This is a genomic window from Microbacterium sp. Z6_144 (genome assembly GCF_057197625.1).
Genome location: NZ_JBXVPT010000002.1, coordinates 1 through 115,343 on the forward strand (window position 1 = coordinate 1; position 115,343 = coordinate 115,343).

Sequence of the window (115,343 nt, forward strand, 5' to 3'; positions counted from 1 at the left end):
GTCGTTCAGAACTCAGGAGAATCGGCCCGTCCGGCCCCGTGTCACCGGTGGCGAGGCCGGAATCTCCTGAGTTTTGCGTGCTCAGGCGGGATCTCCCCGGCGAGGTTGCCGCCGGCGAGGCTGCCGCTCGGGGAGGCGGAGATCTCCTGAGTTCTGGGGGCCGCGGCCGCAAGGGACCGAGGCTCGTCTGTCGTTCAGAACTCAGGAGAATCGGCCCGTCCGGGCCCGTGTCACCGGTGGCGAGGCCGGAATCTCCTGAGTTTTGCGCGCTCAGGCGGGATGCCGCCGGCGAGGTCGCCGCGGGCCTGGAGCCCGAGATCCTGAGTTCTGCGTCAGGCCAGGATGCCGCCGCCGAGGTTCACCGGGCTGCCCTCGATGTTGCCGACGATGCCGCGGATCACCCCGGTGCCGTCCTCGCGGCGGAGCCCGTCGTACCAGGCCTCCGTCACGGCGGGGTCGAACGCGTGGGTCTCCACCGCGCGCTTGCGGGCGCGCAGCACGAGGTCGCCCGCCCGCTCGGAGCGGATGCGCTGGTACCGCGCCAATGCGTCCTCGACGCCGAGGGTGTTCGTGGCGAACACGATGCCGAGGGCGAAGCTGTCCTCCAGCGCCGAGCACGCCCCCTGCCCGATGTCGGGCGTGGTGTTGTGGGCGGCGTCCCCGAGGATCGCCACCCGCCCCCGCACCCACGTGTGGAACGGGTCGATGTCCCAGATCTCCACGCGATTGAGGGATGCGGCGGGGTCGATGGCGTCCAGGAGCGCCCGCACCCCCGGTGCGCCCCACGCCCCGAACGCGTCCTCGAGCGGCTGCTTCCCGTCGGCGTCGCGGTCATACGGCAGCCCCGCGGGCTGCGGTACGTCGACGAAGAAGTAGAACCGGTCGCCGGCGACCGGCATGACCGCGCAGCGCTTCCCCTCCGCGACGTAGGTGGTCCACTGGTTCGGCGGGCTGATCCGCTCGTCGATCGGCACGAGCCCGTTGAAGTTCGTATACCCCGAGTAGGTGCGCTCGGGCCGGGTCGCCGCATCCGCCGTGACGTAATCGCGGGTGAACGAGCGCGCGCCGTCGGCGCCGATGAGGAGGTCACCGGTGTCAGTCGTGCCGTCGGCGAAGGTCGCCGTGACGGTGGTGCCGTCGTCATCGATCCCGACCAGGCGCATGCCGAGATGGATGCGGCTCAGCCCAACCCTCTCCATCAGCAACGCCTGCAGGTCGGCGCGTGCGACGGGATACGCGCGCTGACCGGTCTGCGTCGTGACCGGCTCGAGGCTGAAGCGGCACATCTGCTCGCCGGTGTGTCCGTCGATGTACGCCATGTCGTCCATCTGGCCGCCCAGGGCCGCCACCTCGTCGGTGAGGCCGAGCCAGTTGAGCACCTTCACGCCGTTGGACCACAGCGACAACGCGGCGCCGACGGGCTTGTTCTCGCGCATCTGGTCGTAGACGACCACGTCGTGCCCGAGGCGCTGAAGGGCGATCGCAGCGCTCGTGCCGCCAATGCCGGCGCCGATGATGAGAACCTTCATGACCCGCGGTAGGTGGAGTAGGCGAACGGGCTCAGGAGCAGGGGCACGTGCAGGTGCCGCCCCGAGTCGTCGGCGGTGAAGGTCACCGTCACGTACGGGTGGAAGGTCGCCGTGCCGCGGGCGGCGAAGTACTCGCCGGTGAGGAACGTCAGGGAGTAGTCGCCGGCGTCGAGCCGATCGGGTCCGAGCGCTACGCGGCCGTCGTCGTCGGTCGCGCCGTGCGCGACGATCGCGCCCGGCGCCTCTGCGGTCACGGCCCCGCCCGAGGCGTGGGTGAGCACGACGGCGACTCCCGCCGCAGGCTCGCCCGTCGCCGCATCCAGGACGTGGGTGGTCAGCTGGCTCACTCGGGGTCCTCGGGTGTCGGCGCGCTGTCGTCGGAGATCGTGGTGCGCAGCCTGAGCAGGGCGATCTCGGCGAGCTGCGCGGTGGCTTCGGCGGTCTCGACATCGGGGGCGTTGCCCATCCGGCGCTGGAGTTCGGTCAGCATCTCGGTGGGGGTGCGGCCGGCCGCGCGGATGAGGAAGACCCGTCCGAAGCGCTCCTCATAGGCGGCGTTGCCTGCGGCGATCGCGGCGGTGACGTCGTCGCCGGCGGCCGACATGGACGCCTGCTCACGCCGGGATGCGGCGGCTTCCGCGCCGCCGCCGCTGACCCGGGCGCCGATGCGCGGATGGTGGGCGAGCGCGGCCCCGAGGTCGGCCGGCGCCCACGTCGCCGCGAGCGCACCGGCGTACGCCGCAAGCGCGTCGACCGAGGCGTACGGGCGGCCGTCGACCACCGCATCCACCCACCCGGGCACGTCGGCCCACACCCGCACGATGGCCGCGGCATCGGCCGGATCGGCGCTGTTGAACTCATCCAACTCCATGTCGGTCACGCTAGCGCCGCCGCGTTTCCGGCTCGTGACACGGCAGCGGGGTGCCCGCGTCGGGGTCGGTCGGCTAGCTGTCCGTGCGCGCGGCGGCGCTGCGCCGGCGGTCGGCATGAGCCCGGGCTTTCATCCGGTTTCCGCAGGTGCCCATGGAGCACCATCTGGCGGTGCCGGGGCGGCTGCGGTCGACGAGGAAGAGGGTGCACTCGTCGTTCGCGCAGGCGCGCAGGCGTCCGGGCAGCTGGTCCATCACGGCCGACCACGCCAGCACAGCGCGCACCCCGAGCCTTTCGTCATCCGGTGCCTGCAGTTGCCAGTGGACCCCGCCCGGCTGCACGTGGGGGGTGAGTGCGGCGGTGCTGATCGAAGAGCGGAGCTCGTCCAGACCGGCGGTGTCGCCGCGGATGACCGCCTGCAGCGCGCCCCGCACTCCCTGGAGGTGACGGATCTCGGCCTCCGATCCCGTACCGCCGAACCGCTGAGCGATCTCGGCACCGGCCGCGCCGTCCAGAACGTCGGTGTGCACGCCCCGAACCACGGGCGCGCTGTTCAGCAGCGCCATCAACAGCTCCTCGTCGCCCATCCCGCGTATCCCTCCGTGTCGACCTCGCTCTGGCTGCCGGTCGCCCTTTCATGCTAGCGTCCGGCTAACCAGTTAACCAACGTATGGGAGTTAGTAATGGCGACCGTTCATCACCGCACCGTGGCCGTCGGGGGGCTCGACGTGTTCTACCGGGAGGCAGGTCCGGGGGATGCGCCCGTGCTCCTCTTGCTGCACGGCTACCCCACGAGCTCACACATGTTCCGTCACCTCATCCCGGCGCTCGCCGACCGGTACCGCGTGATCGCCCCCGACCACATCGGCTTCGGTCGTTCGTCGGCCCCGTCCGTGGACGACTTCGATTACACCTTCGCCTCCCTCTCCGACGTCACGCGCTCGTTCCTCGAGGTCATCGGAGTCACCAGATTCACCGTGTACGTGCAGGACTACGGCGCTCCGATCGCCTGGCGGCTGGCGCTGGCGAACCCGGAGTCGATCGAGGGCGTGATCTCGCAGAACGGGAACGCGTACGAGGACGGGTTCGTGCCCGAGTTCTGGGGTGCGATCTGGGCCTACGGCGCAGACCCCTCCGCGGAAAACGAGGCGGCCCTCCGGCCGGCGCTCGGCCGGGAGGCGGTGCACTGGCAGTACACGCACGGGGTGCCCGATGTGACCACGATCGATCCCGACGCGTGGGAGCACGACCTCGCGCTGCTGGCTCGGCCGGGTGTCGACCGGGCGCAGCTCCGCCTGTTCGGGGACTATGCGACCAACCGCGACCTGTACCCCGCCGTGCACGAGTGGCTGCGCGCCACGCGGGTGCCGGTGCTGGCGGTGTGGGGCCGCAACGACGAGATCTTCGCCGCAGCCGGAGCGGAGGCCTTCCGCCGAGACGCGCCGCAGACGCGCGTCGAGTTGATCGACGGTGGTCACTTCCTCCTGGAATCCCACCTCGATGACGTGGTCCGCATCATCCGGGAGTGGCGCGCGGGCTTCTGAACGGGCGGCAGCTCCGTCGGACCTGTGCCCGGCGGGGATTGCCGGAGCTGCGCGCAGAGCCGCCGGCGCAGCCGCGGAACGCGGATGTTGCCGTGGGTAACATCCGGGAAATGCGAGACCCGTACGGTGGCGCCATGAGCACCCCCGCTTCGGTCGCCGCGCAGCGCGTGTACCTCGACGGCTCCTTCGTCCCCGCGACCGTCCACGTGACCGACGGCGTGATCGCCGCGGTGGATGTCTTCGACCCCGAGGCCGACGTCGTCCTGCCCGACTCGCAGGTGCTGCTGCCCGGCCTGGTGGACTCGCACGTTCACCTGAACGAGCCCGGCCGCACGGAGTGGGAGGGGTTTGCCACGGGGACCGCCGCGGCAGCCGCGGCCGGCGTCACCACCGTGCTCGACATGCCGCTCAACAGCATCCCGGTGACCACCACCCCGGAGGCCCTCGCCGCCAAGCGTTCGGCGGCGGCCGGGCAGCTCGCGGTCGATGTGGGGTTCTGGGGCGGTGCGGTGCCGGAGAACCTCGGTGCGCTGGCGGCGCTGGATGCGGCGGGCGTGGTCGGCTTCAAATCCTTCTTGTCCCCGTCGGGCATCGACGAGTTCGGTCACCTCGACGCCGCGCAGCTGGACGCCGCCCTCGCCGAGATCGCCGAGCTCGGCAGCATCCTCATCGTCCACGCCGAAGACCCGGCGCAGCTGCACGCCGACGGCGCGCTCGGCAGCGACTACCGCGACTTCGAGGCTTCGCGTCCCGCCGCCGGCGAGCGGGCCGCCATCCGTCTGGTCATCGAGGCCTCCCGCCGCACGCGCGGGCGCGCGCACATCGTGCACGTGTCGGACGGGGGCGCCCTCGACGACATCCGCGCCGCGAAGGCCGACGGGGTGCCGCTGTCGATCGAGACGTGCCCGCACTACCTCACGCTCACGGCCGACGAGGTGCCGGCGGGCGCCGCGGAGTTCAAGTGCTGCCCGCCGATCCGCGACGCCGGCAACCGCGACCTCCTCTGGGCGGGCGTCCTGGACGGCACGGTCGATGCGATCGTGAGCGACCACTCCCCGTCCACGCCCGCACTGAAGGAGTCGCGCGACTTCGGCCTGGCGTGGGGCGGCATCTCGGGCCTGCAGACCGGGTTCTCCGCGGTGTGGACCGAGGCCCGGCGCCGAGGTATCCCCCTCGAGCGGATGCTGCCGCTGTTCACGACCGGCCCCGCACGCATCGGCGGACTCGGGGGGAGAGGGCGCCTCGCCGCCGGCGAGCCCGCGCACCTGGTCGCGTTCGACCCGGATGCGGCGCACACGGTGCGCGCGGCCGACCTGGAGTACCGCAACAAGATGTCGCCGTGGGACGGACGGACCCTCCACGGGGTCGTCAGCACGACGTGGGTTCACGGCGTGCCGGCCTACCGCGCCGGCGACGGCGTGCTCGCGCGGGCGGGACGGGAGATGCTGGCCGAACCGGCCACGCTCGCGGGGTGGGGGAGCGACCGATGACGACCGCGACCACACCGGGGAACACCGGCGCCGGCTCGCCCGCGTTCGAGATCCTGCAGCCGGGAGTGGGCGAGATCCCCGGCTCCTTCTACCTGCCGACGACGCCCGACACGGTCCTGTGGGGCCGTCTGCCGAGCGCGACGGATGCAGCGGTCCTCACGATCGCGGCCGGTGACACGGTGACGATCGACACCGTGAGCCACGAGGGCATCCTCGATGACCAGGGCAAAGACCCGCTGGCCTACTTCGGCGGACACGGCGTGGCCGCATCCGCGGTGCTGGATGACGCGATCGCGGTCGCCGCCACGGTGTCGAGGGATGCCGCATCCGATGGTCCGCACGTGATCACCGGGCCCATCCGGGTCGAGGGTGCGCGGCCGGGCGACCTGCTGAAGATCACGATCGGCACGCTGCAGCCGCGGGTGCCGTACGGCGTCATCTCCAACCGGCACGGCAAGGGCGCGCTCGTGGGCGAACTGCCGCGGACGCCCGGGAACGTGAGCGTCTTCGCCGCCGTGGAGGAGCGCGACGGGCGCCTCGTGGGAACCCTCCCCGTGACCGAGGGCGGCGAGCGGATCGTCGCGTTCCCGCTGGCGCCGTTCCTGGGCACCATCGGGGTCGCCGTCGCCGAGTCCGAGCGTCCCCACTCGGTGCCGCCGGGTGCGCACGGGGGAAACATCGACATCAACCTCCTCGTCGAGGGCACGGTGCTCTACCTGCCGGTGCAGGTCGATGGGGCGCTCGCGTACGTCGGCGACCCGCACTTCGCGCAGGGCGACGGGGAGGTCGCGCTCACCGCGCTGGAGGCGTCGCTCCGCGCCACACTGCGGTTCGACGTCGTACCGCGCGAGGAGGCGCTCACCGAGTTCGGCGAGGTGACCGGGCCGCTCGTGCGCACCGATGAGTACCTCGTGCCGACCGGCCTGCATTCCGATCTGAACGAGGCGATGCGGCGGTGCGTCCGTGCCGCGGTCGCGCTCATCCAGGCGCGGTGGGGGCTCGACGAGCACCTGGCCTACGCGTATCTGAGCGCGGCCACCGACTTCGACATCTCCCAGGTCGTCGACATCGTGTGCGGCGTCCACGCGCGCATCCGCGAGGCCGACTTCGCTGCGGTCTCCCGCGAGGCTGCGGAGGGGGAGCGATGACCGATGCGGCGGAGCCCCGGACCGGCACGGAGGACCTCCCGGACGACCTCGCGCCCCGCCTCCCGGACAACCTCGAGCCCCACCTCCCGGACGAGCTGCGCCACGCGTTCGAGACGTACGAGCGCGCCGTGGTGGGAAACGACCTCGACGTGCTCGACGCGTCCTTCGCCCCTGGGCCGGAGGTGCTCCGCGGCGACGGCGCCGGGCTGCTCGTCGGACACGACGCCATCCGTGCGTTCCGGTCGCAGCGTGGCGGGGTGACGCAGCGGAGCATCGACAGCATCCACTACCGTCCGCTCGGCGACGACGTGGCCCTGCTGATGTCGGTGTCGCGCTACGCCGGCGGCGGCCGGGGGCTGCAGACCCAGGTGTGGCAGCGCATCGACGGGTGCTGGCTGATCACCGCGGCGCACGTCACGCCGCGCGCGGCGGCGTTCGACCGCTCGGTCTGGCGGAGCGTGGGCGACCCGCTCGTCCAGGGAGCCGGGGAGGGGCCGCTCGCAGGCCTGACGGTCGCGGTGAAGGACCTGTTCGCCGTCGAGGGCTTCCCCGTCGGTGCCGGCAATCCGACCTACCTCGAGCAGGCGCGGGTCGAACCCGCCACGGCACCGGCCGTCGCCCAGCTGCTCCGAGCCGGAGCATCCGTGCGCGGGATCGCGCGGACCGACGAGTTCGCGTACTCGATCGCCGGCGACAACCCGCACTACGGCACTCCGCCCAACGGTGCCGTGCCCGGCACACTCCCCGGCGGGTCGTCCAGCGGACCGGCCACCGCCGTGGCCACCGGCCAGGCCGACGTCGGCCTCGCCACCGACACCGCCGGTTCCATCCGCGTGCCGGCGTCGTACCAGGGTCTGTGGGGGCTGCGCACGACCCACGGCCTCGTCGCCCGGGAGGGGCTCCTGCCCCTTGCGCCGTCGTTCGACACCGTGGGCTGGCTCGCGCGCGACGGCGATACGCTCCAGCGCGTCGCCGACCGGTGCCTCCCCGGCGACGGGTCGGAATCGACGGAGCAGCCGTCCGACGGAGAGCTCCCGTGGCGCTTCCTCGTCCCGGAGTCCCTCCGCGCACAGGCCGAGCCCGCGACGCGGGCGGCGTTCGATGCGCTCATCGCGGCGCTTGCCGCGTCGGATGCTGCGCCCGAACTGGGCACGGCGGATCCGGGCGATCTCGACGACTACCTCGGAGCCTTTCGCGTCGTCCAGGGAGCGGAGGCGTGGCGCCATCACGGACCGTGGGTGCGGGAGCACCCGGGGGCGGTCGGACCGGCCGTCGCGGACCGGTTCCGCATCGCCGCCGCCGTGACCGCCGCCGAGGAGGCCGCCGCTCGCGAGACGCTGAGGCACCTGCGGGAGCGGTTCTCCGCGCTCACCGACGACGCTGTCCTGCTCTTCCCGAGCGTCCCGGGGCCGGCCCCGCTCCGGACGGCGGACGCTGCCGCCATCGACGCCACGCGCGGCGCCACCCTCCGGATGACCGCGCCGGCCGCCGTCGCCGGGCTCCCCGCCCTCTCGGTGCCGCTCCTGACCGTGTCGACCTCCGCCGGCCCGGCCCCCGTTGGCGTCTCGTTCGTCTCGCGCGCCGGCACCGACACCGCCCTCATCCGCCTCGCCCGCCGTGTGGCGGCATCCGTGATCCCGAACTCGGAGAACCCGTGACCGACACCATCCCCGGCCCGATCGATCCCCCGGCGCGGCTCCTCATGGGGCCGGGGCCGATCTCGGCGTACCCGAGCGTGCTCCGCGCCATGTCGGCGCCGCTCGTGGGCCAGTACGACCCGTTCATGACCGCGACCATGGCCGAGACGCAGGAGCTGTACCGGCACGTGTGGTCGACCCGCAATGACGCGACGCTCCTGATCGACGGCACGTCGCGGGCCGGGATCGAGGCGGCGATGATCTCCCTCATCCGCCCGGGCGATCGCGTGCTCGTGCCGGTCTTCGGCCGCTTCGGGCACCTCCTCGCGGAGATCGCCGAGCGGGCGCTCGCCGAAGTGCACACCATCGAGGTGCCGTGGGGTTCGGTGTTCCCGGTGTCGGTGATCCGCGAGGCCATCGAGCGGGTGCAGCCGCACCTCCTCGCTCTCGTCCAGGGCGACACCTCCACCACCATGAACCAGCCGCTCGATGAGATCGGCGAGATCTGCCGCGCGCACGGGGTGCTGTTCTACACCGACGCCACGGCATCCCTCGGCGGCAACGAGTTCGAGATGGACGCCTGGGGGGTGGATGCGGCGACGGCGGGTCTGCAGAAATGCCTCGGCGGACCGTCGGGTTCCGCTCCGCTCACCCTCTCCGACCGGGCCGTCGAGGTGGTGCGTTCGCGCGCCCGCGTCGAGGCGGGGATCCGCGAAGAGGGCGACCCGGACGCGGCGGACTTCGTCCGCTCGAACTACTTCGACCTCGGCATGATCCTGGACTACTGGGGCCCGCGGCGCCTGAACCACCACACCGAGGCCACGTCGATGCTCTACGCCGCGCGCGAGTGCGCCCGCGTGCTGCTGCTCGAGGGACGCGCGGCCGTCATCGCCCGGCACCGCCTGCACGGCGAGGCCATGCTCGCGGGTGTGCGCGGGCTCGGGCTGTCGGTCTTCGGCGATGTCGCGCACAAGATGTCGAACGTCGTCGCGGTCGAGATCCCCGAGGACGTCCCGGGTGATGCGGTGCGTTCGGCGCTGCTGGAGGACTTCGGCATCGAGATCGGCACGTCGTTCGGTCCCCTGCACGGGCGCGTGTGGCGTATCGGCACCATGGGGTACAACGCCCGGACGGATGCGGTGGTCCAGACTCTCGCCGCGCTGGAATCCGTGCTGCGCCGGTTCGGCGCATCCGTCCCCGTCGGCGGCGGGGTCGAAGCCGCCGAGGGCGTCTACGCCGCTGACGCGCCGGGCGGCGACTGACATGCGGACGCGCCTTCAGGTCGGGCCCGACGCGATCGCGGCTGCCGCCGACCGCGTGATGGCGCGGTGCGGCGAGCTCGCCCGGGTGACGGCGACGCCCGGGAGCATCGAACGGGTCTACCTCTCCGCGGAGCACGCGCGGGTCAACCGCCTGGTCGCCGAGTGGATGCGCGAGATCGGCATGAGGTCGTGGCAGGACGCCGCGGGCAACCAGGTCGGGCGACTCGACCCTTCGGCCGTCTCACCGGAGGGCGACGCGCCGGCGCTGCTCATCGGGTCGCACCTGGACACCGTGCCCGACGCCGGCCGGTTCGACGGCATCGCCGGGGTGCTCATGGGCCTCGAGGTCGTCCGGCTGCTGCGCGCGACCGGCGAGGACGGAGGGGTGTTCGCGCCGCTTCCCTTCGCGGTGGAGGTGATCGCGTTCTCCGATGAGGAGGGCACCCGGTTCGGCAAGGCTCTGCTCGGTTCGTCGGCCGTGGCCGGCACGTGGGACGACGCGTGGTGGGAGCTCACCGACCGCGACGGGGTGACGCTCCGGCACGCGTTCCGCGAGTTCGGGCTCGACCCCGGTCGTGTCGGCGAGGCTGCGCGCCGCCCCGAGGAGCTCGTCGGATATCTCGAGGCGCACATCGAGCAGGGGCCGGAGCTTCACCGGCGGGGCGAGGCGCTCGCGGTCGTGTCATCCATCGCCAGTGCCCGCCGGTTCCAGCTCGTCGTCGAAGGCGAAGCGCGCCACGCCGGTGGCACCCCCTACGACATGCGCCGCGACGCGCTCCTGGGTGCGAGCGAGGCCGCGCTCGCCGTCGAGCGCATCTGCCGGGGCGAGCACCACATCGTCGGCACTGTCGGGCAGCTCGAGGCGTTCCCCGGTGCGGTCAACATCGTCCCCGGTGAGGCGCGCTTCTCGCTGGACCTGCGCGGAGAGTTCGACGCGCACCGCGACTCCGCCTGGGATGCCATCGCCCTCGAGCTCGACGCCATCATGGGCCGACGCGGCCTGCGGTGGCGGGCATCCGAGGTGCACTCCGCGCCGGCGGTGTTCTGCGCGCCCCTGCTGCAGGACGTGGTGCGCGCCGGGATCGGCAGCACACTCGCACCCGGGGCCGACGATCCCGCCGCGCTGTTCAGCCGAGCCGGCCACGACGCCATGGCGATCGGCGCGATCACCGAGGTCGGGATGCTGTTCCTCCGCAACCCCGACGGCATCAGCCACCACCCCGCCGAGGCCGTGTCGGCCGCCGACGTGGGCGCCGGCATCCGAGCCCTGACCGAGTCGGTCCTCCACCTCGCCGCCGAGCCCCGCTAGCACCCCGCATCTTCGCCGAAAAACAACGTTCCGGACGAGAAACGGCGCGGCGCGTTATGTCTCGTCCGGAATCTCGTTTCTCGGCGTGCGCGAACGCCGGGATCCGGAGTTCACGCGGTCAGCAGGCGGTCGAGGCAGAGGTCGAGGCCGGCTTCCAGGTGCTCTGCGGTGCCGGTCGACAGCAAGACCGTGACCCCGCCCTGGATCGCGGCGATCAGCGCCGCTGCGGTGTAGCCGGGGTCGAGGGCGGGGTCGGCCTCACCCGCAGCCTGCGTCGCCTCGATGCCGGCCCGGAGACTGGCCTGCCATCGTCGCACGAGTTCCGCGGTGACCGCCTGGGCGGTGGGGCTGTACCTCCCCACGTCCGCGATCAGCACCGCGAGCGGGCAGTGCAGACCTTGATCGCGATACTGCTGGACGATGAGATCTCGCCACTTCTGCCACGCTACGCGGGACGTGAGTTCGCTGAGGTAGGGCATCTGGTCGTCGAACACGCGAGCAGCCTCTCGTTCGGCCACAGCCAGCAGCAGCTGCTCCCGTCCGTCGGGGAAGTAGTAGAACAGCTGCCCTTTGCCCGTGTTGCTCCGAGCGCACACATCCTCGAGTGTCGTGTTGCTCGTGCCGCGCTCGCGGATCTCCTCGGCTGCTGCTTCCACGATGCGACGGCGGGTCGCGATGCCCTTGAGTGTGGCCATGGGAGAAATTGTACTTGCGAGTACAATTTTGCCGCCATACGTTGCCCCCATGAGAAAAGTTGTCATTTCCGAAGCAGGCGGCCCCGAGGTTCTTCAGGTGCAGGAACATCCCACCCCGCGCCCCGGTGCGGGCGAGGTCCTGGTCGACGTCCGGGCGATCGGCGTGAATTACTTCGACACCGCCATCCGAGCCCAACGCGTCGTCGAGGTGCCCGGCATGGAAGGTGCGGGCGTCGTGATCGAGGTCGGTGAGGGTGTGGACGAGTACGCACCGGGCGACCGGGTGGCGTGGCTGACGATCGACTCCCACGGCAGCTACGTCGAGCAGATCGTCATTCCCGTGCGCTACGTCGTGCCGCTTCCCGAGACGATCGACATCGAGACGGCTGCGGCAGTGCTCCTCCACGGAGTGACCGCGGACCACTTCGCCACCGCCTCCCACTCGGTACAGCCCGGTGACATCGCCCTCGTACACGCGGCGGCGGGCGGGGTCGGGCTCATGCTCACGCAGCTCATCAAGGCGCGCGGCGGCACGGTCATCGGGCTGGTCTCCCGCGAGGAGAAGATCCAGATCGTCAAGGATGCCGGCGCAGACCACGTGCTGGTCTCCACGGGCGGCGCGTTCCTGGACCGGGTGAAGGAACTGACGGGCGGCGAAGGAGTGCACGTCGTGTTCGACGGCGCCGGCGCGTCAACCTTCGACGCATCCCTGGAGGTGCTTCGCACCCACGGCACGATGGTCTACTACGGGCCCCTCATCGGCGCGGTCCCCTCGATCAAGATGAACGAGATTCCTCGGAGCATCAAGATCACCTACCCCATCACGAACGACCACGTCCGCACGGCGGAAGAGATGAAGGCGCGCTCGTCCGAACTCTTCACCCGTGTTCAGCGGGGCGAGCTCACAGTCACCATCGCAAAGCGCTACCCGCTCGAGGATGCTGCCCAGGCGCACAAGGAGATCGAGTCGCGCCGCACGACCGGCAAGATGCTGCTGATCCCGTGATGGACGACCGGAAACGCGTGGCGGTCGTGACGGGGGGAACGGGAGTGATCGGGGCCGCCATCGCCCGCGCCCTCCGCGCCGGAGGCTACGAAACGGTCGCGCTCGGCCGTCGGGGCGGCGAGGTGAACGTCGACCTGACGTCGGAAGCGACCACGAGACGGGCCGCCGCGGAGGTACTCGACCGATACGGCCGGGTGGATGCCCTCGTTCACGCCGCGGCCATCGTCGCCCCGATGTCGCTCGCCGAGCTGGACGCGGACCGCTGGCGCACCCTGCTGTCGGTCAACGTCGAGGCCGGGCTCTGGCTCGCGCAGGCCTTCACTCCCGGCATGATCGAGCGGTCGTTCGGACGCATCGTCATGGTCGTGTCGGACTCGCTGTGGATCCCGCCGCAAGCGGGCGGCTTCCTGCCCTACGTCACCGCGAAGGGGGCGATGGTGGGGGCCGTGCGCGCCCTGGCGGCAGAGCTCGGCGCCCACGGCATCTCGGTGACTGCTGTCGCCCCGGGCCTGACCGAGACACCCATGGCCCAGAGCGTCGTCGCCGACCCCGCGCAGTTCGATGCGGTCGTCGCCGGGCAGGCCATGAAGCGCCGCCTCACGCCCGAAGACACCGCGAACGCCGTGGCCTTTCTCGCTTCGGAGGGGGCGGAGGCGATGACCGGACAGGTGCTCGTCGTCAACGGGGGGCTCACGATGCGCTGACACGCGTCCCAACACGAAGGCCGTCCCGGAGAACCGGGGCGGCCTTCGTGTTGGCTTCGGTTATGCAGCGTGTAACGGCGCCGAAACACCCGGCCAGTGTTCGTGAAATCTACATCGCCTACCGTGGCCAATGCCGAGCGAGGCTCAGTCCTGGCAGAAGCAGCCGAGCACCGCCGAGCTCCGAGGGCGGCGCCGCATCCCTACCCGAATGCACCACCGGCGTCTGGAGACACAGCACATGACCTTCTTCTCTTCCCGGCGCACCTCGCGCGCCACCGCGGCCCTCGCCGGGGTCGCCCTATCCGCCCTCGCCCTGACCGCCTGCGCCAGCGGCGCATCCACCGGCTCCAGCGGCGAGCCCGCCGAAGGATCGGACGAAGGCTTCGGCGACATCACGGTCCAGCTCAGCTGGATCTTCAACGAAGAGTTCGCCGGTGAGTACCTCGCCGACACCAACGGCTACTACGAGGAGGCCGGCTTCGGTGAGGTCACCCTCGTGCCCGGCCCCTCGGGCGGTGTTCCCGAGCTGCTGGGCGGCACGGCCGACATCGCGCTGAGTGATGCCGTGCAGGTCGGGGCCGCCGTGGCGAACGAGGGAGCTCCGCTGAAGATCATCGGCGCGACCTTCCAGGCCAACCCGTTCACCGTCCTGTCCCTCGAAGACGGCGGCAACATCGCGACGCCCGACGACCTCAAGGGCAAGAAGATCGGTGTGCAGGACTCCAACCTCACGCTGTTCACCGCGCTTCTCGCCGCGAACGACATCGATGCGTCGGAGCTCACCATCGTTCCCGTGCAGTACGACCCGGCGCCGCTGGTCAACGGCGAGGTCGACGGCTTCGTCGCGTACCTCACCAACGAGTCCATCTCCGTCGAGATGGAAGGCATGGCCACCACCAACCTCCCGTTCGCGGAGAACGGCCTTCCGTTCGTCGCCGAGACGCTCACCGTCACCGACGAGACGATCGAGAGCAGCCGCGAGATGCTGAAGGCATTCCTCGTCGCCGAGATCCGAGGATGGACCGACGCGCTCGCCGACCCGCAGGCCGGTGCCGACCTCGCCCTCGAGACCTACGGTGTGGACCTCGACCTCGACCCGGCCAAGACACTGGCCGGCTCCGAGGCGCAGAACCTCCTCGTGGTGTCTGAGGAGACCGAGGAGAACGGTCTGTTCACCATCTCCGAAGAACTGCAGGCGACCACCATCGAGAGCCTCGCCGGTGCGGGCATCGAACTGGAGGCATCCGACCTGTTCGACATGAGCCTGCTGGCCGAGGTCTACGAAGAGAACCCGGATCTCATCGCCTACATGGGCTGAGATCTCCACCCCTACCGAGAGCTACCACTGTGACCGATACGGCCACCGAGACCGGTGCCCAGGCGACGACCCTGGGCACCGGTCTGCAGATCACCGAACTGAACAAGGTCTTCAGCGTGGGACGCAAGAGCGTCGTGGCGCTGCAGGATGCCAACCTCCACACCGACCAGGGCACCTTCCTGGCGCTGCTGGGGCCGTCGGGATGCGGGAAATCGACGATCCTCCGCATCCTCGCGGGACTGGAAGACCCCACGAGCGGCAGTACGCGCGTGGATGGGAAGAGTCCCAAGGAGCTTCGCCGGGGCAATGAGCTCGGCATCGCCTTCCAGGATTCGGCGCTGCTTCCCTGGCGCAGCGTGCAATCCAACATCCAGCTGCCCTTCGAAGTCGCGGGCAAGCCCGTCGACAAGGCCTACGTGGCGGAGATGATCGACCTGGTCGGTCTGAAGGGCTTCGAGAAGGCCAAGCCGGCGCAGCTGTCCGGAGGCATGCGCCAGCGGGTATCGATCGCGCGCTCGCTCATCATGAAGCCGTCGGTGCTGCTGTTCGACGAGCCCTTCGGTGCGCTGGATGACATGACCCGGCAGAAGCTCAACCTCGAGCTGCTGCGCATCTGGACCGAGAAGCCGGCGACCACGCTGCTGGTGACGCACGGCATCTCGGAGGCGATCTTCCTCTCCGACCAGGTCGCGGTCATGAGCCCCCGACCGGGGCGCATCAAGGAGGTCATGACGATCGACCTCCCGCGCCCGCGCACACCGGAGATGATGCGCACGCCGGAGTTCCACGCGTACGTCGACCACGCTCAGGAACTGCTCTTCGGCGTCGGGGGCGCTGCTGCCGATGACCACTGACGCGGCAAAGGCGCGCGCGGTCCAGTGGGAGGACATCCATCTTCCCGCGTGGGTCACCGGCCTGATCGGCGGCATCGGAGTGATCGCGCTCTGGTGGATCCTCGCAGCCACCGTCTTCTCCAGCGTCGGGCCGGGAGGCGCGCAGGCCATCCCCACCCCGCTGCAGGTCGTGGTGGAGTTCGCCGAGACGGGGTTCGACTTCTACGTCCGCAACTTCACCATCACGCTGACCGAGGCGGGCATCGGCTACGTGTGGGGCAACGGTCTCGCGCTGGTGCTCTCCACCGTCGTGCTGATCGTCCCGCGCCTCGAAGGCGCCGTGATGCAGATCGCGATCATCACCTACTGCATCCCCATCGTCGCCCTCGGCCTGCTCCTCACCGTCATCGTCCCGATCCCCACCGCCGGGCAGCCGTCGACGACCGCGATCTTCCTCGCGGCGCTCAGCTGCTTCTTCACGACCGTGGTCGGGGCGCTGCTCGGACTGAAGGCCGCCGACAAGGCGAGCCTCGACCTCATCACCGTCTACGGCGGCTCACGACTGACCCAGCTGCGCAAGGTGCGCCTGATCGCCTCGCTTCCGGCGATCCTGAACGCGCTGCAGATCGCCGTGCCCGCCGCCTTCCTCGGCGCGGTCTTGGGCGAGTTCTTCGGCAAGATCACCGTGGGGGTGGGGCCGGCGATGATCGCCGCGCAGCAGGCGCTGAACGCGGCGCGAGTGTGGGACATCGCTCTCGTTTCCGGAGCCGTCGCCCTCGCCGGTTATGCGCTCCTCGGCCTGATCTCGCGTGCGGTGGCCCCCTGGTCGAAGGGAGCGACCCGATGACAGACACCGCCTTCGCCGCCGTGAGCACCCCTCCCGCGGCCGCGCAGCAGTCGCAGCTGGACGGGCAGATCCGTCGGGAGACGCGTGCGTCGACACGGCGCGCGCTCGCCCGCAGCCTCCTCACCTTCGTCCTGACGATCGTCGCGGTCGTGGTGATCTGGGTCGGGTCCCTGTGGCTGTTCGGTGTCTCCGCGTACGTCGGGAAGGGGCCGGTCGACGTCTGGAACTTCCTGGTAACGATGCCCAACGCCGAAGCGAACCGCGCTCAGCTCTTCGGACAGCTCGCCGTCACGCTGGGGCACGCCGTCGTCGGCTTCGCCGCGGGTCTCGTGGTCGCGCTGCTCATCGCGGTCCTGTTCCAGCTCAGCAAGGGGATCGAACACGCGCTGATGCCGATGGCGATGCTGTTGCGGTCGGTGCCCCTCGTGGCGATGGCCCCGGTCATCATCCTCATCTTCGGTCGCGAGTTCGCCTCGGTCGCCGTCATCGGCGGGATCGTCGTCCTCTTCCCTGCCCTCGTCAACATCGCGTTCGGCCTCAAGTCGGCCTCACCGCAGATGAACGACCTCATCTCCGTGTACGGCGGCACGGCGTGGACGCGACTGCGGAAGGTCGCCCTCCCGAGCTCCCTCCCGGAGTTCTTCGCCGCGGTCCGCATCTCGGTGCCCGGCGCCATCACCGGGGCGCTGCTGGCCGAGTGGCTCGCCGTGGGCGGCGGGATCGGCGGCGCCGTCGGCGGATACGTCAACGCGGCGCAGTTCTCCGCCGTGTGGACCGCGGTCGTCCTCGTCACCGGCGCCGCGCTCGTCCTGTACAACCTCGTGCAGATCATCGAGTCGGTCGCCCTGGCCCGCATGGGGATGGCCGACCGCGCCTGACTGCCCCCCGCATCCGTTCTTCTGCCCCAACCCGAAGGAACCTCCTATGACGACGTCCGTCGAGCCCATCCCGTTCGCCCACGGCCTCCCCAAGGCCGAGTTGCACCTGCACCTGGAGGGGACCCTCGAACCCGAGCTGAAGTTCGCCCTCGCCGCCCGCAACGGCATCGAGCTGCCGGAGAAGACCGTGGAGGAGGTGCGGGCGACGTACGACTTCACCGACCTCACGAGCTTCCTCGCCGTGTACTACCCGGCGATGCGGGTGCTGCAGACGGCGGAGGACTTCCACGACCTCGCGTGGGCGTACCTGCTCAAGGCGAAGGAGCAGGGCGTCGTGCACGCGGAGATGTTCTTCGACCCGCAGGCGCACACGAGCCGCGGGGTGCCGTTCGACAACGTGATCACCGGCTACCGCCGCGCGGCCGCGCGTGCCCAGGACGAGCTGGGCATCTCAGCCGAACTCATCCTGTGCTTCCTTCGCGACTTCTCCGCGGAGTACGCGATGGCGACGCTGATGGAGGCGCTGCCGTACAAGCAGTGGATCATCGGCGTCGGTCTCGACTCGGATGAGCGCGACAACCCGCCGACGAAGTTCGCCGAGGTCTTCGCGCGCGCCAAGGCCGAGGGGTTCTTCCTCACGATGCACTGCGACATCGACCAGGTCGGCTCGATCGACCACATCCGCGCGGTGCTCGAGGAGATCGGTGTCGACCGGATCGACCACGGCACGAACATCGTCGAAGATCCCGCGCTCGTGCAGCTGGCGAAGGAACGCGGCATCGGGTTCACCACGTGCCCCGTCTCGAACTCGTTCGTGACGGAGCAGATGAAGGCGGACGAGATCGTGGGGCTGCTTCGCCAGGGCGTGCGGGTGATGGTCAACTCCGATGACCCGGCGTACTTCGGTGCGTACGTCGGTGACAACTACGTCGCCCTCGCCGAGCAGGCGGGCCTCACGCCGACCGACCTCGTGCAGCTCGCCATCAACTCGTTCGACGCGTCCTGGCTCACCCCGGCGCGTCGCGCCGCGTACGTCGCGGCCGTCGAGGAGTATGCGACCGCGCGGGGAGTGCCATTCCCGGCGTAGGAGGGGAGCACCCATGACCACGACGCTCGCCGACGATGCGGCAGGGGATGCTGCGGCCAACCTCCGCCTGGGCGCTTCGATCCGCCAGTTCCGCCACGCCCGCGGGATGACCCTCGTGCAGGTGGCCGAGGCCACCGACCTGTCGCATCCGTTCCTGAGCCAGCTCGAACGCGGCCTCGCGCAGCCGAGTCTGTCGTCGCTGCGCCGCATCGCCCTGGCGCTGCAGACGAGCCCGATCGAGTTGATCGCCGCCGCGGAACCGCCCAACCCGTCCATCGTGGAGGTGGAAGTGCACCGGCGGGGGGAAGGCGGCATGGACCAGACCTTCGCCGGGGGCGCCGCGCGGATGCTCGCGAAGGGGGTGCGACCGCTGCATCCCCTCGAGATGGAGGGCGACAACACCGAGCCCGGAGAGGTGTTCATCCACCACGAGGACGAATTCGTCTATGTCGTCGAGGGGGAGGTCCGCGTGGAGCTGGGCGATCAGGAACTCCGGATGGCACCGGGCGACTCGGCGTACTACGCCGGCGGGGTGCCGCATCGCTGGTGGTCGGCGAGTGCCGCGCCGTACCGGCTCCTCGTGGTGAAGCAGGGCGCGACCCTGCCCGGAAGCGACGCATGATCTCGTACGGCGATTACCTCCAGCTGCTGCCGAAGACCGAGCTGCACTGCCACTTCGTCTCGACCATGGATGCGGCCCTGTTCCTCGAACTCGCCGGCAAGCACGGCGTCCGGCTGTGGAAGTCCGACCCGTCGACGCTGTTCGATTTCGCCGACCTCGTCGAGTTCCTCGTCGCCTTCCGTTTCGCGCACGACGTGCTGCGTGACGCAGACGACTTCGAGCGGGTCGCGTACGAGGGCGTCCGCCGGGCGGTCGCCGACAGCAACCTCCGCTATCGCGAGTACTACGTCAACCCGCAGTACTTCGCCGAACGCGGCCTGACGTATCCGCAGGTCGTCGACCCCATCATCGCGGGCCTGCGCGCGGCCGAACGCGACTTCGGCGTCGGCTTCCGCGTCGTCGTCGCGGTCAACCGCCGCGACTCCGCCGCATCGGCCGTCGCCCTCGTGGAGCAGATGATCGCGCATCCGCGGGCCGAGGTCGTCGGCCTCGGGCAGGACGACCTCACGCCGGAGAACACCGAGGATCCGACGCGTTTCGCTGCCGCGTTCGCCCTCGCCCGGGCGCACGGACTGAAGCTCACCGCGCACGCGGGCGAGACGGATGCGGCGTCACCCGAGGCCGTGCGGGAGGCGATCGAGGTGCTCGGGGTCGACCGTATCGACCACGGGTACCGCATCGTGGATGACCCCGCGGTGCTGCAGCTCGCGCGGGAGCGCGGGATCGGGTTCACCGTCACCCCCGTGTCGACCACGATCTGCTCGGGGTGGACCCTCGACGCCGGCCACCGCATCCGCGCGATGATCGACGCGGAACTGCCGCTTGCCGTGTCGACCGACGATGCGATGTTCTTCCGCACCGACCTCGGCCGCGAATACCGCGAGGGTCTCGCGGCGATGGGCGTGGACGCGGACACCGCGAAGCGCGTCGCGCTGGAGGGGATCGATGTGGCGTTCTGCTCGGATGAGGAGAAGGCTGCGCTCCGCGCCGACTTCCGCGCCCAGTTCCTCGCCCTCGACGCCCTGCTTGAGCCGGCCTGACCGCGCCGTTGGGAGGTATGTCTCACCCGCCGCATCCTCGTGTCTCACTTTCCGCATCCCGCCTCACCCGCCCCATCCGTGTGTCTCACTTTCCGCATCCTGTGTCTCACTTTCGGCATCCCGCCTCACCCGCCCCATCCTCGTGTCTCACTTTCCGCATCCTGTGTCTCACTTTCGGCAAGAAATGAGGCACATCGTTGCGAAAAGTGAGACATGGTGACCTGGGCCCGAGGGGCCCGAGGGGCCCGAGGGGCCCGAGGGGCCGGAGGTCCCGGAGGGGGCCGGGGCCGGGGCGCGGGGTCCCGGGGACCCGGAGGGGCCCGGGGCGCGGGGGAGTGCGGCCCAGGAGGCGGGGGAGCCCCCGGCCTGACCCACAGCGCCGGGTCATGTCCCGGGTTCGCAGGTTCTGCGGGCTGAGAACCTGCGAAAGCGGGACATGACCCCGGGATGCCCCGCGCCTCAGGCGGTGCGGAGGAGGTCGGCGGCGCGCTCGGCGATCGCGACGGTGGGGGCCTGCGTGTTGGAGGTCGGGATGCTGGGCATCACCGAGGCATCCGCCACCCACAGCCCCTCGATCCCGCGCACCCGCAGCTGGGGGTCGACCACGGCGAGGTCGTCGGTGCCGATCCGTGCCGTGCCGGAGCAGTGGAAGAACGTGCCGATGTTCTGCCGCACGAATCGGGTCTTCTCGGCCCGATCGAGCCCGCGCCGCGGGGTGATCGGGCCCTCTGCGAGCTCGGCGTAGGCGGATGTCGCGACCAGATCGTGCACCGCATCCACCGCCTCGACCATGGCGGCGAGGTCGGTCGGGTCGGCGAGGTAGTTCGGGTGGATGTCGGGCGCGACGTCGGGGTCGGATGAGCGCACCCGTACCCACCCGACGCTGCGCGAGCGGTACAGGCCCGGCACCAGCGCAAAGACGCGGTTGCCCGACAGGTCGTGCGCGGCATGCAGCGCCTCGTCGCCGCGGGAGCCGTGCGCGATGACCGCGTGCAGGTCGGGCCCGGCGTCGGCATAGGAGCTCCGCCAGTTGAGCATCGCCCCGCCGCCGTTGCCGATCACGGGGCCGAGGCCGGCGCGGGCGCGGAAGTTCATCCCGAGGATGAGCGGATGGTCCTGGAAGTTCTCGCCGACCCCGGGGAGGGGATGCACCGGCGCGATGCCGGCAGCCCGCAGCCGGGCCGGGTCGCCGATGCCGGAGAGCTGCAGCAGCCGCGGGGTGTCGAGGGCGCCGGCCGACAGGACGGTGCGGGCGGCGGAGGTCGTGACCATCGCACCGTCGATGAGGTGCCGGATGCCGCGGACCACGGTCCCGTCGAGCATCAGGCCCAGCACCCGGCTGCCCAGCACCACGTCGAGGTTCGCGCGGCTGAGCGCCGGCTCCAGGTAGGCGCGGGCGGTGCTCCACCGCTCGAACGCGCCGTCCTCGCCGATGACCGCGTTGTAGTCCGCGTAGACGGCCCCCTCGTTCGAGGCCGCGTTGGCGTCGTCGATGACCGGCAGGCCTCGTTCGGCGGATGCGGCCAGCAACGCATGCGCGATCGGGTGGACGTCGGCGAGCGGCCCGACCTTCATCGGGCCCTCCAGCCCGCGGTAGGTCGGGTCGCCGCCGGGGCGGGTTTCCGAGCGGCGGAAGTACGGCAGCAGATCGTCGTACCCCCAGCCGTCGGCGCCGGCTTGGTGCCACGCGTCGTAGTCGGCGCGCGCGCCGCGGTACCAGAGCATCGCGTTGGTCGAGGAGGAGCCGCCGAGCACTTTGCCCCGCGGCATCGCCAGGGCCCGGCCCAGTACGTGCTCGGTGGGGGTGGAGCGGTAACCGTAGTCGTACGGCCCGCCGATCAGCGCGTCCCAGTGCGCGGCATCCAGCACCTCCCGCACACCGCGGTGGTCGGGGCCGGATTCGACCAGCAGCACGTGCATCGCCGGATCTTCCGACAGCCGTGCGGCCAGGACGCATCCGGCGGCCCCGCCGCCGACGACGATGACGTCGTAGCCGGCGGCGGGCTCACGCACGACGGGCATCAGTTGTGCTCGCTCGGGCCCATGATCGTGATGCCCTCGGTCTCCTCGACGTGGCGCACGAAGATGTACTTGTCCTCGCGGCCGTCGGAGTGCTTGCGCCGGATTCCCGGTTCGAGGATGCCGTCGGTCTTCGCCACGACGACGTAGGGCTCGGATGCGGCGAGCCCGGCGGCGCAGTGCGCGTCGAACTCCTCGAGCGTGGCCGCGGTGTGGGCCTGCTCGACCCCGGCGCCGCGCGCGATCGCGGCGAGGTCGACGCGTCCGCCTTTCGTGTGCGTGCGCGGGCCGCCGATGGACTGGTATTGCTCGTTGTCCCACACCACCACGAAGAGGTTCTCCGGCCGCTCGTTACCGAGGGTGGCGAGGATGCCGAGGTTGAACAGGAGGCCCCCGTCGGTGTCGAGCGAGACGATGCGGCGGTGGGGCAGGCCCACGGCGAGTCCGAACGCTTCGGGCGTGACGCATCCCAGCTGCTGCTGGAAGAGGCTCGCCGCGCGCATGTGCGGGGCGGCGTTGTACCACTCGTCGACCGCGCCGCCGAGGGAGAGGATGACGAGCTCGTCGGACAGGCGCGCACCGAGGAGCTTCATGGCTTCGAACCGGGAGTAACTCATCGGACCAGATCCCCTCCGAGGACGACGGCCGCGTGGTAGTACGAGGCGTACGCCGTCTCGTACGCATTCACGATCGCCTGTTCGATCTCGTCCACGTCGTGGACGATCGTGTACGGGGTGCGCAGCGTCTTCAGGAGCGGCTCCATGGTGATGCCGTGCGGGATGGCCCACCAGTTGTTCTCGCCCATCTCGCCCCGGTAGCTCATGATCATGACAACCGGGATGCCGGCGCCCAGCCCCATCCGCGCGAGGTGCTCGGTCGCGGCCCGCAACCCGGAGTTCTCCATGACGAGCACGGCCCGCTTGCCGGAGAGGAACACGCCGCCGGCGATCGCCGCGCCCTCGCCCTCGTTGGTGACCGGGATGGTGCGGATGTCGGCATCCGCGTCGAGCGCCGGGTACAGCTCCTTCAGGAGCGAATCCGGCAGGTACGTGGCGACGCTGACCCCGGCCTTCTTCAGGCCCCGGATCACCGCCTCGACGGCGTCGTGTCTCATTGCGTGCTCTTTCTCTCCTGGGTCGACTCGCCAAAAAACGCGCACTTTCGCGCGAAAACCGGACGGTTTATGGCGAGTCGACGAGCTGGGGGGCGCGCGCGGACAGGGTGTGCGCGCGGTGGGCGGGGGCGAGGCGCGGGGCGCCGGAGAGGTGCTCGCGCAGGGTCGTGCCGGGCGGGGTGCCGGCGCGGCCGCGGGCGGCGAGGACGGGGACGACCAGCTCGATGAACGCGCGGTAGGCGTCCGGGCCGCCGAAGGTGGGCTCGAGCATGATGCCGTCGATGCCGGAGCCGTCCACGATCGCCTCGATCTCGTCGGCGACCTCCTCGGGAGATCCGGTCACCTGGAATCCGCGGATGGCCTTCGTGCGGAAGGAGTCGAGGATCTCGCCCACCCGCATCTCGGGGTTCTGCCGCGCGTAGCGCTGCACGAGCGTCTGCCCGAGATCCGTCTTCAGGTCGATCACGCGGGTGTCGGGGTCGAGCCCGGTGAGGTCGAGCCCGGTGATGCCCGCGAACATCACCGCGGCGTCGTCGCGGCCGAGGAGCGCCTCGTACTCCGCCCGCAGCGCGTGGGCCTCGGCGGAGGTGGATGCGACGGTCACCGTCATCCCGGTGATGACACGCACGTCTTCCGGCCGGCGGCCCTGCAGTACGGCCTGCTCCCGGATGTCGCGGACGTGTGCCGTGGCGGAGGCGATGGACTGCCCCTGGATGAAGACGGCCTCGGCGTTGCGCGCAGCGTAGGCGCGGCCGCGGTCGGACGTGCCCGCCTGGAAGAGCACGGGCGTCCGCTGCGGGGTGGGCGGCACCGCGAAGATGCCGGCCGAGCGCTGGTACGGGGCATCCACCTCCACCCGGTGCAGCTTCGCGGGGTCGGCGTACACGCCGCGCACCCGGTCGCGGACCTCGGCGTCGTCGTCCCAGCTGTGCTCCCAGTACCGCAGGCACGTGTCGAGGAAGTCGTCGGCCGCGTCGTAACGCTGGTCGTGCGCCAGCTGCTCGGTGACGCCGAACAGCCCGTCGGTCGTGGCCTGCGAGCTGCCGGTGACGACGTTCCAGCCGATGCGGCCACCGGTGAACCGGTCGAGCGTCGCGAACCGGCGCGCGGTGGCGTAGGGGCGTTCCACCGTGGTGGGCGAGGTCACGACGAAGCCGAGGCTCTCGGTCTCGCGAGCGAGAGCGGCGATCGCGAGCATCGGGTCGAGGGCCGGGAATTGGATGCCGTGGGCGGCGACCTCCTCGGGCATCCGTCCGTCGAGCGTGGCATAGCCGTAGGTGTCGGCGAAGAAGAGGAAGTCGAAACCCGCCGCATCCAGGTCGCGGGCGAGGCCGACCCAGTAGTCGAGCCGGTCCCAGTCGTCCGCCCGGCCGCGGGGGTCGGTCCACGTCGGCATCCCGTTGCTGGGGTTCATCATCTCGAAGACGCCCAGCACGATGCGCTTGCCTGTCGTATCGCTCATCAGATCACCATCACCACGGTCTTGGTCTCCAGATAGTTCTCCAGGCCCTGGGGCCCGTTCTCGTAGCCCCAGCCCGACTCCTTGTGGCCGCCCTTGGGCAGCTCGGGGCCGAGGAAGGAGTGGCAGTTGACCCACACGGTGCCGGCCTGGATGCGGGCCGCCACGCGGTGCGCGTCGCTGAGCCCGCGCGTCCACACGCTCGCCGCCAGCCCGTACGGGGAGTCGTTGGCCCACCCGACCACCTCGTCGAGGTCGTCGTAGGGCGTCACCACGGCGACGGGGCCGAAGATCTCTTCGCGGAGCAGCCGCGCGTCCGCGTTCACCCCGGTGACGACGGTGGGGGCGAAGAAGGTTCCCGCGGGGCCACTGCGCTCGCCGCCGCCCACGACCTCCACCCCGTCGGCGCGTCCCTCCTCGAGGAACGCGCTCACGCGCTCGGCCTGCGCGACGCTCACGAGCGGGCCGAGGTCGGCGTCGGGGTCGAGTCCGTGGCCGAGTCGCAGGTTGGCACCGAAGGCGGCCATCCCGTCGACGACGTCGCGGTACACCGACCGGTGCGCATAGACGCGGGCGGATGCCACGCACACCTGCCCGCCGTTGTCGAAGATGCCGCGCGAGATGCCCTCGATGGTGGCCTCCAGGTCGGCGTCGGGAAGCACGAGGGCGGGCGACTTGCCGCCCAGCTCGAGGGTCAGGCGCTTGAGGTCGCCGGCGGCGGTGGCCACGAGGCGCTTGCCCACCGCGGTGGATCCGGTGAAGGCGACCTTGTCGACACCGCGGTGCTCGGCGAGGGCTTGACCTGCTTCGCCGCCGTAGCCGGTGACGATGTTGACGACGCCCTCCGGGAGGCCGGCCTCCTGCAGGAGCCGGCCGAGGTACAAAGCGGTGAGCGGGGTGTTCTCGGCGGGCTTGAGCACCACCGTGCAGCCGGCGGCGAGAGCGGGTGCGAGCTTCATCGCGGCCATCAGTAGCGGGGAGTTCCACGGCACGATCGCCCCGACCACGCCGACGGGCTCGCGGCGCGTGTACGCGAACACCTCCTTGCCCGGGGGCGTGCGGCTGAGGGACGTCGGAATCGTCTCGCCGACGATCTTCGTGGGCCAGCCGGCGTAATAGCGGAACTGGTTGATCGCCGCGGGGATCTCACCGAACCGCGCGGTGCGGAGGTTCTTCCCCTGGTCGAGCGACTCCAGCTCGGCGAGGTCGTCGAGGTGATCCTGCATGAGGTCGGCGATACGCCACAGCAGCGCGCCGCGGTCGGCGGGCGTCATCCGGCGCCACGCCTCGCCGTCCAGTGCCGCGCGGGCCGCCGTCACCGCACGGTCGACGTCTTCGGCGCGGCCGCGGGCCACGCGGGTGAGTTCGGCGCCGGAGGCGGGGTCGAAGGTTCCGAAGGTCTCGGCGTCCGCGGCATCCACCCACCGTCCGCCGATGAAGAGGCGCCCGGGGTGGTCGGCGAGGAACGCGGTGACCCGGTCGCGCAGAGCGAGGGTCGGAAGGGTGATGGTCACGCGACTGATAGTAGGGAGCAATCATTGATTGCAAATACCGATCGCGTTACGGCCGCGTTTCCTGACACCTCGGCCCCCGCGGGCCGGTCGGGCTCAGGCGCCGGCGTGGATCAGCAGGATGGTCGCGGGCTCGTCGCCGCGCACCTCCCACCGGTTGCGCAGGGCGCCGGGGTGCGCGAGCGCGTCACCGGGGCCGAGGGTCCACTCGCCGCGGCCCTCGATCTCGACGGTGGCCTCGCCCTCGACGATGTATACGGTGTTCTCGCCGTCGGACTCGAACCATTCGCCGCGATACCGACCGGGGATGCGGTACTCCTGCACCGTGGCCGCGTGTGCGACGCCGGCGGAGATGATGCGGCTGACGGCCGACCCGTCCCCTTCGCTCACGGGAACGCGGCGTCCCTCGCCCCGCCGGGTGACCGAGATCGGGTCGGGCTCCGCCTCGTTCGGCAGGAGGGACGAGGGAGAGATCTCGAGAACCTTCGCGATGCGGAACAGCGTGACGATGGACGGCATCGTCTGACCGGACTCGATCTGGCTGAGGAACGGCTGGCTGATCTCGGCCGCCGAGGCCAGCGCGCGCATCGACAGCTTCTTCGCCGTGCGCGCCGCGCGGATCTCGCGCCCGAGCGAGACGCCGATCAGCGCATCGCCGCCCGCATCCGTCGTCACCCGCCCACCCTACCCATGCGGCCGCGGGCCAGCCCGCGATCCGCTGCCCCAGTCGGCGGACGCTGCGGTCGCTGCCGCCCGCCGTGCCCGGGTGAAGCATGTCTCACTTGCCGCACTCGATGTCTCACTTGCCGCCGAAGACGAGGTGGTTTCTTGCGGGAAGTGAGACATCGCGAGGGAGATCGGCCGCCGGCAGCGGATGCGGCGTCGGTCGGCGTCAGCGGATGCGGTGCTCCGCGGCGTCAGCCGCCGTCAGCGGATGCGGCGTCAGTCGCCGCCGGCGGACGCGCCAGACCGCCGTCAGTCGCCTGCCTCAGTCGGCGGAAGCCGCGGCCGCGGCCGGGGCGGCTGCAGCGATCGTGCCGGGCTGCGAGCCGGCGGCGAATCCCTCACCCATGGCGCGGCCCTGGATGATCGCGGTCAGGTCGATGCCCGTCGCCGCCCGCACCGCCTCGAACGATGCGCGCAGTCCGGTGGCCGATTCGGTGGCGAGGTGGGAGCTGGCGCCCTCGCCGCCGAGCACCGTGATGGAGCCGACCTTGTCGTAGCCCTTGGCGAACTCGGCCATGAGCGGCACGAGAGCCTCCAGCGCGCGCTGGGCCAGGAGCGCCTCCTGGTTTTGCGCGAGCGCCTCGGCCTCGGCGCTGATGGCCGCGGCGCGGGCCTCGCCGCGCAGCCGCTCCGCGTCGGCAGCGGCTTCGGCGCGCACGCGGACGGCGCTGGCGTCCTGCTGGGCGATCTCGGCCTGCGCCTCGGCGGCCTTGACGTTCGCGTAGGCGTCGGCGTCGGCGCGGCGCTGGCGCTGGTACAGGTCGGCGTCGGCGACGCGGCCGACCTCGGACTCGAGTCGGGCCTGGGTGTTCTGGGCCTCCTGCACGAGCACGGCCTGCTGCCGTTCGGCGCGGGCGAGAGCCTCGGCCTGTTCGGCCTCCGCGTTCGCCCGACCGACCTCGGCCTTGGCTGCGGCGGTGTTCTTGTCCAGGGCGGTCTGCTCGATGAGGTTCGCCTCGTCCGTGGCGATCTGGCGGCGACGGATCTCGCGGTCGGCGTTGATCTTCGCGACCTCGGCGTCACGCTTGACGCGCTCGACCTCGGTGGCGCCCAGCGCCCCGACGTACCCGTGGGAGTCGGTGATGCCCTGGATCTGGAAGGAATCCAGGATGAGGCCCTGACTGGACAGGTCCTGCTTGATGCCGTCGGCGATCTGGTCCGACAGCCGCTGCCGGTCGCGCATGAGCTCTTCGACGGTCAGGGTGGCAACGACTCCGCGGAGCGCGCCCTCGAGCTGCTCGGTGGTGAACTGCTCGATCGCCGCATCCTGAGACGCGAACCGCTCGGCGGCCCGGCGGACGGAGTCGGGGTCGGAGCCGATCTTCACCAGTGCGACGCCGCTGACGTTGACGGTCACGCCGTTGGACGTCTGCGCGACGGGTTCCATCTTGATCTGGCGCGCGCGCAGCGAGATCATCTCGGCGCGTTGGGTGAGGGGGTTCACGATCGCGCCGCCGCCGGTGATGACGGTGATGCGGGAGGACTCGCCGCCGGGCGTCGTGCGCTGCTTCTTACCGACGATCACGAGCGCCTCGTCGGCGCGGGCGACGCGATACCACGCGCGGATCAGGATGAGGATGACGATGAGCGCGGCGACGGCGACGCCCACCCCGATCAGAACGAGGAGTCCGACCCCTCCGAGAGCGACGAGATCCATGGATGCCCCTTCTGACGGCGTTGCTCTCAACCTATCGGGCCGGCAGGAGCTCTCATCGCCACCGCCTCGCTCCCGTCGGCGCGAAGCGGGGCGGCCAGGCGCCACACGCGATCCCGGGAGAAGGGCTGTTCGTAGCCACGGACGCCGAGCGCCCGCGCGATCGCGTTACCCACCGCGGGGGCGACCGGGTTGTACGGGGACTCGCTCATCGACTTGGCCCCGAACGGTCCGACCCGGTCGGAGGTCTCGGCGAAATACACCTCGGTCTCGGGGATGTCGGCGAACTGCGGCACGCGGTACTGCCGGAACATCGGGTTGAGCACGCGTCCGTCCTCGACGAACACCTCTTCATACAGCGCACTGCCCAGGCCCTGCGCGGCGCCGCCCTCGACCTGGCCGCGCACCTGCGCGGGGTTCATGAGGAACCCGGCGTCGGCGGCCTGCACCGATTGCAGCACGCGCACCGTCCCGGTCTCGACGTCGACGGCGACCCGCACGGCGTGCACGTTGAACGCGACCGAACGCTGGTCGCCGTATTCGGCGCCCTCGGCGACCAGTCCGTCATCGTCGCGCTCCGCGGGGGCTGCGGCCGCGACGATCTCGTCGAACCGCACCAGCCGCTCACCCACCCGCACACCCTCTGCCGTGAGCTCCGGGTCGCCCGCGCCGCCGTCGGTGAGCGTCACGGCGAGCTGCAGCATCCGCTCGCGCAGCGCCAGGCAGGCCGCGTGCAGGGCCTTACCCGCCACCGTCACGCCGGTCGACGCGAACGCGCCGGTGTCATGCCGAACGGCATCGGTGTCGGCGGAGCGGAGGGCGATGCGATCGAAGGACGCGGACAGGTCGGATGCGGCGATCTGCCGGAGCACGGTGGTCGTGCCGTTGCCGAACTCGGCCGTGCCGGCGCGGAGGAGGAAGGTGCCGTCGGCGCGGAGCGTCGCCGAGGTGTGCGAGACGTGCCCGCGTGGGGCGATCGTCGCGATCATCGCGACGGCCATCCCCTCGCCGACGCGCCAGTTCGCACCCGCCGGCGGCTCGACGCCGTTGCCGCGGCGGAGGGCCGCCTCGGCGAGATCGATGCACTGGTCGAGACCGTAGCTGCCCCACACGAGGTCTTCCTCGTACTTATCCTCGTCGGGATGCATCGGATCGCCCTCCCGCAGGACGTTGCGCCGGCGCAGCTCGAACGGGTCGATGCCGAGCTTCTCGGCGAGGAGGTCCATCGCCGACTCCACGCCGAGCATCACCTGCCCCAGGCCGTAGCCGCGGAACGCACCGGAGGGCGGGTTGTTCGTGTAGACGGCCTCCGCGTCGATGCGGCGCACCGGCGCGCGGTACACGATCGTGGACTCCGCCACCCCGTGGAACATCACGCCGATCGCATGGTTGCCGTACGCGCCGGTGTCGCTGAGGACATCGACGGTCATGGCGGTGAGGCGTCCGTCCTCCGTCGCCCCGAGCGACACGGAGACGCGCATGGGATGGCGGAAGGAGGTGCGGGTGAACTCCTCGGTGCGGGAGAACTCGTACGCGACCGGCCGCCCCGTGCGCAGTACCGCGAGGGCGACGAGGTCTTCGGCGAAGATCTCCTGCTTTCCGCCGAAGCCGCCGCCGACGCGGGCGGTGTGCACGCGGATGCGGTCGGGGTCGAGGTCGAGGATGCGGGCCAGCTCGTCGCGGGTGAGGAACGGCACCTGGGTGCTCGAGCGGATCACCAGCCGGCCGTCGGAGTCGAGCCATCCCAGTGCCCCGTGGGTTTCCAGCTGGGCGTGGGAGACGCGGCTCGTCCGCCAGGTGCCGCTGACGGTCACCGGGCTCGCCGCGAGAGCGGCCGCCGCATCCCCGCCGCTTTCGTCGTGCATCGCGGCGACGACGTTGCGGCATGCCTCGTGCACGCGGTCATCCGGCGTCCGGTCGGGATGCAGCAGCGGGGCGCCGGGGCCGCGGGCCTCCTCCGGATCGAACACGGCGGGCAGCACGGCGTACTCGACCTGGATGGCGCGGCACGCCGCTTCGGCGGCACCGGCCGTCTCGGCGATGACGGCGGCGACACGCTGGCCGCGGAAGCGCACGACGTCGTCGAGCATGCGGGTGTCGTCGGGGTCGTCGGTGCGGTGGTGATGGCGGGCGGTGGAGTAGCGCGTGGCCGGCGCATCCTCGTGGGTGAAGATCGCCACCACCCCCGGGATGCTCCGGGCCTCGGTGGTGTCGATCGAGACGATCCGGGCGTGGGCGTGCGGCGATCCGAGCACGCGGAGGGTCAGGGCGCCGTCCGGGATCGGCCCGTCGAAGGTGAAGGGCTCGAGTCCTTGCACGATCCGGCGCGCGGCCGGCGGGGCGACGGAGCGTCCGACGCCCTGCGGGTCGGGCGATTCGTCCCGCCCAGCATCCGGACTGGCGGCTACGGCCGCGCCGGTCGCGCGCACGGGACCCAGGACCGAGGCCGTGATCGCCTCGCGGATCGGGCGGTACCCCGTGCAGCGGCACAGGCTGCCGCGCATCGTACGGTCAAGGTCCGGCAGGTCCTCCGCACACAGCGTCGACGCCGTCACCGCCATGCCGGGAGTGCAGAATCCGCACTGGAACCCGAAACCCGTCGCCAGCGCCTCCTGCACGGGGTGCAGTGCGTCGCCGGGTGCGAGGCCCACCGCCGTCGTCACGGCGCGGCCGTCCATGCGCTGCGCGGGGATGAGGCACGAGTGCACCGGCTCGCCGTCGAGCAGCACCGCGCAGGCGCCGCAGTCGCCGGCGTCGCATCCCTTCTTCACCTCGGTGTGCCCGTGTTCGCGGAGGAGTGTCCGCAGGCACTGGCCGGCGCGCGGGTCTGCCTCGACGGGTTCGCCGTTGACGTCGAATCTCATGCCGCCGCCAGCTCTGTGCGCACGCGCTCGGCCAGCACGGCGCTGACGCCACGGCGCCAGTCGGCCGATCCGAGCGGGTCGCTGTAGTAGCCGGATGCGGCCTCGACGGCCGCCCGGAGCGTCGGGACATCCGGCAGCCCGGCGAAGCGCAGCACGGTGGGGCGCTCGGTGGCCGCGGTGATCCCGAACACCGCCGAGCCGTCGGCATCCACCCGGCCGGTCACGACGGCACCGGAGCGACCGTACTCGGCGAGGGCGATCTTCCGGAGGACCAGCCGGGAGGCCAGGGCGGCGGCGGGGAGTGCGATCGCGCGGATCACCTCGCCCGCGGCGAGGCTGTTGGTGCCGTTGCCGGTGACGAGGTCGGCGACCGGGATGCGGCGCTCCCCGCCCGGTGTCCAGATCTCGGCGATCCCGTCCAGCCCCGAGGCCAGGGCGACCATCGCCCCTGCCGCGAACGACCGGGCGACGTTGCCGCCGACGGTGGCGGTGTTCCAGATCTTGAAGCTCGCGAGGAGGGCGTCGGCGGCATGCGGGACGGCTGCGGCGGCGCGCCAGCCCGCAGGCGCCTCGGTGCGCGCCCACGCGACGAGGCGCGCGATCGTGCACGTCGCCGCGATCCGGAGCCCCTGGTCGGACACCTCGAGGTCGGGCCACCCCAGGGTCGTGAGGTCGACGAAACCGGTCGTCTCGGGTTGCGGCTCGCTCATGAGCCAGGTGCCGCCGCCCAGGAACACCTCGCCGGGCTCGAGCGCCAGGTCGGCGCGGGTGCGGGCGCGGCGGAAACTCGTGACGGTGTGGATGTCCACGCTCCCCCTCCCCGGCGCGATCCCGGCGCATCCGCGGCCCGGGTCGCGTCAGTCAAGCACCCGCGGATTACCCGGATGTTTCCCGCATCAACATCCCGCGTGACGCGATGCCGCCCAGTGCACGACCTCCTGCCGAGTGCACGACGTTCCGGCGCGAACTGTCCGTGCATTCGGCGAGAGGCCGTGCACTCGCATCCCACAATCGTGTGGAGGATGATTGCGCCGGCAATCGGATCGTGCAGCGGGGAACCTTTGGCGCGGTGCCGGACACTTCAGGTATGAGCATCCCGTCCAGCGACGCCGAAGAGTGGGCCGCCGCGCGCGCGGGAGACGGGGAAGCGTTCGCGCGGATCTTCGACCGGCATCAGCATCGCGTCTACCGGCACAGCCTCGCCCTCGTCCCGACGACCACCGATGCCCAGGACGTCGTGGCGATCGCGTTCCTCGAGGCGTGGCGGAAGCGCGCCAGCGTGCGCTTCGTGGATGACTCGCTCCTTCCCTGGCTCCTGGTGACCGCGTCGTACGCCGCACGGAATGTCGCGCGTTCGGCTCGCCGATATCGGGATCTCCTCGAGCGGGTACCCCGCATGGAGGCCTCCCTCAGCCCGGACGAGCTCCTGGATGAGGGAGCCGCCGTCGCGGCGTTGCGCCAGGTGTCGGAGCAGCACCGCGTCATCATCACCCTCTGCATCATCGAGGGACTGAGCGAAGCCCAAGCCGCGGATGCCCTCGGCCTTCCGATCGGAACCGTCAAGTCGCGCCTGCACCGCGCCAAGAAGGCGCTCGCCGCACGCGTGCGCAGCGACGCCGCACCTCTGACAGAAATGAGTGAGTACCGATGACTTCCCTCGGATCAGACCAGACCACTGCCCTGCGCCGGCTTCTTGCCGAGCAGGTCGACGAGTCGGCCCTCCAGCGCTCCCCTCACCCGGCGGGGCGGCGACCCCGCCGGTCGGTTCTCGCGGGTCTCGTCGCCGTCCCGCTCACCGCCGCGCTGGTCATCGGAGTCGTCGTGCTGAGCCCGAATCCGGAGCGGGCTCAGGCATCGGACGCGCTGCGCGGCGCGGCACATACGTCGATCACCGCGTCCGACCCCGTCGTCGCACCCGGCCAGTACGTGAAGATCACGACGGAGGCGGCCTACCTCGCCTATGAGATGGATGCCACCGGCGACTACAGCGCCTACCTGTCACCGAGCGTGACGGAAGTGTTCATCCCCTCCGCTCCGGGAGAGGAATGGGTGCAGCGACGTACCGCGCAACCCGCCACGGAGTTCTACGGAGACGCCTCCCGTGCCGCTGCGGCGCTGAGCTGGGCGGCGGCCCTGGAGCACGGGATCGTGACGATCACCCGCGACCCCGACGGTGACTTCGTGCACGCTGCAGAGCTGGGCGGCGAGCGGGAAGCCGCGCGGATGCCGTCGGACGCGGAGGGAGCTCTGGCGTTCCTGCGCGAGCGCTCCGGCGGCGACGGCACCGACGCCGGAGCACTGGGCTTCGCCGCTGAACTCCTTCGCGAAGGAACCATGACGGCCGCAGAGCGCGCGACTCTGTACCGCGCCCTCGCCCTTCTTCCCGGAATCCGCATCACCGACGGCAGCGCGACCCTCAATGGGCGGACGGGCACCGCGTTCAGCCTCGACGGCGATGTCAGCGTGCCCGAGATCATCGTCGATCCCGAGACCGGGCAGTTCATCGGGGAACGCACCCTCACCCCCGCCGACCTCGGCCCCATCCCGGCGGGCACCGTCGAGACCTACACCGCCGTCACGGTCACGGTCGTCGATTCCGCACCCTGATCCATCAACCCGAGTGCACGACCTCGTGCCGAGTGCACGACCTCCCGACGCACACACGCCGTGCACTCGGCGGGAGGCCGTGCACTCGCATCGCCGAGTGAGTACCCCGCCGCGCTCAGAGGCGCTCGGCGAGCTCGCGGGATGCGGCGGCCACCTCCGCGGCGATCATCGGCTCCTCCGCGGTGACGAGGCTTCCCGACTCGACCACGACCCGTCCGTTCACGAACAGCCGCTCCACCGGCGGCATCGCGCCCAGCCCGAGCGCGGCGACGGGATCGAGGATGCCGGCGTGCTCCACCCCGTCGATGCGCCACACCGCCACGTCGGCGAGCTTCCCCGGTTCGAGCGAGCCGATCTCCTCCGCGCGCCCCAGCACCTGCGCGCCGCCCATGGTCGCGATCCGCAGGCCGTCGCGCACGGAGAACGAGTCCGATCCCGTGCGGAGGCGATTCATCAGCACCGCCTGCCGGATCTCCGTACCGAGCTGCCCGGACTCCTGCGACGCGGCGCCGTCGACCCCGAGCCCCACGTGCACACCCGCTCGCAGCATGTCGCGCACCGGCGCGATTCCGGCGGCCAGCCGCGCGTTGGACGACGGGCAGTGCGCCACTCCGGTGCCGGTGGCCGCGTACCGGGCGATGGCCGGCTCATCCAGCTGCACGGCGTGCGCCATCCACACGTCCTCGCCCAGCCACCCGAGATCGTCCAGGTACTGCGTCGGGGTGCGCCCGAACTTCTCCAGGCAGTACGCGTCCTCCTCCACGGTCTCGGAGGCGTGCGTGTGCAGCCGGACCCCCAGCGACCGCGCCAGCGAGGCGGCCTCTCGCAGCAGATCCCCGGTGACCGAGAACGGTGAGCATGGCGCGACGGCCACGCGCACCATCGCATCGAAGGAGGCGTCGGAGTAGCGCTCGACCGCCTCCTGCGAGGCCCGCAGCGCTGCATCCGTCGTCTCCACGGCGAAGTCGGGCGGCAGCCCGCCCTGGGATGCTCCCAGGTCCATCGACCCGCGGGTCGCGTGCAGGCGTACGCCGATCCGCCCCGCGGCTTCGACGATGCCGCCGACGATGTCGCCCGAGCCCTGCGGGAACACGTAGTGGTGGTCGCCGACGGTCGTGCAGCCCGACCGGGCGAGCACGGCCATCGCGCCGGCGGCGGCGGTGCCGACGAGCCCGGCGTCGACCCGTGCCCACAGCGGGTACAGCGCCGTGAGCCAGTCGAACAGGATGCTGTCCTGCGCGTAGCCGCGCGTGAGCCACTGGTAGAGGTGGTGGTGGGTGTTGATGAGGCCCGGCGTGATCAGGCACCCGGTCGCATCGATCACCTCGGCGTCCGCGCGCCAGGGCGCGGGGGCGGCGCCCGGCCCGATGGCCACGATGCGATTGCCCTCCAGCACCACGTGCCCGCCGCCGTACTCGGTGCCCGCCGCATCCACCGTCGCGACGTGGCCGCCCTCGATGATCGTGCGCCCCATCACAACTCCAGCTCGACCGCGGTCTCCAGCGCGGCCTCGATCGACCGCATCCAGCCGTCTTTCAGTGCCGCGTTCTTCTCGGAGTACAGCGACGCCCCGTCGACGAGGTTGCTCGAGCAGGCGCAGATCATGCCCGCCCGCATGCCGCGCAGCCGCGCGACGACGTACATCGCGGAGGCCTCCATCTCGACGTTGAGGATGCCCATGCCGCTCAGCTGCGCGATCCACTCGGGCGTCTCCGCGTAGAACGCGTCGTCGCTCGCACTGATCCCGGTGTGCGCGGTGGTTCCGGATGCCGCGGCCAAGCGCTCGGCGTGACGGGACAGCGCGAGGGTCAGGCCGAGGTCGGGAACGGCGGGGAAGCCCTTCGGCACGTAGGCATCGGTCGTGCCGTCGTTGCGGAAGCTGCCCTCGCTGACGAGAAGGTCGCCGGGCGCGATGCCGGGCTGGAGGCCCGCGGAGCTCCCGACGCGGATGACGCTCGTGACGCCGACCCGGGCGAGTTCCTCCACCGCGATCGCAGTGGAGGGGCATCCCATGCCCGTGGAGGTGGCGGTGATGTGCCTGCCCTTGTACCAGCCCGTCATGGTGCGGTGCTCGCGGTTGTGAGCGACCTCCATCACGTCGGTGAGGAACTCGGCGACGAAGGGAACGCGGAAAGGGTCGCCCGGCAGCAGTGCGACCGACGACACCTCACCCGGGGCGATGCCGATGTGGTACTGGCGGTCGGTGAGACCGACCTGGGACTTGTCGACGGTGACGGACATGGTGCTCCTTCAGGGTGCTGTGACGAAAGGTGTCGCCGCAGTCCCCGCCCTGAACCGCCTGCCGACCTGCGGAAGGTCGGTCATGGTTGATAGGACCCGCAATGTTGCGAGCATAGCGACGCCGTGTTGCGCGCTGGTTTCGCGGCGCCCGGCCGCGGGCGAGTGGTCGGGCGGGCGGCGGCGTCGGGCGGGCGGCGGCGTCGGGCGGGCGGCGGCGTGGGGCGGGCGGCGGCGTTCAAAACTCAGGAGATTCCGGCCGTTTCCGGCCCCGGCGGCCTCCGCGCGCGGCGTGTCTCCTGAGTTTTGCGCACGTGGCCGGGCGGGAACGGAGGCGGGGTGGGGAGTCAGGCGACCGGAAGGGGCGCGGCGCACGCGGCGGGTAGCCGACGGTGCAGCGGACCGGCGAGGTCGCGGAGAGCCAGCCCCGTGCCGCCGTGGCGTGCGGCGACGATCTCGGCGAGCACCGACAGGGCGGTGGCCTCCGGCGATGAGCCGCCCAGATCCAGGCCCAGGGGCGCGTGGATGCGGGCGATGTCGGCCGCCGCGACACCGTCGGCCGCGAGGAGGGCGCCTCGATGTGCCACCGTCCCGCGCGCGCCCATCGCCCCGACGAACCCGACGCCTCGGCGCAGCGCCTCGGCGAGCGTGGGGACGTCGACCCGCTCATCGTGGCTGAGCACGCACACCGCCGCGGCCGACGGGTCCGCCCCGACGAGGTCGCCGAGGTGTTCGTGCGGTGAGCCGACGACCAGATCGTCGGCGGTGGGGAAGCGTTCCCGCGTCACGAGGCGCTCCCACACGTCGCACACGCCGACGAGGTACCCGGCCGCCGATGCGACACGGGCCAGCGCCATGGCGTGCTCGCCGGCCCCGACGATGACGAGGCGCGACCGCGGCTCGCGCTCCAGGACGAAGACGTCGCCGCCGCCCGTCGCCGCAGGGAGCGCACCGTCCCGCGGCGGGGGATCGGAACGGATGAGGCGACCCGTCTCGGCGCCGGAGAGGACGATGCCGACCCGGGCCGGACGATCACGGGGCGTTTCCAACGCGGCGAGGGCCACCGCATCCGATGGATCGATGCGGTGCACGACGACATCCACGCTGCCGCCGCACGCGAGGCCGGCAGCGTGGGCGGCGTCGTCACTGAAGCCGAGGGTCGCGGTCACGGCACGCCCGGTCGCCAGCACCTGTGTTGCCAGGAGGACGGCGTCGCCCTCGACGCATCCGCCCGAGATCGATCCGATGACCGATCCGTCGCGGCGGACCGCCATCGCCGCACCCGGGCCACGGGGGGCGCTCCGAGCAACCCGCGTCACGGTGACGACCGCCACCGGCTCCCCGCCGCGCAGCAGCGGCAGCAGGGCATCGGCCAGCTCGAGCATGGCCACACGGTAGACCCGTGATGTTTCGCGGACGCTACGGCTCCGAGTCCCCGCCGGATACGCTGGCGCGGTGACCGACCCCGCGCCGCCCCGCGTCGCCGGGATCGTCCTGGCCGCGGGCGCGGGAACGAGGTACGGCCGGCCCAAGGCGCTGGTCGGCGGCCACGACGGCGTGCCGTGGGTGGTCCGCGCCGTGGATGCGCTCCGCGGGGGAGGGTGCGGCGAGATCCTGGTCGTCCTCGGGGCCGAAGCCGAGCGGGCGGCCGGCCTGGTGCCCGCCGGCGCCCGTACCGTCATCGCGCGGGACTGGGCGGGCGGCCTCTCGCGGTCGCTTCGTGCGGGACTGGATGCGGCGGCCGGTGCGGATGCGGCGATGATCGTGCCCGTGGACACCCCCGGACTGCCGGCGGCGGCGGTGGCGCGGGTTCTCGCTGCCGCCCCGAGCCCCCGCGGCACCCTCATCCGCGCCACCTACCGCGGTCTCCCCGGGCATCCGGTGCTCGTGGGCGCCGAGCACTGGGAATCGCTGCGCGCGGAACTGTCGGGCGACGTCGGTGCCGGCGCCTATCTGGCGCGCCACGGAGCCGCAGCAGTGGAGTGCGATGACCTGTGGTCCGGCGACGATCAGGATCGGCCGGGTTGACACGGGCTCGTCGGCGTACGCACGGCATTTCTTCATCCGGCGGACGTAGCGTCTCGCGCCGGAGGGCGGACATGGCCAGAGGCAAGAAGCGCACGACTACGCGGTGGTGGCGCCCGCTGGTCGCCGCGGTGGCGGTAGCCGTGGCCATCGGCGGGACGGTGGCTCTCATCGCGCAATCGGCGACCATCTCGAGCAGCGAACCCCCCGTCCCCGCGCCCGAGGTCGCAGCGGCGCCCGTCGCAGACCCGGCACAGGCGGCGCTTCGCGCCGACCCGACGTGGACGACCCGCGTCGCCGAGGCCACCGGCATCACTCCGCGCGCGCTGCAGGCCTACGCGACCGCGGCGCTTCTCATCGGCCGGGAGCAGCCGGCGTGCGGCATCGGATGGAACACCCTCGCGGGAATCGGCTCGATCGAGTCCCGTCACGGCAGTCACGACGGCGCCACGCTGGGCGACGACGGTTACTCGCGGCCCGCGATCCGGGGCATCCCGCTGGATGGAACCCGCAGCGCCCGCATCGACGACACCGACGGCGGGCGGTGGGACGACGACACCGAGTGGGACCGGGCTGTCGGCCCCCTGCAGTTCATCCCCGACACGTGGGAGCGCTGGGGCGCGGATGCCGATGGTGACGGTGCTGCCGACCCCGACCAGATCGACGACGCGGCCCTCACCGCTGCGCGCTACCTGTGCGCGGCGGGGGAGATGACGACCGTCGACGGCTGGCGCCGCGCGATCTTCAGCTACAACAACCTCGAGGCCTACGTGAACGATGTCGCGTCGGTGGCCGACACGTACGCGGCCCGCGCCGAGGGGCGATGATCCCTCAGCGTTCAAAATTCAGGAGACACGCCGATCCCCGTGCCCCGGCAGGCATCGAACGTGACGATTCTCCTGAATTTTGAACCGGATGACGCGGGTCAGCCGCCCAGCACGACGTTCAGCGGAGGCTCTCCCGCGCTGAGGCGCTCGATCTGCGTGCGGATCAGGCGCGCGATGCGGGGGCGCATGGCACTGCTGGTTCCACCGACGTGCGGCGCGATGAGCACGCCCGGGAGAGTCCACAGCGGGTGGTCGTCGGGAAGCGGCTCCGGGTCGGTGACGTCGAGGGCCACGCGAAGGCGCCCCCGCCGGAGGTGATCCATGAGCGCCTCGGTGTCGATGAGCGGACCGCGGCCCACGTTCACGATCAACGCGCCGTCCGGCAGCGCCGACAGCGCGGCGTCGTCGAGGAGGTGCGTGGTCGCCTCGCCGCCGGGGAGCGACGCGATCAGGATCTCGGTGTCGGCGAGAACCGCAGGGAGATCGTCGAGGGCGGCGACGTCGATGCCGTCCTCCTCCCGTGCACGGCTGGCCACCGCGCGCAGCTGCACCTCGAAACCGGCCAGGCGCGCCGCGATCGCCTTTCCGACTCCGCCGTACCCGAGGAGCGTCACGCGCCGGTCGGCGAGGCTCTCGGCGAAGACGGGCGACCACTTCCCCTCATCCTGCGCACGGACGAAGCCCGGGATGCCCCGCTGCGCTGCCAGCGCGAGAGCCACGGCGAGCTCGGCGGTGGACGTCTCGTGCACCGAGGAGGCGTTGGCGAACCGCAGCCCCTCCGGCAGGACGTCCTCCACGCCGTCGTAGCCGATCGACTGGCTCTGGACGAGGCCGACCTCCACGGCGCTGAGCCTCTCGAAGAGCTTCCCGACCCCCATGTACGGCGGCACCACGACGTCGAACCGCTCGCGCGGTGCGGGCGACTTCAGATCCCAGATGACGAGATCCACCCCGTCGGGCAGGGGCTGGATGTCGGCGGCCAGCTGGTCGGAGGGCACGGAGACGACGAGCGTGTTCTCGGGAGTCACCCTCTCACCGTAGTGCGCGGCCGCGGCAGTGCCCCGCCCGGCAGGACCGGAGCGGCCACAGGTGGATCAGACCGCGGCGGCCACCACGGCGGAGACCGCCGACGTGAAGAACCCCAGCCCGTCGGTCCCCGAGCGCATCGCCGCGGGCGTGCCCGGACCGAACCCGGCCTCCACCGCGTGCTCGGGATGCGGCATGAGGCCGACGACGTTGCCGCGCTCGTTGGTGAGGCCGGCGATGTCGTCGATCGAGCCGTTCGGGTTCACGCCGAGGTAGCGGAACGCGACCAACCCCTCGCCCTGGACCCGCTTGAGCGTCTCAGCGTCGGCGATGTAGCCCCCGTCGGCGTTCTTCAGCGGGATGACGATCTCCTCGCCCTCGGTGAAGTCGCTCGTCCATGCCGTGGACGCGTTCTCGACGCGGAGCCGCTGGTCGCGACGGATGAACTGCTGGTGGGCGTTGCGGATGAGGCCGCCGGGGAGCAGGTGCGCCTCCACGAGCATCTGGAACCCGTTGCAGATACCCAGCACGGGCATGCCCTTGGCCGCCGCATCCTTCACCTCCGACATGATCGGTGCCCGCGCCGCGATCGCGCCGGCGCGCAGGTAGTCGCCGTAGCTGAAGCCACCGGGGAGGATGAGGGCGTCGACGCCTCGCAGGTCGTGGTCGCCATGCCACAGGGCGACGGGTTCCGCGCCGGCTCTGGCGACCGCGCGCTGCGCGTCCCGGTCATCCAGCGACCCGGGGAAGGTGATGACCCCGATGCGCGCGGTCATTCGACGACCTCGATGCCGACGACATCCTCGATCACGGAGTTGGAGAGGATGTCATCGGCGATGCGGCGGGCGGTGGCGAGGACATTCTCGTCGACCTCGCCCTCGACGGTCAGCTCGAAGCGCTTGCCGATGCGGACAGCGGAGAAATCCGTCACGCCGAGACGCGCGAGCGCCCCCGACACGGCTTTGCCCTGGGGATCCAGCAGCTCGGCCTTGGGCATGACGTCGACGACGATGGTGGGCATTCGAGCTCCAGAAATCGCGGGGAAGCAGGCCCTTCCATCCTACGGGCCGCGCCCGTTTGGGGGCTGACGTCGCGCGGGGCCTGCCCGTTAGAGTATGGGAGCGATCCCAAGTCGCGCTGTTCCGATGAGAGGACCCGGCGTCATGAGCACCACCGACTTCGTGGAACGGCGGGTTCCGCGCTCCTTCCCGCCGAGCTTCCGTTTCGGTGCGGCGACGGCGGCCTTCCAGATCGAGGGAGCGGCAGACGAAGACGGTCGTCGGCCCTCCATCTGGGACGCGTTCTGCCGCGTTCCGGGCGCCGTGCTGCACGGGGACACCGGCGATGTCGCCTGCGACCACTACCACCGGTATCCGCAGGATGTCGCGCTCATGAAGGAACTCGGCCTCCAGACCTATCGCTTCTCCACGTCATGGTCGCGGGTGCGCCCGGACGGCGGAGCACTCAATCAGGCCGGCGTCGACTTCTACAGCCGGCTGGTGGACGAACTGCTGGACGCCGGCATCCGCCCGTGGCTGACGCTGTACCACTGGGACCTGCCGCAGGCCCTGCAGGAGCGCGGCGGCTGGACGGCGCGAGAGACCAGCGAGCGTTTCACCGAGTACGCCCTCGATATGCACGACGCGCTCGGCGATCGTGTCCAGGACTGGGCCACCCTCAACGAGCCGTGGTGCTCCTCCTTCCTCAGCTACACCGCGGGCGTCCACGCCCCCGGCCACTATTCGGCCGGCGAGGGGATGCTGGCCGCGCACCACCTGCTGCTGGGCCACGGCCAGACGATCCGCGAGCTGCGCGCCCGCGACGCATCCCTCAATCTCGGCATCACGCTGAACCTCACCGTCGCCGACGCCGTCGACCCGGCCGCCCCGGCCGATGCCGATGCGGCGCGTCGTATCGACGGGCAGTTCAATCGCTGGTTCCTCGACCCCGTGTTCCGCGGTTCGTACCCCGCAGACATCCTCGAGGACTTCCGCCGGGTGGATGCGGCGGCCGTCGAGGCGCTCGAAGCCGCGGTGCTGCCCGGCGACCTGGAGACGATCGCCGCGCCCGTGGACACGCTGGGCGTGAACTACTACCACGGCGAGTTCGTCGGCGGGGAGGCTCCCGCCCAGGAGCCCGGCGGCGGAGACGCGCCGACCGAGCGCCGGACGCAGTCGCCGTTCCCCTCGTCGGAGAACATCTTCTGGCACGACCGCGGACTTGCACGGACGGACATGAACTGGGAGGTGCAGCCCGAGGGCCTCACGCGCCTGCTGCGTCGCGTGCACGACGAGTACACCGGCGAGCGCGGCATCGCGCTGGTCGTCACCGAGAACGGTGCCGCCTATGACGACGAGCCCGAGGTCGTCGACGGTCACGTGCAGGTGCACGACGCCGAGCGCACGACGTTCGTCGAGGTTCACCTCGGCGCCATCCTGGATGCGATCGAGGCCGGCGCCGACGTGCGCGGCTACTTCTACTGGTCGCTCCTGGACAACTTCGAGTGGGCATGGGGCTACTCGAAGCGGTTCGGCATCGTGCACGTGGATTACCAGAGCCAGGAGCGGTCGGTGAAGGACTCCGGGCTTCGCTACAGTCGCATCATCGCCGATCGCGCGCTGGACGTACCCGCCGACGCGTAGCGGTCCCGCTCGGCGAGGAGAGGCATGAGCATCAACACCGCTCGGGGGACGGTCACGATCGAAGAGGTCGCTGCGCGCGCCGGTGTCTCCCGGTCCACGGTGTCGCGCGTGGTGAACGGCTCCACCGCCGTCTCGCCCGCCGCGCTGGAAGCGGTGCGCCACGCGATCGCCGACCTCAACTACGTGCCCAACCGGGCCGCGCGCTCGCTCGCTCGCCGGCAGACGCACGCCCTCGCCTTTGTCATCCCCGAGGACACCGACCGGTTCTTCGGCGACCCGTTCTTCGCCGCCGTCGTGGCGGGCGTGCACGAGCGCATCTCCCGGTCGGAGTACGTGCTCAACCTGATCATCGCCAGCAACGACCCCCACGACAAGGCGACCACGTACCTGCGCGGCGGGAGCGTGGACGGCGTCATCATCGCCTCCCACCACACCAGCGACACCTTCGTCGATCGCATCGCCGCCGACCTGCCCGTCGTGTACGGCGGGCGGCCGCCGCACATCGGCGACTCTCACTACTTCGTCGACATCGACAACGTCGCCGGCGGGCGTGAAGCCGGGCGGTACCTGGCATCCCGCGGTCATCGGCGGGTGGGCACCATCTCCGGGCCGCCGACCATGACCTCCGCCACCGACCGGCTCGAGGGCTTCCGTGATGCCGTCCAGGAGGCAGGGCTCGATCTCGTGGCCGTCGAGGACGGCGACTTCTCCGAGGAGGGCGCCGCGGCGGCGATGCGCCGCATCCTCGACGCCGGTGTGGAGATCGACGCGCTGTTCGTTGCGAGCGATCTCATGGCGCGCGGCGCGCTGGCCGTGCTGCGGGAGCGGGGTGTCTCCGTGCCGGGCGACCTCGCTCTCATGGGCTTCGACGACTCGCCCGTCGCCACATCCGTGACCCCTGCCCTGACGACGATCCGCCAGCCGTCGCGCGCTCAGGGCGCCGGCATGGCCGACGTCCTGCTGGATCTTCTGGCCGGCCGGGATGCCCCGCACTCGACGATCCTCCCCACCGAGCTGGTCGTCCGCGACTCCGCCTAGGCGCGTCCCTTCGCTTCGCGCCCTTCATGTCTCACTTTCCGCAGTTTTTGGGTCTGTTTTCTGCGGAAAGTGAGACATGGTCGGGGGGAGGTGAGGGGACGGAGCCGACCGACTCCGCCCAGTCGCCCGCTCGGCGTCGATTCCCGCGCCAACCGCCGCGGAAATCGAGGGGATCTCGCGGATCGAGGGCCGGATGCGCCGCATCCCTCCTCGATCCGCGAGAAGTCCTCGTTCCGCGGCGAGCGGCCGGGGCTACCGCGGCGCGCGGCCGGGGGCTACCGCGGCGAGCGGCCGGGGGCTACCACGGCGAGCGGCCGGTGGCTACCGCGGGCCGTCGCCGAGCGGGTCGCCACCTAAGGGGCCGACCGACGGGATGGGCCCGCCGTCGTCGGCGCCGGTCTTGCGCAGCCGCGCGACGAGGTTGCCGAGGTGGTAGATGAGGAGCGCGGCTGCGGCGCCGATCACGATCGCGCCGAGCTCGAAGTCGCCCCACACCATCGTGAACCCGGCGATCGCGATCACGAGCGACACCGCCGCGGTGTACTGGTTGACCGGGCGGGAGAAGTCCACGCGGTTGTCGACCCAGATCTTGATGCCGATGATCCCGATCAGGCCGTAGAGCGCGGTGGTGACCCCGCCGAGGACCCCCGGCGGGATGGTGTTGAACACCGCGCCGATCTTCGGTGACAGGCTGAGGACGATCGCCGCGGTGCCGGCGACCCAGTACGCGGCCGTGGAGTACACGCGAGTGGCGGCCATGACGCCGATGTTCTCGCCGTAGGTGGTCGTGCCCGATCCGCCGAAGGCGCCGGCGAGCGTCGTCGCGGCGCCGTCGGCGATCAGCGCGCGGCCCGTGGAGCGGTTGACCGACGGGTCGGTCATCGTCGCGACCCCGCGCACGTGTCCGACGTTCTCGGCGATGAGGACGAGGACGACGGGCAGGAACATCGCGATGACGCTCCACGTGCCGGGGGAGGCGAAGTCGGCGAGCTGGAATTCGGGCAAGCCGATCCACGCCGCATCCGCCACCGGCGCGAAGTCGATGAGCTGCTCGCCGGTCGCGAGCTGCAGGAGCACCGTGGCGAGGTAGCCGACGAGCACGCCCAGCACGATCGAGATGCGGCCGAGGAATCCACGGAAGAGGACGCTGAAGAGGATGACCGCGGCCAGCGTGATGGTGGCAGGCAACGGCTGCTGCTGGTAGCTGCCCCACGCCACGGGGGCGAGGTTGAAACCGATCAGCGCCACGATCGCTCCCGCGACCACCGGGGGCATGAGCTTGTCGATCCATCCGAGACCGGCGAACTGCACGACGAGTCCGACGAGGGTGAGCAGGATGCCGACGGCCACGATGCCCGCGAGGGCCGACCCCATCCCGGCGGATGCGGTGGCAGCGGTCACCGGGGCGATGAACGCGAAGGACGAACCGAGATAGCTGGGCAGCTTGTTGCGGGTGACGAGGAGGAACAGCAGCGTTCCCACGCCGGAGAAGAACAGCGTCGTGGACACGGGGAAGCCGGTCAGAACCGGGACGAGGAACGTCGCGCCGAACATGGCGACGACGTGCTGGACGCCCACCGCGATCGTCGCGGGCCAGTTCAGCCGCTCATCGGGCCGGACGACCGCGCCCGGTTCGACGGTGCGGCCGTTTCCGTGCAGTTTCCACAGCGCCATGGGTCCTCCTCGTATCGCCTCCGTCACTGTAGCGACACGCCGCGTTACCGCGTGGTTACGGCGCCCCCGGCCATCGCCTGCACGAGTTCCCACCGAGTGCACGGCCTGACGGCGTCCATAACCCGTGCGCCGGGCGCGAAGCCGTTCAGTCGCGGGGCAGGCGGCGCGCTCAGGCGCCGGTGAGGCGCTGGAGGAGCTCGGCGTAGCGCGCCTGCGTGCGCGCCACGATCTCCTCGGGGAGGGCCGGCGGCTCGCCCTGCCGATCCCAGTTCGCCGCCAGCCAGTCGCGGACGATCTGCTTGTCGAAGCTCGCCATCCGCTCGTCCGGGGTGTTGCCCGTGCGCCAGGCCGCGGCATCCCAGTACCGGGAGGAGTCGGGGGTGAGCACCTCGTCGGCCAGCACGAGCGTGCCGGCGGCGTTGCGGCCGAACTCGAACTTGGTGTCGGCGAGGATGAGCCCGCGCTTCTCCGCCGTCGCCGCGGCCCGACGGTAGATCTCCAGTGACAGGTCGCGCACCTCGGCGGCGGTCTCGGCCCCGACCAGCTCGACGCTGCGCTCGTACGAGATGTTCTCGTCGTGCTCGCCGAGCGGTGCCTTGTAGGCCGGCGTGTACAGCGGCTCGGGAAGCCGGTCGCCGTCGTTCAGCCCGGCGGGCAGGGGGGTGCCGCACACGGTGCCGCTCTCGCGGTACTCGGCCCACCCCGAGCCGGTGAGGTATCCGCGGACGACGCACTCGATCGGCTGCATGTCCAACGCCGCGACGACCATTGCCCGTCCGGTGACCTCCTCCGGGATCAGCTCCAGAGCCGCGTCTCCCACCAGCACGTGATCGGGAATGAGGTGGTTGGGGATGCGGCGGCCGCCGTCCCCGCCGGCCAGACGGTCGAACCACCACAGGCTGAGGGTCGTGAGGATCGTGCCCTTGCCGGGGATGCCGGGGGACAGGACGTGGTCGAACGCGCTCACCCGGTCGCTGGCCACCACGAGCATGCGGGTGGGGCGGGAGCCCTCGGAGGTGCCGACGGGCACGTACAGGTCGCGTACCTTGCCGGAGTAGACGTGGCGCCAGCCGGGCAGCTCGAGGGTGTGGGTCACCCGCCCCATTATGGCCGCCCGCCGCGACCGCAACCCCCGCGCGCACCGTGCGCGGAGCGGGCCAGTTCCGCGACCGGATCGGGCGCTACTACGGCCTCGAGGTGGAGAAGCCGAACGAGGAGGGAGTGCTGCCGGCTCCGCGTCGGCGGCATGAGCACGGCCCGTCGGGCGATCCACCGTCCCCTGGGTGACGGGGACGGGTCAGCCTTCGACGACCCGCTCGGCGATGTCGGTGCGGTACTGGCCGCCCTCGAGGCCGATGCGGCCGATCGCGTCGTACGCCCGCGTGCGTGCTTCGCGGAAGGTGGAGCCCAGCGCCACGACGTTGAGCACGCGTCCGCCGGTGGCGACGAACCGCTTCCCGTCCCGGCGCGTGGCGGCGTGGGCGAGGTGCACCCCCTCGACCTCGGCGGCCGCGTCGAGCCCCCGCAGGGGGCGCCCGGTCACCGGCGCCTCGGGGTAGCCCTCGCTCGCCAGGACGACGGTCACCGCGGTCGCCTCGGCGAAGGCCGGACGGGCGCGCCCTTCGAGAGCGCCGGATGCGGCGGCCAGCAGGAGCTCGGAGAGGGGGTCGACGAGGCGGGGCAGCACCACTTGCGTCTCGGGGTCGCCGAAGCGTGCGTTGAACTCGATGACCTTCACGCCCGAGTCGGTGAGGATGAGGCCCGCATAGAGCAGTCCGATGAACGGCGTGCCCTCGGCATCCAGCTGACGGATGATGGGCTCGGCGACCTCGCGGGTGACGAGGTCGACGAACTCCGTTTCGCCGCCGAAGCGTTCGGACAGCCACGGAAGGGGCGAGTACGCGCCCATCCCGCCCGTGTTCGGGCCGACGTCGCCGTCGCGCAGGCGCTTGTAGTCCTGCGCCGGGCTGAGCGGGAGCACCGTGTCGCCGTCGCTGAGGAAGAACAGCGACACCTCCGGGCCGGCGAGGAACTCCTCCACCAGCACCGGGGCATCCGGGAGGTAGAGCTCCGCGTGCGCGAGGGCGGCCGCGCGATCGTCGGTCACGAGCACGCCCTTCCCCGCGGCGAGTCCGTCGGCCTTCACGACGTGCGGCGTGCCGAGTTCGTCCAGGGCGGCGGCGACCTCCGCGGCACTCTGCGCGCGGATGGCGCGACCGGTCGGAACCCCCGCGGCATCCATCACCCGTTTGGCGAACGCCTTGGACCCCTCCAGCTGTGCGGCGGCCTTGCCGGGGCCGAAGACCGGGATGCCGCGCGTCCGCAGTGCATCGGCCACACCCGCGACCAGGGGCGCTTCCGGACCGATCACGACGAGATCGATCTGCTCGGTGCCGGCGAACTCGGTGACCGCAACCGGGTCCACCGGGTCGACCGCCACGACGTGGGCCTCGGAGGCGATGCCGGCGTTACCGGGGGCGGCGAAGATCGCGTGGCGGGCATCCTCGGCGCGGAGGGCGAGGATGAGGGCGTGCTCGCGGGCACCGGAGCCGAGGACGAGGATTCGCACGGGCTCAGCCTACCGACGCACGTCCGGCCGCCCGGCGTACCGTGGGAGCATGCCGCGAAGGATCGACACCGCCGAGGGCCGCGCCGCCCTCGCCGCCGTGGCCGCCGCCGATGCGGGCGGGGCCAAGCCCCCGCGCGCCGATCTGGCCACCGCGGTCCGGTATCTCCTGCAGCTCCTGGCGGAGAAGGCGCCCGGGCAGACCGTCGAGGTGCGCGTCCCGCCGTTCGGGGCCGTCCAGGTGATCGAGGGTCCCCGGCACACCCGCGGGACGCCCCCCAACGTCGTCGAGACCGACCCCGCCACCTGGATCGCGCTGGCTACCGGCCGGCAGTCGTGGGGCGATGCGGCGGGCGCGGGGCGCATCGCCGCGTCGGGCACGCGCGCCGATCTGTCGGCACTCCTCCCGCTGCGCCCCTGACGCCGCGTCATCCGCGGCCCGATACGCAGTGGGCGCCCAGCCCCGGGTGCGAGAATGGGGGCATGTCCGATCCGCAGCACGCGCCGTCCGTCCGGGACGAGGTCGTGACGGTGCGAGTGCGGCGATCGCCCAAGTACGGCGTGTTCCTCCTCCTCGGGGCCGTGCTCGGCGTTCTGGTCGCAGCGGTGCTCACGCTGACCTTCGACGGCACCACGCAGGCGAGCATGAACTCCGGCGTCCGGTATTCGACCATGCAGGTGTTCGGATTCGTCGCGCTCATCTGCGTGCCCATCGGGGTCGCGCTCGGCGGCGCTCTGGCCCTGGTGCTCGACCGGGTCGTGGGTCGACGGTCGCGCGACGTGCGCGTCGACCACGAGTCGGTGCGCCTCCCCGACTGAGGCCCGCGTCAGGCCAACTCGGCGATGATCGGGTGGATGGCCGCATCGAAGGCCGCGACGTCGCCGCGGAGCCCGTCGGTCACCGCCACCGTCAGGGAACCGATCCACCAGACACCGCGCTGAGCAAGCGGAAGCACCTGCACGTTCAGTTCGAAGGAGTGCGCGCGGCGGCCCACCTGCCGCTCGTGCTCGGCGATCGCGCTGGCGTAGGCGCGATAGGACACCCCCGGCTTGGCGGAGGAGTCGGCGCGATAGCGGTCGTGCGCCTCGCGCGCGTAGGCCAGTGCCGCCCCGGAGTGCGGCTGGATCGCGTCGCGGAGTGCGCCGGCGGACTCGGGCAGGGCGAGGAGCGTGTCGAATCCGTCCACGAGGTCGAGCGGTTCGGGGGAGGGGTGAGCCTGCGGCTCGACGGTCATGGCCCAGTACGCGCGCCACTGCCGTTCCAGCAGGGCCTGCACGTCGTCGGGCCGGTCGGGCGCGACCCGCGGGGGCGCTCCGCGCAGCTGCGGCAACTCGTCGGGGGAGCGGATGCCGATGGCCTGGCGGAGGAAGAGCGCGAGCAGCACGGGCTGGCCCGCGTCCTCGCGGATCACCCACTCCGGACCGCTGCCGTCCCGCATGCCGCCCATCTTAGGAGCCCCGGCCCCCGCTGCTCCTCCCCTCTTGCGGCCGCGAGAAACCACGTTCCGGTCGAAACACGACGCGCCGCGTCGTGTTTCATCCGCTTCGTCGTTTCTCGTGGGGGGAGCGCGCCGATGCCGTCGGGTGCGCCGGTAGGCTGATCCCGTGGCCTCCCACAACCCCTACACCGCTGCCGGCGTCGATACGGCTGCGGGTGACCGTGCGGTCGAACTGATGAAGGCGGCGGTGCGCCGCACCCACGGTCCGGAGGTCCTCGGCGGCGTCGGCGGCTTCGCGGGACTCTTCGACGCGACAGTGCTCCGCTCGTACACGAAGCCGCTCCTGGCAACGAGCACCGACGGCGTGGGCACCAAGGTCGCCATCGCGCAGGCGATCGACAAGCACGACACGATCGGCCTCGACCTCGTGGGCATGGTCGTGGACGACATCGTCGTCGTCGGGGCCAAGCCGCTGTTCCTCACCGACTACATCGCCTGCGGCAAAGTCGTTCCCGAGCGCATCGCCTCGATCGTGTCGGGGATCGCCCGCGGATGCTCCGAAACCGGCACCGCGCTCGTGGGCGGGGAGACCGCCGAGCACCCCGGCCTCCTCGGCGCGAACGACTACGACGTCGCGGGAGCGGCGACCGGCGTGGTCGAGGCCGACAAGGTCCTCAGTGCCGAGCGGGTCCGCCCGGGCGACGTCGTCCTGGCCCTGGCCTCCAGCGGCCTGCACGCCAACGGCTTCTCGCTGGTGCGCCACATCGTGGCCGGCCGCGGCATCGGCTACGGCGATCCCGCCGCCGACTTCGGCGCGACCTGGGGCGAGGTGCTCCTCGAGCCGACTCGCCTGTACGCCTCCCCTCTTCTGCGCCTCCTCGCCGGCACCACCGGGGTGCACGCGCTCAGCCACGTCACCGGCGGCGGCATCCCCGCCAACCTCGCGCGTGTTCTGCCCCGCGGCGCATGGGTCGAGCTCGACCGCTCGACGTGGTCGCCGCCCCCCGTCTTCCGCGTGCTGGCCGACCTCGGCGACCTCTCCCTGGCCGACACGGAAGCCACGTGGAACCTGGGCATCGGATTCCTCGCCGTCGTCTCGCCGGAATCCGCGGATGCGGCCGCCGCTGCGCTCGCCGCCGACGGCATCGCGACCTGGCAGGTGGGCGTGGTCCGCGACGACGCGCGGCCCGAGGGTGATTTCGAGCAGGGCGCGAAGGGCGTGGACGGCGGTGCCGTGCGCCTGGTGGGCGAGTACGCCGACGGTGACGGGCCGGCCGCCAGCGGCGGACCAGCCCGGAATGGAGCGAAGTAATACCCCATGTGCGGCATCGTCGGCATGGTCGGGCGCGGCCCGGTCAATCAGGAGATCTATAACGCCCTGCTGCTCCTGCAGCACCGAGGACAGGATTCCACGGGTATCGCCACCGCCGAGTCCAACGGCGTGTTCCACATCAACAAGCAGCGCGGGATGGTGCGCGAGGCCTTCCGCACGCGTGACATGCGGTCGCTCCTCGGCGAGATCGGGCTCGGTCACGTCCGCTACGCGACGAAGGGCACCGCATCCAGCGAGGAGGAGGCGCAGCCGTTCTACGTCAACGCCCCGTACGGCATCGTCCTCGTCCACAACGGAAACCTCACCAACACCCGCGAACTCACCGATGAGCTGTTCCACAAGGACCGCCGGCACCTGAACACCAGCTCCGACACGGAACTGCTCGTGAACATCCTCGGCTCCGAGCTGCAGTCGGAGATCATCGAACCCGATCTCGATCCCGACCAGGTGTTCCGTGCCGTCTCGCGCGTGCACGAGCGGGTCGAGGGGTCGTACGCGGCCATCGCGCTCATCGCCGGGTACGGACTGCTCGCCTTCCGCGACCCGTTCGGCATCCGCCCCCTCATCCTCGGGACGCGTAAGGCCGACCCTTCGACAGGCTCAGACCCTTCGACAGGCTCAGGGACCGCCCTCTCGACAGGCACGGTGGTCGGCGGATACGAGTGGGTCGTCGCATCCGAATCGCTCGTGCTCGAGAACGCGGGCTTCGAGGTGGTACGCGACGTGCTTCCGGGAGAGGCCGTTTTCGTCAGCCTCGACGGAACGCTGCACACGCGGCAGTGCGCGCCCAACCCCGTGCTCAAGCCGTGCTCGTTCGAATACGTGTATCTCGCCCGGCCCGACTCGATCATGAACGGCATCTCGGTGTACGAGGCGCGCCTGCGGATGGGGGAGCGGCTGGCCGACACCATCGCGAAGTACACCCCGCCCGGAACGATCGACGTCGTGATGCCCATCCCCGACTCGTCCCGGCCGGCGGCGATGCAGGTCGCCCGCAAACTCGGCATCGAGTACCGCGAGGGCTTCTACAAGAACCGCTACGTCGGGCGGACCTTCATCATGCCCGGGCAGGCGGTGCGCAAGAAGAGCGTGCGCCAGAAGCTCAACGCCATGTCGAGCGAGTTCAAGGGCAAGAACGTCCTCCTCATCGACGACTCGATCGTCCGCGGCACGACGAGCCGCGAGATCATCCAGATGGCCCGGGATGCGGGGGCCAAGACCGTCACGTTCGCCTCCGCGGCGCCGCCCGTGCGCTACCCGCACGTGTACGGCATCAACATGCCCTCGCGTCAGGAACTCGTCGCTCACGGTCGCACGGTTCCCGAGATCGCCGAAGAGCTCGGATGCGACTACCTCGTGTACCAGGAGGTCGAAGACCTCAAGGCCGCGATCCTGGAGGGCTCGGATCTCGACGACCTCGACATGAGCTGCTTCGACGGGCGCTACGTCACGGGCACGGTGTCGGCCGAGTACCTCGAGTGGGTCGAGGGCAGCCAGCAGAGCTGACCGGGTCGGTCCTTATTCGTCCGATCTTCACCTGCTGCTTCCGCGGCGTTAGCCCGGGCGGAGTTCGCTGGATGCTGCGCCGTCGGCCGACGGCTCATCCCAGTGAAGGATCCCTCGATGACCAATCCCCCCTCTGTTGGCCGCAGGCGCGCGGCGATCGCCGTGTCCGCTGCCACCGTGCTCCTCGCATCCGGAGCGCTCGCTCTCCCCGCTTCCGCTGCCGGCGCCCCCATCACCGACCCGGGCGGCGCCGCGCGCCTCGATCAGGACCAGACCCAGGCGATTCGCGACGCGCTGATCGACGGACCCGCCAAGAACGTCATCCTCCTCATCGGGGACGGCATGGGCGACTCGGAGATCACCGTCGCGCGCAACTACGCCGAGGGCGCGGCAGGAACCTTCGCCGGCATCGACGCGCTGCCGCTGACGGGTCAGTACCTGCACTGGGCGCTGACCCCCGAGGGCGCGCCGAACTACGCCTCGGAGTCGGCCTCGACCGCCTCGGCATGGTCGACCGGCACGAAGACCGTCAACGGCCGGCTCAGCGTCGACGTCGACAGTGTCGCCCAGCCCACGCTGCTGGAGCTCGCGAAGGCGAACGGACGCAAGACCGGCAACGTGTCGACGTCGGAGATCCAGGACGCCACCCCCGGTGCCGAGATCGCCCACATCTCCGCGCGCGGCTGCTACGGCCCCGACCAGACGACGGCGACGTGCACCGACGAGGCGCTCGAGAACGGGGGGCTGGGCTCGATCAGCGAGCAGCTGCTGAACGTGCGGCCCGACGTGACGCTCGGCGGCGGGGCGGCCAGCTTCGGCCAGGTCGCCAAGGCGGGGCCGTGGAAGGGGAAGACGCTGTTCGACCAGGCGGCAGAGCGCGGTTACCGGGTGGTCGATGACGCCGCTGCGCTGGCCTCCGTGTCGGAGGCGAACGCAGACGCGCCCCTGCTCGGCCTGTTCTCCGGGGGGAACTTTCCCGTCCGGTGGCTCGGTCCGCAGGCGGTGGACCTGACCGCGGGCGGCACGCTTCCCCCGCCGGTTTCCTGCACGGACAACCCCCAGCGGCTGGACAGCGGGCTGTCGCTCGCGTCGCTGACCGACAAGGCCATCGATCTCCTCGACAACGAGGAGGGCTTCTTCCTTCAGGTCGAGGGCGCCAGTATCGACAAGCAGGACCACGCAGCCAACGCGTGCGGTCAGATCGGCGAGACGGTCGACCTCGACGAGGCCGTGCAGGTCGCACTGGAGTTCGCGCAGCAGCGTCAGGACACCCTCGTGGTCGTCACCGCCGACCACGCCCACACCAGCCAGATCGTCGGGTCGGCGATTCCGGGGCTGAACACCCACCTGCTGACCGCGGACGGGGAGCCGATGATCGTGGCCTACGGCACGTCGTCGCCGGGCGGCTCGCAGCAGCACACCGGGGCGCAGGTGCGCATCGCCGGCTACGGGCCGGGGGCGGCGAACGTCGTCGGCCTCACGGATCAGACCGATCTGTTCTTCACCGCCGCGCGGGCGCTGAACCTGGAGCGCGACCTACGGAGCCTGAGCGCGGACGCCACGATCACGACGGATGTGGCCGAGGTCGCCCCGGGCGGATCCTTCACGGTGACCGTGGAGGGTCTCGACGCCGACTGGCAGGCCACCGGCCTCCTCGCCTCCGACCCGGCCGAGCTCGGCCAGCGCGACGTCCTGAACGGGCGCGTCAGTTTCGCCGTGACCGCGCCGGAGGAGACCGGGGAGCACACCGTCACGATCACGGGCGCCCAGACCGAGGTCGCACTCGCGGCGTCGGTGGTGGTGACCGCTGCCCCCGACCAGGGTGCGCCGGCCCCGTCGCCCTCCACGGGCGCGGCAGCGGTGTCCGGGGGCGGACGCGGCGGACCGTTGGCGGTCACCGGCGCCGACGCGCCGTGGCTCCTGGGTGCGATCGGTGCCGCGTTCCTCGCCGTGGGTTCCTACGCACTCCTACGCCGGCGACGAGCCGTCTGAACAGCGCGAAACGGCCGGGGGCAGTTCATCTGAGCCGCCCCCGGCCGTTTCGTGTGGATGTCACGCCTTCGACGATGAGACCGCCGAAGTCTCGTCCTCGTCGCCGTCGTACTCGTCGGCCCACTTGTCGACGTACTCGTCCTCAGTGGGCGGGTGGCCGAGCTCGCGTTCGAGGGCGGCGTAATTCACGGAGTACGTGTCGTACTTCAACTCACGGGCGATCTTGGTGTTCTTCGCCTTTTGACGGCCACGCCCCATGCGAGACCCCCTCATGTTCGACATCGCGGGCTAAGCTCGGGCCCGACGCATTCATGGATCCGGATACGAACCGGTAAGAGTAGCATTCAGGGTATCACGGTGGTCTGGCGCCCCTCCCCGTTCGTCAGGCGGACAGGAGTCGCGGAGCCATGTCGGATGCAGCATCTGAGAGTCCGGAACAGCAGACGGCCGCCTCCGCGGACGCTCCCCAGGGTGCAGTGATCGTGGGAACGGTGCCTGGGCAGTCGCCGCGCGTCGTCATCGAGGCCGCGCGATACGCACGACTGCTGTCGGCACCGCTGGCGATCGTACACGTCGACGTCACCCGTTTCGTCACCTTCGAGGACCCGGACGGCTTCGTCCACTCGGCTCCGGTCGATATCGATATCGGCGGTGGAGATGCCGAGCTCGCCGAGGTGCGCGTGGCCGCGGAGGCCGCTCTGGTGGACTGCCCCGTGCCGTGGACCGTGCACCAGCTCGTGGGTGATCCCGCCCTGGCGATGAAGCATCTCGCCGAGCGCATCGACGCGAAACTCCTCGTGGTCGGCACCCGCAAGCGCGGGTTCGGCGAGTCGCTTCGCGAGTTCTTCACGGGTTCGGTCGCTGCCCGGCTGAGCCACCGCCAGCACCGTCCGATACTCGTGATTCCGCTCGGCGATCCGGTCCCCGATGATCAGGAGATCGTCTGGAGCTGACGTCAGCCCCCGAGCCCCCGGGTGAGAGTGCGGGACGTCTCGTCCAGAGCGGTCTCGAGCGAATCGACGACGGAATCGCCGAGGTCGCCGCCGCGCGCCACGTGCGTCCGCAACTCGGAGCGGACGTGGGCGCGGAAGTGATTGACGATCGCGTCCGCGCGGTGCAGCTGCTGCCGGCTGTGCACGCGCGGGTCATCGGCGGGCGGTGCCTTCGCGGCGTTACCCCGCTCACCTTCGGCCGCTGCGGCGAGATCGGCGCGTAGGCTCCGCATCGCCTCACGCACGCTGCCGCGCACCTCGTCGGCGATGAGTCGCACGCTGTCGGCGAGTCCCTCCTGGATGCCGTCGAGGTCGCCCGCGCGCCGCGCCACTTCCGCCCGCCCCGCGTCGGTGATCTCGTAGACGGTCTTCCGGCCTTCCACGGTCTTGGAGACGAGGCCCTCCTCCTCGAGCTTCGCCAGACGCGGGTACACGGTGCCCGCGGAGGGGGTGTAGGTGCCGCCGGTGCGGTCGGACAGCGCCTGCATGAGGTCGTACCCGTGCCGGGGCGACTCGTCGAGGAGGCTCAGCAGATACAGGCGCAGGTCGCCGTGGGAGAAGACGGGGCTCATCACCACTCCTCCTCGGCTTCCAGGTCGGACTGGCGGACGCCCGAGGCGCCGCGGCGCAGGACCGTCACGTTCCCCGACACGGAGTGGGTGCGGATGTCGACGAAGGATCCGCTGAGCTCACCCGTGGATCCGGCGTAGTTGGTCGGCCCCGACCCGGAACGGGTCACGCCGTCCACGAGCACGCGCCCGCTGACGGTACGCACGGCGTAGTTGGCCGGAAGCTCGTCGTCCAGGCGGATGGTCGTGGTGCCGCTGACGGTGTTCAGTCCGATGGAGTGCACGGGGCCATGGGAGTCGACGAGTATCGCTCCCGAGACGGTGTCGATGGACGCCTTGCTCACGGCGCCGGTCGCGGCGATGTCACCGGAGACGCTGTTGGCGCTCAGGGCCCCCTCGAGCTGCCGGATCTGCACATCGCCCGAGACGGCGTTGACGTTGAGGTCGCCGGCGAGTCCGTCGACGATGATGTCGCCGGAGACGGTGTTCAGCCGCGCGTCGCTGTGCAGGCCCGAGACCAGGGCGCTGGCACTGACCACACCGAGGGTCAGCGCGATGTCGCGCGGGACGGCCACGCTGATCTCCGCCTTGGGGCCGCCCGCACCGAAATTGCGGAACACTTCGAGGAAGTTGTCCCAGCGCAGTTGCGGGTGGTCGATCTCCAGGCCGTCATCGGTCACTTCGATGCGCAGGTCCTTCACCGAGACGGAATGCACTTCGATCCGGACGCCCGGCTGGTCGTGCGCGACGACGTCGATCTGCCCGCCGACGAGGCCGACCTTCAGCTTGCGCGCGGACTCGATGTCGATGACGCGGGTCTCGCCGGGGTGGACGAGCCACTTCTCGATGGTCATGAGAACTCCAGGAGGTGAGGGGGAGTCGCGATATATCGCGTGTCAGGAGGGTAACACGATATATCGCGAGTCTGTCAAGGCCGCCAGCGACCTGCAGCGATCTCTCGCGTGACTCCAGACATGACGAATGCCACGCCTCCGGAGAGGGCGTGGCATTCGTTCTCGCGGTCGTTGCAACCGCCGGGGCGATGGGTGGATGCACCGAGGCATCGACCCATCCCGGGGTTATACGCTCTTACGGCCGCTGATGACGCGGAAGAGGAAGGCGATCAGCGCGATCACGCCGACGATCAGCGCCACCCACAGCAGCCAGTTCAGAGCGGCGTTCAGGCCGCCCACGATTGCCAGGATGATGGCGATGACGATGATGACGATGAGGGCGATGTTCATGTCGAGGTCTACTCCTTGTTTGAGCCGGCGTCCCGCTGAGGCAGGGCGCCGGGCACCGCAGACGGCGCAGCCCAACTCTTCCCTATCCAGGTGCGGGGACGGAGGGGCTTGACCCCCTCGACAACCAATGGTATCAGCGCCTCCGCGCGAGGACAGAGCGGTCCCCGTGTCAAGCCCCGGCACGACCCCGTGCGGGTCTCGTACCGTCGGATCATCCAGAGAGGAGTCCTCATGCCCGGTGGACGTGGATCGAATCGGAAAGACCGCTCCGGCAAGAAGATGTCGGAGCTCATCTCGATGCTCCGCAAGCACTGACGGTGGCGCGACTGGTCCGGGTGCGACCTTACGAGGACCCCGGGTATCGCCGCCTCCGCGCCGGCCGCGGGTTCCGGTACGTCGATCACACCGGCGGTTCTGCCCCCGTCGATGACGCCGAGCGCGCGCACGCCCTGGTCATCCCGCCGGCGTGGCGGGAGGTATGGATCTCGCGCGAACCGCACGGACACATCCAGGCGGTGGGTGTGGATGAGGCGGGACGCAAGCAGTACCTCTATCACGCGGAGTGGTCCAAGCGCCGCGACAAGGGCAAATACGCCCGCGCACTCGCGCTGGCCGAGGCGCTTCCGCGCGCGCGGCGACGGGTCACCCAGTCGCTGCGCAGGGAAGAGCTGGACCGCGAGCGCGTCCTGGCGGTCGCGTTCCGGCTCCTCGATCAGGTCGCCCCCCGCGTGGGATCGGCGCGATATTTCGCGAGCAATGGCAGCCGCGGCCTGACCACGCTGCAGCGCCGCGATGCGGTGGTCGACGGCATTCACGTGACGCTGTCGTTCCCCGCCAAGAGCGGGAAGCGGGCGCTTCTCGAACTCGACGATGAGGATCTCGCCGCGGCCATCTCGGAGCTTGCCGCCGGTCGGCCGCGCGCACCCCTGCTGGCCTATCGGCGCGGACGCCGCCATGTGCCCCTGACACCCGGCGACGTCAACGCCTACGTCCGCGCCCTCACCGGCGGGTCATTCACGGCGAAGGACTTCCGGACGCTGCGCGGAACCATCCTCGCCGCCGACGCGCTCGCCCGCATCGGCACCGTCGACACCAAGACCGACCTCAAGCGCGCCGAACTGCTGGCCGTGCGCGCCACGGCCGAGAAGCTCGGGAACACGCCCTCGGTGGCTCGCAGCAGCTACATCGATCCGCGCGTGTTCACGCTGTATCGTCGCGGGCAGCTCATGGACCTGGACGGGTCGCGGGACGCGGCCATCCGCCGCCTCGTCCTCGGCCAGTGACGCCGGCGGTCTCGGGTGTCGGTGTGTTCTCGTGGGCCCACCTCGCTCTCGTCGTCCTCGGCGGGGCGCTCGGAACGGCGGCGCGGGCCGGCCTCGTGCTCGCCGCGGGGGAGCGCCTCGGCCCCGCGCTCGTGCCGATCGTGAACGTGCTCGGGGCTTTGGCCCTCGGGGTCGTCGTCGGCCTTCTCTCCCGCAGCAGCCCGTCACCGCGTCGCCGCGCGGCGCACCAGTTCTTCGGCACCGGCCTCCTGGGCGGCTTCACGACGTACAGCGCGCTCGCCGTCGAGTCGGCCGATCCCTCGCAGGTCGCGTGGGGCATCGGCACGGTGGTGGCCGGCACCGCGGCGGCGTGGGCCGGCCTCGTCCTCGCGCGGCGACGAGGTGCGGCGGCATGACCCCGCTCCTGTTCGCCGGGGTCGCCGTGGCGGGAGGGGTCGGTGCGGGCCTGCGTTACCTGGTCGATCTCGTCTTTCAGCGGGCGGTGGGGTCGCGCGCGCCCTGGGGCATCCTCGTCGTCAACCTGACCGGCGCCTTCGCGATGGGCGTGCTGTCGGCCGGCGCCGCGGATGCGACGGGGTCGTGGGTGCTCGGCACAGGCCTGCTCGGCGGCTACACCACCTTCAGTGCGGTAGCCCTCTCGACGGTGTCGATGGCCGAGCAACGGCGCCCCCGCGCCGCCGTCGGGTACGCCGTGGGAACCTTCGCGGGATCCGTGGCCTGTGCGCTCCTCGGGGCGGGGTCGGTGGCGCTCCTCGTCTGAGGAAACACAGGGTCGGGCATGGGATACTGAGGCCCCGATACACGTGGGTATCGGGTCCCGACGATCCGCCCGAAGGGCCCCTGTGTCGAATCTCGCCGTCCTGAGCCTGAAGAACCGGGCGCTCATCGCGCTCATCACGATCGTGGCGGCGGTGTTCGGCGGACTCGCGCTGGTGAACCTGAAGCAGGAGCTCATCCCCTCGATCGAGTTCCCCCAGCTCGCGGTCGTCACGACCTACCCCGGCGCCTCGCCCGAAGTCGTCGAGAACGACGTCTCGACCCCGATCGAGACGGCCATCCAGGGTGTACCCGGGCTCGAGGCCACCAGCGCCACCAGCACCACGAACGCCTCGATCATCTCCGCGTCGTTCACGTACGGCACCGACCTCGCGACCGCCGAGCAGAAGATCACCCAGGCGATCAATCGCGTCAGCAGCCAACTGCCGGAGTCGGTCGAGCCGAACGTGATCTCCGCGAGCATCGATGACTTCCCGGTCATCCAGATCGCCGTCACCGGCTTCGATGATGCGGAAAATGCGCAAGCCACGCTGGAATCGACGGTGATCCCCGACCTCGAAGACGTCGACGGGGTCAACGCAGCGCAGATCGTGGGCGGGCTCGGCCAGCGTGTCACGATCACCCCCGATCCCGCACGGCTCGCGGACCGGGGGTTCTCGCAGGAGGCCATCACCGACGCCCTCGACCAGAACGGGGTGCTCTTCCCCGGCGGTGACATCACGGAGGGTGGGGAGAGTCTCACCGTCCAGACCGGCGCCAAGCTCACCTCCGTCGAGGACGTGGCCGCGCTCCCGCTCGTCCCCTCCGATGCCGCCCAGTTCCGGGAAGGTCTCACCACGATCGGCGACGTCGCCACCGTGGTCGAGGACTCCGACCCGGTCTCCAGCATCTCGCGCGTCGACGGTGAGCCCGCGCTGACCATCGCCGTGACGAAGCTCCCCGCCGCCAACACGGTGGACGTCTCCCGCGGCGTCCTGGCGGCCCTTCCCGATCTCGAAGCATCGCTGGAGGGCGCGTCCTTCACGGTCGTCTTCGACCAGGCTCCGTACATCCAGCAGTCCATCGAGGCCCTCGCGCAGGAGGGCCTGCTCGGTCTCGCCTTCGCCGTACTGGTGATCCTGCTGTTCCTGCTGTCGGTGCGCTCGACGCTCGTGACGGCCATCTCGATCCCCACGAGCGTCCTGATCACGTTCGTCGGCATCCAGGCGTTCGGTTACTCGCTGAACATCCTCACCCTGGGCGCCCTCACGATCGCGATCGGCCGCGTCGTGGACGACTCGATCGTCGTCATCGAGAACATCAAGCGCCACTACGTGGGCGATGCCGACAAGCTCGGGTCGATTCTCCGCGCGGTCCGCGAGGTGGCCGCGGCGATCACGGCGTCCACCATCACGACGGTCGCGGTGTTCCTCCCCATCGCCTTCGTCGGCGACGTCACCGGTGAGCTGTTCCGACCCTTCGCGCTCACTGTGACGATCGCCATGGCGGCGTCGCTGTTCGTCGCGCTGACCATCGTGCCGGTGCTGGCCTACTGGTTCCTCCGGCCGGGGAAGCAACTGCACGACGCCGAGGGCAACCCGGTCGACCCCGAGGCGCCGGAAGCTCCGCCCAGCCGCCTGCAGAAGGCGTACCTGCCGGTGCTGAACTGGACCCTGCGGCACTCGTGGGCCACGCTCGGGCTGGCGGTGCTGGTTCTGGCAGGCACCGCGGCGGCGGCGCCATTCATGAAGACGAACTTCCTCGGCGACTCCGGTCAGAACACCTTCACCGTCACGCAGGAGATCGGTCCCGCGGCGAGCCTGGAAGCCGAGGATGCCGCCGCCCAGCGTGTCGAGGAGGCCCTGGCCGAGGTCGACGGCATCGAGACGGTGCAGGTGTCGATCGGCTCCAGCGGCTCGGCGCTGCGCGATGCGTTCTCCGGCGGCGGGAGCGGCGTGACGTACTCGGTCACCACCGACCCCGATGCCGACCAGATCGTCGTCCGTGAGAGCGTGCAGGAGGCCGTCGCCGACCTCGAGGACGTCGGTACCGTGACCGTGGCCGCCGCGGGTGGCGGGTTGGGCTCGTCCGACATCGCGGTCGACGTCGCGGCCCCCGACGGCGCGACCCTGCAGGAGGCCGCCGACGCCCTCGTCGCCGAACTCGAGGGCCGCGACGGCATCGGTCAGGTCACCAGCAACCTTGCCGCGTCCCTGCCCTACATCGCCGTGACGGTCGACCGGGATGAGGCGGCAGAGCGGGGCCTGTCGGAGGTGGCGGTCGGCGGCCTGGTGTCGAGCACCATGCAGCCGCGCCAGATCGGCACGGTGGAGATCGACGGGACGTCGCTGACGGTGTACCTCGCCGCATCCCAGCCGCCGGCGACCCTCGACGAGCTGCGCGCCCTCGAGGTGCCCTCCGCCGCGGGCCCGGTGCGGCTGGACGCCATCGCCACCGTCGAGGAGAGCGAAGGACCCACCTCGATCACGACCGAGCGCGGTCTGCGCACGGCGACGGTGACGGTGACCCCGTCCACCGACGACCTGACGGCGGCGTCGGCCTCGGTCACCGCTGCGCTGGAGGACGCCGAGCTCCCGAGCGGGGCCGACGCCGAGATCGGCGGGGTCCTCGCCGATCAGACGGACGCGTTCACGCAGCTCGGCCTCGCGATGCTGGCCGCGATCCTCATCGTCTACATCGTGATGGTCGCGACGTTCAAGTCGCTGCGCCAGCCGCTGCTCCTGCTCGTTTCGGTGCCGTTCGCTGCCACCGGCGCGATCCTGCTGCAGATCGCCACCGGTGTGCCGCTGGGCGTCGCGTCGCTGATCGGCGTACTGATGCTGATCGGCATCGTCGTGACGAACGCGATCGTCCTCGTCGATCTGGTCAATCAGTACCGGGTCAGCGGGCTGAGCGCCCACGACGCCACCGTCGCCGGCGGATCACGGCGACTGCGTCCGATCCTGATGACCGCCTTGGCGACGATCTTCGCGCTGACCCCGATGGCGCTGGGCATCACCGGGCACGGCGGGTTTATTTCTCAGCCACTCGCGATCGTGGTGATCGGCGGACTGATATCGTCGACCGTCCTGACGCTGCTCGTGCTCCCGACGCTGTATAACCTGGTCGAGGGCTGGCGGGAGAGGCGCCCCGAGCGGCTGGTTGCCGATACCGAGCGCCGGGCAGACCGGGCGCGGCGGCGGCGCGAACGCCGGGAGTCGTCGCGAACTGGCGCGAACGCACCCGCCGACGAGGAGCCAGGTGCGAGCGCGCCGGCTGCGTCGGATTCGGCGACACGGCGTGCGCTGCGACGCGATCGGCCGGCGCAGCCGGAACGCTGAGAGCGGGTTTGGAGCGCACGGCGATGCTGTGCGTGAACATCCCCGACCAGGCGAACATCGCGCTGAAGGCGAGGACCTCGAACAGTGCGAGGTTGATGCTGCCGCCGACGAACTGCCACGCCGACGCGAACAGGAACGCGAAGGTGACCGCCGTCGTCAGGTGAAGGCGTCGCGGCATCCGGTGAAGAAGCAGCGGGGACGTCAGCAGGAGAGCGGCGAAGCCGAGCACCATGGCCGCGGCGACATGATCGTGCACGGTCTGGTTGACGTTGAGGGGTACGCAGCCGACGAGGGCGAGATTCACGCCGATCGTGGTGAGGAAGGTCTGGGCGGCCAAGCCCGACCCGCGGCGACCGGCCAGCCGGCCGAGGCGGGCGAGGTCGCGCCCCACGCGGCTGGCGAAGATGGCGACCAGCGAGCCGGCGGCGACGAGTGTGCCGTTGAAGAGAACCCCGGAGGTGTCGTGGAAGGTGCCGAGCCTGCTGAAGTGCAGGTGCCACCAGAGCGGATCGGTGGTCGTCAGGACGGACAGTAGGATGCCGCCGACGAGCACGACCAGGACCCCCAACGCGAGTTGCATCGTAGTGGCCCGCGCCAGGACGGCACGGGGCGACACGATGAACACCGTTCGGGTGACCGGTATGACGACACTCATTCTCGGGTCTCTCCACCCAGCACGGACAGGGCGTCCACGTACCGTCGAGCTCCCTTGGCCCCCGCCGCTCGTCGGTTTGCGAACGCCGGATGGCCCACAACAACTCCCCCAGCGTGACGGCATGCCGTCTCGGTCATGGTATCCCGCCGAAGGCATGCACAGGGAGGCCAGATGGGCGTCAGGACGACCAATTTGGCTCAGGGGCGTGAGAGTTCTCTCACAAGTGGGCGTTCCTGCGCGGTCGGAAGCGTTTTTACGACGTCCGGGTGATCCCCCACTCGACGGACCATGCCTCACCGGCATGCAGCCAGCGCACGCCGGTGCCGGAGTTCAAGGCATCCGCAGGCGCCGTCAGGGGCTCCACCGCGAGGGCGACGGGGTGGTCGGGGAAGCGGTCGGTCGTGAAGACCTGGGTCCACTCGAACCCCTCGCCCTGCCACAGCGTGAGTGATGTGCCATCCGGGGCGGTGAGGGTGGTGCGCGCCCGACCGCCGGAGTCGCGATCGAGGTCGCGATAAGCGGTGTCGAGATCGAGGTCGCCGACGCGGCGGCCCTCCCTCAGGTCGGTCGCCGCATCCACGGGCGCCTCGCCCACAGGGAGCTTCCGATCGTCGGTCAGCACGCGCGTGGCGCCGGAGGAGCGCAGCACGAGATCGGCGGTGTTCGCGGTGCCGATCTGAAGGAAAGGGTGTGCGCCGACGGCGACCGGGGCGTCATCGGCGCCGGCGTTGCGCACATCATGGTGGACGGTGATCCCGTCGTCGGTGAGGGTGTACGTGACGCGCGTCTGCAGAGTGAAGGGGTAGCCGGTCTGCGGAAAGATGTCGGCACAGAGGGTGACGCGATCTGTCGCCTCCTCTTCCGCCCGGTAGGGGGCGAAGCGGAGCAGGCCGTGGCTGGCATTGCCGAGCGCAGGTTCGCTGATCGCGAGCTGACGGGTCACGCCGCGCTGCGTCCACCGGCCGTCGCGGACGCGGTTCGGCCACGGCACCAGCACGATCCCCGACGCGGCCGGCGTGGGGATGTCGTCGCGATACCGCGGCACGAGGTCCACGCCGCCCACGGTGAGGGCGCGCAGGGCGGCGCCGACCTGGGCGACCTCGGCCGTCGCCGTGTCCGTCGTGAGGCGGAACCGTCGCCCCGTCGGATCTGCGGGGAGCCACGTCATACGCCCAGGGTATGGCCCGCGGCGTACACGCCGTGGGCGGCGCGTCGGGCACCTTCCCAGGTGGGTGCGCTAGCGTTGATGAGTCGGCTTTGGACACCGCGCTGTGCGCGGATGGGTTTGTGAGTCCAAGGGGCCGATGGGAGGAGCGAATCCGCTCCGACGATCATCAGAGTTAATGGCCCCGGCCGACGGATGTCCGGGTTTGTGCCGTGCCGCGCGCACGGCGCGTGCTGTTTGCGCGAATACAACCCAGGAAGATCCCCATGCCGAAAAGCAAGAACCCGGCCGGCGGCCGCCCCGCCAAGAATTTCGAGCCCCGTTACGGCGACAAGCCGTCGTACCAGGACCGCAAGCGCCGCCCCGACGACGCGCGCCCCGCGGCGTCCAAGCCCGGGACCAAGAGCCCCAACCACCGCGGCCATCGCCCCGCCGAGGCGGGCGCGGCAGAGCCGAAGCGCCGCTGGACCGCGCAGGAGCGCGCCGGGCGCGACGAGGCACGCGGCATCCGCTCGGGCGAGCGTCCGGCCCGTTCGTTCGACGACCGCCCGCGTCGCTCCTTCGACGACCGCCCGGCACGTTCGTACGACGACCGCCCCGCTCGGTCTTTCGACCGCCCCGCGCGTTCGTTCGATGACCGCCCGGCCCGCGATGACCGTCCCGCACGGCCGTACAACGACCGCCCCGCGCGCACCAACGACCGTCCCACTCGGGATGACCGTCCGGCGCGCACGTTCAGCGACCGCCCGGCGCGCGATGACCGTCCCGCACGGCCCTACAACGACCGTCCGGCGCGTTCCTTCGACGACCGCCCCCGCCGGGATGACCGTCCTGCGCGGTCGTTCGGCGACCGTCCGGCCCGTGATGACCGTCCTGCGCGGTCGTTCGGCGACCGTCCGGCGCGGGATGACCGTCCGGCGCGTTCCTTCAACGACCGCCCGGCGCGTTCGTTCGATGACCGCCCGCGTCGCGATGACCGTCCGGCGCGGGATGGCCGTCCGGCGCGTTCCTTCAACGATCGTCCGGCGCGGGATGACCGTCCGGCGCGTTCCTTCAACGACCGTCCGGCACGCGATGACCGTCCGGCGCGGACGTTCAACGACCGTCCGGCACGCGATGACCGTCCCGCGCGGACGTTCAACGACCGCCCGGCGCGTTCGTTCGATGACCGCCCGCGTCGCGATGACCGCCCGGCCCGCTCCTTCGACGATCGCCCGCGCCGCGACGCCGGACCGAACCGCTCGGATTGGAAGTCGGAGACCGCGTCGAAGGCGCACGAGCAGCACGTCGACGTCGTGCACGAGAAGCTGCAGGCCGAGGCCGTCCAGACGCAGGAGAGCTCGGATGTGACGTTCACGAGCCTCGGACTGGGCGACAACATCGTCCGCACGCTCGCCGACCTCGGTGCGGCCACGCCGTTCCCGATCCAGGCAGCTACAGTCGCCCCGATCCTCGAGGGCCGTGACGTGCTCGCACGTGGGCGCACGGGCTCGGGCAAGACGATCGCCTTCGGTGCGCCCCTGGTCGAGAGCCTTCTTCGCTCGCAGGCCGGTCAGAAGCGTGCCTTCGCTCGCCTGCCGCAGGCGCTCATCCTCGCTCCGACGCGCGAGCTCGCCCTGCAGATCGACCGCACCATCCAGCCCATCGCTCGCAGCGTCGGCCTGTTCACGACGCAGATCTACGGCGGCGTGCCCCAGGCGCGCCAGGTGGGTGCGCTCCGCAAGGGTGTCGACATCATCATCGGCACCCCCGGGCGTATTGAAGACCTCATCCGCCAGGGCAAGCTCGACCTCTCCGAGGTGCGCATCGTCGTGCTCGACGAGGCCGACCACATGAGCGAGCTCGGATTCCTCGAGCCGATTCAGCGCATCCTCCGCCTGGTGCAGGACGGTGCACAGAAGCTGATGTTCTCGGCGACGCTCGACCGTGAGGTCGCAGCCCTCGTGGACGAGTTCCTCGTGGATCCCGCGGTGTACGAGGTCGCCGGCGAGACGCAGGAGTCGAGCACCATCGACCACCGCATCCTCGTCATCGACCACCGCGACAAGGCCGAGATCCTCACCTCGCTCGTCGACCGCGACGGCAAGACCCTGGTCTTCGCCCGCACGCGCGCCTACGCCGAGATGCTCGCCGAGCAGTTCGACGACGCCGGCATCTCAGCCGTCGCGCTGCATGGCGATCTCAACCAGGCCAAGCGCACGCGCAACCTCGAGCGGCTCACCTCGGGCCGCGTCAACGTCCTGGTGGCGACGGATGTCGCGGCCCGCGGCATCCACGTCGACGACATCGACCTCGTGATCCAGGCCGACGCCCCGGACGAGTACAAGACGTACCTGCACCGCTCGGGCCGCACCGGTCGCGCGGGTCGTGCGGGTACCGTCGTGACGCTCATCCCGCGCCAGCGCCGCCGGCGCATGACCGAGATGCTGCAGCGTGCGGAGATTCAGGCGCCCTTCGACGACGTGCGCGTCGGCGACGACCTCCTCGAGGACATCCGTCTCGGCATCACGGCCGAGGTGGCCGAGCCTGCCGTGCCGGCACCGCGCCAGCTGTCCGAGCCCGCGGCGACGGAGTTCGCCGAGGAGCCCGAGGTGACCGAGGTCTCCGCTGAGGAGCCCGAGTTCGCCGCTGAGGAGCCCGAGCTGACCGAGGTCTCCGCTGAGGAGCCCGAGCTCTCCGCTGAGGCGCCCGAGGTCTCCGCTGAGGAGTCCGAGCTCTCCGCTGAGGCGCCCGAGTCTCCCGCGGCCGCGCCTGAGGAGCCCGAGGCCGCCGCTGAGCGGACCGAGCTCCTCGACGAGGAGCCCGCCGTGCCCGCGCGGACCGGCGACGCCCCCGCCTGATCGGAGCAGCCACTCCGCGAGACCGCATCCGGCCGACGAGACGGCGACATTATGTCGCTGCTTCGTCGGCAGGGTGCGGTTTCGCGGTTTCCGGGGCCCGGCGTCAGAACAGGGTCGGCTCGCTCGCCGGGGCCACGCGCGGCCGTGTCGTCCTGATGGGTCCGAGTCCGCGGAGTGAACCCGGATCGGACGCACCGGGGGTGCGGTCGGCGAGGCCGGGCGTGGCACGCGCGCGCGGATGCTCGTCCTCATCCCGCCCATTCAGGCCGTGCATCCGCAGGAGCGGGCGCACGCGCTTGGCGAGCCACGTGCGATACGGCTTGGGCGCCTGCGCGGCGGCTCCGGGGTAGAGACCGCGATAGGACGAGACCAGCTCGGGGTGCTCGCGCTCGAGCCAGGTGAAGAACCAGGGCTTCACGCCCGGGCGCAGGTGCAGGGCTCCGTAGATGACGCGCGCCGCTCCCGCCTCCCGGATGCGGCGGAGTGCGTCGTCGAGCGCGGCGACGGAGTCGGTGAGGTGGGGCATGACCGGCATGAGGAACACCGTGACGCGGAAGCCCGCCTCGGCGGCAGCGCGGACGGTGTCCAGACGTGCCTGTGCGCTCGGCGTCCCCGGCTCGATCGACTTCTGCAGCGCATCGTCGAAGACCGCGATCGACATCGCCAGCGACACGCGCACGGAGGCCGCCGCCTCCGTCAGCAACGGCAGATCGCGCCGCAGCAATGAGCCCTTGGTGAGGATCGAGAACGGCGTGCCCGACTCGGTGAGGGCGGAGGCGATCTGCGGCATGAGCCGGTACCGGCCCTCGGCGCGCTGATAGGGGTCGGTGTTGGTCCCCAGCATTACCGGCTCGCGCGACCAGGATCCGCGGCGAAGCTCGGTGCGCAGCACATCGGCGACGTTCACCTTCACGACGATCTGCGAGTCGAAGTCGCTGCCGGCATCGAGGTCGAGGTACTCGTGCGTGCCACGAGCAAAGCAGTACGTGCACGCATGGCTGCATCCCCGGTACGGGTTGACCGTCCAGTCGAAGGGCATGGCGGATGCTCCGAGCACGCGGTTGAGCGCGGTCTTGCAGAGCACCTCGTGGAAGGTCATGCCGGCGAACTCGGGCGTGGTCACGGAGCGCACGAGGCCATCCATCCGCTCCATGCCGGGAAGGGCCGCGGGGTCGTCCACGCCCAGCTGCTGCCCTTGCCATCTCATGTCCTAATGGGAACAGAGATGCGAATCTCTGTCAAGACGTACCGGTCCAACGTCGAACACGTCAGCGGCGTGCTGGCACACGCGTCGCCGCGGGGGACAATGGAGCGGTGACGGAACCCGACCCGCACGCTTTCACGCGGCGCGCACTGCGCGAGGCGGCGCAGCGCGCTGCCGCGGGCGCGCCCACTCCGATCGCGCGCCACGCGCGCCGTCGGCGCCTCGGGCCGCGGATGGCCGTTGCCGCAGCCGGAGCCGTGATCCTCGTCGCCGGGGCGACGGCCGCGACGGTGGCGACGGGGGCCACGGTGGCGACGACGGCCCCGCCGGCCATGTCGTCCCCGACCAGCCACTCTTCTCCCGCCGCCCGTGCCACGCCCGCCCCCGTCCCGAGCGAGAGCGTGAGCGTGAACGTGAACGTGAACGCCCGCATCCTCGCCCTTCCGCCCGAGGGCCTGCCCGTCCCCGAGCAGTCGGCCGAGGTCACCGCTGCCGGAACGCTCTGCGAGCAGCCCGCGCTCCTCGGGGCGCTCGCGGCCGGGGACGATGCCGCGGCGATCGCCGCCACCGGCGGTCCAGAGCCGTTCCGCGCGGCGGTCGCGGCGGGCACGGCTCCCTGCATCCGCCTGGACGATCCCGCCCGCGTGTGGGTGGTGGTCAACAAGCAGCGGCCGTACGCGTCGATCGATGCCGTTCCCGCGCCCCTGGTGCAGCCGGAGGGGGTCCGGGGCCTCGTGGGAAGCGACCTGCGGCGGGATGCGGCGGCTGCGCTGACGGCGCTCGTGCGCGCGGCCGCGGATGCCGGAGCCGGTGAGGTCGCGCTGGAGAGCGCGTACCGCTCGTTCACGACGCAGGAGTCCACCTACGCCGGGCATGTCGCCGACCGCGGCGTCGAGGGCGCCGACCTCGTGAGCGCTCGCCCCGGGTTCAGCGAGCACCAGTCGGGTCTCACCGTGGACGTGCTCCCGTGCGCCGAGGTCTGCGGAACGATCGACGACCTCGCCGCGACGCCGCAGGGCGCCTGGCTCGCGGAGCACGCATGGGAGTACGGCTGGATCGTCCGCTATACCGAGGGGCGCACCGACGTGACCGGCTACGCGCCGGAGCCGTGGCACCTGCGCTACATCGGAACCGACTTGGCGCGCGCCTACCACGACGGCGGATGGACGACGTTGGAGGAGTTCTTCGGACTGCCCGCCGCACCGGGCTACGCGCAGTAACTCCGCGACTGCACGACGTGGTGCCCAGTGCACGGCGTATCGGCGTGCACAGGTCGTGCGTTCGGCAGGATGCCGTGCACTCGACGGAGGGCGCACCTGGCGCCAACCTCCAACGCGGCACGCGGTGTCACGAGAGGTGGGATGCGGTTCCGGACAGCGAACGCGCGAGCGACCGCGTGCTGACCTAGACTCGCTCGCGCTGCCTGGTCGATCGGCCATGGCCCGCAGCATCCACTCGGAGCGGAGAGGAGTCGGCATGGACCGCGACATCTACGACGAAGACCACGAGGCGTTCCGCGAGGTCGTTCGCGAATTCATCAAGCGCTACGTCAGCAACCAGGCGCGCGAGCGATGGGACGCGGAGGGCGAGATCGACCGAGCGACGATGCTCGCGGCGGGTCAGTCCGGCCTCATCGGACTGTCGGTGCCGGAGGAGTTCGGTGGCGCCGGGATGCTGCAGGACTACCGGTTCCGCACGATCGTCATGGAGGAGATCCTCAAGGCGGGCGCCGGCTCGCTCGCCGGTGCCTTCGGCATCCAGGACGACCTCGCCGTGCCGTATCTCGCGCACTTCGGCACGCCGCAGCAGCAGCAGAAGTGGCTCCCGGGAATGGCGACCGGAGAGGTGATCGGCGCGCTCGCCATGACCGAGCCCGGCACCGGCAGCGACCTCCGCGGGGTGACCACGACCGCGAAGAAGGTCGACGGCGGATACCTCGTCAACGGCGCCAAGACGTTCATCTCCAGCGGCAAGACCGCCGACCTCGTCGTCACCTTCGTCAAGACGGGGGAGGGCAACCGGCCGGATGCGTTCAGCCTGCTGCTGATCGAGAATGGCATGGCGGGCTTCGAGCACGGCAAGAAGCTGCACAAGATGGGCTTCCAGGGCCACGACACCGCGGAGCTGTCCTTCACGGACGTGTTCGTCCCGGAGGAGAACCTCATCGGCGGGCAGGAAGGGCACGGCTTCATCCAGCTGATGCGCAACCTGCCGCTCGAGCGCCTCTCGATCGGTGTCGCCGCCGCGGCCGCATCCGAAGCGGGCCTCGTCTGGACGCTGGAATACGTGAAGAGCCGGGAGGCGTTCGGCACGCCGGTCATCGACTTCCAGAACACGCGGTTCCGGCTCGCGGATGTCGCGACCACCGTCGACGTGCTGTGGGCGTATGTCGACCGGGCCATCGCGCTCTACGGCGAGGGCAAGCTCACGCCCGAGGAAGCAGCGAAGGTCAAGTTCTGGACGACCGAGCGCGAGGGCGAGGTGCTCGACACGTGCGTTCAGCTGCACGGCGGCTACGGGTACATCACCGAGTACCCGATCGCCCGCGCCTACCTCGACGCCCGGGTGCACCGCATCTACGGCGGCACGAACGAGATCATGCGCGAGATCGTCGGCCGCCAGCTCGCCGGCCGCCGTTGAGCTCCTCGTCCCCTCGTCGACTCGCCAACAAACGCGCGGAATCGCCGAGATTCGCGACGTTTGTTGGCGAGTCGACCGGTGGTTAGCGGGAGAGGTTGCCGGCGGAGCAGGTCTCCTGGGCCGCCGTGGACCCCGTGATGCTCGGGGGGAGCTCGACCGCCTCGTCCCCGGGGTCCGCCGGCGGAGCGGGCGTCGTGACCGTGGGAGCGGGCGTCGTGACCGTGGGGTCGGGCGCGGGGGTTTCGGCCGGTTCCTGGGGCGTCACCTCGACGACGCCGTCGTTGGCGCCGACCTCGCCCGTGAGCGCGATCGGCCGGTTGTCGGCGAGCGCCTGCCACAGCGGCTCCGCGGCGGCGTAGTTCGGTACGACGCGGTTCGGGTCGCCGGGCGCGGCGTTCGTCGGGTACTGCACGAACACGATCTCCTCGAACGGCACGTCGCGCACGGCCAGGGCGATCTGCACGAGCGTGAGCGGATTTGTCAGGCTCGTCGAGGGATCGACGCTGCGCAGGGCGCTCGAGGCCAGCCGGTACATCGTGGCGGGGTCGGTGAGCACCTCCTCGCTCACGAGCTTCCGGGCCAGCCGCGACATGTACTGCTGCTGGTTGCTGATGCGGGCGAGGTCGCTGCCCCCGACGCCGTAGCGGGTGCGCAGGAACTGCAGCGCCTCCATCCCCTGGATGGTGCGCGGACCGGCCGGCCAATCGATGCCGGTGTTGCGGTCGCGCATCCCCCGGGCGAGGCACACCTCGACCCCGCCGACCGCGTCGGTGATCTCGATGACGCCGCCGAAGGTCACCGTCGCGGCGAACTGGATGTCCTGGTCGCTGATGCCGGACACGGTGTCGACCACGCAGTTGAGCCCGCCGATGTCGAACAGCTCGTTGATCTGCACGGATCCGCCGGGCCACGTCGACCCGTCCACCCGCGTGCACCCCGGCGACGGCAGGACGAGGTCGCGCGGGAAGGAGACCACCGTCACCCGCCGTGGGTCGTCGGAGATGTGCAGCAGGATGTTGACGTCGTTGAGGGTGCTGGATGCATCCGGCCCGGTGCAGCGGGCCCCGAAGAGGTGGGCGTACTCGGGCTCGCACGCGTCGATGCCGGTGAGGAGCAGGTTCACCCCGCCCTCGATCTCGCCGATGTCGGGGGGCGGCGCGGGCTGGTCCTGGAGTTCGACCGCGTCCTCGGTGAAGCTGGCGGCCAGGTCGTAGGTGGCGTACCCGATCGTGCCCGCTGTCGCCACCAGCACCACCGCGACCGCCACGGCGACGAGGGTGAGGAGCTGACCGGCGATGCTGGGGGAACGCAGCCGGGCGTGCCGGGCCACTGTTCTGCGTCGCCGCACCATGGCTCCCCTTTCGACGCCGGTCGAGGCATCGGCCCGATTCTAGGCAACGGCCTCGGCCGCTCCGGGGATATCGGGTCGGTTCAGCCCGCGTGCCAGGGCCGGAAGTACCAGAACACGGCGGCCGAGAGCATCCACGCCGCCGCGACGAAGACGACATCGCGCGCACGGAACGGCACGACGTGGCGCTCGGTGCGATCGGGGTACGCGCCGAAGGCGCGGGCATCCATCGCGAGCGCGACCCGCTCCGCGTGACGGATCGCGCCGGCCAGGAGCGGTATGAGGTACCCCGCCCACCGCGCGAGAGCGGCGAACGGGCCTCTGCCGCGGCGTCGTCCGCGCACCCTGTGCGCCTGGCGGATGACGTCGAGCTCCGAGCCGAAGCGCGGCACGAAACGGAATGCCGCGAGTGCGGTGTACCCGATCCGGTAGGGCACGTGCAGCTGCTGCACGAGCGAACGGACGAGGTCCGGCCCGGCGGTCGTCATCCCGGCGATGAGGGCGAGGGCGATGATCGCGCCCAGGCGCAGCGCCGTGGCGAAGCCGACGTCGAGGGCGCCGGCGTAGAGGGTCCATGGGCCCAGCTGCGAGAGGGTGATGGACCGGTCGACGCGGTCGACGTCGGCCCAGAGGGAGAAACCGGCCCCGACCGCGGCGATGGCCGCCGGGAACGCGAGGAAGACGGCTGCCGCTCTCCGGGCCGACCACCGCGCTCCGACGAGCAGTACCCCGCAGGCGAGCACCAGGAAGGTCAGGGGCGTCGCCAGATCGCGCACGAAGACGAGGAGCACCATCGCCGGCGCCGGCCCGGCGAGCTTGGCGAGCGGGTTGAGAGCGGGGAGGAACCGCAGATCCCGGCCCGCCGCGGCCGTGGCGAAGGGGTCGGCGCCCGAGCTCACGCGCGCCCCCCGGGAAGGTCGCTCAGACGCGTCGCACCGCTGAGCTCGGGATGCTGCGTCAGATCCGCCAGCGCCACGCGCAGGGGTGGCGGGCGCAGGCCTGCGCGGCGGAGCAGCGCGTCGTCGGCGAACACCGCGGACGTGGCCGCGGATGCCAGCATCCGCCCGCCGGAGAGCACGACCGCGCGGTCGGCATGGTCGGTGACGAGCTGCATGTCGTGGCTGACGACGACGATGGTCGTGCCGCCGCCGCGGAGATCTTCCAGCAGCGCCATCAGTTCGTCCGCGCGCGCCCGATCCTGCCCGAATGTCGGCTCGTCGAGCACCAGGGTGCGCGCTCCGGCCACCACCGCGGTGCCCACCGACAGCCGCCGCTTCTGCCCGCCCGACAAGAGGAACGGGTGCGTGCGCGCGTGGCGGGTCAGTGCGAAGCGGCGCAGGAGGTCGTGCGTCCGCTCGCGCACGATCTCGTCGGGGAGGCGCTGCATCCGCAGCCCGTGCGCGATCTCGTCGAAGACGGTGGGCGCGATGAACTGGTGCTCGGGGTTCTGGAAGACGAAGCCGACGTGGGCTGCGAGGGTGCGGGCATCGGTGCGGCCGACGTCGAGCCCGTTCAGGTGCACCGTCCCCCGCGGTGGGCGGAGGACGCCCGCGATCGCCTGCACGAGGCTGGTCTTCCCGGCGCCGTTCTCCCCGACGACGGCGACGAACTCGCCGGCGGCGACATCCAGGTCGATGCCCTCGAGCACGGTCGTGCGGGAGCGCCCGCGGCCCCGGGTGAGCGTGAGCCCGCGCACCCGGACGACCGGCTCCTCGCCACCTGCCGGTCGCACCCTCGCGGAAGCGGCCGGATCCGTCGCGTCCCGCCCATCCGGAGCGGTGTCCTCCCGCACCCGGCCGGCCCGCCCGAGCGGGGCCGGTGGGGCGGATGCGGCGGGCGCGGGCGTCCGCTCGAGTGCGGTGCGCAGCTCGGCAGGGGTCAGTGGCAGGGGGTCGAGGCGGTACCCCGCGCGGCGGAGGCGGAGCGCCGCCAGGGTGGACGTCGGCAGCCAGACGCCGCTCGCGTGGAGCTCCTCGGCGCGCTCGCGGAACACCGCATCCACCGGTCCGTCGATGACGAGCCGGCCGTCGGCATCGAGCACGACGACGCGGTCCACCAGCCCCACGGCGGAGTCGAGGTTGTGCTCGATCAGGACGATCGCGCGATCGCCGGCGGCGACGACGTCCGCCAGTGTCGCGTAGACCTCCTCGATGCCGCGGGGGTCGAGGTTGGCGGTGGGTTCGTCGAGCACGAGAAGGGGCGAGCCCATCGCCAGCGCCGCGGCGAGGGCGAGGCGCTGGCGCCCGCCCCCGGAGAGGTGGTCGGGGTTGTCGGCGTGCCGGCCCTCCAGCCCCACGCGCCGCAGGGCGTCCGCGGCCCGCGCCCGCACGTCATCGACCGGAAGCCGCAGATTCTCCGGACCGAAGGCCACCTCGTCGAGGACGGTTCCGGTCACCAACTGCGCGTCGGGGTCTTGGAAGACCATGCCCACGCGCGTGCTCAGAACCGGCACCGGTGTGGTCGCCGCATCCATCCCCGACACCTCGACGGTGCCGCTGACGTGCGCGGGCACGGCGGAGGGGATGAGGCCGTTCAAGGAGAGCGCGAGAGTGGACTTCCCCGACCCGCTGGGGCCGAGGATCAGCACCACCTCGCCGGGTGCGACGTCGAAGCTCACGTCTGCCGGGGTGGCCGTATCGGTCCCGTCGTGGGTCACGGCCAGGTTCCGCACGCGCGCCAGCGGCGGGCCGACAGGGGGCGCAGCGCGGCCGGAGGCATCGCGCTCGGAAGGGTTCACGGCGTCCAGTCGGAAGGCTCGAGGAGGAACTTAGCCTACCCTTACCCGCCGGACGCCGACGAGGACGGCGCCGTGACGGCTCAGCGCCGCACGGCGGGGCGCGCGACGCCCGCTCGCCGGAGCCCCGCACCCACGCCGAGACCGACCGCCGTCCAGGCGACCGGCCCGAGGATGAACAGCGCGACGAAGACCACCTGCGCCCATGGTGCGAACCGGGCCAGGTCGAACGCGAACCACAGCGGGACGGCCAGCACGATGCCGGTGACCGCTGCCGACAGGAAGAACCGCCACGGTTCCCAGTGCCGGTAGCGGGTCAGGGCCGCCACCCCCTCCTGCACGCCGCCGAACACGACCGCTGCCACGAGGTAGCCCGCCACCATCGCCGGCGCGATGGCCGACGCCACGATCGCGGCGATCGCGTGAGTGAGCAGCGCCACCCAGGGCTGTCGCAGCAACTCCTGTGCGATGACGCCGGGGAGCGCATGAAACCCCAGCACCAGGCCGTAGACGGCGACGGCGCCGACGGCAGCGACCGCGTGCAGCACGGCCCACCCGGCCGAGAGGAGGCCCGTCCCCACCCCGATCGCGGCGCAGATGAGGAGGATCCGCGTGGGAACCCGGGATGCCGCGGTCACCGGTTCAGCGTACTCCCGGCCTCCTCGCCACCGGCCGCCGGCGAGGGCGCGGTCGGTGGGTGCGGGCACGGCCCTGAACATCCGCCCGAAACCGACCGTTGGCTGGGTTTGTGCTGTGAGCTATGTTTAACGCACGTGCGCCGTCGTCGCGCGGACCGCTCACATCATCCCCCCTCTTGGAGCGCATATGCCCGTTGCAGGCACCCACCGTCGACCCCTGCGTGCGGTCGCCGTCCTGGCACTCGCCGCGCTGTTCACCAGCACCACCGCCACCGCCAGCTTCGGCGCGATCGAGTCGGGCGAGTTGACCAGTCCCGTCCCGATCGATGCTCCCAGCGGGCAGTACATCGTGCTGCTGGATGAGGCGCCGGCCGCGACCTACGACGGCGGCCAGTCCGACCTGCGCGCCACGCAGCCCGAGGAGGGGGCGAAGCTCGACGCCCACTCGCCGGAGGTGCGTGAATACACGGAGTTCCTCGACACCCGGCAGCAGGAGGTTGCCGCCGAGGTCGATGCCGACCGCGACTACTCCTACACGCTCACCGCCAACGGCTTCAGCGCGCGGCTGAGCGCGGAGCAGGCGGCGAAGCTGGCGGCCACGGAGGGTGTCGCCGCCGTCGTGCCGGACGAGATCCGCCACCCCGACGCGGTGCCGTCGACGCAGTTCCTGGGGCTCGAGGGCGCCGGCGGCGTGTGGGAGGCCGTGGGCGGTGCGGATGCCGCGGGCGAGGGAACCGTCGTCGGCGTGATCGACACCGGCATCGCGCCGGAGAACCCGTCGTTCGCGGGCGACCCGCTGGGCACCGCGCCGGGTGCGGAGCCGTACCTCGACGGCAACGAGGTGGTGTTCGCCAAGTCCGACGGCACGACGTTCCGGAGCGAGCGCGTCACCGGCCAGCAGTGGGACGCAGACGACTATTCCACCAAGCTCATCGGTGCGAAGTACTTCAGCTCGGGCGCCGAGAAAGCCGGGTTCGATTTCTCCTCCGACTTCCGCTCACCCCGAGACAACGACGGGCACGGGTCGCACACCGCGGGCACCGCAGCGGGAAACCACGCCGTGGCCGCCGGCGTCGAGGGAATCGACTTCGGTGACATCTCCGGTGTGGCGCCGGGCGCCAAGATCGCCGCGTACAAGGCCTGCTACGCCGGGCCCGATCCCCTCGACAACACCGACGACATCTGCGCGCTGAGCGACCTGCTCGCCGCGATCAACGCCGCCGCGAGCGACGGGGTCGACGTCATCAACTACTCGATCGGCGGCGGATCGGCCACGACGACACTCGCTCCCGATGACCGCTCGTTCTTCAACGCCGCCGCAGCGGGCATCTTCGTCTCCGTCAGCGCCGGCAACGCCGGCCCGGGCGCCGCCACGGCCGACCACGCGTCGCCCTGGTACACGACGGTCGCCGCGTCGACGGTCCCCACCTACGAGGGAACCGTGCAACTGCCTGACGGGTTCGAGGCCGCCGGCGCGTCGGTGTCGGTGCCGTTCGGCGAGGAGGTCACCGGTCCCGTCGTCTACGCCGGCGACATCGTCGCGGCCGGAGCCGACCCGGCCCAGGCGGCGCTCTGCTATCTCGGGGCGCTCGACCCCGCAGAGGCCGAGGGAAAGATCGTGGTGTGCGATCGCGGGGAGAACGCCCGCGTGGAGAAGTCGCAGGCCGTCGAAGAGGCGGGTGGGATCGGCATGATCCTCGTGAACGTCACACCCGGGTCGCTGGACAACGACTTCCACTCCGTGCCGACCGTGCACCTGGCGCACACCCACCGTGCCGCGCTGCTGGATTACGTGCGGAACACCCCGGATGCCACCGCCACGCTGATCGGGGAGAACGTCACGGGCGTGGAGACTCCCACCCCCGTGATCGCCGGGTTCTCCAGCCGCGGACCGATGCTCGCCGACGGCAGCGACATCCTCAAACCCGACATCACCGCGCCGGGGGTGGCGATCCTGGCTCCGACCCACAATGCCGACGACGAGGACGCCACGTTCGGCTTCAAGTCGGGGACGTCGATGTCGGCACCGCACATCGCGGGACTGGCCGCGCTGTATCTCGGGGAGCGTCCCCAGGCCGCGCCGGCCGAGATCAAGTCGGCGATGATGACCACCGCGTACGACACCGTGAACGACGACGGGTCGACCAACTCCGATCCGTTCGCGCAGGGCGCCGGTCACGTCGATCCCACGCGGTTCTTCGATCCGGGCCTGCTCTACCTGAACGGTCCGAGCGATTGGGCGGCGTACCTGCAGGGCAAGGGCTTGAGCTTCCCGCAGTATGCGGTCGAGCCGATCGACGGCAGCGATCTGAACCTCGCCTCCATTTCGATCGGATCGCTCTCGGCGCCCCAGACGGTGACGCGCTCGGTGACGTCCACGCAGGCGGGAACCTTCACCGCATCCATCGACGTGCCGGGTATCGACGCGGTCGTGGAGCCGGCGAGCCTCACGTTCGGCGCGGCCGGCGAGACGCAGTCGTACACGGTGACGTTCACGCGCGACGGCGCCCCCACCGAGGAATGGACGACCGGGCGTCTCACGTGGACGAACGGCGACACCACGGTGCGCTCGCCGGTCGCGATCCAGCCGGTCACGGCGGATGCTCCGGCCGAGGTGTCGGGCACCGGCATCACCGGCAGCACCGACGTGACCATCACGCCGGGGATCACGGGCGACCTGCCGGTGAACCTCACCGGGCTCGCGCCGATGGCCCTCCTGGCCGACCCCGACAACCCCGTCGAGGGCCACTCGGGCGACGAGAAGTCCGGTGCCGATACGAAGGGATACGTCAGGTGGATCGTGGAGGTGCCGGAGGGCACTGAACTCTCGCGGTTCACGCTGGACTCCTCCGACGACGAGACCAGCGACCTCGACCTTGCCGTCTCCCGTGTCGTCAGCCCCGACGACCTCCGCTACTACGAGATGTGGCAGTCGGGCACCGGCGCTGCCGACGAGGAGGTGACCCTGCAAAACCCCACGGCGGGCACCTACCTCGTCGAGATGAACGTGTTCGCCTACGCCGATCCCTTCACGTGGGATCTGTGGTTCGGCAACGTTCCAGCCGAAGGCGGAGAAGGAGCGCTGACGGCGACTCCCAACCCGATCCCCGCCAAGGAGGGCGTGGCCACGACGTACACGCTGTCGTGGGCCGGCCTGCAGCCCGAGACCCGCTACCTCGGGGTCGCGCAGTACGGCGACTCCGAGGTGCGCACGGTGCTCACGGTCGAGTCGGGCCAGGCGCCGCCGTCCGCCACCGAGGCGCCGACGATCTCGGGCGACCCGCGGCCCGGAAGGACGCTCACCGCGAGCCCGGGCACGTGGGAGCCGGCCGACGTCACGGTGGCCTACCAGTGGCTGCGCGACGGGCAGCCCATCGAGGGCGCGACCGGGAACACGTATCGGGTCACCAGGGCCGACGTGGGCACGACGCTGTCGGTGCGGGTGACGGCCACCGCCGAGGGCAACCCCACGCCGGGGGTGGCCGACAGCGCCGGAGTGTTCGTGAAGTTCACGTCGCACACGTCGGTGACACTCAACCGCTACATCGGCACCTCGTCGCAGGATTACGCGGTCACCGTGGCCGTCTCCCCGTCGGGAGGAGCCCCCGCCACCGGTGACGTCCGGGTGTGGGTGAACGGCCGGTCCTACACCGGCACGCTCGCCGACGGCACCGCGACCATCCCGCTGCCGCGGCAGTCCCGAGGCGTCAAGGTCGTGATCGCGCAGTATGACGGGAGCGACACCGTCGCCTCGTCCACGGGCCTGAGCGGGTTCGTCGTGTATCGCTGACGCGCTGGATCGGCCTCGAGGGCGTCCGGGCTCCGGCTCGGGCGCCCTCGAGCGCTCTCGGCTCACTCACCGGATGCTGCCACTGCGCAATCGAGGACAGGCGCGCCGGCGGTGGGCACCGTCCCGCTGCGTCAGCCCGAGCTTTCGGACGGGGCGGCGGCGTCTTCGCCGTCCTCTTCGACCGGCCAATCGATGATCAGGCCGGCGACTTCGTTCTCGCGCAGGTAGTGGGCGACGAACGGGCACACCGGGCTGACGGTCTCGCCCCGCCGGGCCATGTCGGCCAGGGCCTCGCCGACGAGCTGCGAGCCGAGCCCCTTGCCCTTGAACGCCGAGTCCACGTTCGTGTGGGGAAGAGACACCGGGCCGTCCTCGCTCGGCTCGAGGTCCAGGGTTCCGCCCAGCTGGTCGCCCACATGGATCTCGTAGCGGGACTTCTCCTCGTTGCGGGTGACGATGATCGCGTCGGTCATCCGATTTCCTTCCGATTACTCCCCCCAACGTACGGGCGCGGCATCCTGTTCCGCCATGGCACCCGCGGCCACAGGGGTGGTGTCGCCGCTGGGCGCACGGATGGCGCCGCTCATCGCACGACGGCGGTGATCCTCTCCGCGTCCCCGCGCCCCGCTTCATAACCTCGACGCGTCCGCAACGACGCGACCCCGAGGAGAACCATGTCCGCAATCCGGCCTCCCGCCCGCGAGCCCGAACTCACGACCGATCCGTCCCTGCCCCCGGTGGCCGTCCCCGCCGACCGCCTGGATTCGCGATGGACGTGGCCGAAGATCCTTCTGTGGGTGGCCGTCGCCCTCCTGGGCGGCGTGGCCTGGACGATGCTCGCGATCGTCCGGGGCGAGACGGTGAACGCGATCTGGTTCGTCTTCGCGGCCGTCTGCACGTACGCCATCGCGTACCGCTTCTATTCGAAGATCATCGAGCGCCACATCACCCGCCCTGACGACCGGCGGGCGACCCCCGCGGAGCGCAAGCAGGACGGCAAGGACTATGTCCCCACCGACCGCCGGGTGCTCTACGGCCACCACTTCGCCGCGATCGCGGGAGCCGGGCCCCTCGTCGGGCCGGTGCTGGCCGCGCAGATGGGCTACCTCCCCGGCACGATCTGGATCATCGTCGGTGTCGTGCTGGCCGGAGCCGTGCAGGACTACCTCGTGCTCTTCTTCTCGATGCGTCGGGGCGGGCGCACCATCGGGCAGATGGCCCGCCAGGAGCTCGGGCGCATCGGCGGCACCGCCGCGATCATCGCGAGCCTCCTCATCATGCTGATCATCGTGGCGATCCTCGCGCTCGTGGTCGTCAACGCCCTCGGCGAGAGCCCGTGGGGCGTCTTCAGCGTCTCGATGACCATTCCCATCGCGCTGTTCATGGGCTGCTACCTGCGGTGGATTCGTCCCGGACGCATCACCGAGATCTCGATCATCGGCTTCGTGCTGCTGATCGCCGCGATCATCGCCGGCGGCTGGGTGGCCTCCACCGAGTGGGGCGCGGCGATCTTCACCCTCGACCGCACCACGATCGCGTGGGGCATCATCATCTACGGCTTCGTCGCCGCCGTGCTGCCGGTGTGGCTGCTGCTCGCGCCGCGCGACTACCTGTCGACGTTCATGAAGATCGGCGTCATCGTGATGCTCGCCGGTGCGATCGTGCTCGTGCGTCCCGAGATCGACGTGCCCGCCTTCAGCGAGTTCGCCGGCGGCGAGCTCGGCCCGGTGTTCACCGGCCCGATCTTCCCGTTCCTGTTCGTGACCATCGCGTGCGGCGCGCTCTCCGGATTCCACGCCCTCATCGCCTCCGGCACCACCCCCAAGCTGCTGGAGAAGGAGCGCCAGGCGCGGGTCATCGGCTACGGCGGGATGCTGATGGAATCGTTCGTCGCCATCATGGCGCTGGTCGCGGCGCTCTCGATCGATCGCGGCATCTACTTCGCGATGAACTCCTCGGCGGCGGCGACCCTCGGCACCGTCGAGGGAGCGGTGGCCTTCGTGAACGGCCTGGGCCTGACGGGCGTCACCCTGACCCCCGACATGCTCACCTCGGCGGCTGACGCGGTGGGGGAGGAGACCATCGTCTCGCGCACCGGTGGCGCCCCGACCCTCGCGCTCGGGCTGGCGAACATCATGCAGGCCGCGCTGGGCGGACCGGCGCTGATGGCCTTCTGGTACCACTTCGCGATCATGTTCGAGGCGTTGTTCATCCTCACCGCCGTCGACGCCGGCACCCGGGTCGCACGATTCATGCTGCAGGACTCCGTCGGCATCCTCATCCCCAAGTTCCGCGACGTGTCGTGGCGGCCGGGTGTGTGGATCTGCACCGCCATCATGGTGGCGGGGTGGGGGTCGATCCTCATCCTGGGCGTGACCGATCCGCTCGGCGGGATCAACACCTTCTTCCCGCTGTTCGGCATCGCCAACCAGCTGCTCGCCGCGATCGCGCTCGCCGTCGTGCTCGCGATCGTCGCCAAGCGCGGCCGCAGCTACGCCAAGTGGCTGTGGATCGTGGCCGTCCCTCTGGCGTTCGCGTCGGTGGTGACCATCACCGCGTCGATGTACAAGATCTTCTCGCCGGTCCCGGCCGTCGGGTACTGGGCGAACCACTTCGCCTTCCGCGGCGCGCTGGATGAGGGGCTCACCGAGTTCGGCACCGCCACGAGCCGCGAGGCCATGGAAGCCGTCGTGCGCAACACAGCGGTGCAGGGAACCCTGTCGATCATCTTCGTCACCCTGGCCATCATCGTCATCGCGATCGCCGTGGGGGTGGCGATCCGGGCCGTGGTCCAAGGCGGGGGCAACGATCACGAGGACCCGCCCGTGCCCTCCCGGCGGTTCGCCCCGGCGGGATTCATCGCCACCCAGGCGGAACGCGAGATCGAGCGGGAGTGGGAAGCGCTGCCGCGCATCGACGATGCCGCGCACCGGAAGGCGGCCGCTCACTCGTGAACAGGATCGACATGATGCCGACGGATGCTCCGGCCTGGCCAGCGTGGTGGGCGCACGTGCGTGCACCTCTCGGCAGGGCAGGGCGGAGCATCCGCTGGTACGTCACGACCCTGATGGGCGACGGGGCGTACGACACCTACGTCGCGCACCTGCGCCGGCACCATCCGCATGAGGAGCCGATGACAGAACGGGAGTTCTGGCGGGCGCGATCGGACGAGCAAGATCGCAACCCCGGCGCGCGCTGCTGCTGACTAGGCTTCGAGGATGCCGGACGCCGCGCTGATCAGCGGGGCCGTCGGAGTCGCTGCCGGTGTGCTCCTGACCCTCGCCCTGGTGTTCGTCCGGCGCCTGGGGCACGCGTCACGCGACCTCGGCAGCGATGCGGAGCGGGCGACGCACCGCACGCTGCACGTCGCCGCACAGGCCGCCGCGGCGCTCCGCGGCGGCCGGGCAGAACCCGACACGCACCGGGCCGTGCGGCACCTGCGGACGCTGCTGGGCAGTCCCGCCGTCGCCCTCGTGGGGCCGGGGGATGCCGTCGCCCTCGACGGCGCCGACGACCTCGAAGCCGCCGCCCGCCGCATCGCGGCGCGGGTGCGCGAGACCGGGCGACGGCAGGTGTTCCCGCATCCCGACGGGGCGGCGCTGGATGCGGTGGGCGCGCCGATCGTCGTGGACGGAGCGACGTGGGGCGCGATCGTCGCCTTCGCCGCGCCCGTGCGCGGTCCGCTCGTGCGGGCGGCGGGGGACGTCGCCGGATGGTGCGCCGCCCAGCTGGCGCTGGGAGAGCTGGATTCCTCGCGCACGGCGCTGGCCGAAGCCGAGCTGCGTGCCCTGCGCGCGCAGATCAGCCCGCACTTCATCTTCAACGCCCTCACCGCGATCGCGTCCTTCATCTCGACCGATCCGCCGCGGGCGCGCGACCTCGTCCTGGAGTTCGCCGACTTCACGCGGTACTCCTTCCGCCGTCAGGGCGAATTCACCACGCTCGCCGAGGAGCTGCGCAGCATCCATTCGTACCTCGAGCTCGAGCGCGCACGCTTCGGGGAACGCCTCACCGTGCGGCTGCGGGTCGCTCCGGAGACCCTCACCACGGTCATCCCCTTCCTCTCCGTACAGCCGCTCGTGGAGAACGCCGTGCGCCACGGGCTCGAGCCCGGCGAGCACGGCGGCGTCATCACGCTGGCATCGCTGGATGACGGCACGCACACCGAGATCACCGTCGAGGACGACGGGGCGGGGATGGATCCGACCGAGCTCGCCGCGCTGCTGGACGCCGACGCGTCCTCCCCGCACGTGGGTCTCCGCAACGTCGACACGCGCCTGCGCCAGCTCTACGGCAGCGGCGGCGGGCTCGTGGTGGAGACGAACCTCGGCGCGGGTACTTTGGTGCGCATGCGCGTGCCGAAGTCGCAGCCGCTGCACGATACGGGTGTGGGATGACCCTCGACGTGCTCGTCGCCGATGACGAGCCGCCCGCCCTCGAGGAGCTGGCGGCACTCCTCCGCGCAGACGAGCGCGTCGGCGCGGTGCACACGGCGCGAAACGGTGCCGAGGCGCTCGGCATCCTCGAGTCGGGAATCGTGCAGGCGGCGTTCCTCGACATCCACATGCCCGGCCTCAGCGGGTTCGAGCTCGTGCGATCGTTCGCGCGCCTGCGGACTCGACCGGCGGTCGTCTTCGTCACCGCGGACGACGCCGGGGCGGTCGAGGCATTCGACCTCGACGCGGTGGACTATGTGCTCAAACCCGTGCGGGTCGAGCGGCTGCGACGGGCGGTCGGCCGGGCGCTCGACTGGTCCGCCGGCACCGAGGAGGCCGCCGACGACGAGACGATCCCCGTGACGGTGGGGGCGACCACGCGGATGGTGCGTCGCAGCGACATCCGGTGGGTGCAGGCGCAGGGCGACTATTCCCGCCTGTGGACCACGGGTGGCGACGACCACCTGGTGCGCATCCCCCTCTCCGACCTCGCCGAGAGGTGGTCGGGGGCGGGGTTCGTGCGGGTGCACCGCTCGTATCTCGTGCACCGGGATGCGGTGGTGCTGGTGCGCCTGGCGGGGGCAAGCCCCACCGTGGCGCTCGCCGAGATCGAGCTGCCCGTGAGCCGGCGCCTCGTTCCGGCGGTGCGTGATGCCCTCGTGCGGCCCGATCGGTCACGCGGATGAGCGGCGATCGCCCGCCCGCGCGTGTTCGGGTCACCGCATCCGAGGCGCGCCGCTCCGCGCGGACGGCCACCCGCGGGATCGCGCTTCCCGGCTCCCGCACCGACGAGGCCGACGCGGTGTTCTCCCGCGGGCTCGTGCGCGCTCAGCTGCGCCTGGCCGTCGCGTGCCTGCTCGGTTTCCTGGTCGTCGCCGGTGCGCTGACCGCCGTGCTCCACCTGCTGCCGGCCGTCGCCGACCCCGTGCTGTTCGGGGTGCCGCTGTCGTGGCTGCTGCACGCCTACGGGTTCTACCCGATCATCCTGGTGTTCGCGATCGTGTACGCCCGCGGTGCCAGCCGCAACGAGCGGCGCTATCGCGCGCTGGTGGAACCCGGGCACGAGTCGTGAATCCGCTCTTCGACCTCACGGCGATCGGCCTCCTCGTCCTGGTCACCGCGGTGCTGGGGTTCGCCGGCATCCGGCTCTCCCGCACCACGAGCGACTTCTTCGTCGCCTCGCGGAGCGTCCGGCCGGTCTGGAACGCCTCGGCCATCAGCGGGGAGTACCTCTCCGCCGGCACGTTCCTCGGGCTGGCCGGCCTCGTGCTGCTCTCCGGAGCCGAGGGATTCTGGTTTCCCGTCGGCTACGCCGCCGGTTATCTGCTCGTGCTGCTGTTCGTGGCCGCGCCGCTCCGCCGCAGCGGCGCCTACACGATCCCCGACTTCGTGCACGCCCGGCTGGAGTCGCTCGCCGCCCGGCGCGTGACGAGCATCGTGGTGCTGATCATCGGCTGGCTCTACATCGTGCCGCAGCTGCACGGCGCGGCGATCACCCTCGGTGTGGTCGCCCACGTGCCCCCGTGGATGGGAGCCGCCCTCGTCGCGGTGCTCGTGGCCGGCATCGTGGCCGCCGGCGGGATGCGCGCGATCACCGCCGTGCAGGCGTTCCAGTACTGGCTCAAGCTCACCGCGCTCCTGGTCCCGGCCGTGTTCCTGCTCGTCGCGCTCAGCGGGGGCGGCTACGACGTCGACCCCCAGGTCGTCTTCCCGCCCGATCGAGGACCGGCGGGCGCGAACACGTATGCCACCGCATCCCTCATGGTGGCGCTGCTGCTGGGCACGATCGGCCTGCCGCACGTGCTGGTGCGCTTCTACACGAGCCCCGACGGCGGGTCGGCGCGCCGGACCACGGTCCTCGTCGTCGGCATGGTCGGGGCGTTCTACGCGGTGTCGTCGACCCTGGGGCTGGTCGCCCGCGTCGTGGCGCCCGACATGGCGGAGCCCGGCGTGGCCGATGCGGTCGTGCTGGCTCTTCCCTCGCGCGTCTTCCCGGGGCTCCTCGGCGAGCTCCTCACTGCCCTCATCGTGGCGGGGGCCTTCGCCGCGTTCCTGGCGACCTCGTCCGGGCTCGTGGTGTCGCTGGCCGGAGTGGTCAGCCAGGACCTCTTCGGCGGGAGCGTCCGCTCGTTCCGACTCTCGGCGCTCCTGTGCACGGCGGTGCCGCTGGTCGTCGCCCTCGTGGCCGTCCCGGACGGGCTCGTCTCCACCGTCGGTCTGGTCTTCGTCTTCGCCGCCTCGAGCCTCTCGCCCGTGCTGCTGCTGGGCGTGTGGTGGCGGGGGCTCACCGCTCGTGGCGCGGTGGCCGGGATGGTGGTGGGCGCGATCTCGTGCGGCGGCGCGCTCATCGGCGGGGCGCTGGCGAGGGACGCCGGGGCGTGGTCGGTGGTCTTCACGCAGCCCGGGGCGTGGACGATCCCCCTCTCCACCGCCGTGATCGTGGTCGTCTCGCTGCGGGATCGCCGCGGCGTGCCCCTTCGCACCGAGCGCTTCCTCGCCCGCCTGCACACCCCCGAGACCTGAGGGCGCTGCGGCGCAGTGCGGGACGGGCGCCGGGCTCGCTGGGCCCTGCTGGACGGGTCGGGCGGCGCGAGGCCGCGCCATCCACAGGCACCACGCCGCGCCGCGGCGTCCGCGGGGTGGGGATCGCGGTCCCGGAGCGTCGGCGGGCCGGGTTACCGTGGACGGGTGACGTTCGCCGGCTCCGACCCCGCGTACGGCGATCCGTACGCCGACGTGCCGCCCGACGACCCCTACGCCGGGATGGACTGGAACCCCGACGACCTCGCGCCGCCGGACGACCTCGACGTGCCGCCCCCGCCCATGGACGCACCGGCCGCATTCCGCCCGCGTGCGTCACCCGCGGCCTCCGCCCGCACGGCTCTCGGCGGCGCGTCATCCGCGGGTCTCGACCTCGCCACGCGCGACTTCGCAGGGCGCGACGCGCGCGAGGTGCTGCACGAGGTCTACGGCTACGACGTGTTCCGCGGCGATCAGGCCGACGTGGTCTCGCACGTGATCGACGGCGGGGATGCGGTGGTGCTCATGCCCACCGGCGGCGGCAAGAGCGTCACGTACCAGGTGCCGGCCCTCGTCCGGCCCGGCACGGGCCTCGTGGTCAGCCCCCTCATCGCGCTCATGCACGACCAGGTCGACGCGCTCGTGGCCAACGGTGTGCGGGCCGCGTACCTCAACTCCACGCAGAGCCCCGGCGAACGGCAGGCCGTCGAGCAGGCGTACCTCGCCGGCACCCTCGACCTCCTCTACGTCGCGCCCGAGCGGCTCAACGGTGCGCAGACGCTGAACCTCCTCGCCCGCGGTCGGCTGAGTGTCATCGCGATCGACGAGGCGCACTGCGTCTCGCAGTGGGGCCACGACTTCCGGCCCGACTACCTCGCGCTCGGCGACCTGGCCGACCGGTTCCCCGGTGTTCCGCGCATGGCGCTCACCGCCACGGCGACACCCGCGACGGCGCGCGAGATCGTCGAGCGGCTGCGACTGGACGACGCCCGTCGGTTCGTCGCGAGCTTCGACCGTCCCAACATCCAGTACCGCATCGCACCCAAGGTGGAGCCGCGCAAGCAGCTGGCCGCCTTCATCCGCGCGCAGCCGGAGGGGTCGGCCGGCATCGTCTACGCCCTCAGCCGCAAGACCGTCGACCAGACGGCGGAGTTCCTGCGCACGCAGGGCATCGACGCGCTGCCGTATCACGCGGGCCTGGATGGATCGGTGCGGGCGGCGAACCAGTCGAAGTTCCTTCGCGAGGACGGTGTCGTGATGGTCGCCACCATCGCCTTCGGCATGGGGATCGACAAGCCCGACGTGCGCTTCGTCGCGCACATCGACCTGCCGAAATCGGTCGAGGGCTACTACCAGGAGACCGGCCGCGCTGGTCGCGACGGCGAGCCGGCAGTCGCATGGCTGGCGTATGGACTGGGCGACGTCGTGCAGCAGCGCCGCATGATCGACCAGTCCCCGGGCGACCGCACCTTCAAGATGCGCCTCGGGCAGCACCTCGAGGCGATGCTCGGGCTGTGCGAAACGGTGGCGTGCCGCCGGCAGAACCTCCTGGCGTACTTCGGCGAGGAAGCCGGTCCGTGCGGCAACTGCGACACGTGCCTGGAGCCGCCTGAGACGTGGGACGGACTCGTCGCCGCACAGAAGCTCCTGTCGACCATCGTGCGACTGCAGCGGGAGCGCGGCCAGTCCTACGGCGCCGGTCACCTCGTCGACATCCTCCGCGGCGCGCGCACCGAGCGGATCACGCAGCAGGGCCACGACAAGCTCTCCACCTACGGCATCGGCGCCGACCTCTCCGACCAGGATTGGCGCAGCGTCATCCGCCAGCTCCTCGCGCGGGGACTGCTCGTGGGCCGCGGTGACTACGGCACCCTCGCCCTGACGGAGTCGAGCGGGAGCGTCCTCCGCGGCGAGACCCCGGTGCCGCTGCGGCGTGACACGCTCGGCCGTGCGGGCGGGGGCGGTGCGCGCGTGCGCAAATCGTCGGCGGCCGAGTCGGTCGATGCCGGTGACCGCGATCTGTTCGAGGCGCTGCGCGCGTGGCGCGCGGAGCAGGCGCGCGAGCAGGGCGTCCCCGCGTACATCGTGTTCGGCGACGCGACCCTGCGCGCGCTCGCCGCCGCCCGCCCCGCGTCGCTCGCCGATCTCGACGGCGTCACCGGCATCGGCGCGAAGAAGCGCGAGGCCTACGGCGACAGCATCCTCGCCGTCGTCGCCGCCCACTGACCCGCGGCTCTCCGCCGTCGCGTCCGCCGCCGCGTCCGCCGCGAGAAACGACGATCCGGACGAGAAAGGCCGCGACGCGTGGGTTCTCGTCCGGGATGTTGTTTCTCGCGGCTGGGCGCCGGCGGGTGGCGCGGGTCAGGTGTGTGCGCGCCAGGTGCCGAGGGAGTCGACGCAGCGCTCGATCAGAGCGTCGTCGGCGGGTGCGCGCTCGATGGTCGCCCGATAGTAGAGCGGACCAACGGCGAGGGCGGTGCTCGTCTCGGGCCCCACCCACGACGAGAGTTCGCCGAGCCGCTCCGCTTCCGTGAGCGCGGCGGCGAGTTTGTCCGAGAGGACGCGGGCGAACCCGGCGCGCCTGGCATCCATGCCGGGGTTCCAGAGGGCGGCGTTGGCGAGGGTCGTGGCGACGGCGCGCACGGCATCGCTCTCGAGTTGGCGCGCCAGGGAGGTCAGTTCGCGCATCAGCCACTCGCGGAACGGAGAGGCGGGGGCGTCGAAGAACGGCATGGGGACCGTGGCCATCGCTTCGGCGAGGAGTTGCTCGGTCTGCGGCCAGTGCCGGTACACGGTGGCACGGCCGATGCCGGCGTGCGCCGCGATGTGGTGGGGCGTGACCGCGGCGGGCCCGTGCGCGAGCAAGAGCTCGCGTGCGGCATCCAGGATCGCCTGGCGGCTCCGCAAAAAGCGAGGGTCGGTCTCGTTCCTCATCACTCCACTCTATGAGACTTATTGACTCATAGGGCGATCCGTGCCACACTCCCATCTATGAGACGAGACGTATCAGAGACCACCATCGCGGTGCTCGGCGCGACGGGACGCACCGGTCGGCAGGTGGTGGCACGAGCACGTCGTGGCGGGCACCGGGTGGTAGCCCTCGTGCGGCGGGAGGGGTCATTCGCAGCCTCCGCAGGACTGCGCGAGGTGGTGTGGCCGGACGTCACCGATGGCGCAAAGCTGACCGCCGCCCTCCGGGGCGTGGATGCGGTGATCAGTGCGCTGGGCGGTGCCGAGAAGGGGCCCACCACGGTCTGCACTGACGCGATGGCCGCGCTCATCCCTGCGATGGCGGCGGCCGGAGCCACCCGCTTGATCGCCGTGAGTGCGCACGGGGTGCGGGAGACCCATGATCGATCGCTCTACTCCCGGGCGGTGTGGTCGCGGGTGGGCGAGAAGATGAAGGACAAGGAGTCGATGGAGCCGCTCATCGCCGCCTCCCGCCTCGAGTGGACGATCGTCCGGCCGCCGATGCTGAAGGAGACCCCCGCAACGGGCACCTATCGCACCGGGGAGGATCTCCCCATCCGGCTGTGGCACTCCATCGGGCGGGCCGACCTCGCCGATTTCCTGGTCCGCGAGGCGGCGGAAGCCCAGTTCATCCGCCGATACCCGCGGATCCGGCAATGAGCGAGCCGGAACGCATCGCGGTGGTCACCGGTGCCACCGGGGGCATGGGGCGAGTCATCGCCCTGGCACTTGCTCGACGCGGCATGAGCGTCGTCGCCGTTGCCAGAGATGCGGCTCGTGCCGGCGCACTTCGTGCCGAGCTCACGGCGGCGGGCCGTGGCCGCGGGTCGGTGATCGTCGGCGACCTGTCGCACCGTGAGGGCATCACCCGCATCGCGAGCGCGATCGCCGAGAGTCACGACGCCGTCCATGTCCTGGTCAACAACGCCGGCGCGCACTACAACGAGCACCGGCTCTCGCCCGACGGCATCGAGATGCACATCGCCGTGGACTACCTGGCAGCGTTCGGGCTCACCACGCTGCTCGACGGGCACCTTCGACGGGGCCGAGCCAGGGTCGTGAACGTCGCCTCCGACACGCTCCGCGACAGCCGCCGGGTGAAGCTTCTCGGCAGGCCGCGCCCCGCCACGCTCGATCCCGGAGAGCTGAGCGACCTCACGCGGCTGAACCCCGCAGACGGCTTCGTGCCGTTCGAGGCCTACGCGCGGGCGAAGTTGCTGACCGTCGCCGCCGGCTACGGCTTCGCCGAGACCTTCGCCGGTGAGGCCACCGTCAACGCCGTCCACCCCGGCATCGTCGCCACCGGCATCGTCGACGCGCTCATCCCTGCCCCTCTCCGCCCGCTGAGGGGGCTGATCCGGCGCGCCCTGCTCACCCCCGAGCAGGGCGCCGCCGCCATCCTCCGCCTTGCCCTCGACCCCGCACTGGACGGCGTCACCGGCCGCTACTTCGTGCGGGAGACCGAGACCGCGACCCCGCCCATCTCCTACGCCCGGGACGTGCAGAGACAGCTTCGTGCAACCGGTGACCGCTTCTTCCGGGGCGGCGACTGATCCGCGCCCTCCCCGAGAAACGACATCCCGGACGAGAAAGGCCGCGTCGCGTTGTTTCTCAGCCGGATTGTGGTTTCTCGCGGCTGGGCGCCGGCGGGTACGAGGCGATGCGCCCCACCCGGAAGAGCAGGGGATGCTGCGACACGTCGCGCGGCGCTGCGCCGGGGAGCTCGTAGACGTCGAGCATCAGCTGCACGGGGTAGTCGATCCGCTGTCCGACCGTCTTCACCCATCTCCCGTCGATGAAGAAGCGCAAACGCTCGGGCGTCCACGCGACGGCGTAGTCGTGCATCGCGGTGAGGTCGCCGCGGACCCGGACCTTGTCGAAGTCGGTCCGCAGTCGCGGATCGCGCTGCGCCTTGACCCCCACCCCCACCCGGCCTCCGGAGTCGTCGAGCTCTGATCCGAAGATCTCCGCGATGCAGATCTCGCCGCAGTCGTCGGGCCGTTCCTCGAACCCGATCGGCCAGAGCGCCACCATCGCGTCCGGGTGACGGATTGCGGCGAACCGTGCCGCGATCACGCCCTGCCGCACGAGCCAGCCGCGATGGCGCGGCTGCTCCTCCTGCACGATCAAGTCGTCGCGGAACCGGTGCTGGCCGATCGCCGAGCCGACGCCGCCGCTGAACTGCCCGGTCTGCAGATGCGACACCCGCACCTCCCCGTCGAGCTGCGGCGCCCACGGGGCGGTCTCGGCGTCGACGCGCAGCACGAGTCCGGTGTCATCGAGCTCGTACCGCGCGGCCGTTCGAGCCCGAGACGACCAGTGCGGCGTGTAGTACGGCCACCATCGGGCCGGGTCGAGCTCGCTGAAGCTCTCCTCGACATCGGGCGTGCGCCCGCCGAGCGACAGCGGAGTCAGATCCAGCTCCCAGACGCGAACGTGCAGGACGGCGTCCCGGTAGGGGTAGTCGCGCTCACCCACGTCGGCGAAGCCCGCGGAACGGCACAGGGCGTTGGATGCGGCGTTCGCGGCGTCGGGGTACGCGTACAGGTGATCGCGGTGGGGCGAGTCATCCGCGACGTACCGCAGCAGAAGCCGGACCGCCCCCCGCGCGACGCCGCGGCCCTGCCAGGGCGGAAGCACGTTCCAGCCGGCCTCGTACGCGGCCGCGCCGTCGTGCTCGATCGACCAGAAGCCGATTCCCCCGGCCGGCTCGCCGCCAACCTCGATGCGGAACATCCATGCCTCGCCCGCGTCGTTCAAACGGAGGTAGCGGGCGTGGCGATCCCGGAGCTGTTCCGCCGTTTCCGGCCCGGCGATCAGTCGCGTCATCTCCGGAGTGTTTGCCGCCTCCAGCAGCGGCAGGTCGTCCGGCCCCCACCGGCGCAGGGTCACGCTCTCATCGCGCATGGGTCCAGTGTCCCGCCGCCCACCGACATCGCCCCCGTCCGATGCGCCACCGGTGACGGACGGTTTCGTCGTTGTGGGAGGGGCCCGAAGCGACAAAAGTCGTCCGTAACCGTGAGGGCGGCGAGGGGACTGTCGGAAGGCACAAGGGAGGGGGCTCGGGGAGCGCGGAGACTTTGTGGGAAAGGGCCACCGGAGTTGGCCGCAGCTTGTAGGAAGTCCTACGGTGATGGTCGATCCGCGTCTTGCCGAAAGGTCTCGAATATGGCTGATGCCGCCATCCGTCCCACTACTCCCGCCGAAGATCAGCGCACGCCCGCGGGCGGTGCACCCACCGCGGCGCACACGGCTGCCGAGGCATCCGAATCGCAGATCGATGTCGCCGCGGTGACCGACATGCTCCTCGGCACCTGGGCTGACACCCGCCGCACCGCCCGCGAGATGATCAAGGACCCCGCGTACTGGCGTGTCGACGGCCTATCCATGGACGAGCACCGCGAGCGCGTGCTCACCCAGCTGCACCTGCTCGTCCAGAAGAAGGCCGTGCACCGTGCTTTCCCGAAGCGTTTCGGGGGCTCCGACGACAACGGCGGAAACATCGCCGGGTTCGAAGAGCTCGTCGTGGCCGACCCGAGCCTCCAGATCAAATCGGGCGTGCAGTGGGGCCTGTTCGGTGCCGCGGTGCTGCAGCTGGGCAACGCCGAGCACCACGAGAAGTGGCTGCCCGGCATCATGAGCCTGGAGATCCCCGGCGCCTTCGCCATGACCGAGACCGGACACGGATCGGATGTCGCGGCCGTGGGCACCACGGCGACCTACGATCCCGCGACCGAGGAATTCGTGATTCACACGCCGTTCCGCGGTGCGTGGAAGGACTACCTCGGCAACGCGGCCCTGCACGGCGTCGCCGCGACCGTCTTCGCGCAGCTCATCACCAACGGCGTCAACCACGGCGTGCACTGCTTCTACGTCCCGCTCCGCGACGAGAACGGGCAGTTCCTGCCCGGGATCGGCGGGGAGGACGACGGCCTGAAGGGCGGCCTCAACGGCATCGACAACGGCCGCCTGCACTTCGACAACGTGCGCGTCCCGCGCACGAACCTCCTCAACCGTTACGGCGACGTCGCCCCCGACGGCACGTACACGAGCGACATCTCCAGCCCCGGACGCCGCTTCTTCACGATGCTCGGAACGCTCGTGCAGGGCCGCATCTCCCTCGACGGTGCTGCCGCCTGGGCATCGGCCCTCGGCCTGAAGATCGCGATCACGTACGGCAACCAGCGCCGCCAGTTCGACTCCGGCCGGGGCACCCCGGAGGTCGTGCTGCTGGACTATGGCAAGCACCAGCGCCGGCTGCTGCCGCGCCTGGCGACGACCTACGCGCAGATCTTCGCGCACGACGAGTTCCTCCAGAAGTTCGACGCCGTCTTCAGCGGCCGTACCGACACCGACGAAGATCGGCAAGACCTCGAGACCCTCGCCGCGGCGCTCAAGCCCCTCTCGACCTGGCACGCCCTGGACACCCTCCAGGAGGCGCGCGAAGCCTGCGGCGGGGCGGGGTTCCTCTTCGAGAACCGTCTCGTGAGCCTCCGGCAGGACCTCGACATCTTTGCGACATTCGAGGGGGACAACAACGTCCTGCTGCAGCTGGTGGGTAAGCGCCTGCTGTCGGACTACGCCGCGCAGTTCAAGGGCAAGGATGCCAAGGCCCTGGCCGCATTCGCCGTCGGCCAGACCGCCGGCAAGGTCTTCCACGGTGCGGGTCTCCGCCAGCTTGGCCAGGCGGTCAGCGACTTCGGGTCGACGGCGCGCTCGGTCGAGCGCGGGCTGCGCGCCGATCAGCAGCACGAGCTGATCGCCGGCCGGGTACAGCAGATGGTCGCCGACATCGCGGGGCGGCTGCGCCCAGCCTCCAAGCTGTCGCCCGAAGAGGCCGCCGCGCTGTTCAACGCCAACCAGTCCGAGCTCATCGAGGCGGCCCGGGCGCACGGCGAGCTGCTGCACTGGGAGGCGTTCACGGATGCGGTGAACCGCACCGAGGACGCCGGCACGAAGCAGGTGCTCACGTGGCTCCGCGATCTCTTCGGGCTGAGCGTCATCGAGAAGCACCTCTCGTGGCACCTCATCCACGGCCGGCTGTCCGCGCAGCGTGCGGCGGCGGTGTCCAGCTACATCGACCGGTTGTGCCTGCGGCTGCGGCCCCACGCCCAGGACCTCGTCGACGCCTTCGGGTACGAGCCGGAGCACGTGCGCGCCCCCATCGCGTCCGGCGCGGAGCAGGCGCGCCAGGATGAGGCGGCGGCGTACTACGCCGCGCTGGCCGCATCCGGGAACGCGCCGGTGCCGGAGACCAAGCCCGCGAAGAAGTAGGTCAGTTCTCGACGACGCGCCATGACCGCACGAACTGTTCCACGGTCATGGCGTCGAGGTCGCGGCGGGTGGACTGCAGCATGCGGTCGGCCTCCTGCGGCTGACCGGCGGCGAGCCGGACGACCTCCGCACCGGTGTCTTTGCGCGCGACGACGAGGTCCATCCCGGGGAGGGTCTCGTCGGTGCCGACCCCGCCGCTGAGCACCCCGATCGCGAAGGTCGCGACCACGCGTGCGGCCTTGGCGATCGGATGCATCCGCCGGTCATCGAGCCGGGCCTCCAGGACATCGGCGGCAACGGTCTCGGGATGGTGGTCGGCTGAGCTCACCCGACCACCATCTCCTGCGTATCTGGATGAATGCCCGGGGCTCCCCGCCCCGGCCGTGCCCGCCCCGGGCCGTGTGGCGCGTGCCGTGCCGCCGCGGCCCATGCCGTGCGGCGTGCACAACGCCGCGGCCCATGCCGTGCTGCGTGCACAACGGCGGAGATCGACCCCGGCGCCCCGGCGGCGGCGTCGGGGTCGCGGCGTGTTGTCGAGAATCTCCGCCGTTGTGCACGAGCGGTGCCGGGTCGAGCGGTGGCGGGGCGGACGTCGGGCGCGCCGATAGGGTGGCGCGGTGACCACCGACGTGCGGATCGGACCCGACGGCGTCCCGCGCTGCGCGTGGGCGGGGGATGACGCGGAGTACCGCCGGTATCACGACGAGGAGTGGGGCGTTCCCCTGCACGGCGACCGGGCGCTGTTCGAGAAGATGAGCCTCGAGGGGTTCCAGGCCGGGCTCTCGTGGATCACGATCCTGCGCAAGCGGCCCCGTTTCCGCGAGGTGTTCGCAGGCTTCGAGCCGGCGCGGGTCGCCGCCTTCGACGAGAACGACATCGAGCGGCTGATGCAGGATGCCGGCATCATCCGCAACCGCGCGAAGATCGACGCCACCATCTCCAACGCCCGGCTCGTCGCAGAGATGGGCGAGGGCGAGCTCGACGCGCTGCTGTGGTCGTTCGCCCCGGAGCCCCGGCGCGCGCGGCTGACGGCGTTCGCCCAGATGCCCGCGGTCACGCCCGAGTCCACGGCGATGAGCACGGCGCTGCGCAAGCGCGGATTCCGATTCGTCGGCCCCACGACGATGTACGCGCTCATGCAGTCCGCCGGGATGGTCGACGACCACATCGCCGGATGCTGGCGCGCCGCCTGACGCGGCCGTCGGCGCACTCATCCACAGATTTGCGAAACCACGGCGCCAACGATGTGCCGGATGTCAGGATTTTCGGTGTGAGTGATGTGCTGCTGCGGCAGATGAACGACGCGGAATACGAGGGGTGGGTCGAGACGGTCGCCAGGCTCTTGGCGAACGAACAGGTGGCGGCCGGCAACTGGCGCGCGGCCGGGTCGGTGGAACTCGCGCGGGAAGCGGTCGTGCGGCAGCTGCCCCAGGGCGTCGATACGCCTCGGATGCTGATCCTCCACGCGACCGACACCGCCGGAGAGGCGGTGGGTCACGCGTGGGTGTCACTGGATCATCCGCGAGGTCTGCCGGATGTCGCGCTCCTCCAGGACATCGAGGTCATCGAGCAGCGCCGCGGATCGGGATGGGGCCGGGCGCTGCTGGCAGCGGTGGAGGAGGCGGCGCGGGCTGCGGGGGCGCCGGCGCTCGAATTGAACGTCTTCGCGCGCAACGCGGTAGCCGTCGGCCTGTACGCCACATCCGGTTACGACGTCGTCACGCAGCAGATGCGAAAGGCGTTATAGCCCTCTCGCGTGCCGCGTGAACCGAGAAGGCTCCGGCGCCCGGTAGACTGGGGGAACTGCGGAGCTTTTCTGCTCCCTGCGTCGTCGAACGCATCGGCCTTCGGGCCCGAACTTTCACGGCGAACGGATGCGTCACCCGACGCCTTCGCCATACTGCGGCCCTCTTCCCGACGGCGCCGCATCCGAATCGCCGTGTGTGCGTCTGCGCGCCGGCATGAAAGACACATGACCTCTCCTACTTTCGCCGATCTCGGCGTTCCCGCTCCTCTCGTCGACGTCCTCGCTTCGCAGGGCATGACCGAGGCGTTCCCCATCCAGGCCGACACCCTCGCCGACACCCTCGCCGGGCGCGACGTGCTCGGTCGGGGCAAGACCGGCTCGGGCAAGACCCTGGCCTTCTCCCTGCCGCTGGTTGCCCGCCTCGGCGCCACCGCCTCCACCCGCCGGGGCCGCAAGCCCCGCGCGCTCGTGCTGGCTCCCACCCGTGAGCTCGCCAACCAGATCGACGCCGTCATCAAGCCGCTCGCCGCGGCGTACGGCCTGACGACCACGACCGTCTACGGCGGCGTCAACCAGCGCCGCCAGGTGGATGCGCTCGCCGCCGGCGTCGACATCCTCGTCGCGTGCCCCGGCCGCCTGGAAGACCTCATCTCCCAGCGCTTCGCGAGCCTGGATGACATCGAGATCACCGTGCTGGACGAGGCCGACCACATGGCCGACCTCGGCTTCCTCCCCGGCGTGACGCGCCTGCTCACCCGCACCCCCGCCGGCGGACAGCGCATGCTGTTCTCGGCGACGCTGGACAACGGCGTCGACAAGCTCGTCCGCAAGTTCCTGCGCAACGAGGTGCTGCACTCGGTCGACGAGGCCAACTCCCACGTCGCCGCGATGACGCACCACGTCTTCGTCGCCGCGGATGCCACGGCCAAGAACAACCTCGTGCGTGCCCTCGCATCGGGGTCGAGCCGCCGCATCCTCTTCACTCGCACGAAGCACCAGGCCAAGAAGCTGGCGCGCACGCTGACCGCAGCGGGCATCCCGTCGGTGGACCTGCACGGCAACCTCTCGCAGCCGGCGCGTGACCGCAACCTCGCCGCGTTCAGCGCCGGTACCGCCCGCGTGCTGGTGGCAACGGATGTGGCCGCCCGCGGCGTGCACGTCGACGACATCGCCCTCGTGGTGCACGTCGACCCGCCCGTCGAGCACAAGGCATACCTCCACCGCTCCGGCCGCACGGCCCGCGCCGGCAGCGCCGGTGACGTCGTGACCGTGATGCTGCCCGAGCAGCGCCGCGACACGCTCGACATCCTCCGCAAGGCCGCGATCTCCGCGACGCCCACCCCGGTGACGCCCGAGTCCGCCGAGGTCACCGCCCTCGTCGGCGACGTCGCCGCGTACGTGACGCCCGCGCCCGAGCAGGCCCCGCAGCAGCGCGGTGGCGGCTCGTCGCAGGGTGGTAGCGGGCAGCGCAACCGTCCCGCTCGCGGCGGCTCCGGCGGCGGTTCGCGCTCCGGCAGCCGTCCGGCCGCGGATGCTGCGCCCTCGCGCTCGGCAGGATCCAACGGTGGCAACGGCCGTCGCCGTGCCGGTGCGGCCCCCGTCGGTGCCGGTTCGCGCTCGGCCGGTGCCGCCGGATCCGGCTCGCGCTCGGGCGGTCTCCGCGTCGGCGATGTGGTGCGTGGCAACGCGCGCCCCAACCGCCGCGCGCAGGGCTGATCCCCGCGGGCACGCCCGCTCCCCGAAGCGCCGACAGGCAGCGAATCGCTGTCCGTCGGCGCTTCGTCGTTCCCGGGGTGGGGGACGTTCGTAAATTAATCGGATGATGTATCCGTTTCCGGCGTAGCCTCGGGCCATGACCCGTCCCCGAGCCGATGCCGTGCGCAGCCGGGAAGCGATCCTGGGCGCGGCACGCCGCATCCCGCGCGACGACCTGCGCCTGAACGAAGTTGCCCGCATCGCCGGTGTCGGGGTCGCGACGGTCTACCGGCACTTCCCCGCCGTGCCGGCGCTCGCGGAGGCGCTCTCCGTCGACTCCGTCGAACGGCTGCGCGTCCTCGCCGCCGACGCGGAACGCTCCCCCGACGCGGGGAAGGCACTGCCCGGATTCTTGGCGGCCGCTCTGGAGCTGCAGCTCGGGGATGAAGGAGTGCAGACGATCATCAGCACCCCCGATGGGGTCCTCAGCGCGGCCCGCGAGGCGAAATGCGCGTTCGTCCGCAGCTTCCGCACGCTACTGGAACGCGCTCAGCGCGAGGGCGCCATTCGCCCCGACGTCACCGTCGAACAGGTGCAGCGGATGCTGGGCGGGGTCGAGCGCGCAGTACGTCTCGGCTCGCCGGAAGATCGGCCCGTGCTGCTGGATGTGCTCATCGCCGGGTTGCGGTCATCCCGCGACCCCTCCCTCCTTCCCTCCCGCCCTCTCGCAGCAAGGATCTGACATGGATTACGGGCACCGACTCGGCTTCGGGGCATTCATCACCCCCGCCGCGGCCGATCCCCACGTCCCGGTCGCGCTCGCGCAGCTGTCCGAAGCATCCGGACTCGACCTCGTCACGTTCCAGGACCACCCGTATCAGCCGGCGTTCCTCGACACCTGGACACTCATGACGTACGTCGCGGCGCAGACCCAGACGGTGCGCATCGCTCCGAACGTGCTCAACGTGCCGTTGCGCCCGCCCGCCGTGATCGCCCGGTCGGCGGCGAGCCTCGACCTCCTCTCCGGCGGACGGGTTGACCTCGCCCTCGGCTCGGGCTCCTTCTGGGACGCCATCGAGGCTATGGGTGGCCGGCGTCTCACCCCCGGCCAGGCGGTCAGCGCGCTCGAAGAGGCGATCGAGGTCATCCGGGGCCTGTGGGACACCTCCGAGCGCCGAGGGCTGTTCACCGACGGGCAGTACCACCGGGTGCACGGCGCGAAGCGCGGACCACGCCCGGCCCACGACATCCCGATCTGGATCGGCGCCTACAAGCCGCGGATGCTGGCACTGACCGGTCGCGTGGCGGATGGGTGGCTGGTGAGTCTGGGGTACATGCAGCCGGGTGACCTCGCCCGCGGAAACGCCGCCATCGACGAGGCCGCCGCAGGCGCTGGGCGCGATCCGCGCGAGATCCGTCGCATGCTCAACGTGGGGGCGCCCTCGGGAGACCTGCGCGGGTGGATCGAAGAACTCGCCGGGTACGCACTCGAGGACGGCATCGGGAGCCTCATCGTCGTGGCTGATGACCCACGCATCATCAGCTCTTCGGGCAGGAGGTGGCCCCGGCGGTCCGGGAGATCGTCGCCCGCGAGCGCGGCGATCGCGGCACCGCCTCGGCGCCGGTGCGGTCGGCCGCCGCGCTGGGTCGCCGCCGCGCCGGCATCGACTACAACGCGGTACCGGCGGGGATGCACGCGATCGAGCCCGGCGACTTCGAGTACCCGGACGTGAGCTCGACGTACCTCCGCGGGGGCGCCCCCGGCATCGTGCTGCAGCCGAGCTCGGCGGAACAGGTGGCCGAAGCGGTGGCGTATGCGCGGCAGCATCCTGGTGTCCCGCTGTCGATCCGCAGTGGCGGGCACGGCATCAGCGGTCGCAGTACCAACGACGGCGGCATCGTGATCGACCTGCGACGGATCAACGACATCGAGGTGATCGACCAGGAGCGCCGCCGGGTGAGGATCGGTCCCGGTGCGCGCTGGGCGGAAGTCGCCGCCGCGCTCGGCCAGCACGGCTGGGCCCTGTCGTCGGGCGACTACGGCGGCGTGGGGGTCGGTGGGCTGGCGACCGCCGGCGGGATCGGGTTCCTCGCGCGCGAACACGGCTTGACGATCGACCACCTTCGCGCAGCCGAGGTGGTGCTGGCCGACGGTTCCATCGTGCAGACGGATGCGGATACCCGCCCCGAGCTGTTCTGGGCGATCCGCGGGGCCGGCGCCAACGTCGGCATCGTCACGAGCTTCGACTTCGAAGTCGACGAGGTCGGCGACGTGGGCTGGGCGCAACTCGCCTTCGACGCGTCCGAGGCGGAGGAGTTCCTCGTCGGGTACAGCCGCGTGATGCGCGACGCGCCGCGCGATCTGACGGCGTTCCTCCTCCTCGGCGCCCCTCGTCCGGGACAGCCCCGCATCGCGCAGATCATGGCGATGGTCGACTCCGCCGATCCCGACCAGATCATCGAGCGCCTCCAGCCGTTCGCCGAGCTGGCACCGCTGCTGCAGCAGACGGTGCAGGTGACGTCGTATCCGCAGGTGATGGCGAACGCCGACCTCGGGCCCCAGCACGGGCGCGGGGAGCCGAACGCGCGATCGCTGCTCCTCGGCGACATCACACCGGAGATCGCAGCGGCCACGACGCGGATGCTCGATGAGGGGGCCGCGTTCTTCCTCCAGTACCGCTCCGTGGGCGGCGCCGTCGCCGACGTGGGGGAGGACGACACCGCCTACTCGAACCGCGCCGCGCAGTTCTCCGTGGTGGCGTTCGGTTCGAACAGCGCCACGCTGGATGCCGCGTGGGAGACGTTCCGCCCGTTCGGGCAGGGGATGTACCTGAGCTTCGACTCCTCTGATCGGCCCGACCGCATCCTCGACGCCTTCCCCGTGCACAAGATCGAGCGTCTCCGCGCGGTCAAGCACGAGGTCGATCCCGATGCCGTGTTCGCCGACAACTTCTCGGTCGCGCTCTGCGACGGATTCGAGGCGCCGGCCGCCGCATCCTGACCCGCCCGCGCCCGTCCCGAGACCGCGAGACCGCACGCTGCCGACGAGACCCCGACATAATGCGTCGGTCTCGTCGGCAGGCTGCAGTCTCGCTGGGGCCGGCCCTGCGCGGGGCGGCGCGGACGCGTCCCCGTCCCGAGACCGCGAGAATCCACCGGCGCGGCGAGGATGCGGCACGCTGCGGCATTCTCGACCCGCACATGGATTCTCGCGGAGGGGGGCGCCGGATCGAGGAAGCGGGATGTCCGCGATGTGCGGGACACTGGGGCGAGCATCGAGGAGGAGAAGCATGCCCGCCGCATCCGCTCCGTCCGAGCCCGCCGCATCCGAAGCCCCCGCCACCGACCGCTCCCCAGACGCCCACGACGTCATCCGCGTCGTGGGGGCGCGGGAGAACAACCTGCAGGGGGTCACGCTCGACATCCCCAAGCGCCGCCTCACCGTCTTCACCGGCGTGAGCGGCTCGGGCAAGTCGTCGCTCGTCTTCGGCACGATCGCCGCCGAGTCGCAGCGGCTCATCAACGAGACCTACCCGACGTTCGTGCAGGCGTTCATGGCGACCCCGCCGCGCCCGGAGGTCGACGCGCTGGAGAACATCAGCCCCGCGATCCTCGTCGACCAGGAGCGCATGGGCTCCAACGCGCGCTCCACGGTGGGCACCGCCACCGACGTGCACGCGATGCTGCGGATGCTGTTCAGCCGGCTGGGCGTCCCGCACGTCGGGTCGCCGCAGGCGTTCTCCTTCAACGTCCCGTCCGTGCGCGGGGGCGGCGCGATCACGTCGGAGCGCGGCGGGAAGACCGTGAAGGAGCGCCGCTCGTTCGAGATCACCGGCGGCATGTGCCCGCGGTGCGAGGGCCTCGGCGAGGTGAGCGAGGTCGATATCGACGAAATCGTCGATCGCTCGAAGTCGCTCGACGGCGGTGCGATCACGGTCCCCGGCTACAACGCCGACGGCTGGATGGTGCGCATCTACGCCGAATCCGGATTCGTCCCTGCCGACAGGCCCGTGGCCGACTTCACGGAGCAGGAGCTCAACGACTTCCTCTACCGGGATCAGACGAAGGTGCGCATCGCCAACACCAACATGACCTACGAGGGTCTCGTGCCCAAGATCACCAAGAGCATGCTGCAGAAGGACCGCGACTCGCTGCAGCCGCACATCCGGGCGTTCGTCGATCGCGCCGTGAAGTTCATGCCGTGCCCCGACTGCGGCGGCACGCGCCTGAACGAGGGGGCGCGCTCGTCCACGATCGAGGGCGTCAGCATCGCGGATGCGGCGGCGATGCAGATCACCGATCTCGCGGCGTGGCTGCGGACCATCGACGACGCGGCCGTCGCCCCGCTCATCCGTGGCCTGCGCGACACCGTGGACTCCTTCGTCGACATCGGCCTCGGGTATCTCTCACTCGACCGTGCCAGCGGCACGCTCTCGGGCGGCGAGGCCCAGCGGACGAAGATGATCCGGCACCTGCGCTCGAGCCTCACCGACGTCACCTACGTCTTCGACGAGCCCACCGCAGGCCTGCACCCGCATGACATCCAGCGGATGAATGCGCTGCTGCTCGCGCTCCGCGACAAGGGCAACACGGTGCTCGTGGTCGAGCACAAACCCGAGGTGATCGCGATCGCCGATCATGTCGTCGACCTCGGCCCCGGCGCGGGGCGCCACGGCGGCCGCATCCAGTTCACCGGGGATGTCGCGGGTCTCCGCGCATCCGACACCCTCACCGGCCGTCACCTCGACCACCGCGCGAGACTCAAGGAGACCACGCGCGCCGCCGCCGGCGCGATCGAGATCCGCGGGGCGAGACAGCACAACCTCCAAAGCGTCGATGTCGACGTCCCTCTCGGGGTGCTCACCGTCGTCACCGGGGTCGCGGGGTCGGGCAAGTCGTCGCTCATCCACGGGAATCTCTCCGGCCGTGATGAGGTCGTGGTGGTCGACCAGGCCCAGATCCGCGGTTCGCGGCGGAGCAGCCCGGCCACCTATACCGGACTTCTCGACGCGATCCGGGCGGCCTTCGCGAAGGCGAACGGCGTGAAGCCCGCCCTGTTCAGCGCGAACTCGGAGGGTGCGTGCATCGCGTGCAAGGGCCTCGGCGTGATCATCACCGACCTCGGCTTCCAGTCCACGGTGGAGACGCTGTGCGAGGTGTGCGCGGGCACGGGCTTCTCCGACGAGGTGCTGCAGTACCGCCTCGACGGTAAGAACATCTCCGAGGTGCTGTCGATGTCGGCGACGGAGGCCGCACAGTTCTTCCCGAAGGGACCGGCTCACACGACGCTGGCCCGCATGGTCGATGTCGGGCTGGGCTACCTGACCCTCGGGCAGGCCCTCAGCACGCTGTCAGGCGGCGAGCGGCAACGCCTGAAGCTCGCCATCTCGATGGCCAAGTCCGGGGCGATCTACGTGCTCGACGAGCCGACCACGGGGCTGCACCTCGCCGACGTCGACAACCTCCTCGGGATGCTGGACCGTCTCGTCGAGGCCGGCAACAGCGTGATCGTGATCGAACACCACCAGGCCGTCATGGCGCACGCGGACTGGATCATCGACATCGGCCCCGGCGCTGGCAACGACGGGGGCACGGTGGTGTTCGAAGGCCCACCCGCCGACCTCGTGGCCGCGGCATCCACCCTCACCGGGAAGCATCTGGCCGCGTACGTGGCATCCTGAATCCCCCGACCGCCTCGCTGTATGCCGCGCGGGGGATAGCACGCCGAGAAAGCGCGGGGCAAGGATTCCTGCGCGATTGCGGCTGGGGTCGCTGCTGTGGATATGCTGAGTGCGACATCCGCCCGTTCCTACGGGATGACGGCTCGTTTCCGCCCGAGGAGGCAGGGTCGCGTGAGGGCTTCTACGTGGCTTCGACAGCGTCGCCGGACACTTGCGTCCGTCGGCGTCGTCACCGTGTCCGCGCTCGCGGTGACGACGATGGCCGTGGCGTACCAGGGGTTCCCGACCACCGAGGTCGACCTGCACGACGGCGGTGTGTGGATCACGAAGCGCTCGAGCGTGCTGGTGGGACACTTCAACCACGAGTCCCGCGTGCTCGACGGAGGCCTCCGTGCCGCGGGCGACGAGTACGACATCCTCCAGGACGGGTCGACCGTGCTGCTCCTGGACCAGACCGAATCGACCGTGACCGCTGTCGACCCGGCGATGGTGATGCTCACCGAAGCCGCCGACGTGCCCGCCGGGGCGAAGGTCGCCCTCGGCGGCCCCACGATGGCCGTGCTCGACCCGGCAACCGGCTCGCTGTGGGTTGCCCGGTCGGCCGCCACCGCCGCGTTCACCGTCGAGGGGACCGACCCGGTGACCGAACTGGGCGAGGGCGCCGATGTCGCGGTGGGCCGCGACGGCACCGTTTACGGCGTGTCACCGGAGTCACGCGAGATCGTCACGGTGCCGGTGGCCGCCGACGGCGAGACCGGCGAACCCTCGCGGCGCGGACTCGACGGCGTCGATGAGGGCGCCGAGCTGTCGATCACGGTCATCGGCACGACGGCAGCGGTGCTCGACGCCGATACCGGCACCGTGCACACGACCGGAGGTATGCGGGCCGAGGTCGGCGGCGCCGACTCCGCCCTGCTGCAGCAACCTGCCGCGTCGGGTGAGGAGGTCGTCCTGTCGACCGCATCCGCCGTCGTGCGGGTGCCCTTCGACGGCTCGGGTCCGGTGGAAACGCCCTCAGGCGGAGGCGAGGGAGCACCGGCCGCCGCGGTGACGCTGGGCGGCTGCACGTACGCCGCCTGGAGCGGATCGGGTGCGTTCGTGCGCGACTGCTCCGGGGACGCGAACGATCTCACCACCCAGATCGACGGCCTCGACCCGACCGCACAGCTGCAGTTCCGCCAGAACCGCGACGTGGTGGTGCTCAACGATGTCGTGGGCGGCGCTGCGTGGATGGCGACTGACGCGATGCAGCGCGTGGACAACTGGGACGACATCATCCCGCCCGAGGGGGAGGCGGAGGAGGACGAGCAGACCACCGAGGAGACCGTCGAGACGACGCTCCCCGAACGCACCGAGGTCAACACCCCTCCCATCGCCACCGACGACGAGTTCGGCGTGCGGCCGGGCCGCACCACCGTGCTGCCGGTGCTCGACAACGACACCGACGCCGACGGCGACGTGCTGACGGTCACGCTGCCCGACGGCGCACCGGGCCTCGGCGCCGTGCAGCCGATCCATGACGGCTCGGCGCTGCAGATCGCCATCCCGGAGGAGGCATCCGGATCGGAAACCTTCCGGTACGAGATCGACGACGGCCGCGGCGGCACCGACAGCGCCACCGTGCGCCTGGCGGTGCGCGGATGGGACGTCAACGCGCCGCCCGCACCCAAGCGTGTCACGACCGTCGTCGTGGAGGCGGGCGGGTCGATCACCTACAACGTGATGCCGGACTGGATCGATCCCGACGGCGATGAGATCTTCCTCGCCTCGGTGGTGCCGGCGGAGGGCGACGAAGCCGACTTCACCGCCGACGGTCGCATCACCTATCGCGCGATCGGCGGGACGCAGGGCCGCAAAGAGGTGCCGATCACCGTGTCGGACGGATCGGACGTCACCGAGGGCATCGTGCGCTTCGACGTCAGACCGCCCGGGTCCACCGTCCCGGTCACCAACGCCGACCACCTCGTCGTGCGCGCGGGTCAGACCGCGACCGTCGCGCCGCTGGCCAACGACACCAGCTCCGGCCGCGAGGCGCTGCGCCTCACGCGCGTGGATCAAGTGCCCGGTGCCGAGATCGTCCCCGACTACCCCAACAAGACGTTCACGTTCCGCTCCTCGGCCCCCGGGACGTACTACGCGCAGTACCTCGTCGCCGCCGGACCCAACGCGGTGGCGGGCCTCGTGCGCATCGACGTGCTGCCGGATGCCGACACCGAACTGCCCCCCGTCGCCGTCCGCGACGTCGCCCTGCTCCCCAGCGGCGGCGACGTGCTCGTGAACGTGCTCGCCAACGACAGCGACCCCTCCGGCGGCATCCTCGTCGTCCAGTCGGTGACGGTCGACCCCGCCAGCGGCATCTCGGTGGCCGTCCTCGGGCACGAGACCCTCCGCATCACCGACCAGTCGGCTCTCGGGGAGCAGACGCGGATCGGCTACCGGATCTCCAACGGTCAGCAGACCGCGGAGGGCGAGGTCGTCGTCCTCCCCGTGCCGGCGCCCGACCAGCTGCGCCCGCCGGTGGCCAACGACGACGAAGCCGTCGTGCGCGCGGGCGATGTCGTCACCATCCCGGTGCTCGACAACGACTACCACCCGAACGATGACACCCTGCGACTCGCCCCCGACCTGGTCGAGCCGCTTCCCACCCCCGAAGACGGCACGATCTTCGTCTCGCAGGACACCGTCCGCTTCCGCGCGAGCGCCGAGCCGGGCACCGTCTACGCGACGTACGAGGTGGAGGACTCCAGCGGCCAGAAGGACGCCGGCTATGTCACGATCCAGGTGCTCCCGGTGGACGCCGACACCAACCAGGCTCCGCGCCCGCGCGACATCACCGCGCGGACGCTCGCCGGCGCCGAGGTGCGCATCCCGGTTCCGCTGGACGGCCTCGACCCCGACGGCGACTCGGTGGAACTCCTCGGCATCGACTCCGCCCCGTCCAAGGGCCGTGTGAGCGAGGTCGGCGCCAACTTCCTGACCTACGAGGCCTTCGAGGGCGAGACCGGACCCGACGCCTTCACCTATCGCGTGCGCGACCGTCAGGGCGCCGAGGCGACCGCCGCAGTGCGGGTGGGGATCGCCCCGCCCGAGGCGGCCAACCAGGCTCCCTACGCGGTGAAGGATGCGGTCATCATGCGCCCGGGCCGCGAAGTGGCCGTACCGGTGCTCGCAAACGACTCCGACCCCGAGGGCGACGCGCTCAGCCTGATCTCCGAGGGTCTCATCCTCCCCGACGTCGGGGGTCTCGAGGCCCGGGTCGTGGGCGACCGGGTGGTCGTCACCTCACCGGGTGAGCCCGTGGAGACGAGCCTGCAGTACACGATCCGCGATGCCCGCGGCGCGGAAGCACGCGCGGTGCTGCAGGTCACCGTCGCGGAGGACGTGCCCCTCCAGCGCCCCATCGCGCGCGATGACCGCGTGCGTCCCGTCGACGTCGAAGACGACTCCTTCGCCGATCTCGATGTCCTCGTCAACGACGAGGATCCCGACGGCACCGTCGACGCCCTCGAGATCGCGGTGGATGCGGCGGGCGCGCGCGTGCTGGAGGACGGTGTCGTCCGCGTCCCGATCCTCGAAGAGGCGCAGCTGGTGACGTACACGATCACCGACGGCGACGACCTGACCGCATCCGCGTTCATTCACGTCCCGGCCCTGCGGGACCTCCCACCGGTGCTGATCTCCACCGAGGGCGTCGAGGTGCAAAGCGGCGAGACGATCGAGATCCCGCTGTCCGAGCACGTCCGCGCGGCAGGCGACCTCGACGTCGTCATCACCGAGGCGGCGAAGGTCAGCGCCGCCCATGCGAACGGCGCGCCGCTCGTCCAAGACCAGCGCACGCTCGTCTACACCTCGGCCGACGGCTACTTCGGTCAGGATGCGATCACGTTCGAGGTCACCGACGGCACCGGGCCCGACGACCCCGAGGGGCGCAAGTCGACCCTGACGCTGCCGGTGACCGTGCTCCCGCCCGACAACCAGCAGCCGACGTTCGTCAACGGCCAGATGGACGTCGCCCCCGGCGAGGAGGCCACGGGCCTCGACCTCGCCGCGTTGACCACCGACCCGGACGAGGGCGACCTCGAGCGGATGCGGTACACGATCGTGGGCGGGTCGCCGAGCGGCATGAACGCGACGATCGATGGGCAGACCCTCCGCGTGAGCGCGGACGCCGATACGCGCAAGGGCACCACCGCCGAGGTCGAGCTTCGCATCGACGACGGGGAGACCGACCCGATCGAGGGCACCGTGACGGTGCGGGTGACCGCATCCACCCGTCCTCTTCCGACGGCGAACGACGACGTGCTCCCGGAGGCGGATCAGGGCAAGACGATCTCGGTCCCCGTGCTCGCCAACGACTTCAACCCGTTCCCCGAGACGCCGCTGAAGGTGGTCGCGGCCTCCACCGAGACCGGCGACGGTATGGCGGAGGTGCGCGGTGACCAGGTCTCCGTGACGCCGTCGGCGCGCTTCTTCGGCACGATGGTCGTGCGCTACCGCATCCAGGATGCGACGGGGGATGTCGACCGGGAGGTCGAGGGCCGCATCCGCCTCACGGTGCAGGGGAAGCCCGACGCCCCCGGGGTGCCGACGGTGTCGAGCGTGCAGGACCGCACGGTCGTGCTGTCCTGGACGCCGCCGCCGAACAACGGTGCTCCGATCACCGGCTACACCGTCACCTCGACCGCGGGGAACTACACGAAGCAGTGCGGCTCGACCACGTGCACGCTGGACGGCCTCACCAACAACGTGGAGTACAACTTCGTCGTGACCGCGACCAACCGCGTCGGCGAGTCCGACCCGTCATCCCCGTCGGAGACCGCCCGACCCGACGCGCGCCCCGACACGCCGCAGCCGCCGACGCTGCGCTTCGGCGACCGTTCGCTCAACGTCGCGTGGGTGACGCCGTCGACCCCCGGCTCACCCGTCGAGTCGTTCACGCTGGAGATCTCTCCCGCGCCCCCCTCGGGTGCGACGCAGCAGACCGCGACCGGTAATTCGCTCGTGTGGGAGGGGCTGGAGAACGGCACCGTGTACCAGGTGCGCGTGCAGGCCCACAACCGCGCGCCCGAGCCGTCGAGCTGGAGCGGCTACTCGGCCGGAGAGATCCCCGCCGGGCCCCCCGCCGCCGCCGCCGCGCCGACGACGACACGCCTGGACCCCGTGGGGCCGCAAGCGCAGATGCAGGTGTCGTGGCAGCATCCTGCGAACAACGGCGACCCGATCGCCGAGTACCGGCTCAACGTGCAGGGCGGGGCGCAGTCGCGGACGATCGCGGGCATCAGCCCCGGAACGACCTCCCAGGCCGTGGTCGTTCCCGCGTCCTCCAACGACTACACCTTCACCGTCGAAGCGCGGAACAAGGCCGGATGGGGTCCGGCGAGCCCGCCCTCGGCGCCGCGTCGAGCCTTCACGCCGCCGGGCGCGCCGCAGGGCGTCAGCGCCTCCACGCCCGCACCCGACAACTCCATCCACGTCGCCTACCAGCCGGCCGAGCGCAACGGCGCCGACGCGGGCGCGGTCCGGTACGAGTACTCGCTCAACGGCGGCGGATGGGCGGCGTTGAGCGGCAACAACCGCATCACCAACGTCTCCAACGGCACCGCGTACAGCGTGACGCTGCGCGCGGTGACCACTCAGGACGGGACGACGTACTACGGTCCGTCCTCGAACACGACGCCGCAGGTGACCCCGTACGGCCCGATCCGGCCCCCGGGGGCGAGCGCGCGGGGGAGCGGGACGCAGATCGAGTTCGGATGGTCGGCTCCCGCGGAGAACGGGCGTGCCATCACGAAGATGGAGATCAACATCGCCGGGGGCGGCTGGGAGACGGTCGGTCTCAACGGATCCCGGACGCGGGACTTCGGCTACGACCAGAAGCACACCATCCAGGTGCGCGCCACGGATGCGGCGAATCAGACCTCGTCCGCGAGCGCGGAGGCTCGTACCGCGGACCGGCCCAAGGCGAAGGCAACGATCAGCAAGGGCGGGTCGGCCGTGGGCCAGTCCGGCTGCACGTCGTCGTCGTGCGCGTACTTCCAGCTCAACACGGAGAACTTCCCGGCCGGCAGCTACCGGATCTACTGCAACAGCGGCCCCGACGGCGAGTTCACCGACGGCGCCAGCTACAACGTCCCGGCGAACGGCCGCATCCAGCTGGGGTGCTACTACGGCAAACCCAACACCCAGGTGTGGGTCCGCATCCAAGGCTGGGGCGACTCCGAGAAATTCACATGGCGATAGCGACGAGAACGAGGATGACCGCATGACCATGACCCCTGACCAGGCCGCCTGGTTCCACACCACCTTCACGCGCCTGGTCGAGAACGTCGACCGCGCCCTGATGGGAAAGCCCGAGGTGGTGGGGCTCGTGCTGTCGGCCATGCTGGCCGAGGGCCACGTCCTCCTGGAGGATGCCCCGGGCACGGGCAAGACGAGCCTTGCCAAAGCGCTCGCCGCCACCGTGCAGGGCACCAGCAGCCGCATCCAGTTCACCCCCGACCTGCTGCCCTCCGACGTCACCGGCGTGACGATCTACGACCAGGCGAGCCACAAGTTCGAGTTCCACCGCGGCCCGGTGTTCACCTCGATCCTGCTCGCCGACGAGATCAACCGCGCGTCCCCCAAGACCCAGTCCGCGCTCCTGGAGGTCATGGAGGAGTCGCGCGTCACCGTCGACGGTGTGCCGCACGAGGTGGGCCGGCCGTTCCTCGTCATCGCGACCCAGAACCCCATCGAGCAGGCCGGCACGTACAAGCTCCCCGAGGCCCAGCTCGACCGCTTCCTCGTGAAGACGTCGATCGGCTACCCCGACCTGGCCGTCGCCGAGCGCATCCTCGCCGGCTCCGCCGATCGCAACCCGTCGGCGAGCCTGTCGCCGCTCATCACCACGGCCGCCGTCGCCGACATGGCCGACCTCGGCGCCACCGTGCACGTGGAGCCCGCCGTGCTGCGCTACATCGCGCAGCTGGCGGAGGCCACGCGCGCCGATGCGGCGACGCGTCTGGGGGTGTCGGTGCGCGGGTCGCTCGCCATGGTGCGCATCGCCAAGATCCGCGCGGCGTCGCAGGGTCGTCACTACGTCGTCCCGGACGACGTGAAGGCGCTGGTCGCTCCCGTGTGGACGCATCGCCTGGTCATGGACCCCGAGGCGGAGTTCAGCGGCATCACCCCCGACACCGTGATCGCGCGGACGCTCGACTCGATCGCGGCACCGCAGGCGAGGTCCGCGGCCTGATGACCAGCGAGACGCTCGGGACGACCGTTCCCGCCGGCACGACCCGCACGGCGCTGCGCGAGGTCGCAGCCCCGTTCGCGGCGCGTGTGCTGCGTGGTGCGCGGGAGGTCCTGGGCGTCATCCGGCCGCTCGGATGGATCCTCATCGCCGGCATGGTCGTGCTCTGGATCACCGGGCAGCTCCTCGGCTGGTACGAACTGATCGTCGCCGCCTCCGTGCTCACCGCGGTGGTGGCGCTGTGCGGGCTGTTCCTGATCGGCCGGACGAACTACGACGTCGGTCTCGACCTCACCCGCACGCGGGTCGTCGTGGGCGAACGCGCGGTCGGCGCCTTGACGCTGGCGAACAGAGGTTCGCGGGCGATCCTCCCCTCCCGCGTCGTGCTGCCCGTGGGCGCGGGCCGCGGAGAGTTCGCGGTCAAGCGGCTCGCGCCGGGGGAGGAGGCGGAAGAGCTCTTCGCCATCCCCACTCAGCGCCGCGCCATCCTCGCCGTCGGTCCCGTCAGTGTCGTGCGCGGCGACCCGCTCGGCGTCTTCGAGCGGGTGCACCGCCGCGACGAGCCGGTCGACCTGTACGTGCATCCGCGCACCGTGCTCTTCGACGGGCAGTCGCTCGGGTTCCTGCGCGACCTCGAGGGACTGCCGGCCACCGACCTCTCCCGTGACGACATCTCCTTCCACGCCCTCCGCGAGTACCAGCCGGGCGATGATCGCCGGAACGTCCACTGGCGCTCGACGGCACGCACCGGAAAGCTCATGGTGCGCCAGTACGAGGAGACCCGGCGCTCGCACTTCGTCATCGGGCTGTCGCGCAATGCGGGCGACTTCAGCGATCCCGACGAGTTCGAACTGGGCATCTCCGCCGCCGGCTCGCTCGGCCTCCGGGCGCTTCGCGACTCGCAGCGCGTGGAGATGCGCGTGCAGGGCGCCGAGCTTCCCGCCGCCACCGGCAAGCAGTTCCTCGACGGGCTCTCGGGGCTCGAGTACGCCCGCGGACGCACCGGCGACATCGTCGACCTGTCCGGACACATCGCCGCGACCGTGGCGCTCGCGAGCGTCGTCGTGCTCGTCTGCGGCAGCGCGGTGGATGCTGCCCGCCTCCGCGTGGCGTGCGGCCGCGTGCCGTTCGGCGCGCGCGTGCTGGCCCTGGTCGCCGATACGACGGTCGCCTCGCCCACGCTCCGCCGGATCGCGGACGCCGACGTGCTGACGATCGGCGCGCTGGACCAGCTGCCCGGAGCCCTCCGACGGGTGTTCGCATGACCGCCCCGGACGGCTCGCCCCGGACGATCGGCGGAATCGAGGTGCGACGGTGGGCGCTGGACCTCGGCGCCGTCGCACTGCTGCTGTCGGTGGGCATCGTGGGGTTCTGGCCCACCTTCGGCGGCCCCGGGTACCTCCCCGCCGGGATCGGCGGCCTCCTCCTCGGCCTCGCGATCGCGGGCGTGGGCGCGTGGCGGCGATGGGGCATCCTGGCGGTGGCCGGAGCGACTCTGGGTGCGTACGTGGTGTTCGGCACCATGCTCGCCCTGCCGCACACGGCTCTCCTGGGGTTCGTCCCCACCCTGGAGTCGCTGCAGCGCCTCGCGGTCGGCATCGTCACGTCGTGGAAGGAGCTGCTGACCACCGTCGCCCCGGTCGGAACGGGCGAGAACCACCTCATCGTCCCGTACCTCCTCACCCTGGTCGCGGCCGTGCTGGCTGCGAGCCTCGCCCTTCGCGTCCGCCGGCCCGCGTGGGCCCTCCTCCCGGTGGCGGTCTACCTCGGGGCGCAGATCGCCCTCGGCACCGCCGAACCGGCCGTGCCGCTCGCGCAGGGCATCGCCGTCGCCGTCGTCGCGGCCGTGTGGCTGGCGGTGCGGCAGGCGTGGCAACCCGCACGCGCGGCCGTGTCGGTCGGTGAGGGCGGGGAGCCCAAGGGCATGGCCCTGCGCCGCCTCGTCGCCGGGGCCGCCGTCCTCGCCGTCGCGACCGGGATCGGGGTCGCCACCAGTGCGATCGCAGCCCCCGACGGCCCGCGCTACGTGCTGCGCGACGTCGTCATCCCGCCGTTCGACGTGCGCCAGTACCCGAGCCCCCTGCAGGCCTTCCGCGGATACGTGCGCGACTTCCCCGACGAGCCGCTGTTCACCGCATCCGGGCTCCCCGACGGCGCACGGATGCGCCTGGCGACGATGGATGCGTACAACGGCACGGTGTTCAACGTCGCCGACGACGGCGCCGGCTCCTCGAGCGCGTTCGCGCCCGTGCGGAGCATCATGTCGCCCGAGGCCGAAGGCTCCGCCGCCACGATCTCCGTCGAGATCGGCGAACTGCGGGGAGTGTGGCTGCCCGATGCCGGGGCCGTCCGTTCGATCGCCTTCGACGGCGCACGGGCCGAAGACCTCCGACGCGCCACGTACTACAACGACGCGACCAGTACCGGGGTGGTCACCTCGCGGCTCGCGGAGGGGGACACGTACACCCTCGAAGCCATCCTCCCGGCCGACCCGAGCGACGAGCGGCTCGCCGACGAGGCGTTCGCTCCGCTCCGCATGCCCAAGCAGAAGGGCGTCCCGCCCGAGTTCGCCGAGATCGCCTCCGACATCGTCGCCGACGCATCCACGCCGATCGAGCAGGCGCGGGCGCTGGAGCAGACCCTGTCGCAGGACGGCTTCTTCAGCCATGGCCTCGAAGGCCAGGTGCTCTCGCGCGCCGGGCACGGTGCTGAGCGCATCGCCACCCTCCTCCGCGGTGACCAGTGGGTGGGTGACGACGAGCAGTATGCCGTGACGATGGTGCTCCTGGCCGGCCAGCTCGGAATCCCCGCGCGCGTCGTGATGGGGTTCTACCCGGAGGAGGACGACGCGGGCCGGGAGTTCGTCGCGACCGGCGAGACGCTCCACGCGTGGGTGGAAGTGGCCTTCGAAGACTCCGGCTGGGTGACGTTCGACCCGACGCCGCCGGAAGATCAGGTTCCGACCGATCAGACCACCAAGCCGCGCGCCGACCCCAAGCCGCAGGTGCTGCAGCCCCCGCCGCCGGAGCAGGAGCCCGTCGACCTGCCCCCGACGGTGCCCGACGAGCGCGGCGCCGAGGACGAGGAGAACCCGCTCGCCAGCATCCTCGGGCTCATCGCCCTCGTGTTGGCCGCCATCCTCGGCGTGCTCGTCCTGCTCCTCGCGCCCTTCGTCGTGATCGGCGCGCTCAAGGCCGCCCGCCGGCGACGCCGCCGGGAGGCCGAACGCCCCGCCGACCGCATCAGCGGCGGCTGGGAGGAACTCGTCGATCGGGCCAGCGACTACGGCACACCCGTCCGCCGCGGCGGCACGCGCGCCGAGGATGCGGCGGTCGTGGGGAGCGCCTTCGAGGAACCGCAGGTGAAGACCCTGGCCCGCCGCGCCGACGCAGAGGTGTTCGGTCCCTTCGACCCGACGCCGCAGGACATCGACGACTTCTGGCGCGAGGTGGATGACATCGTCGGCGGGATGGGCAAGCGTGTCGGATTCTGGCGGGGCCTGAAGGCACGGCTGGACGTGCGCTCGCTCCTGGCCGACACGCGCTTCGCCCTGCCGGATCGGCGGGTGCCGCGGTCACCGGTGTCGCGTGTGCGACACGATCGGGACGCGTCGGGCGCGCGGCGCGCGCCACGGGTGTCGCTGCGATCGTTCGACCCGCTGGTGACTCGCGCGAAGGCCCTGGTGCCTCGTGCGAAGGCGCTGGCCGGCCGCATCCGCATGCCTCGCAAGAACGGGGACGGATCGTGAACGCCGTCGCCGTGCTCACGTGGGACACCGGCGAGCAGGTCGCGGTGTACGGTCGGACCGTGTTCGGTCGCGACCCCTTCGGCGGTCCGTGCGCGACCGTGGTCGTGCGCGACGAGACGCTGTCGTTGTCGAAAACGCACTTCGAGGTGGGCGGCGACGACACCGGGGCGTGGCTCGCCGACCGATGGTCGCGCAACGGCACCGTGATCGTACGAGACGGGAAGCGCATGACCCTCCGCCCGGGTGAGCGCGTCGGACTGCGCAGTGGCGATCACCTCGAACTCGGGGACCGCCACGCGACCGTGAGCGGGGCACCGTGAGCGAGCGAGCGAGGGCCGGGCAGCCGCCGGTGACCGTGACCTGGGGCGCTGCCACCGACGTGGGCCGGCGGCGTTCCCTCAACGAGGACGCCTTCCTCGCCGCGCCGCCGGTGTTCCTCGTCGCCGACGGCATGGGCGGCCACCAGGCCGGCGAGGTCGCCAGCGCCACCGTGATCGACGAGTTCTCCAAGCTCGCGGGCCGCACGAGCCTCACCATCCAGGAGGTGCAGGAGACCTTCCGCGCCGCGCGCGACCGGGTCGACACGCTGCCGGCGGGCGGTGGCGCGGGAGCGGGAACGACGCTCGCGGGCGTGACGATCGCCGACATCGAGGGTGAGGGCTACTGGCTGGCGGTCAACGTGGGCGACTCGCGCACGTACCGCCTCAGCGAGGGTGTGCTCGAGCAGGTCAGCGTGGACCACTCCGTGGTTCAGGAGCTCATC

At 71.1% G+C, this 115,343-nt stretch carries 97 protein-coding genes (1 of these 97 running past the window's edge); 59 read left to right on the forward strand and 38 right to left on the reverse strand.

Annotation, left to right across the window (positions count from 1 at the left end; translation table 11 throughout):
* Positions 1–332: 332 nt before the first annotated feature.
* The 4 genes from hpxO to AC2DGY_RS12190 form a co-directional block, all read right to left on the reverse strand.
* Positions 333–1,529 carry an FAD-dependent urate hydroxylase HpxO gene (gene hpxO / locus AC2DGY_RS12175; protein ID WP_484510017.1) on the reverse strand — a complete coding sequence of 399 codons (1,197 nt, stop codon included), beginning with the start codon at positions 1,527–1,529 and terminating at the stop codon, positions 333–335.
* Entirely contained in the window at positions 1,526–1,876 is a 351-nt protein-coding gene (gene uraH, locus AC2DGY_RS12180) for a hydroxyisourate hydrolase (protein WP_484510018.1), read from the reverse strand. The genes hpxO and uraH overlap by 4 nt, the downstream gene beginning before the upstream one ends.
* A complete protein-coding gene (uraD, locus tag AC2DGY_RS12185; protein WP_484510019.1) occupies positions 1,873–2,400 on the reverse strand; it encodes a 2-oxo-4-hydroxy-4-carboxy-5-ureidoimidazoline decarboxylase in 528 nt (175 codons plus the stop codon). The genes uraH and uraD overlap by 4 nt, the downstream gene beginning before the upstream one ends.
* Before the next feature lie 73 nt (positions 2,401–2,473).
* The gene (locus AC2DGY_RS12190) at positions 2,474–2,986 is read right to left on the reverse strand and encodes a CGNR zinc finger domain-containing protein (RefSeq protein WP_484510020.1); all 513 of its coding nucleotides are present in this window, start codon (positions 2,984–2,986) and stop codon (positions 2,474–2,476) included.
* 96 nt (positions 2,987–3,082) lie between these two features.
* Between AC2DGY_RS12190 and AC2DGY_RS12195 the strand changes: the two genes are divergently transcribed.
* The 6 genes from AC2DGY_RS12195 to AC2DGY_RS12220 all read left to right on the forward strand — a co-directional run bounded on the left by AC2DGY_RS12195 (position 3,083) and on the right by AC2DGY_RS12220 (position 10,789).
* Positions 3,083–3,943, forward strand: coding sequence for an alpha/beta fold hydrolase (locus tag AC2DGY_RS12195; RefSeq protein WP_484510021.1), 861 nt, complete (start codon positions 3,083–3,085; stop codon positions 3,941–3,943).
* A 134-nt stretch (positions 3,944–4,077) separates the two neighbouring features.
* Positions 4,078–5,433, forward strand: a complete 1,356-nt coding sequence (gene allB / locus AC2DGY_RS12200) for an allantoinase AllB (RefSeq protein ID WP_484510022.1) — start codon at positions 4,078–4,080, stop codon at positions 5,431–5,433.
* Positions 5,430–6,581 (forward strand): acetamidase/formamidase family protein, encoded by a 1,152-nt coding sequence (locus tag AC2DGY_RS12205; protein ID WP_484510023.1) that lies wholly within the window; start codon positions 5,430–5,432, stop codon positions 6,579–6,581. The genes allB and AC2DGY_RS12205 overlap by 4 nt, the downstream gene beginning before the upstream one ends.
* Positions 6,578–8,239, forward strand: a complete 1,662-nt coding sequence (locus tag AC2DGY_RS12210; RefSeq protein ID WP_484510024.1) for an AtzH-like domain-containing protein — start codon at positions 6,578–6,580, stop codon at positions 8,237–8,239. Before AC2DGY_RS12205 ends, AC2DGY_RS12210 begins: the two co-directional genes overlap by 4 nt.
* A 44-nt stretch (positions 8,240–8,283) precedes the next feature.
* A complete protein-coding gene (locus tag AC2DGY_RS12215) occupies positions 8,284–9,480 on the forward strand; it encodes a pyridoxal-phosphate-dependent aminotransferase family protein (protein WP_484510608.1) in 1,197 nt (398 codons plus the stop codon).
* A 1-nt stretch (position 9,481) separates the two neighbouring features.
* The gene (locus AC2DGY_RS12220; RefSeq protein WP_484510025.1) at positions 9,482–10,789 is read left to right on the forward strand and encodes an allantoate amidohydrolase; all 1,308 of its coding nucleotides are present in this window, start codon (positions 9,482–9,484) and stop codon (positions 10,787–10,789) included.
* Between the two features lie 110 nt (positions 10,790–10,899).
* Here AC2DGY_RS12220 and AC2DGY_RS12225 read toward each other — a convergent pair whose 3' ends face one another.
* Complete coding sequence (locus AC2DGY_RS12225) at positions 10,900–11,484, reverse strand: TetR/AcrR family transcriptional regulator (protein WP_484510026.1); 585 nt, start codon at positions 11,482–11,484, stop codon at positions 10,900–10,902.
* 49 nt (positions 11,485–11,533) lie between these two features.
* Between AC2DGY_RS12225 and AC2DGY_RS12230 the strand changes: the two genes are divergently transcribed.
* The 9 genes from AC2DGY_RS12230 (at position 11,534) to add (AC2DGY_RS12270) (ending at position 19,819) form a co-directional block, all read left to right on the forward strand.
* Positions 11,534–12,490: a quinone oxidoreductase family protein gene (locus tag AC2DGY_RS12230; protein WP_484510027.1), complete on the forward strand. Its 957-nt coding sequence runs from the start codon at positions 11,534–11,536 to the stop codon at positions 12,488–12,490.
* Complete coding sequence (locus tag AC2DGY_RS12235; RefSeq protein WP_484510028.1) at positions 12,490–13,194, forward strand: SDR family NAD(P)-dependent oxidoreductase; 705 nt, start codon at positions 12,490–12,492, stop codon at positions 13,192–13,194. Before AC2DGY_RS12230 ends, AC2DGY_RS12235 begins: the two co-directional genes overlap by 1 nt.
* A gap of 238 nt (positions 13,195–13,432) precedes the next feature.
* The gene (locus AC2DGY_RS12240) at positions 13,433–14,512 is read left to right on the forward strand and encodes an ABC transporter substrate-binding protein (protein WP_484510029.1); all 1,080 of its coding nucleotides are present in this window, start codon (positions 13,433–13,435) and stop codon (positions 14,510–14,512) included.
* A 29-nt stretch (positions 14,513–14,541) separates the two neighbouring features.
* On the forward strand, positions 14,542–15,366 hold the full coding sequence (locus AC2DGY_RS12245; protein WP_484510030.1) for an ABC transporter ATP-binding protein: 825 nt from the start codon (positions 14,542–14,544) through the stop codon (positions 15,364–15,366).
* On the forward strand, positions 15,356–16,192 hold the full coding sequence (locus tag AC2DGY_RS12250; RefSeq protein WP_484510031.1) for an ABC transporter permease: 837 nt from the start codon (positions 15,356–15,358) through the stop codon (positions 16,190–16,192). The genes AC2DGY_RS12245 and AC2DGY_RS12250 overlap by 11 nt, the downstream gene beginning before the upstream one ends.
* Entirely contained in the window at positions 16,189–17,070 is an 882-nt protein-coding gene (locus AC2DGY_RS12255) for an ABC transporter permease (protein ID WP_484510032.1), read from the forward strand. The genes AC2DGY_RS12250 and AC2DGY_RS12255 overlap by 4 nt, the downstream gene beginning before the upstream one ends.
* Positions 17,071–17,116: 46 nt before the next feature.
* Positions 17,117–18,157, forward strand: coding sequence for an adenosine deaminase (gene add / locus AC2DGY_RS12260; protein WP_484510033.1), 1,041 nt, complete (start codon positions 17,117–17,119; stop codon positions 18,155–18,157).
* A gap of 13 nt (positions 18,158–18,170) precedes the next feature.
* Entirely contained in the window at positions 18,171–18,779 is a 609-nt protein-coding gene (locus AC2DGY_RS12265; RefSeq protein WP_484510034.1) for a cupin domain-containing protein, read from the forward strand.
* The gene (add, locus tag AC2DGY_RS12270) at positions 18,776–19,819 is read left to right on the forward strand and encodes an adenosine deaminase (protein WP_484510035.1); all 1,044 of its coding nucleotides are present in this window, start codon (positions 18,776–18,778) and stop codon (positions 19,817–19,819) included. Before AC2DGY_RS12265 ends, add (AC2DGY_RS12270) begins: the two co-directional genes overlap by 4 nt.
* Before the next feature lie 459 nt (positions 19,820–20,278).
* Here the strand turns inward: add (AC2DGY_RS12270) and AC2DGY_RS12275 are convergent, their stop codons facing one another.
* The 9 genes from AC2DGY_RS12275 to AC2DGY_RS12315 form a co-directional block, all read right to left on the reverse strand.
* Positions 20,279–21,841, reverse strand: a complete 1,563-nt coding sequence (locus AC2DGY_RS12275) for a GMC family oxidoreductase (protein ID WP_484510036.1) — start codon at positions 21,839–21,841, stop codon at positions 20,279–20,281.
* Positions 21,841–22,455 carry a thiamine pyrophosphate-dependent enzyme gene (locus AC2DGY_RS12280; RefSeq protein ID WP_484510037.1) on the reverse strand — a complete coding sequence of 205 codons (615 nt, stop codon included), beginning with the start codon at positions 22,453–22,455 and terminating at the stop codon, positions 21,841–21,843. The genes AC2DGY_RS12275 and AC2DGY_RS12280 overlap by 1 nt, the downstream gene beginning before the upstream one ends.
* Complete coding sequence (locus AC2DGY_RS12285) at positions 22,452–22,952, reverse strand: thiamine pyrophosphate-binding protein (protein WP_484510038.1); 501 nt, start codon at positions 22,950–22,952, stop codon at positions 22,452–22,454. The genes AC2DGY_RS12280 and AC2DGY_RS12285 overlap by 4 nt, the downstream gene beginning before the upstream one ends.
* Positions 22,953–23,019: 67 nt before the next feature.
* Entirely contained in the window at positions 23,020–24,414 is a 1,395-nt protein-coding gene (locus AC2DGY_RS12290) for an NtaA/DmoA family FMN-dependent monooxygenase (RefSeq protein WP_484510039.1), read from the reverse strand.
* Positions 24,414–25,925, reverse strand: coding sequence for an aldehyde dehydrogenase family protein (locus AC2DGY_RS12295; RefSeq protein ID WP_484510040.1), 1,512 nt, complete (start codon positions 25,923–25,925; stop codon positions 24,414–24,416). The genes AC2DGY_RS12290 and AC2DGY_RS12295 overlap by 1 nt, the downstream gene beginning before the upstream one ends.
* Before the next feature lie 93 nt (positions 25,926–26,018).
* A complete protein-coding gene (locus AC2DGY_RS12300) occupies positions 26,019–26,597 on the reverse strand; it encodes a helix-turn-helix domain-containing protein (protein WP_484510041.1) in 579 nt (192 codons plus the stop codon).
* A 313-nt stretch (positions 26,598–26,910) separates the two neighbouring features.
* Complete coding sequence (locus AC2DGY_RS12305) at positions 26,911–28,305, reverse strand: SPFH domain-containing protein (protein ID WP_484510042.1); 1,395 nt, start codon at positions 28,303–28,305, stop codon at positions 26,911–26,913.
* A gap of 26 nt (positions 28,306–28,331) precedes the next feature.
* Positions 28,332–31,166, reverse strand: coding sequence for a molybdopterin-dependent oxidoreductase (locus AC2DGY_RS12310; RefSeq protein ID WP_484510043.1), 2,835 nt, complete (start codon positions 31,164–31,166; stop codon positions 28,332–28,334).
* Complete coding sequence (locus AC2DGY_RS12315; protein ID WP_484510044.1) at positions 31,163–31,975, reverse strand: FAD binding domain-containing protein; 813 nt, start codon at positions 31,973–31,975, stop codon at positions 31,163–31,165. Before AC2DGY_RS12315 ends, AC2DGY_RS12310 begins: the two co-directional genes overlap by 4 nt.
* A gap of 278 nt (positions 31,976–32,253) precedes the next feature.
* On the opposite strand from AC2DGY_RS12315, the gene AC2DGY_RS12320 reads away from it, so the two are divergent.
* Both AC2DGY_RS12320 and AC2DGY_RS12325 read left to right on the forward strand, forming a co-directional pair.
* On the forward strand, positions 32,254–32,817 hold the full coding sequence (locus tag AC2DGY_RS12320) for an RNA polymerase sigma factor (RefSeq protein WP_484510045.1): 564 nt from the start codon (positions 32,254–32,256) through the stop codon (positions 32,815–32,817).
* Positions 32,814–33,773: a CU044_5270 family protein gene (locus tag AC2DGY_RS12325; RefSeq protein ID WP_484510046.1), complete on the forward strand. Its 960-nt coding sequence runs from the start codon at positions 32,814–32,816 to the stop codon at positions 33,771–33,773. Before AC2DGY_RS12320 ends, AC2DGY_RS12325 begins: the two co-directional genes overlap by 4 nt.
* A 115-nt stretch (positions 33,774–33,888) precedes the next feature.
* On the opposite strand, the gene AC2DGY_RS12330 is transcribed toward AC2DGY_RS12325, so the two are convergent.
* The 3 genes from AC2DGY_RS12330 to AC2DGY_RS12340 form a co-directional block, all read right to left on the reverse strand.
* On the reverse strand, positions 33,889–35,247 hold the full coding sequence (locus tag AC2DGY_RS12330; RefSeq protein ID WP_484510047.1) for an 8-oxoguanine deaminase: 1,359 nt from the start codon (positions 35,245–35,247) through the stop codon (positions 33,889–33,891).
* Entirely contained in the window at positions 35,247–36,014 is a 768-nt protein-coding gene (locus tag AC2DGY_RS12335) for a nucleoside phosphorylase (RefSeq protein ID WP_484510048.1), read from the reverse strand. Before AC2DGY_RS12335 ends, AC2DGY_RS12330 begins: the two co-directional genes overlap by 1 nt.
* A 344-nt stretch (positions 36,015–36,358) precedes the next feature.
* Entirely contained in the window at positions 36,359–37,396 is a 1,038-nt protein-coding gene (locus tag AC2DGY_RS12340; protein ID WP_484510049.1) for an XdhC family protein, read from the reverse strand.
* Positions 37,397–37,466: 70 nt separating this feature from the next.
* On the opposite strand from AC2DGY_RS12340, the gene AC2DGY_RS12345 reads away from it, so the two are divergent.
* Both AC2DGY_RS12345 and AC2DGY_RS12350 read left to right on the forward strand, forming a co-directional pair.
* Entirely contained in the window at positions 37,467–38,039 is a 573-nt protein-coding gene (locus AC2DGY_RS12345) for a nucleotidyltransferase family protein (protein ID WP_484510050.1), read from the forward strand.
* A 71-nt stretch (positions 38,040–38,110) separates the two neighbouring features.
* A complete protein-coding gene (locus AC2DGY_RS12350; protein ID WP_484510051.1) occupies positions 38,111–38,863 on the forward strand; it encodes a lytic murein transglycosylase in 753 nt (250 codons plus the stop codon).
* A gap of 98 nt (positions 38,864–38,961) precedes the next feature.
* On the opposite strand, the gene AC2DGY_RS12355 is transcribed toward AC2DGY_RS12350, so the two are convergent.
* From AC2DGY_RS12355 to purS, 3 genes are all read right to left on the reverse strand, one after another.
* The gene (locus tag AC2DGY_RS12355; RefSeq protein ID WP_484510052.1) at positions 38,962–39,891 is read right to left on the reverse strand and encodes a 2-hydroxyacid dehydrogenase; all 930 of its coding nucleotides are present in this window, start codon (positions 39,889–39,891) and stop codon (positions 38,962–38,964) included.
* Between the two features lie 66 nt (positions 39,892–39,957).
* Positions 39,958–40,665 carry a phosphoribosylformylglycinamidine synthase subunit PurQ gene (gene purQ, locus AC2DGY_RS12360; protein WP_484510053.1) on the reverse strand — a complete coding sequence of 236 codons (708 nt, stop codon included), beginning with the start codon at positions 40,663–40,665 and terminating at the stop codon, positions 39,958–39,960.
* Positions 40,662–40,910, reverse strand: a complete 249-nt coding sequence (gene purS / locus AC2DGY_RS12365; protein ID WP_484510054.1) for a phosphoribosylformylglycinamidine synthase subunit PurS — start codon at positions 40,908–40,910, stop codon at positions 40,662–40,664. Before purS ends, purQ begins: the two co-directional genes overlap by 4 nt.
* Positions 40,911–41,052: 142 nt before the next feature.
* On the opposite strand from purS, the gene AC2DGY_RS12370 reads away from it, so the two are divergent.
* Both AC2DGY_RS12370 and AC2DGY_RS12375 read left to right on the forward strand, forming a co-directional pair.
* Positions 41,053–42,531, forward strand: a complete 1,479-nt coding sequence (locus tag AC2DGY_RS12370; protein WP_484510055.1) for a GH1 family beta-glucosidase — start codon at positions 41,053–41,055, stop codon at positions 42,529–42,531.
* Positions 42,532–42,555: 24 nt separating this feature from the next.
* The gene (locus AC2DGY_RS12375; protein ID WP_484510056.1) at positions 42,556–43,569 is read left to right on the forward strand and encodes a LacI family DNA-binding transcriptional regulator; all 1,014 of its coding nucleotides are present in this window, start codon (positions 42,556–42,558) and stop codon (positions 43,567–43,569) included.
* 321 nt (positions 43,570–43,890) lie between these two features.
* On the opposite strand, the gene AC2DGY_RS12380 is transcribed toward AC2DGY_RS12375, so the two are convergent.
* The 3 genes from AC2DGY_RS12380 to purD all read right to left on the reverse strand — a co-directional run bounded on the left by AC2DGY_RS12380 (position 43,891) and on the right by purD (position 47,812).
* On the reverse strand, positions 43,891–45,243 hold the full coding sequence (locus AC2DGY_RS12380) for a uracil-xanthine permease family protein (RefSeq protein WP_484510057.1): 1,353 nt from the start codon (positions 45,241–45,243) through the stop codon (positions 43,891–43,893).
* Positions 45,244–45,412: 169 nt separating this feature from the next.
* Positions 45,413–46,348, reverse strand: coding sequence for a phosphoribosylaminoimidazolesuccinocarboxamide synthase (locus tag AC2DGY_RS12385; protein WP_484510058.1), 936 nt, complete (start codon positions 46,346–46,348; stop codon positions 45,413–45,415).
* A gap of 192 nt (positions 46,349–46,540) precedes the next feature.
* On the reverse strand, positions 46,541–47,812 hold the full coding sequence (gene purD, locus AC2DGY_RS12390; RefSeq protein WP_484510059.1) for a phosphoribosylamine--glycine ligase: 1,272 nt from the start codon (positions 47,810–47,812) through the stop codon (positions 46,541–46,543).
* A gap of 49 nt (positions 47,813–47,861) precedes the next feature.
* Between purD and AC2DGY_RS12395 the strand changes: the two genes are divergently transcribed.
* Together AC2DGY_RS12395 and AC2DGY_RS12400 are read left to right on the forward strand one after the other, a co-directional pair.
* Positions 47,862–48,230: a sterol carrier family protein gene (locus AC2DGY_RS12395; RefSeq protein WP_484510060.1), complete on the forward strand. Its 369-nt coding sequence runs from the start codon at positions 47,862–47,864 to the stop codon at positions 48,228–48,230.
* 62 nt (positions 48,231–48,292) lie between these two features.
* Positions 48,293–48,628 (forward strand): potassium transporter Trk, encoded by a 336-nt coding sequence (locus tag AC2DGY_RS12400; RefSeq protein WP_484510061.1) that lies wholly within the window; start codon positions 48,293–48,295, stop codon positions 48,626–48,628.
* Between the two features lie 8 nt (positions 48,629–48,636).
* On the opposite strand, the gene AC2DGY_RS12405 is transcribed toward AC2DGY_RS12400, so the two are convergent.
* Positions 48,637–49,248 carry a zinc-binding alcohol dehydrogenase gene (locus AC2DGY_RS12405; protein WP_484510062.1) on the reverse strand — a complete coding sequence of 204 codons (612 nt, stop codon included), beginning with the start codon at positions 49,246–49,248 and terminating at the stop codon, positions 48,637–48,639.
* 166 nt (positions 49,249–49,414) lie between these two features.
* Between AC2DGY_RS12405 and purM the strand changes: the two genes are divergently transcribed.
* From purM to phoA, 3 genes are all read left to right on the forward strand, one after another.
* A complete protein-coding gene (gene purM, locus AC2DGY_RS12410; protein WP_484510063.1) occupies positions 49,415–50,560 on the forward strand; it encodes a phosphoribosylformylglycinamidine cyclo-ligase in 1,146 nt (381 codons plus the stop codon).
* 6 nt (positions 50,561–50,566) lie between these two features.
* The gene (gene purF, locus AC2DGY_RS12415; protein ID WP_484510064.1) at positions 50,567–52,087 is read left to right on the forward strand and encodes an amidophosphoribosyltransferase; all 1,521 of its coding nucleotides are present in this window, start codon (positions 50,567–50,569) and stop codon (positions 52,085–52,087) included.
* A gap of 117 nt (positions 52,088–52,204) precedes the next feature.
* Positions 52,205–54,079, forward strand: coding sequence for an alkaline phosphatase (gene phoA, locus AC2DGY_RS12420; protein ID WP_484510065.1), 1,875 nt, complete (start codon positions 52,205–52,207; stop codon positions 54,077–54,079).
* Between the two features lie 60 nt (positions 54,080–54,139).
* On the opposite strand, the gene AC2DGY_RS12425 is transcribed toward phoA, so the two are convergent.
* On the reverse strand, positions 54,140–54,337 hold the full coding sequence (locus AC2DGY_RS12425) for a DUF3073 domain-containing protein (RefSeq protein ID WP_484510066.1): 198 nt from the start codon (positions 54,335–54,337) through the stop codon (positions 54,140–54,142).
* A 149-nt stretch (positions 54,338–54,486) separates the two neighbouring features.
* Here AC2DGY_RS12425 and AC2DGY_RS12430 point away from each other — a divergent pair, with 149 nt between their 5' ends.
* Positions 54,487–55,032 (forward strand): universal stress protein, encoded by a 546-nt coding sequence (locus AC2DGY_RS12430; protein WP_484510067.1) that lies wholly within the window; start codon positions 54,487–54,489, stop codon positions 55,030–55,032.
* Positions 55,033–55,034: 2 nt separating this feature from the next.
* On the opposite strand, the gene AC2DGY_RS12435 is transcribed toward AC2DGY_RS12430, so the two are convergent.
* From AC2DGY_RS12435 to AC2DGY_RS12445, 3 genes are all read right to left on the reverse strand, one after another.
* Entirely contained in the window at positions 55,035–55,643 is a 609-nt protein-coding gene (locus tag AC2DGY_RS12435) for a PadR family transcriptional regulator (RefSeq protein ID WP_484510068.1), read from the reverse strand.
* The gene (locus AC2DGY_RS12440; protein WP_484510069.1) at positions 55,643–56,494 is read right to left on the reverse strand and encodes a DUF4097 family beta strand repeat-containing protein; all 852 of its coding nucleotides are present in this window, start codon (positions 56,492–56,494) and stop codon (positions 55,643–55,645) included. Before AC2DGY_RS12440 ends, AC2DGY_RS12435 begins: the two co-directional genes overlap by 1 nt.
* A 225-nt stretch (positions 56,495–56,719) precedes the next feature.
* The gene (locus AC2DGY_RS12445) at positions 56,720–56,884 is read right to left on the reverse strand and encodes a hypothetical protein (protein ID WP_484510070.1); all 165 of its coding nucleotides are present in this window, start codon (positions 56,882–56,884) and stop codon (positions 56,720–56,722) included.
* Between the two features lie 317 nt (positions 56,885–57,201).
* Between AC2DGY_RS12445 and AC2DGY_RS12450 the strand changes: the two genes are divergently transcribed.
* The 5 genes from AC2DGY_RS12450 (at position 57,202) to AC2DGY_RS12470 (ending at position 62,799) form a co-directional block, all read left to right on the forward strand.
* Positions 57,202–58,167 carry a DNA topoisomerase IB gene (locus AC2DGY_RS12450; protein ID WP_484510071.1) on the forward strand — a complete coding sequence of 322 codons (966 nt, stop codon included), beginning with the start codon at positions 57,202–57,204 and terminating at the stop codon, positions 58,165–58,167.
* A gap of 23 nt (positions 58,168–58,190) precedes the next feature.
* Positions 58,191–58,562: a fluoride efflux transporter FluC gene (locus tag AC2DGY_RS12455; protein WP_484510072.1), complete on the forward strand. Its 372-nt coding sequence runs from the start codon at positions 58,191–58,193 to the stop codon at positions 58,560–58,562.
* Positions 58,559–58,927, forward strand: coding sequence for a fluoride efflux transporter FluC (locus AC2DGY_RS12460; RefSeq protein ID WP_484510073.1), 369 nt, complete (start codon positions 58,559–58,561; stop codon positions 58,925–58,927). Before AC2DGY_RS12455 ends, AC2DGY_RS12460 begins: the two co-directional genes overlap by 4 nt.
* An 82-nt stretch (positions 58,928–59,009) precedes the next feature.
* Positions 59,010–62,264 carry an efflux RND transporter permease subunit gene (locus tag AC2DGY_RS12465; protein WP_484510074.1) on the forward strand — a complete coding sequence of 1,085 codons (3,255 nt, stop codon included), beginning with the start codon at positions 59,010–59,012 and terminating at the stop codon, positions 62,262–62,264.
* A gap of 28 nt (positions 62,265–62,292) precedes the next feature.
* The gene (locus tag AC2DGY_RS12470) at positions 62,293–62,799 is read left to right on the forward strand and encodes a hypothetical protein (protein ID WP_484510075.1); all 507 of its coding nucleotides are present in this window, start codon (positions 62,293–62,295) and stop codon (positions 62,797–62,799) included.
* Positions 62,800–63,172: 373 nt separating this feature from the next.
* Here AC2DGY_RS12470 and AC2DGY_RS12475 read toward each other — a convergent pair whose 3' ends face one another.
* Positions 63,173–64,087, reverse strand: coding sequence for an aldose 1-epimerase family protein (locus AC2DGY_RS12475; RefSeq protein ID WP_484510076.1), 915 nt, complete (start codon positions 64,085–64,087; stop codon positions 63,173–63,175).
* A gap of 263 nt (positions 64,088–64,350) precedes the next feature.
* On the opposite strand from AC2DGY_RS12475, the gene AC2DGY_RS12480 reads away from it, so the two are divergent.
* Complete coding sequence (locus tag AC2DGY_RS12480) at positions 64,351–66,924, forward strand: DEAD/DEAH box helicase (RefSeq protein WP_484510077.1); 2,574 nt, start codon at positions 64,351–64,353, stop codon at positions 66,922–66,924.
* Between the two features lie 103 nt (positions 66,925–67,027).
* Here the strand turns inward: AC2DGY_RS12480 and AC2DGY_RS12485 are convergent, their stop codons facing one another.
* Positions 67,028–68,131, reverse strand: a complete 1,104-nt coding sequence (locus AC2DGY_RS12485; RefSeq protein WP_484510078.1) for an Rv2578c family radical SAM protein — start codon at positions 68,129–68,131, stop codon at positions 67,028–67,030.
* Positions 68,132–68,238: 107 nt separating this feature from the next.
* Between AC2DGY_RS12485 and AC2DGY_RS12490 the strand changes: the two genes are divergently transcribed.
* Entirely contained in the window at positions 68,239–69,348 is a 1,110-nt protein-coding gene (locus AC2DGY_RS12490; protein WP_484510079.1) for a M15 family metallopeptidase, read from the forward strand.
* Positions 69,349–69,604: 256 nt separating this feature from the next.
* Positions 69,605–70,768 carry an acyl-CoA dehydrogenase family protein gene (locus tag AC2DGY_RS12495; RefSeq protein WP_484510080.1) on the forward strand — a complete coding sequence of 388 codons (1,164 nt, stop codon included), beginning with the start codon at positions 69,605–69,607 and terminating at the stop codon, positions 70,766–70,768.
* An 82-nt stretch (positions 70,769–70,850) separates the two neighbouring features.
* On the opposite strand, the gene AC2DGY_RS12500 is transcribed toward AC2DGY_RS12495, so the two are convergent.
* From AC2DGY_RS12500 to AC2DGY_RS12515, 4 genes are all read right to left on the reverse strand, one after another.
* Positions 70,851–72,119, reverse strand: a complete 1,269-nt coding sequence (locus tag AC2DGY_RS12500; protein ID WP_484510081.1) for an LCP family protein — start codon at positions 72,117–72,119, stop codon at positions 70,851–70,853.
* An 80-nt stretch (positions 72,120–72,199) separates the two neighbouring features.
* Positions 72,200–73,015 carry an energy-coupling factor transporter transmembrane component T gene (locus AC2DGY_RS12505; protein WP_484510082.1) on the reverse strand — a complete coding sequence of 272 codons (816 nt, stop codon included), beginning with the start codon at positions 73,013–73,015 and terminating at the stop codon, positions 72,200–72,202.
* Positions 73,012–74,853 (reverse strand): ABC transporter ATP-binding protein, encoded by a 1,842-nt coding sequence (locus AC2DGY_RS12510; RefSeq protein WP_484510083.1) that lies wholly within the window; start codon positions 74,851–74,853, stop codon positions 73,012–73,014. Before AC2DGY_RS12510 ends, AC2DGY_RS12505 begins: the two co-directional genes overlap by 4 nt.
* 80 nt (positions 74,854–74,933) lie before the next feature.
* Positions 74,934–75,488, reverse strand: coding sequence for an ECF transporter S component (locus AC2DGY_RS12515; RefSeq protein ID WP_484510084.1), 555 nt, complete (start codon positions 75,486–75,488; stop codon positions 74,934–74,936).
* A 187-nt stretch (positions 75,489–75,675) separates the two neighbouring features.
* On the opposite strand from AC2DGY_RS12515, the gene AC2DGY_RS12520 reads away from it, so the two are divergent.
* A complete protein-coding gene (locus AC2DGY_RS12520; protein ID WP_484510085.1) occupies positions 75,676–79,278 on the forward strand; it encodes a S8 family serine peptidase in 3,603 nt (1,200 codons plus the stop codon).
* 131 nt (positions 79,279–79,409) lie between these two features.
* On the opposite strand, the gene AC2DGY_RS12525 is transcribed toward AC2DGY_RS12520, so the two are convergent.
* Positions 79,410–79,751 (reverse strand): GNAT family N-acetyltransferase, encoded by a 342-nt coding sequence (locus AC2DGY_RS12525; RefSeq protein ID WP_484510086.1) that lies wholly within the window; start codon positions 79,749–79,751, stop codon positions 79,410–79,412.
* Positions 79,752–79,952: 201 nt separating this feature from the next.
* Here AC2DGY_RS12525 and AC2DGY_RS12530 point away from each other — a divergent pair, with 201 nt between their 5' ends.
* The 7 genes from AC2DGY_RS12530 to recQ all read left to right on the forward strand — a co-directional run bounded on the left by AC2DGY_RS12530 (position 79,953) and on the right by recQ (position 88,460).
* Positions 79,953–82,232, forward strand: a complete 2,280-nt coding sequence (locus AC2DGY_RS12530) for a carbon starvation CstA family protein (protein WP_484510087.1) — start codon at positions 79,953–79,955, stop codon at positions 82,230–82,232.
* A complete protein-coding gene (locus AC2DGY_RS12535) occupies positions 82,229–82,483 on the forward strand; it encodes a YbdD/YjiX family protein (RefSeq protein ID WP_484510088.1) in 255 nt (84 codons plus the stop codon). Before AC2DGY_RS12530 ends, AC2DGY_RS12535 begins: the two co-directional genes overlap by 4 nt.
* A 13-nt stretch (positions 82,484–82,496) precedes the next feature.
* Entirely contained in the window at positions 82,497–83,675 is a 1,179-nt protein-coding gene (locus AC2DGY_RS12540; protein ID WP_484510089.1) for a sensor histidine kinase, read from the forward strand.
* A complete protein-coding gene (locus tag AC2DGY_RS12545; protein WP_484510090.1) occupies positions 83,672–84,400 on the forward strand; it encodes a LytR/AlgR family response regulator transcription factor in 729 nt (242 codons plus the stop codon). Before AC2DGY_RS12540 ends, AC2DGY_RS12545 begins: the two co-directional genes overlap by 4 nt.
* A complete protein-coding gene (locus AC2DGY_RS12550; RefSeq protein WP_484510091.1) occupies positions 84,397–84,786 on the forward strand; it encodes a heavy metal transporter in 390 nt (129 codons plus the stop codon). Before AC2DGY_RS12545 ends, AC2DGY_RS12550 begins: the two co-directional genes overlap by 4 nt.
* The gene (locus tag AC2DGY_RS12555) at positions 84,783–86,237 is read left to right on the forward strand and encodes a sodium/solute symporter (protein WP_484510092.1); all 1,455 of its coding nucleotides are present in this window, start codon (positions 84,783–84,785) and stop codon (positions 86,235–86,237) included. The genes AC2DGY_RS12550 and AC2DGY_RS12555 overlap by 4 nt, the downstream gene beginning before the upstream one ends.
* 240 nt (positions 86,238–86,477) lie before the next feature.
* Positions 86,478–88,460, forward strand: coding sequence for a DNA helicase RecQ (recQ, locus tag AC2DGY_RS12560; protein WP_484510609.1), 1,983 nt, complete (start codon positions 86,478–86,480; stop codon positions 88,458–88,460).
* Between the two features lie 135 nt (positions 88,461–88,595).
* Here the strand turns inward: recQ and AC2DGY_RS12565 are convergent, their stop codons facing one another.
* Complete coding sequence (locus AC2DGY_RS12565) at positions 88,596–89,168, reverse strand: TetR/AcrR family transcriptional regulator (protein ID WP_484510093.1); 573 nt, start codon at positions 89,166–89,168, stop codon at positions 88,596–88,598.
* Positions 89,169–89,225: 57 nt separating this feature from the next.
* Here AC2DGY_RS12565 and AC2DGY_RS12570 point away from each other — a divergent pair, with 57 nt between their 5' ends.
* Together AC2DGY_RS12570 and AC2DGY_RS12575 are read left to right on the forward strand one after the other, a co-directional pair.
* Complete coding sequence (locus AC2DGY_RS12570; protein ID WP_484510094.1) at positions 89,226–89,864, forward strand: NAD(P)-dependent oxidoreductase; 639 nt, start codon at positions 89,226–89,228, stop codon at positions 89,862–89,864.
* Positions 89,861–90,757: an SDR family NAD(P)-dependent oxidoreductase gene (locus AC2DGY_RS12575; RefSeq protein WP_484510095.1), complete on the forward strand. Its 897-nt coding sequence runs from the start codon at positions 89,861–89,863 to the stop codon at positions 90,755–90,757. The genes AC2DGY_RS12570 and AC2DGY_RS12575 overlap by 4 nt, the downstream gene beginning before the upstream one ends.
* 58 nt (positions 90,758–90,815) lie before the next feature.
* Here the strand turns inward: AC2DGY_RS12575 and AC2DGY_RS12580 are convergent, their stop codons facing one another.
* Positions 90,816–92,111 carry a GNAT family N-acetyltransferase gene (locus tag AC2DGY_RS12580; protein ID WP_484510096.1) on the reverse strand — a complete coding sequence of 432 codons (1,296 nt, stop codon included), beginning with the start codon at positions 92,109–92,111 and terminating at the stop codon, positions 90,816–90,818.
* A gap of 261 nt (positions 92,112–92,372) precedes the next feature.
* Here AC2DGY_RS12580 and AC2DGY_RS12585 point away from each other — a divergent pair, with 261 nt between their 5' ends.
* Entirely contained in the window at positions 92,373–94,478 is a 2,106-nt protein-coding gene (locus AC2DGY_RS12585) for an acyl-CoA dehydrogenase family protein (RefSeq protein ID WP_484510097.1), read from the forward strand.
* A gap of 1 nt (position 94,479) precedes the next feature.
* On the opposite strand, the gene AC2DGY_RS12590 is transcribed toward AC2DGY_RS12585, so the two are convergent.
* Complete coding sequence (locus AC2DGY_RS12590) at positions 94,480–94,806, reverse strand: hypothetical protein (protein ID WP_484510098.1); 327 nt, start codon at positions 94,804–94,806, stop codon at positions 94,480–94,482.
* 289 nt (positions 94,807–95,095) lie between these two features.
* On the opposite strand from AC2DGY_RS12590, the gene AC2DGY_RS12595 reads away from it, so the two are divergent.
* From AC2DGY_RS12595 to AC2DGY_RS12655, 13 genes are all read left to right on the forward strand, one after another.
* A complete protein-coding gene (locus AC2DGY_RS12595; RefSeq protein WP_484510099.1) occupies positions 95,096–95,671 on the forward strand; it encodes a DNA-3-methyladenine glycosylase I in 576 nt (191 codons plus the stop codon).
* A gap of 77 nt (positions 95,672–95,748) precedes the next feature.
* Positions 95,749–96,225: a GNAT family N-acetyltransferase gene (locus AC2DGY_RS12600; RefSeq protein ID WP_484510100.1), complete on the forward strand. Its 477-nt coding sequence runs from the start codon at positions 95,749–95,751 to the stop codon at positions 96,223–96,225.
* Between the two features lie 225 nt (positions 96,226–96,450).
* Positions 96,451–97,941 carry a DEAD/DEAH box helicase gene (locus tag AC2DGY_RS12605; protein ID WP_484510101.1) on the forward strand — a complete coding sequence of 497 codons (1,491 nt, stop codon included), beginning with the start codon at positions 96,451–96,453 and terminating at the stop codon, positions 97,939–97,941.
* A gap of 136 nt (positions 97,942–98,077) precedes the next feature.
* A complete protein-coding gene (locus AC2DGY_RS12610) occupies positions 98,078–98,662 on the forward strand; it encodes a TetR/AcrR family transcriptional regulator (RefSeq protein WP_484510102.1) in 585 nt (194 codons plus the stop codon).
* Position 98,663: 1 nt separating this feature from the next.
* Positions 98,664–99,653: an LLM class flavin-dependent oxidoreductase gene (locus AC2DGY_RS12615; protein WP_484510103.1), complete on the forward strand. Its 990-nt coding sequence runs from the start codon at positions 98,664–98,666 to the stop codon at positions 99,651–99,653.
* Positions 99,545–100,921, forward strand: a complete 1,377-nt coding sequence (locus AC2DGY_RS12620) for an FAD-binding oxidoreductase (RefSeq protein ID WP_484510104.1) — start codon at positions 99,545–99,547, stop codon at positions 100,919–100,921. Before AC2DGY_RS12615 ends, AC2DGY_RS12620 begins: the two co-directional genes overlap by 109 nt.
* Before the next feature lie 289 nt (positions 100,922–101,210).
* On the forward strand, positions 101,211–103,601 hold the full coding sequence (locus AC2DGY_RS12625) for an ATP-binding cassette domain-containing protein (RefSeq protein ID WP_484510105.1): 2,391 nt from the start codon (positions 101,211–101,213) through the stop codon (positions 103,599–103,601).
* 171 nt (positions 103,602–103,772) lie between these two features.
* A complete protein-coding gene (locus AC2DGY_RS12630; protein WP_484510106.1) occupies positions 103,773–109,841 on the forward strand; it encodes an Ig-like domain-containing protein in 6,069 nt (2,022 codons plus the stop codon).
* Positions 109,842–109,863: 22 nt separating this feature from the next.
* A complete protein-coding gene (locus AC2DGY_RS12635) occupies positions 109,864–110,835 on the forward strand; it encodes an AAA family ATPase (RefSeq protein ID WP_484510107.1) in 972 nt (323 codons plus the stop codon).
* Positions 110,835–112,097: a DUF58 domain-containing protein gene (locus AC2DGY_RS12640; RefSeq protein ID WP_484510108.1), complete on the forward strand. Its 1,263-nt coding sequence runs from the start codon at positions 110,835–110,837 to the stop codon at positions 112,095–112,097. The genes AC2DGY_RS12635 and AC2DGY_RS12640 overlap by 1 nt, the downstream gene beginning before the upstream one ends.
* A complete protein-coding gene (locus tag AC2DGY_RS12645; RefSeq protein WP_484510109.1) occupies positions 112,094–114,580 on the forward strand; it encodes a transglutaminase-like domain-containing protein in 2,487 nt (828 codons plus the stop codon). Before AC2DGY_RS12640 ends, AC2DGY_RS12645 begins: the two co-directional genes overlap by 4 nt.
* A complete protein-coding gene (locus tag AC2DGY_RS12650) occupies positions 114,577–114,900 on the forward strand; it encodes an FHA domain-containing protein (RefSeq protein WP_484510110.1) in 324 nt (107 codons plus the stop codon). Before AC2DGY_RS12645 ends, AC2DGY_RS12650 begins: the two co-directional genes overlap by 4 nt.
* Positions 114,897–115,343, forward strand: the 5' portion of a protein-coding gene (locus tag AC2DGY_RS12655) for a PP2C family protein-serine/threonine phosphatase (protein WP_484510111.1). 414 nt of this gene lie beyond the right edge of the window; only the first 447 of its 861 coding nucleotides appear in the window; the start codon lies at positions 114,897–114,899; the stop codon falls past the right edge of the window. Before AC2DGY_RS12650 ends, AC2DGY_RS12655 begins: the two co-directional genes overlap by 4 nt.

Coding starts and splice junctions, on each gene's coding strand:
- hpxO (WP_484510017.1), bottom strand. CDS start 1,529: ATGAAGGTTCTCATCATCGGCGCCGGCATTGGCGGCACGAGCGCTGCG.
- uraD (WP_484510019.1), bottom strand. CDS start 2,400: ATGGAGTTGGATGAGTTCAACAGCGCCGATCCGGCCGATGCCGCGGCC.
- AC2DGY_RS12190 (WP_484510020.1), bottom strand. CDS start 2,986: ATGGGCGACGAGGAGCTGTTGATGGCGCTGCTGAACAGCGCGCCCGTG.
- AC2DGY_RS12195 (WP_484510021.1), top strand. CDS start 3,083: ATGGCGACCGTTCATCACCGCACCGTGGCCGTCGGGGGGCTCGACGTG.
- allB (WP_484510022.1), top strand. CDS start 4,078: ATGAGCACCCCCGCTTCGGTCGCCGCGCAGCGCGTGTACCTCGACGGC.
- AC2DGY_RS12205 (WP_484510023.1), top strand. CDS start 5,430: ATGACGACCGCGACCACACCGGGGAACACCGGCGCCGGCTCGCCCGCG.
- AC2DGY_RS12210 (WP_484510024.1), top strand. CDS start 6,578: ATGACCGATGCGGCGGAGCCCCGGACCGGCACGGAGGACCTCCCGGAC.
- AC2DGY_RS12215 (WP_484510608.1), top strand. CDS start 8,284: ATGGGGCCGGGGCCGATCTCGGCGTACCCGAGCGTGCTCCGCGCCATG.
- AC2DGY_RS12220 (WP_484510025.1), top strand. CDS start 9,482: ATGCGGACGCGCCTTCAGGTCGGGCCCGACGCGATCGCGGCTGCCGCC.
- AC2DGY_RS12225 (WP_484510026.1), bottom strand. CDS start 11,484: ATGGCCACACTCAAGGGCATCGCGACCCGCCGTCGCATCGTGGAAGCA.
- AC2DGY_RS12230 (WP_484510027.1), top strand. CDS start 11,534: ATGAGAAAAGTTGTCATTTCCGAAGCAGGCGGCCCCGAGGTTCTTCAG.
- AC2DGY_RS12235 (WP_484510028.1), top strand. CDS start 12,490: ATGGACGACCGGAAACGCGTGGCGGTCGTGACGGGGGGAACGGGAGTG.
- AC2DGY_RS12240 (WP_484510029.1), top strand. CDS start 13,433: ATGACCTTCTTCTCTTCCCGGCGCACCTCGCGCGCCACCGCGGCCCTC.
- AC2DGY_RS12250 (WP_484510031.1), top strand. CDS start 15,356: ATGACCACTGACGCGGCAAAGGCGCGCGCGGTCCAGTGGGAGGACATC.
- AC2DGY_RS12255 (WP_484510032.1), top strand. CDS start 16,189: ATGACAGACACCGCCTTCGCCGCCGTGAGCACCCCTCCCGCGGCCGCG.
- add (WP_484510033.1), top strand. CDS start 17,117: ATGACGACGTCCGTCGAGCCCATCCCGTTCGCCCACGGCCTCCCCAAG.
- AC2DGY_RS12265 (WP_484510034.1), top strand. CDS start 18,171: ATGACCACGACGCTCGCCGACGATGCGGCAGGGGATGCTGCGGCCAAC.
- add (WP_484510035.1), top strand. CDS start 18,776: ATGATCTCGTACGGCGATTACCTCCAGCTGCTGCCGAAGACCGAGCTG.
- AC2DGY_RS12275 (WP_484510036.1), bottom strand. CDS start 21,841: ATGCCCGTCGTGCGTGAGCCCGCCGCCGGCTACGACGTCATCGTCGTC.
- AC2DGY_RS12280 (WP_484510037.1), bottom strand. CDS start 22,455: ATGAGTTACTCCCGGTTCGAAGCCATGAAGCTCCTCGGTGCGCGCCTG.
- AC2DGY_RS12285 (WP_484510038.1), bottom strand. CDS start 22,952: ATGAGACACGACGCCGTCGAGGCGGTGATCCGGGGCCTGAAGAAGGCC.
- AC2DGY_RS12290 (WP_484510039.1), bottom strand. CDS start 24,414: ATGAGCGATACGACAGGCAAGCGCATCGTGCTGGGCGTCTTCGAGATG.
- AC2DGY_RS12305 (WP_484510042.1), bottom strand. CDS start 28,305: ATGGATCTCGTCGCTCTCGGAGGGGTCGGACTCCTCGTTCTGATCGGG.
- AC2DGY_RS12310 (WP_484510043.1), bottom strand. CDS start 31,166: ATGAGATTCGACGTCAACGGCGAACCCGTCGAGGCAGACCCGCGCGCC.
- AC2DGY_RS12320 (WP_484510045.1), top strand. CDS start 32,254: ATGAGCATCCCGTCCAGCGACGCCGAAGAGTGGGCCGCCGCGCGCGCG.
- AC2DGY_RS12325 (WP_484510046.1), top strand. CDS start 32,814: ATGACTTCCCTCGGATCAGACCAGACCACTGCCCTGCGCCGGCTTCTT.
- AC2DGY_RS12330 (WP_484510047.1), bottom strand. CDS start 35,247: ATGGGGCGCACGATCATCGAGGGCGGCCACGTCGCGACGGTGGATGCG.
- AC2DGY_RS12335 (WP_484510048.1), bottom strand. CDS start 36,014: ATGTCCGTCACCGTCGACAAGTCCCAGGTCGGTCTCACCGACCGCCAG.
- AC2DGY_RS12340 (WP_484510049.1), bottom strand. CDS start 37,396: ATGCTCGAGCTGGCCGATGCCCTGCTGCCGCTGCTGCGCGGCGGGGAG.
- AC2DGY_RS12350 (WP_484510051.1), top strand. CDS start 38,111: ATGGCCAGAGGCAAGAAGCGCACGACTACGCGGTGGTGGCGCCCGCTG.
- purQ (WP_484510053.1), bottom strand. CDS start 40,665: ATGACCGCGCGCATCGGGGTCATCACCTTCCCCGGGTCGCTGGATGAC.
- purS (WP_484510054.1), bottom strand. CDS start 40,910: ATGCCCACCATCGTCGTCGACGTCATGCCCAAGGCCGAGCTGCTGGAT.
- AC2DGY_RS12370 (WP_484510055.1), top strand. CDS start 41,053: ATGAGCACCACCGACTTCGTGGAACGGCGGGTTCCGCGCTCCTTCCCG.
- AC2DGY_RS12375 (WP_484510056.1), top strand. CDS start 42,556: ATGAGCATCAACACCGCTCGGGGGACGGTCACGATCGAAGAGGTCGCT.
- AC2DGY_RS12380 (WP_484510057.1), bottom strand. CDS start 45,243: ATGGCGCTGTGGAAACTGCACGGAAACGGCCGCACCGTCGAACCGGGC.
- AC2DGY_RS12385 (WP_484510058.1), bottom strand. CDS start 46,348: ATGGGGCGGGTGACCCACACCCTCGAGCTGCCCGGCTGGCGCCACGTC.
- AC2DGY_RS12395 (WP_484510060.1), top strand. CDS start 47,862: ATGCCGCGAAGGATCGACACCGCCGAGGGCCGCGCCGCCCTCGCCGCC.
- AC2DGY_RS12400 (WP_484510061.1), top strand. CDS start 48,293: ATGTCCGATCCGCAGCACGCGCCGTCCGTCCGGGACGAGGTCGTGACG.
- AC2DGY_RS12405 (WP_484510062.1), bottom strand. CDS start 49,248: ATGCGGGACGGCAGCGGTCCGGAGTGGGTGATCCGCGAGGACGCGGGC.
- purF (WP_484510064.1), top strand. CDS start 50,567: ATGTGCGGCATCGTCGGCATGGTCGGGCGCGGCCCGGTCAATCAGGAG.
- phoA (WP_484510065.1), top strand. CDS start 52,205: ATGACCAATCCCCCCTCTGTTGGCCGCAGGCGCGCGGCGATCGCCGTG.
- AC2DGY_RS12425 (WP_484510066.1), bottom strand. CDS start 54,337: ATGGGGCGTGGCCGTCAAAAGGCGAAGAACACCAAGATCGCCCGTGAG.
- AC2DGY_RS12430 (WP_484510067.1), top strand. CDS start 54,487: ATGTCGGATGCAGCATCTGAGAGTCCGGAACAGCAGACGGCCGCCTCC.
- AC2DGY_RS12435 (WP_484510068.1), bottom strand. CDS start 55,643: ATGAGCCCCGTCTTCTCCCACGGCGACCTGCGCCTGTATCTGCTGAGC.
- AC2DGY_RS12440 (WP_484510069.1), bottom strand. CDS start 56,494: ATGACCATCGAGAAGTGGCTCGTCCACCCCGGCGAGACCCGCGTCATC.
- AC2DGY_RS12445 (WP_484510070.1), bottom strand. CDS start 56,884: ATGAACATCGCCCTCATCGTCATCATCGTCATCGCCATCATCCTGGCA.
- AC2DGY_RS12460 (WP_484510073.1), top strand. CDS start 58,559: ATGACCCCGCTCCTGTTCGCCGGGGTCGCCGTGGCGGGAGGGGTCGGT.
- AC2DGY_RS12475 (WP_484510076.1), bottom strand. CDS start 64,087: ATGACGTGGCTCCCCGCAGATCCGACGGGGCGACGGTTCCGCCTCACG.
- AC2DGY_RS12480 (WP_484510077.1), top strand. CDS start 64,351: ATGCCGAAAAGCAAGAACCCGGCCGGCGGCCGCCCCGCCAAGAATTTC.
- AC2DGY_RS12485 (WP_484510078.1), bottom strand. CDS start 68,131: ATGAGATGGCAAGGGCAGCAGCTGGGCGTGGACGACCCCGCGGCCCTT.
- AC2DGY_RS12495 (WP_484510080.1), top strand. CDS start 69,605: ATGGACCGCGACATCTACGACGAAGACCACGAGGCGTTCCGCGAGGTC.
- AC2DGY_RS12500 (WP_484510081.1), bottom strand. CDS start 72,119: ATGGTGCGGCGACGCAGAACAGTGGCCCGGCACGCCCGGCTGCGTTCC.
- AC2DGY_RS12520 (WP_484510085.1), top strand. CDS start 75,676: ATGCCCGTTGCAGGCACCCACCGTCGACCCCTGCGTGCGGTCGCCGTC.
- AC2DGY_RS12525 (WP_484510086.1), bottom strand. CDS start 79,751: ATGACCGACGCGATCATCGTCACCCGCAACGAGGAGAAGTCCCGCTAC.
- AC2DGY_RS12530 (WP_484510087.1), top strand. CDS start 79,953: ATGTCCGCAATCCGGCCTCCCGCCCGCGAGCCCGAACTCACGACCGAT.
- AC2DGY_RS12540 (WP_484510089.1), top strand. CDS start 82,497: ATGCCGGACGCCGCGCTGATCAGCGGGGCCGTCGGAGTCGCTGCCGGT.
- AC2DGY_RS12545 (WP_484510090.1), top strand. CDS start 83,672: ATGACCCTCGACGTGCTCGTCGCCGATGACGAGCCGCCCGCCCTCGAG.
- AC2DGY_RS12550 (WP_484510091.1), top strand. CDS start 84,397: ATGAGCGGCGATCGCCCGCCCGCGCGTGTTCGGGTCACCGCATCCGAG.
- recQ (WP_484510609.1), top strand. CDS start 86,478: ATGGACTGGAACCCCGACGACCTCGCGCCGCCGGACGACCTCGACGTG.
- AC2DGY_RS12565 (WP_484510093.1), bottom strand. CDS start 89,168: ATGAGGAACGAGACCGACCCTCGCTTTTTGCGGAGCCGCCAGGCGATC.
- AC2DGY_RS12570 (WP_484510094.1), top strand. CDS start 89,226: ATGAGACGAGACGTATCAGAGACCACCATCGCGGTGCTCGGCGCGACG.
- AC2DGY_RS12575 (WP_484510095.1), top strand. CDS start 89,861: ATGAGCGAGCCGGAACGCATCGCGGTGGTCACCGGTGCCACCGGGGGC.
- AC2DGY_RS12580 (WP_484510096.1), bottom strand. CDS start 92,111: ATGCGCGATGAGAGCGTGACCCTGCGCCGGTGGGGGCCGGACGACCTG.
- AC2DGY_RS12585 (WP_484510097.1), top strand. CDS start 92,373: ATGGCTGATGCCGCCATCCGTCCCACTACTCCCGCCGAAGATCAGCGC.
- AC2DGY_RS12605 (WP_484510101.1), top strand. CDS start 96,451: ATGACCTCTCCTACTTTCGCCGATCTCGGCGTTCCCGCTCCTCTCGTC.
- AC2DGY_RS12610 (WP_484510102.1), top strand. CDS start 98,078: ATGACCCGTCCCCGAGCCGATGCCGTGCGCAGCCGGGAAGCGATCCTG.
- AC2DGY_RS12615 (WP_484510103.1), top strand. CDS start 98,664: ATGGATTACGGGCACCGACTCGGCTTCGGGGCATTCATCACCCCCGCC.
- AC2DGY_RS12625 (WP_484510105.1), top strand. CDS start 101,211: ATGCCCGCCGCATCCGCTCCGTCCGAGCCCGCCGCATCCGAAGCCCCC.
- AC2DGY_RS12635 (WP_484510107.1), top strand. CDS start 109,864: ATGACCATGACCCCTGACCAGGCCGCCTGGTTCCACACCACCTTCACG.
- AC2DGY_RS12640 (WP_484510108.1), top strand. CDS start 110,835: ATGACCAGCGAGACGCTCGGGACGACCGTTCCCGCCGGCACGACCCGC.
- AC2DGY_RS12645 (WP_484510109.1), top strand. CDS start 112,094: ATGACCGCCCCGGACGGCTCGCCCCGGACGATCGGCGGAATCGAGGTG.